Source organism: Lysobacter solisilvae (assembly GCF_016613535.2).
GTDB lineage: Bacteria > Pseudomonadota > Gammaproteobacteria > Xanthomonadales > Xanthomonadaceae > Agrilutibacter > Agrilutibacter solisilvae.
In genome coordinates, this window is sequence record NZ_CP071518.1 from 3,643,913 (window position 1) to 3,756,225 (window position 112,313).

Sequence of the window (112,313 nt, forward strand, 5' to 3'; positions counted from 1 at the left end):
CGCATGGCGGATCGCGCCATGCTCGGTGGTGATGCCGGCGCCGCCCAGCAGGTCGCGACATTCGCGCGCGATGTCGATGGCCATCCGGCAGTTGTTCCACTTGGCCAGCGACACCTGGGCCGGCTGCATCGCACCGGCATCCTTCAGGCGGCCAAGCTGCACGACCAGCAGCTGCGCGAGCGTGATGCGGCGTGCCATCTCGGCCATCTTGATCTGCGCGCTCTGCGTGGCCGCCACCGGGCGATCGAACAGGATGCGCTCCTTGGTGTAGGCCAGGACCTCGTCCAAGCACGCGATCGCGGCGCCGATCGGGCCCCAGGTGATGCCGTAGCGGGCCTGGGTGAGGCAGCCCAGCGGGCCCTTGAGACCCTTCACGTTCGGCAGGCGATTGGCCTCCGGCACCCGGACGTTGTCCAGGTAGAGCGCGCTGGTCACCGAGGCGCGCAGGCTCATCTTGTGCTTGATTTCCTGGGCGGCGAAACCGGCCATGCCCTTTTCCACCACGAAACCCTGGATGCCTTCATCGGTCTGCGCCCAGACGATGGCGATATCGGCGAGGTTGCCGTTGGTGATCCACATCTTGGAGCCGTTGAGGACCCAGTCCCCACCGTCGCGGCGGGCGTTGGTCTTCATGTTGGCCGGGTCGGACCCGCCGTGCGGCTCGGTCAGGCCGAAGCAGCCGATGGTCTCACCGCGCGCCATCGACGGCAGCCAGCGCTCGCGCTGCTCTTCGGTGCCGTAGGCAAAGATCGGGTACATGCACAGCGAGGACTGGACGCTGACGAAGCTGCGGATGCCGCTGTCGCCGCGTTCCAGTTCCTGGCAGATCAGGCCGTAGCTGACGGCGTTGAGGCCGGCGCAACCGTACTTCTCGGGGAGCGAGGAACCCAGCAGGCCCATCTCGGCGATTTCCGGCACCAGTTCACGCGGGAAACGGCCTTCGTCGAAGGCTTCGCCGATGATCGGCAGCACGCGCTCGTCGGTGAAGCGCGCGACCGCGTCCTGCACGGCACGCTCCTCTTCGGTGAGCAGGGAACGGACGTCGTACAGGTCGTAGGGGTGCAGGGCCATCGGCGTGCTCGGGCGGGCGGGAAAGATTCCCATTGTATCGGCCCGTGTTGCGGTGCGGGACCCCGGAAACAGCACTCCGGCGAACTGTCAAATCCACGCCGACGGGATCGTCGCTTTCACGGTTGCGTCGTCGTTTCAGACACAGCCGCAGGCCCCGTCCCGTCGAAACGAAGAGGGGCCGGTTCGACCGGCCCCTCGGGGTGATGCGGAAAACGCGTTTCAAGCTCAGCCGCGGCTGTCATCCGACGGGGCGGCGGCGGTCTGGGTGACCACCTGGCCATCGACCACCGGGAGGCGGTCGCCCGGCTTCTCGTCCATCCGCACGGTCTGCTCCTGGCCGGCATAGCGGTAGGTCACGTCGTAACCGACCACTTCGTTCTCACTGCCCAGGCGGATCTGGTTGCCCGGCTTGCTGCCCGTGCGCATCGAACCGGTGGTGCCATCGGGATTGCGATAGGTCACGTTGTAGGCGACGGTCTTGCTCGAAGTGCTGGTATCGGACACCGTCTTGCACTGGCGCTCGGTACGGGTCTGCACCTGGCCGCCGACATGGTTGCGGTCGACGCGGTTGCCGATCACGCCGCCGGCCACGGCTCCGGCTGCGGTAGCCGCCTTCTTGCCGTTACCACCGCCAATCTGGTTGCCGAGCAGGCCACCGATGACGGCGCCGGCCACCGTGCCGCCCACGTTGCCGTCGCGTTCGGGCGCACGTTCCTGCACGACCACGTCCTCGCACACTTCGCGCGGGGTGGAGGTCGAGCTGGTCTCGCGCACCGGTTCGGTGCCGATTACCGTCGCGTACAGCGGCTTCTTCTCGGTGATCTCCTTGACGTTGATCACCTGGGCGTATTCGAGGCGGTTGCTCTGGATGGCGCCGTCGTCGAGACGGTCACCCGCCAGCGCGGCGGCATCCTGCGGCGCGCCGGTGGTGAACTCCGGCGCGATGGGCGCATCGCTGCGGAAGCTGTTGTATGCGGCAACGGCGACGCCGCCGACGAGCAGTGAAGCCAGTGCGACCGCGAGCATGTTCTTGTTCATTGGGGCCTCCTGCTGCGGGATGTCCCGCGGATTGGGTGGATGGGCGCATTCCAGCACCCGCAACCTGAACGAGTGCCCAGCCGGAGCAACGAAATCGTAACGACGTGCAGGCGATCGTTCACACCGTGATAGCGTGCACACATCGATGGTCCGGAGGTCGCCATGCCCAGTCCCCTGCTTGCCCCGCTCATCGGCTGGGCCCGCAATCTGCGCCATCCGACGCTGTTCAAGCTCATCGCCGCGCTCTTCCTGGTCGACCTGCTGATCCCGGACGTCTTCCCCATGATTGACGAGCTTCTGCTCGGATTGGCGACCCTGTGGCTGGCGAACTGGAAGAACAGGAAGGACCCGTCGGCCCCTGCCGGGCAGGACGATGACCGCGTGATCGAAGGATCCTCACGACGCTGACGGCGCATGGACCTCGTCGACAGCCACTCCCACTTCGACCAGGCCGAATTCGACGCCGACCGCGAGGCGGCGCTGGAGCGTGCGCATGCGGCCGGAGTGGCGCGCCAGGTCGTGCCGGCCGTGGACGCCGCGGGCTGGCCCAAGCTGCGTGCGGTCTGTGCGTCGGCGTCGGGCCTGCACCCGGCCTATGGCCTGCACCCGATCTGCCTGGCCAACCACCGTCCGGAACACCTGGACCAGTTGCGCACCTGGCTCCGTCACGAACAGTCGTCGATGCGACCACCCGTCGCCGTGGGCGAATGCGGCCTGGACTTCTTCCTGGATACGCTCGATCGCCAGGCGCAGCAGTTCTACTTTGATGCGCAACTTCGCATCGCGCGCGAATTCGACCTCCCGGTGATCGTCCATGCACGCCGTTCCGTCGATGCGGTGATCGGCTCGATCCGTCGGATCGGCGGTCTGCGCGGCGTGGTGCACAGCTTTTCGGGCAGTCCGGAACAGGCTCGGCAGCTCTGGAGCCTCGGGTTCCTGATCGGTCTGGGCGGCCCGGTGACCTACGAACGTGCCAACCGCCTGCGGCGACTCGCCGCTTCGATGCCGCTGGAACAGCTTCTGCTGGAAACCGATTCCCCCGACCAGCCCAATGCAGGCCACCGCGGCGAGCGGAACGAGCCGGCCCACCTGCGGGAAGTTCTAGCCACCATCGCCCAGCTTCGCGGCGTCGATGAGACGAAGGTCGCCGAAGCGACGACGGCGAACGCGCTGCGCCTGTTCCGCCTCTGACGCGCCGGCGGGCTACGCCTTCTTCTTGAGCAGCAGTTCGAGCGCCCGCCCCACCGCCGCGAAGGCGAACGTGCCTGTGATGTGCGTGGCTGCGCCCAGGCCCGCGCCGCAATCGAGTTTCAGGGCAGCCTCGCCGCTGACCTGCGGTCGCACCCCGCAGACGCTGCCGTCCGGTTGCGGGTACTGCACGTTCTCCAGCGAGTAGATCGCCGAGATTCCGAAATAGCGATCCTTGTTTTTCGGGAAGTTGAACTCGCTGCGCAGCTTCTTGCGGACCAAGGCCAACATCGCGTCGTGTTCCGTGCGCGACAGATCGCGCACGCGGACGAGCGTCGCATCGGTGCGCCCGCCGGCCGATCCCACGACGATCAGCGGCAGCTTGCGACGACGACACCAGGCGACAAGCTCGACCTTGCTCCGGAAGCTGTCGCAGGCATCGATCACCAGGTCGAAGCCGCGGTCCAGCAGCACCTCCACGTTGCCGGCGGTGAGGAAACTGGCAATGGCCTCCACCTCGATGTCCGGGTTGATCGCGCGGCATCGCTCGGCCATCGCGTCGACCTTGTTGCGCCCGTACTGGCCTTGCAGCGCCGGGAGCTGGCGGTTGGTATTGGACACGCACAGGTCGTCTGCATCGATCAGGCACATGTGGCCGACCCCGCTGCGCGCCAGGGCTTCCACCGCCCATGACCCGACCCCGCCCATGCCGATGACGGCTACGCGGCTGTGCGCGAAGCGCACCAGCGCGCCGGTTCCATAAAGGCGGTCGATGCCGCCGAAGCGTTCGCTCCAGCGCGGGTCCAGTGCAGGGGTCGTCATGCGCGCTAGTTTACTTGCGCGATGTGCGCGATCGCCTAGGGGCCGTCCCGGGCCCGCCGCATCTGGTCGAGGGGTCGGTGCGGCTCTGCGCCCGGACCAACGCGCTCCGCGGACCCATCCAATGGCTTTCCAGTCAGTCTTCTGGCGAAGTCGACACGAGCGCTGCTATGGTGCCGCCCATTGTCCAGGAGGCCGCCATGAGCAACCCCAGTCCCGTGACCCCCACCCGCGGCGGCAACGCCTCGCGCTACCTGTTCGTGTTCCTGCTGGGCCTGGTGCTGGGTGTGGTGGCCGTGGTCATGGGGATGCGCGCATGGGACGCCCGGCGCGACCACTTCCACGGCAGCGTGATGCAGGTGCAGCAATGGCACCTCAAGCAACTGGACCAGGCCGTGACCCGCAACCGCTGCTCGGCGACCGACACGCTGCCCCATCTCAAGTCGCTGCGGGTCATGGCCGACGACCTGGAGCCAGCCTTCCCCGACCTGGCCGACGACCAGCGTTTCGCCGACGCGGCGAGCAAGCTGCGGGAGACACTCGACGCCGCGCTTGCCTCGCCGCCGATGCAGTGCCAGGGCGTGGGCGTGGTGGCGCAGAAGGTGGGCGAGGCCTGCAAGGCCTGCCATCAGGATTTCCGTTGAGTCGTCCCGTCTGATCGTTCCGGTGCAGCTCGCCTCCTAAGGCGACTGCCCCCTCGCGCGTGGTCGCGGCCGCATGCAGCGACCAGCCCATTGCGTCAAGCAGCCGGGATGCCAGAACCCGCAAGCCCTATACGGCGCGTCCACGCGCGCCGAAACATGGGCTGAATCGCTGATTCGCATTTGATCATCAGTTCACGGCGCGCCGCCTAGGTTGGCAGCGCGTGGCAGCCCTGCGGCATGCCACGACGTCTTCCCGAACACAGGAGCGTCGCATGATTACCCGTCATTCCCTTCCGCTGCTCGGCGTGGCTGCCGCCGCATGTGTGGCCCTCGCTGGCTGCACCAGCTCGCCCACCTACAGCGGCAATGGATACAGCAGCCCGAGCTATGGCAGCAGCACGGCCACCTGCTACGACTGCGGCACCGTCACCCGTATCGAAACCGTTGGCACCGGCACCCGCAGTGGCGCCACCGGGGCCGTGATCGGCGGTCTGGTCGGTGCGGCCGCGGGCCGTGAGCTGGCCGAGGACGAGAGCAAGGGTCGCCAGAACACGGCGACCGTGGCCGGCGCCGCGGCTGGCGCCGTCGCTGGCGCGGCGATCCAGCGCAACGTCGGCAACCACCCGAGCTACAACGTCACCGTGCGTCTGGATGACGGGCGCTTCGTGACGGTTTCCCAGAGCGACCTGGGCGGAATCCGCGAGGGTTCCTATGTCCGCGTCGCAAACGGCCGTGCCTGGGTTCGCTGACCCGAGTTGGTGAGAACCTGGCCGGTCCTCGTGGCCTGAGCCAGGCCTTCGCCTGATCCGCCCCGGGCAGGATGCCAGGTAGGGGCCAGGGGGCAGGAAAGCCCCGGCAGCATCCCGCACATCCCGAACGGCCCGCCTTGGCGGGCCGTTCGGTTTTTCCGCGATGCACCATGGAATCCGCGCCCAAAAAGAAACCCGGCCGGGGCCGGGTTTCGAATTCTCCTGGCGGCGGACAGCCCGCGCCGGGAAACAAAATTACATCGGCTCGACGGCGTCGGCCTGCAGGCCCTTCTGGCCCTGGACGACGGTGAACGAAACCTTCTGGCCTTCCTTCAGGCTCTTGAAGCCCTGGCTCTGGATCGCGCGGAAATGCACGAACACGTCTTCGCCGTTTTCACGGCTGATGAAGCCGAAGCCCTTGGCGTCGTTGAACCACTTCACGGTACCGTTTTCGCGGGACATTTACTTGCTCCTTGGAACGTTGCTGGTTGAGACACGGCCGATGCCGTGTGCTGGTTCGCAAGGAGGAAGCGAGGTGCAACGATGTAGCGATCGGTGGATCAACCGCATCGGGCCACGATTCACGGTGACCCTGGCAAACACAGCGCCCGCAACGTAACAAGGGATCGGTCAAAATGCAACGACACGGGCAGCCGCCCGGAGGGGGCCGGAACGGCCCACCAAATCGGGGATGAGGATGACGCCTGAAACAGTGTTTTATGTCCTGGCCGTGGTGATGATGCTGGTCGGCATCGTGGGTACGATCCTGCCGGCCCTGCCCGGCCTGCCCCTGGTCTTCGCCGGCATGCTGCTGGCGGCCTGGGCCGGGGATTTCCAGGAGGTCGGCGGCTGGACGATCGCGGCCCTGGCGGTGCTCACCCTGCTCTCGCTGGGCATCGACTTCCTGGCCACGATGATGGGCGCCAAGCGGGTGGGCGCCAGCAAGCCGGCGCTGGTCGGGGCGGTGATCGGCACCTTCGCCGGGCTGGCCTTCGGGCTCGTGGGGGTGTTCATCGGCCCCTTCGTCGGCGCCCTGATCGGCGAACTGTTCTGGCTGCGCGGGGTGGGCGGCCAGGAGTTGGGCAAGGCGACCAAGGTGGGCCTGGGTACGTGGCTGGGTATCGTCGTGGGAACGGTGCTCAAGATGGGACTGGCCTTCGTGATGGTCGGCGTGTTCGTGATCGCCTGGCTGTATTGAACGTTCCCTGCTTGACACCGCCTCGCGATCCGGCACCCGCCGACGCAGGCAGGCACGCCACCCCAGGGTGCAATCCTGCCTGCGCGCAATTCAGGCTTCACGCTTCCTGCGCGCGCGGCGCGCCAACCTGCCCGCTCTATGCTCAAGCGCTGGAGCCGTAAAAGAATGGTATGGACTGTCGTCATCGCCGTGGCGATCTCAGTGCTGGGCGTCGTCCTGGCCATGAATTTCGCGACGCCAGAGAAAAGCCTGGAGCGCAAGATCGAACACCGCTACGCGGTCGCCGACCCGCAGTTCCGGCGGGAAATGGGCGTCCTGCTGGGCCCCGGCATAACCCAGGGGAACACGGTCAAGGCGCTGCAGAACGGGAACGAAATCTTCCCCGCCATGCTCGAGGCCATCCGCGGCGCGCAACGCACGATCACCTTCGAGACCTATATCTACTGGTCGGGGAAGATCGGCGAGGAGTTCACCCAGGCGCTGTGCGAGCGGGCCGCCGCCGGCGTGGCCGTCAATGTCACCGTGGACTGGGCCGGCAGCATCAAGATGGACCAGGACCTGATCGAGCGGATGGAGAAGGCGGGGGTGCGGGTGTACCACTACCGTCCGCTGCGCTGGTACAACCTGGGCCGCATCAACAACCGTACCCACCGCAAGCTGCTGGTGGTGGACGGGCGCGTGGGGTTCACCGGCGGCGTGGGCATCGCCGACCAGTGGATGGGACAGGCCCAGGACCCGGACCACTGGCGCGAGTCGCACTTCCGCATCGAAGGCCCGGCCGTGGCCCAGATGCAGGCGGCCTTCAACGACAACTGGATCAAGACCACCGGCCAGGTCCTCAATGGCGCCGACTACTTCCCGGCGCTGAAACCCGTCAACGGCATGGATGCGCACCTGTTCATCGCCTCGCCCGCCGGCGGCAGCGAGAGCATGCACCTGATGTACCTGATGGCGATCGCCGCCTCGGTGCAGAGCATCGACCTGGCCGCGTCCTATTTCGTGCCCGACGACCTGGCCGTGCGCGCCCTGCTCGCCGCCCGCAAGCGCGGCGTGCGGATCCGGATCCTGCTGCCGGGCGAGCACATCGATTCGGACGCCGTGCGGATGGCCTCGAAAGCAGAATGGGGCCCGCTGCTGAAGGCCGGCGTGGAGATCAGCGAATACCAGCCGACCATGCTGCACACCAAGCTGCTGATCGTGGACAGGGAAATGGTGTCGGTGGGCTCGACGAACTTCGACATCCGCTCCTTCCAGCTCAACGACGAGGCCAGCCTGAACGTCTACGACCACACCTTCGCCGAGGCGATGACGCAGGTGTTCGAGACCGACCTGAAACAGTCGAAGCAGTACACCTATGCGTTGTGGGAGAAGCGTCCCACGCGCGAGAAGTTCGCGGAGAAGTTCCTGCTGCCGATCAAGTCGCAGCTTTGAGGCCCGGGTCAGCCGAACGCCGTGCGGCCAACCCGATGGAGGCTGCGGGACCCACTGACCCGCCCTCCCCTGGACGGGCCGTGCCCTACCCGACCACCACGGGGATCTTGCCGATGCGTGCCTGCCATTCCTTCGGGCCGGACTGGTGCACCGATTCACCGCGCGAATCCACCGCGACGGTCACCGGCATGTCCTCGACCTGGAATTCGTAGATCGCCTCCATGCCCAGGTCGGCGAATCCGACCACGCGGGCGGCCTTGATCGCCTTCGACACCAGGTAGGCCGCGCCGCCCACCGCCATCAGGTAGGCCGACTGGTGCTCGCGGATGGCCTCGATGGCCGTCGGGCCGCGCTCGGCCTTGCCGACCATGCCCATCAGGCCGGTCTGGGCCAGCACCTGACCGGTGAACTTGTCCATGCGCGTGGCGGTCGTGGGGCCGGCCGGACCGACGACTTCGTCGCGGACCGGGTCCACGGGGCCGACGTAGTAGATGAAGCGTCCACGCAGATCGACCGGCAGCGGTTCGCCCTTGTCGAGCATCTCGACGATGCGCTTGTGCGCCGCATCGCGGCCGGTCAGCAGCTTGCCGTTGAGCAGGAGCACTTCGCCGGGCTTCCAGGAGGCGACTTCCTCCCTGGTGACCGTGTCCAGGTTGACCCGACGGCCCTTGGAGGCGTCGTAGGTCAGCTGCGGCCAGTCCGCCAGCGACGGCGGGTCCAGCATCACCGGGCCGCTGCCATCCAGGGTGAAGTGCGCGTGGCGGGTGGCGGCGCAATTGGGGATCAGGGCGACCGGAAGGTTGGCCGCGTGGGTCGGATAGTCCTTGACCTTGATGTCGAGCACCGTGGTCAGACCGCCAAGGCCCTGTGCGCCGATGCCCAGCGCGTTGACCTTCTCGAACAGTTCCAGCCGCAGCTCCTCGGCGCGATTGGAGGCGCCGCGGGCTTGCAGGTCGGTGATGTCGATCGGCTCCATCAGCGCTTCCTTGGCCAGCAGCATCGCCTTCTCGGCGGTGCCGCCGATGCCGATGCCCAGCATGCCCGGCGGGCACCAGCCCGCGCCCATGGTGGGCACTGTCTTCAGGACCCAGTCCACGATGGAGTCGGAGGGGTTGAGCATCGCGAACTTGCTCTTGGCTTCCGAACCGCCCCCCTTGGCGGCGACGATGACCTCGACGGTGTTGCCCGGCACGACCTTGACGTTGACCACGCCCGGCGTGTTGTCCTTCGTGTTGGTGCGCCTGCCCGCCGGATCGGCCAGCACCGAGGCGCGCAGCTTGTTGTCAGGGTGGTTGTAGGCCCGGCGAACACCCTCGTGAACCATGTCCTCCACCGACAGGGTCGCGTCGTCCCAGCGCACGCTCATGCCGATCTCCAGGAACACGGTGACGATGCCGGTGTCCTGGCAGATCGGCCGGTGGCCCTCCGCGCACATGCGCGAGTTGATGAGAATCTGGGCGATGGCATCGCGGGCCGCCGGCGACTGTTCGCGCTCGTAGGCAGCGGCCAGGCTCTTGATGTAGTCGACGGGGTGGTAGTACGAGATGTACTGCAGCGCGTCGGCCACCGACTGGATCAGGTCTTCCTGGCGGATCGAGACGGGGGCGAAGTCGGCGGGGGAAGCGGAAGTGGGCTTGGCGACGGACACGGCGGCAGGGCTGGCGAGGGGAAACGGCCATTCTACCCCTCCGCCCTCGCCGCCCCGCCCGGGGTTCGCCACCGCGGCCCCTAGTGGTCGGCGAGGACCGCTACGACGAGCAGCACGAAGGCGCACGCTGCCAGCAACGCGTGTACCGCCACCAGCCACGCCGGCAGCAGCCGGTGCCGCCACTTGTAGACCAGGCTGAGGATCGCTCCGCCGCCGGCGGCGGCGATGAAAAGAACCATCGACAGGATGGCGGCCGGCGGCACCGCGCGGGTGAACACATCGAAGATCAGCAGGCTCAGGCCGGCCGATGCCAGCAGGCCGTGGAGCATCGCCAGCCAGGCCGGCGGGTTGACGGCGCGAGTGAAGCGGATGGCGGCCATCACCAGTCCGCCCAACGCGGTCAGCGCCAGCAGTACGGTTGCAGTCAGTAGCATGGTATTCCCCCGTCGTTCGTCGCATCAGGCTAGGTTCCGCCAAGTGATGCGCCCGTCTATTCGGAGCAGCGCGCAAGCCCGGATGACTTGCAGTCGCAACGCCTTTCGGGATGCGTTCAGCTGGGAGCGATGCCTGGCACGAAGCGGCCAGTGCGATCGGGCATCTGGCGCACGCCTTCATCGGATACGACGGCGCGTGGCCGGGCGTCGCGGCGAGCCCTGCCGGGTTCCCGCGCGTATCGTTCCAGCCGCGACGAAGGGATTTCTGGCTAGAGGAACTGGGCGAGCGTCATGGCGCCGACGCCCAACCCGACCAGCGTCGCCACTCCCACCGCAACGGGCCAGATCGCCTTGCGCGACGATCGAACCGCAGCGGAGCGCTCGGTTGCCACCGGCGACGTCTTGCCCGCCTGCAACGCGCACGGAGCGGCGCTGCCTCCCAGCCGGAACCGGACCTGGTCGAACCGGATCTCGTCGCCGATCCGCGCCGTGGCGTGCGATACGCGCTGGTCGTTGAGGAACGTGCCGTTGGTGGCGCCCAGGTCGTGGATCTCCACGCCGTCATCGACCGGCACCAGACGCGCGTGCAGTCGCGACAGGCCCGGCTCGGGCAGGTAGACGTCGCACTCGGGCGATCGGCCGACTGACAGCGGCCCTTCCAGCGGATAACTCCGGCCGAAGGCTCCGCCGCCGACGCCTCTCAGCACGAACATCGGCAGGACGGGGCGTACGCGCGTAGGTCCGGGGTCGTCATTGGCCGCCGGGCCACTGGCGGCCTCACGCGCAGCCTCACGGGCGGCATCCAGGGAGGCCAGCCGCGCCACCACGTGGTCGAACCCCACGGTGTCGCCGGCGCGCAGGGCGATCACGCCATCGACGGGACGTCCATTGACGCTGACCGACGTGCCGTGGGGAACGTCGAGCACCACGCCGGTGGCGTTGACGTGCAGCTGGCAGTGCTCCGGCTGCACACCCGGGCGGTCAATGACGATGGTCGCGTGGGGATCGGAACCGACACGATTGACGCCGGGTCCCAGCAGCACCTGGGGATGCTCACCGCCCGGGAAGACCAGCTTGATCGACATGTCATGCCCCTGTGTGCCGCACGCAGCGGCGACCGTGGTCCGGTACCGAGCCGCGACGCTAGCGGCGGTGCCGCATGGAGGATGTGAAGCAGCGGCTCCGCCACCGCGCCTGGAGCCGGGCCGTCATCCGCGACGAGCCGGGCCCTGCTCTGCAGAAGAGCAAACGGCGAACCGGCACGCGGGCGGACGTCCAAGCGGTGAACGGTTGGCCCCGGCTGCCGGCGGGCGACGCGATCCGGGTTCTTGCGCACCGGTCGACGCCGGCCCGGCGATCGCGGCACATCCCATGCACGCGAGAAACGGGGCGACCTCGTCCGATGATGCCTGGGGCCGGGTGCTGGAAGACCTTGGTATGCGGCGACGGCCGGGGCCAGGCGAACGTTGACCGAGGTGGCCGCCCCACACCCGCGACTCCCGCCACTGCGACCCTTCGTCCGCCGGGGCGGCCCGGTCCGTACCGGTTTGCGCCGGCGCCGAAGCCGCGGCAGTCTGGATGGTCCCTGCACACGCGGCAGGCACAATGGATCGATGTCCACGCCTGCCCCCTCGCGCCCCGACGCCCTGCGCAACGCGCGCAGCACCCAGCCCAGCCTGCGCGAGCGCTTCGACGCGCTGCGCAACCTGCCGCCGTTCCTGCGCCAGATCTGGGCCACCAGCCGCTGGCTGACACTGGGCACGCTCGGACTGCGCATCGTGCGCGCCTTCCTGCCGGTGGCGATGCTCTATGTAGGCAAGCTGATCATCGACGAAGCCGTGCGGCTGGTCGGCACCGGCCTGGGCACCACCACGCTCCAGGCCGCCATGGACAGCGGCGCGCTGGAAACGCTGATGGGCCTGCTGGTGCTCGAGTTCGGCCTGGCGATCGGCTCCGACCTGCTCGGGCGCCTGACGACCTACGGCGACACGCTGCTGTCGGAACTGTTCACCAACGCCACCAGCGTGCGCCTGATGGAACACGCGGCCACGCTCGACCTGGAGGACTTCGAGGACCCCGACCTGCAGGACAAACTCGATCGCGCGCGTCGCCAGACCATGGGGCGGATGAACCTGATGAGCCAGCTGTTCGGACAGCTCCAGGACGCGATCACGGTGGTCAGCTTCGCGGCGGGCCTGGTGGTGTACGCGCCGTGGCTGATCCTGCTGCTGGCCATCGCCCTGGTGCCGGCTTTCGTCGGCGAGGCACACTTCAACGCCCTGGGCTACTCGCTCAACTTCCAGTGGACCGCCGAGCGCCGCCAGCTCGAATACATCCGCCAGATGGGCGCGAGCGTGGAAACGGCGAAAGAGGTGAAGATCTTCAACCTCAACCGCTTCTTCATCGCGCGCTTCCGCGAGCTGTCAAGCCGCTTCTACCTGGCCAACCGCACACTCGCCGGCCGCCGTGCATTGTGGGGCACTCTGCTGGCGGCACTGGGCACGCTGGGCTACTACATCGCCTATGCCTACATTGCCTGGCGCACCGTGCGCGGCGATTTCACCATCGGCGACCTTACCTTCCTTGCCGGCAGTTTCAACCGGCTGCGCCAGCTGCTCGAAGGCCTTCTGGTGGGCTTCTCGCAGGTGGCCGGCCAGGCGCTGTACCTGGACGACCTGTTCTCCTTCTTCCGGATCGAGCCGGAGATCCGCTCGCGCCCCGACGCGCTGCCGGTTCCGCAGCCGATCACGAAGGGTTTCGAATTCGAGAACGTCGGCTTCCGCTATCCCGACGCCGAGCGCTGGGCGCTGCGCGGACTGGACTTCCAGCTGCACGCCGGCGAGGTCCTGGCGCTGGTGGGCGAGAACGGCGCCGGCAAGACCACGCTGGTGAAGCTGCTCGCGCGGCTGTACGACCCCGACGAGGGGCGCATCCTGCTCGATGGCCGCGACCTGCGTGACTACGACCTCGACGACCTGCGCGCCAACATCGGGGTCATCTTCCAGGACTTCGTGCGCTACCACCTGACCGCCGGCGAGAACATCGCCGTCGGCCAGGTCGATGCGATGGGCGACATCGAACGCATTCGCGACGCCGCGCGCCGCGCAATGGCCGACAAGCTCATCGAGTCGTTGCCGCAGGGATACGACCAGCCCATCGGCCGCCGTTTCAAGAACGGCGTCGATCTGTCCGGCGGCCAGTGGCAGAAGATCGCCATTGCGCGCGCCTACATGCGCGATGCGCAGGTGATGATCCTGGACGAACCCACCGCGGCGCTCGACGCACGCAGCGAGTTCGAGGTGTTCCAGCGCTTCAAGGAACTCTCCCACGGCAAGACCGCGGTCCTGATTTCCCACCGCTTCAGCAGCGTGCGCATGGCCGACCGGATCCTGGTGCTCAATGAGGGCCGGCTGGAGGCCAGCGGCACGCACGAGCAACTGCTGGCACAGGGCGGGCGATACGCTGAACTGTTCGAACTGCAGGCGGCGGGGTATCGCTGAACCCGCGGGACCGCCCATGGCCGCTGCCGCTCGGGCCCTGCGGCACTTGAAGCCGGGGTTGTAATTGCCTACACCAACGCAACCGCACCACGGAGTTGCCGCATGAAGCGCGCCGCATCGCTCAGCCTGGTGGCTGGCTTGCTACCACTCGTGCTCTCGGCCTGCCAGGCGCGCGAGCCGGCAGGTCCCAGCAGCGCGTCAACGGCGCCGGAAGCACCCTCGCCGGTCCGCCCGGCGACCCCGGAGGGTGAACCGGGCGTCCGCGTCATCGCCTCCGGCCTCGACCATCCCTGGGCCGTGGCCCTGCTGCCCGACGGCGGCTTCCTGGTCACCGAAAGGCCCGGCCGACTGCGGCGCATTTCGGCCGACGGCACGCTGTCCGCCCCCCTCACCGGCGTTCCCGACGTGTTCGCACAAGGCCAGGGTGGCTTGCTCGACGTGGCGCTGGCCCCGGATTTCCCCACCAGCAAACGCATCTACCTGAGCTACGCCGAACCCGGCGGCGACGGTACCGCCGGTACTGCCGCCGCCATGGCCACGCTGGGCGAATCCGCGATCACCGGCGTGCGCGTGATCTACCGCCAGGAACCCAAGCTGGAAGGCGGCAACCATTTCGGCTCGCGATTCGCCTTCGACAACGCGGGCCACGTCTTCATCAGCCAGGGCGAACGCAACGACCGGCCCACGGCGCAGAAGCTGGACATGCTGCAGGGCAAGCTGGTGCGGCTGAACCTGGATGGCAGCGTACCGGCCGACAATCCCTTCGTCGGCCGCAAGGATGCGCGCCCTGAAATCTTCAGCTACGGGCACCGCAACATGCAGGGGCTGGCCATCGACCCCCGCACGGGCACGCTGTGGGAGAGCGAACACGGCCCGCGGCGGCGACGAGATCAACCTCCCCCGCGCGGGACGCAACTACGGCTGGCCGGTGATCACGCACGGGATCAACTACTCGGGGTTCCCGATTCCCGAGTCCACGGGCCGGTCGGCGCCGGGAATGGAGCAGCCGCATCACGTCTGGCTGAAATCGCCCGCGCTTTCGGGCATGGCCTTCCTTACCGGGCATCCCGGCTCGAAATGGAACGACAGCCTGTTCCTGGGGTCGCTGGTGGAGGGCAACCTGATTCGCCTGTCACTCGACGGCGACCGCATCACCGGCGAGGAGCGACTGCTGCAGGAGCGCGGCGAACGCATCCGCGACGTGCGCGTGGGGCCGGACGGGCGCGTGTACGTGCTCACCGACCAGGATGACGGCGCGCTGCTGGAGCTCGCGCCACCGCGCTGAAGGGCCGATCGCCGCGGCATGAAGACCCGTTGACAGCCACCGGACTAGGCTGGGTGCATGAATGCCCAGCCCTCCCCGCTTTCGCGCAGCGCCCAGATCCTCCAGTTCCTGCTGAAGTACCGCACCGCAGGCGTGTTCACCGGGCTCGACCTGGACGCGGCCGCTGCCGCGGGCGAGCCGGCGGCGGCGGGGAAACCCGAGGAATTCACCGCAGACCTGGAGGCCCTGGGGCCGACCTTCGTCAAGATCGGGCAGGCGCTGTCCACCCGTCCCGACATGGTGCCGCCGGAATACATCGATGCGCTCGAGCGCATGCAGGACGACGTGGCCCCGATCGACTTCGACCAGGTGCGCGAGGTGGTCGAACAAGCCCTGGGCGTACGCATCACCAAGGCCTTCCTCGAATTCGACGAAACCCCGCTGGGCTCGGCGTCACTTGCGCAGGTCCATCGCGCCGTGCTGCGCGACGGCCGGCACGTGGCAGTAAAGGTGCAGCGACCCGACATCGAGAACACCATCCGCGCTGATCTGGATGCGCTCGCCACCGTGGCCGGCCAGGCAGACCGGGTCACCGACCTGGGACGCCGGGTGCACTTCGCCGACTGGGTGCACGAGTTCCGCAAGACCCTGCTGGGCGAACTGGACTACCGCAGCGAAGCGGAGAACCTGGAGCGATTCGGCGAGCACTTCGCCGCCTATCCGCAGTTGTTCGTCCCCGCGCCGGTATGGGACCTGACCTGCAGCCGGGTGCTGACGATGGACCTCGTGGAAGGCACCAAGGTCACGCGCGTCTCGGGCCTGCGGCGCACCGAGCAGAAGATGGGCGAGCTGGCCGCGACGCTGATGCGCGCCTATCTCGACCAGACCTTCGTCCACGGCGAGATCCACGCCGACCCTCACCCCGGCAACCTGCTGGTGACCAACGACGGCCGCCTGGCGCTGTTCGACCTGGGCATGGTCGCCCACGTCCCGCCCAAACAGCGCGAGCGCCTGCTGAAGCTGCTGTTCGCGGCGGTGGATGGCCGCGGCGAGGAAGTGGCCTACGAAGCCATCGCGCTGGGCACGCGGCTGGAGGACTTCGAGCAGGAGCGTTTCCTGCGCGAGATCGGGCAAATGGTGGCGCGCTACGCGGCACACTCGGGATCGCAGTCGCTCTCCGAGGGCCGGCTGATGCTGGACATCGTCCGCCTGGCCACTGCCTGCAACCTGCGCACGCCGCCGGAAATGAGCCTGCTGGGCAAGACGCTGCTGAACCTGGAGCGCGTGTCCCGCGTGCTGGACCCGGAACTGGACGTGAAGTGCGTGGTGGAGGAACACCTCAACCAGGTGATGCGCCAGCGCATGCGCAAGGCCTTTTCCCCGGCCAACATGGCCAGCGAACTGATGGAAGTGCAGTCGCTGTTGCGCGAGGCGCCGCGCAAGGTCTCCGACATCCTGTCGCTGCTGTCGGAGAACCGCCTGCAGGTGCGGATGACCGGGCTGGAGGAATCGCACCTCATGGAGAACCTGCAGAAGATCGCGAACCGGATTTCCACCGGCGTGATCGTGGCCGCGCTGATCATGGCCTCGGCGCTGCTGATGCGCGTGGAGACCGGCGCGCGGCTGTTCGGCTATCCGGCGCTGGCGATCGTGCTGTTCCTCATCGCCAGCGGCCTGGGCCTGGCGATCGTCATCAGCGCCCTGCTCAGCGACCGCAAGGCCAAGCCCAGGGAAGAACCCGGTCCGCGCTGACGCCCCGAAAAAGCGCGCTGCGGCCGGGACCGCTAAACTACGGATCCCCACGCAGCACCCACCCCAGAATGTCCTCCGCCTTCGGCACCGAGACCGTGCTGGACGTCCGTCACTGGACGGACGACTACTTCAGCTTCACCACCACCCGCGACGACGGGTTCCGCTTCGACAACGGCCAGTTCGTGATGATCGGCCTGTCGGTACCGCAAGCCGACGGCAGCAGCCGCCCGTTGCTGCGCGCCTATTCGATCGCCAGCGCCAACTGGGAAGAACAGCTGGAGTTCTTCAGCATCAAGGTACCTGGCGGTCCCTTGACCTCGCGCCTGCGCGACATCCAGCCCGGCGACACCGTGCTGATCGGCCGCAAGCCCACCGGCACCCTGCTGGTCCATGACCTGCATCCCGGCCGCAACCTCTACCTGCTGGGTACGGGCACCGGGTTCGCCCCGTGGCTGGCCATCATCAAGGACCCGGCGACCTACGAGCGTTTCGAACGCGTCGTCCTGTGCCATGGCGTGCGCAGCGCGCAGGACCTCGCCTACCGCGACTACATCGTCAACGAACTGCCCCGGCACGAATTCCTCGGCGAGCAGATCGCCGCGCAGTTGCTGTACTACCCCGCCGTCACCCGCGAGGACTTCCAGTTCGCCGGCCGCGACCATCGCGGTCGCCTGACCGACCTGATGGCCTCGGGCCGGATGATGGAACAACTGGGCCTGGATCCGCTGGATGCCCGGCACGACCGCGCGATGATCTGCGGCAGCCCGCAGATGCTGGCGGACTTCCGCGCGCTCCTTGATGGGCGGGGCTTCACCGCCGCCCCGCGCATCGGGACGCCGGGGCAGTACGTGTACGAGCGGGCGTTCGTGGAGAAGTGAGCCGGGCGCGCGAGAGCCGCGCGCCTAAGCCGCCCGTCGTTCCGGCCGCAGCGCATCCCGGTAGGTGCGGCTGCACGGGATCGGCGTGCCGTCGCGCATCGCGATGCGGGCGTCGCCCGTGTCCAGCGGTTCGATCTCCCCGACGCAGTCCAGGTTGACGATGAAACTGCGGTGCACGCGCACGAAGCGGGCCGGATCGAGCTGCGCCTCGATGGCCGCCATCGTGGTGCGCAGGGGATAGTCCCGACCGCGCACATGCAGGTTCACGTAATTGCCGGATGCCTGGAGCCATTCGACGTCCCCCGCCGCGACGAGGAACTCCTTGCCCAGCTTGCGGACCAGGAAGCGTTCGGGCCGGTCCATCGGCTCCGCGGCGGGAGCGCCCTCCGGCGCCGCCAGCACACTGGCCTCGCCCTGCAACCGGCGCACGAGCAGCCGGTAGCCCTCGATGGTGACCACCATGCCGGCGAAGTGGCGGAAGTCCTTGAGGTACTCGTACACGAACTCGAGCAGCCAGGGACTGAAGTTGTACTGGTCGCCCTGGGCGGCGTAGATCACCTTGCGCAGGGCCACCATCCCCGCCACGTGCAGGGCCGACCAGGCCACGCTGCCCAGGGCGAGCCAGGGGAGGCTGCGGCGCCAGGTGTCCACGTGCAGCGGAAAGCGGCGCGTGTACCAGAGCACCGCCGGCACCAGGGCCAGGGCAACCCCATGGCTGGTCCACTCCCAGGCCGCCGGTTCCCAGGCCTCGAAGCCCAGGTCCAGCCGCCGGATATCCATCAGCGTGGTCAGCGAATGGGTGATGGCCCCGACCAGGTAGCTGACGATCCAGAACCCCCACTCGAAGCTGCGGCGAAATGGCTGGTAGCGGTCCCAGAGGCTGGCGTCGGGGGCGGAGGGACGGGCGGTCGATGACATGGGACGCATTGTCGCCCAGCCGCCGCCGCGGCAGCTCCCGGTTCGTCCCGCCGGCCCGCGACTCGTCCCCGGGCCAGCCCGATCAATCACTTGCCGCTGCCCACGGGCCGGTCCGCCCGCGCAGCATCGTCGGCACGTCCACTTCCCCTGCCCCGCGCCCATGGCTCTCGTTCCCGCCCGCCGCCACGATATCGACGCCCTGCGCGCCCTCGCCTTCGGACTGCTGATCCTCTACCACTGCTGCATGCTGTGGGTGGCCGGGGAGGACTGGGACTGGCACCTCAAGAGCACCTACCAGGGTGAATGGCTCCAGTTGCCCATGCTCTTCGTCAATCGCTGGCGGATGGACCTGATCTTCCTGATCTCGGGCCTGTCGGTGCATTTCCTGCTGCGGGACACGGCCGCGTGGCGCTTCATCGGACAGCGCAGCCTCCGGCTACTGCTGCCCCTTGTGTTCGGCTGTCTGCTGATCGTGCCCGTGCAGCCGTATCTGCAGGGCATGGCCAACGGCGTGGTCGAACCGGGCTACCTGTCGTTCCTGGCCGACTACTTTGGCGGACGGTCCTGGCCGGTGGGCGCCTTTGACGGGTGGCAGCACTCCTTCACCTGGAACCACCTGTGGTACCTGGCCTACCTGTGGTGCTACACGCTGGCCTTCGCTGTGCTGCTGCCCGTGCTGCGCCGGCTGGGCAATCCGCTGACCCGCCTGCGCGGGGCCTGGCTGCTGACCGTACCCGCGTTGCCGCTGGTGCTGTGGACCTTCACCCTGCAACCGTTCTTCGAGGACACCGGCGACCTGGTCCACGACTGGTATCGCCACGCGCTGTACTTCACTGTCTTCCTGTACGGCTGGTGGCTGGGCACGCACGAAGCGCTATGGGCCGAGCTGGTGCGCCTGCGCCGGTACGCCCTGGGCTCGGCGCTGGCGCTGTTCGCGGTGTACGCGTGGATGGTGTTCGTCCTGCCTGACGATTCGCCCGAGTGGCTGTATGCCGTGGGGCGCACGATCCGGAACTTCTACAAGTGGATGGCGCTGTGCGCGATCCTCGGCTGGGGCAAGGCGCTGCTGGACCGGCCGATGCCATGGCTGCGCTGGGCCAATGAAGCGGTCTACCCCTGGTACGTGCTGCACCAGAGCCTGATCCTGGTCTTTGCGTGGTGGCTGATGCCCATGCACCTGGGCCCTGTGCTGGAGCCCCTCGCGGTGATCACCTCCACGGTGCTCGGCTGCTGGACTCTGCATGCGGCGATCCGGCGCGTGGCGTGGCTGCGGCCGTGTTTCGGGCTGAAGGCACGCAGGCAGGATGTGGCCGCACCGACGGCGACGGGTATCGAGCCGGCGGGCGCGTAGGTTCGATCAGCACTCCCCACCCCCGCTTGCGGGGGAAGGCGGGGATTCGGGCAGCGCCATCCGGCCCTAATGCCGCCGCGCCACCCAGTCGATCACCGGTCGCGCGCGCGAGAACAGGAAGCCCTGCCCCATCTCGCAGCCGATCTCCAGCAGCCATTGCCGCTGTTCTTCCGTCTCGATGCCCTCGGCGATCACTTCCATGCCCAGCGTGTTGGCCAGCGCCAGCACGGCGCGCACGACGGCGGCGCTGCCCCCGCGGTCCCCCGGCTGCAGCGCGCTCACGAAGGAGCGGTCGATCTTGAGCGCATGCAGCGGGAAGCGGTGGAGGTAGCTCAACGAGGAATATCCGGTCCCGAAGTCGTCCAGCGCAGCGAGCACTCCGGCCGTGCGCAGGGCATCGAGGGTGGCGAACACTTGGTCGGGGTTGTCCAGCAGTGCGCCCTCGGTGACTTCCACGCGCACGTTCTGCGGCTTGATGTCGTGCTCGCCCAGCAGGTCGAGCAGCTGGCGCGCAAGGGCCGGCGAACGGAAATGCCGTGGTGACACGTTGAGCGTCACATAACCGCCGTTGGCCTGCAGCGCCGGGATGTCGCGACAGGTGCGCTCGAACATCTGCCAGTCGATCTGTTCCACGCTGCCGCTGTCTTCGGCGACCTTCAGGAAGTCGGCCGGCAGCAGCACGCCGCGGCCAGGATGACGCCAGCGCAGCAGCGCTTCGTAGCCCAGCACGGCCCCATCGCGCAGGCTCACGATCGGCTGGAAGTGCGGTTCGAACTCGGTGCGCTGGATCGCCCGGCGCAGGTCGCTTTCCAGGTCCAGCAACTGCAGCGCCTCCTGGTGCAGGCGCTCGTCGAAGATCTCGAAGCGCTGCCGGCCATGCGCCTTGGCGCGGTACATCGCCACGTCGGCATCGCGCAGCAGTTCCTCGGCCTTGCTGTAGCGGGCATGTCCCAGCGCGATGCCCACGCTGGCCGAGGTGAACAGTTCCTTGCCGGCGATGTACATCGGCTCGCTGAGCGAGGCGATCGCGCGTTGCGCCGTGTGGCAGGCGTCCTCGGGCACCTGGATATCCTCCATGAGGATGGCGAACTCGTCGCCACCCAGCCGGGCCACGACGTCGCTTGAACGCACGCACGAGAGCAGCCGCTCACCGGCCTGCTTGAGCATCTGGTCGCCCGAAAGATGGCCGACGCTGTCGTTGATCACCTTGAAGCGGTCCAGGTCCAGGAACAGCACGGCGAAGCGATGGCTGGAATCGCGATGCAGGCGCGCGAGCGCACGTTCGAGTGCGCCGTACAGGAAGTTCCGGTTGGGCAGGCCCGTGAGCGAGTCGTGCAGGTTCTCGTGCACCAGCTGCTGCTCGGCGCGTTCGCGCACCAGGATCTGCTCGCGCAGCTCCGACACGGCCGCGGCCAGTTCATGCGTGCGGTCCTGCACGCGACGCTCAAGCTCGGCCTGCACCTTCTTGCGCGCGAGCGCGGTCAGGATGTGCTGGGCGACGTAGCTCAGCAGCGCGCTGTCCTCCTCGGTGTAGTGCACGGTCGGGTCGTAGGTCTGTACGACCACCGCGCCGCGCACCTCACCCTCGGCGACCAGCGGCACGCCCAGGAAGTCCTCTGCCGGCGTGCCCAGGCCGATCCCGCCGGGCACCTGCAGCAGTTCGGCGACGTGGCGCGCGCTGCCGCGGACGGCCTGGCCCCGGCGAATCAGGCCCAGCGTCAGGCTGCTGCGCATCTGCTCGATCGGCACCTCGAGCTCGGTGTTGTACATGTTGGTGTCTTTTTCATCGGCGAAATAGATGAAGCGCAGGGTGTTGCGCTGCGCGCTGTACAGCGCGATGTAGAAATTGCGCGCATACATCAGCTCGCCGACGACCGCGTGGATGCGCCGCAGCATCTCGCGCATGTCCAGCTCGCTGCTGGCCAGGTCCGCGATGCTGTAGAGCGCGGCCTGCAGCCGTTCGCCGCGCTGGCGTTCGCGCACTTCCTCGGTCAGCTCGCGGGTGCGTTCCTCGACGCGCTGTTCCAGTTCGTCGTGCGCCTGCTTGCGCATCAGCGCGGTGAGGATGTGCTGGGCGACGAACCCGAGCAGGGCGCGATCCTCCTCGGTATAGCGCCCGGCCCGGTCATAGCTCTGCACCACGATCGCACCGCGGACCTGGCCGTCGCCCATCATCGGCACGCCCAGCCAATCGGCGCTGTCCGGGCCGTACTGGTTGGCGTCGGTGAGCAACCCGAATTCCTCGCGCAGTCGCTCCGAGGGACCCAGTGCCCCGCGCCCCTCGCGGATCATCGCCAGGGTGAGGCTGTTGCTGATCTGGATGGCCGGCCACTCCTGCTCGGGGTCGACGGCGCGCCGATCCTTCTCATCGGCGAAGTAGATGAAGCGCACGCTGTCGGTCACCGCGTTGTAGAGGGCGATGAAGAAGTTGCGGGCATACATCAGTTCATCGACGACGGCGTGGATGCGGCGCAACATCTCGGGCATGTCCAGTTCGCCCGCCGCGAGGTCGGCAATCGCATACAGCGCGGTCTGCAGCTTGGCGGTCTTCTCCAGGCGCTTGGCCGCCATCCGCTGCTCGGCGATGTCCAGGGCACTGCCCATGCGCGCGGCGACCACGGCGCAGAATGCGCGCCATTGGGTGCAGGCCGCATCGGCGGGCAACTCGGCAGGCGGCCAGTCGGCGAGCATCACCGCGCGGTGCGAGGGTGGCCAATGGCCCAGCGAGGTGGTCAGGCAGATCCCGTCCGACCCGGCGCCGTCGAGCGGCGGCAGCACGCGGGTGTCCAGCGCCGGGGCGTCGATGAGTTCCGCTTCGCGCCCCGGGGCGTGCGCCAGTTCGTCCAGCAGCGGCCGGCAGGCGACGTCGGGCCAGCCTGTCCAGGCAGGGCGACCACCGTCATCCTTCCCCAGCGACCACAGCAGTCGGAGCTGGCTCGCGCCAAAAGCGGTCTGCGCGTGGCGCGCGGCGGCAGCCGCGATTTCCTCGAGGCTGGACAAGGCGAACAACGCGGACACGAAGTCGGTCGCCGATTCGGTCCCTGCCCCGGTGCCGGACGCGCCGCGCGGCTCCAGATCCTGGGCGCGCGTGGCCATGGGACCGGAGTGTACGCCGATCGATCAGGTGAGTAGATGCTCCCGGGTGCCGCCCATGCGGGCAGGACCGCCGGGCTTCGGCTGGCCCGGCGGCATGTCCGGTCCCGTCAGCCTTCCCCGTATCGCAGCCACAAGCGGGCGGTGACTTCGCTGTCGAACACCCGCGACTGGAAGCCCGCCTCGCGCGCATACAGTTCGCAGTACTCGATCTGCTGCAGGCCACGTGGCTTGACGTGCGCGATGCGGACCGCTTCCAGGCCATGTCCGCTCAGGGCCTCGACCAGACCCCGCCAGTGCTCGGCGGTCAGTTCAGGACCGCGAAGGTTGTCGATCAGCATGATGGCGGGCACCGGCTCGCGCCGGACCTCGTCCTCGATCGCATGCCAGTAGTTCACCGTGTTGGCCAACGAACTGTGGCCTTCCACCTCGACGCGGAGGATGCCCTCCCGACGCTGGAAGCTGACAAAGGGTTCTGCGGTCATGGCTCAGCCCAGCGCCGCCTCGATGTCGCCTGCGATCGCTTCGGGCTTCTCGGTCGGCGCATAGCGCTTGAGGACGCGTCCATCGCGCCCGACCAGGAACTTGCTGAAGTTCCACTTGATCGCGTCGATGCCCAGCAGGCCACCCTTCTCGTCCTTGAGCCACTTCCACAGCGGATGCGCCTTGTCGCCGTTGACGTCGACCTTGGCGAACAGCGGGAAGCTGACGTCGTAGTTGAGCGAGCAGAAGTTCTTGATCTCCGCCTCGTTGCCCGGCTCCTGGTGGCCGAACTGGTCGCAGGGGAAGCCCAGGACCACCAGGCCGCGCGGACCGTAGTCGCGCCACAGCTGCTCCAGGCCGGTGTACTGCGGCGTGAAGCCGCATTGCGAGGCGACGTTGACGATCAGCATCACCTTGCCGGCGTAATCGGATAGTGGGCGCGCCTGGCCGTCGATGTCGGTGGCGGAGAAGTCGTAGGCAGTGGTCGGCATGGTCGTGCTCCCGGGGTTTGCGCCCACGAGGATAGCGCGCGACCGGCGGCTCGTCCTGCCATCCGGAAACGACGACGCCGGGCAGGGCCCGGCGTCGCGTTGGCGTGACTGCGTTGGTGCGATCGCGCCGGCGTGATTGGCGCAGGCGCGCGGCTGCCTCAGAAGCTGGCCTTGAACTCCACGCCGACCGTGCGCGGCTCGTTGATGAAACCGGTCAGGTTGTTGAAGTCGATGCCACCGACCACCTGCACCTCGTCGGTGATGTTGCGGCCGAACACGGCCACGTCGTACCGGCCCTGCCCCCAGTTGTAGCCCAGGCGCAGACCGCCCTCGACCAGCGACTTGCCGGTGAACTCGACCGAGTCGTACAGGAAGAAGTTGACCTCGCTCCGGTAGACCCAGTCGGTGAAGACGTAGAACTCGCCGCCGTCACCCACCGGCATGCCCCAGCGCAGGGTGAGGTTGTGGGTCCATTCCGGCGCCTGCGGCAGCGAGTTGCCGTCGATGTTGGCGCGCGCGGTCCAGTCCCCGGTCACCGGATCCTGCTCATACACGTGCGGATCGCGGATCGTGCAGTTGGCCTAGGGGTTGGGGAAGTTCTGGCCGGTGCCGCAGGCCGACACCACCAGGTCGGAATCCTTGATCTCCGTGTCGTTGTAGCTGCTGCCCAGGGTGAACAGCAGCGAGTCGGTCAGGTAGGCCTGGAAGTCCAGCTCGAAGCCCTGGCCCACGCTCTTGTCGGCATTGATCAGGATGTTGGCGTTGGCCGAGCCGCCCACGGCGGTGAGCTGCTGGTCCTTGACCTGGTAGTAGAACAGGCCCGCGTTGATGCGCGCGCGCTTGTCCCACAGGTCCGCCTTGACGCCCGCCTCGTAGGCGGTCGAAGTCTCGGGATCGGCGACCGACTTGCCATTGAAGGCGCCGGCGGCCTGGATGCTGCTGCCGCGATAGCCGGTGGCGACGCGCGCGTACAGGTTGACGTCGTCGTTGATCTCGTAGGTGCCCGACAGGTCCCAGCTGAACTTCTTGTCCTCGGGCGAGGCGGACAGGTCGCCGTCCGGCTCCTGTGCGGCCAGCTGCGTGATGTTGCACTTGGCCAGGTCGGGACGGCCGAACACGAACAGGTAGCGGATGCACGGGGCGAAGCCGTTGGCGAAGTATTCCTCGACGTTGAGGTCCTTCTTGTCCCACGTGTAGCGCGCGCCGGCACGCAGCTCGAGCCGGTCGGTCGCCTGCCAGGTCGCCGCACCGAACACGGCCCACGAGTCGTTGGTCTGGTTCACCCGCTCGTAGCCGTCCAGGGCACCGCCGTTGAGCGAGTCGTAGCTGAAGCTCTCGACGTCGTAGTCCTCATTGAAATAGAACACGCCGGCCTGCCAGTTCCAGTCGCCGTCGAAGTTCGATTCCAGGCGAACTTCCTGGGTCCACTGCGAGTGCTCGGGGATGCCATCGGCGGTTTCCGAGGCGAAGGGAATCACGCCCGGGCCGGATACCGGGAGGAACACCGCGCCAAAGCCGCCGTCGATGTCGCCGCGGCTGTAGGTCTCGACCGACTCGTAGCCCGTGATGGAGTGCAGGCGGTACTGGCCGAAGTCCCACGTGAGGCGCGCGCTGGCGCCCTGGCTGTCGAGCTCGGAATGGTTGTAGCCATCGACCGAGACTTCGTCCTCGTCGAAGCCGTCCACGAAGTCATTGGTGCCCGGCTTGATGATGTTGGCCCGGAACAGCCGCGCGGTGCCATTGAGGTGGCGCGCGTGCACGTTGAGCAGTGCTTCGAAGTTTTCGCCTTCGAACAGGGCCTGCACGCGCGCGGCCGCTTCGTCGTAGCCCTCGAAGCCATCGTTCGGACCCGGATAGGTGTTCTTCACCCAGTCATCGCGGCGCTGGAACACGGCCGACGCGCGGCCGGACCAGCGATCGCCCAGTGGACCGCCGACGGCGCCTTCGACATTCCACATGTTGTCGCTGCCGAGGGCGACCTTGCCGTAGCCGCTGAGTTCCTGCGACGGCCGCACGGACTCGAACTTGACCACGCCGGCCGGGCTGTTGCGGCCGAACAGCGAGCCCTGCGGGCCGCGCAGCACTTCGACCTGGTCGACGTCGAACACCGGGAAGCCCTTGAGGATCGGGTTCTCCTGCACGACGTCGTCGTAGACCAGCGACACGGGCTGCGAGGTGTTGAGGCGGAAATCTGTGTTGCCGTAGCCGCGGATGTAGAAGCGCGGGAACGCGCGGCCGAACGACGACTCGATGTTGAGGCTGGGCACGCGACCGGAGAGGAACCGCACGTCGTTGCCGCCGGAGGCGAGCGCGTCGAGCTTCTCGCCGCTCACGGTGCTGACGGAAACCGGCACGTCCTGGATGTTCTCGACCTTGCGCTGGGCGGTCACCTGGACCGAGTCCAGGGTGGTCGCGGCCTTCTCCGCCGGGGCCTGGGCGGCGTCCTGTGCCGGGGCGTCCTGGGCGACGGCCAGCGGGGCGGCCAGCGACAGGGCGATCGAGACGGCGAGAAGGTGGCGACGGGCGTGGCGGTTGCGCGACATGGCGGGCTCCGGAGCGGACGGAAGGCAGGGTGACCGGCGGATGTTAGCCCATCGTTAACCGCCCGTACGCCCTGGTACGCCCCGCACGTCGCCCGGGGGGCCGGAACCCTGCCCCGGACCGGCGGCCGCCGGCCCGGTCCGCCATACGGCGGCGGCCACCCGGGTCAGCCGGGTGGCCGCGCAGGGGACCGTCGGACGCGGGCTCAGCGCGCCTTGCCGGTCTCGGCGCCCTTGTCGGCGGCGACCAGCTTCACCGGCGTGCTGAAGGGCGCGATGCCCATGGCGTCGAAGATCTCGCTGGGGTAGTAGGCGGTGTCGCCCTTCAGCACCAGGGCGACCTTGCGCACGTCCGCGATGTCCTTGGTCGGGTCACCGTCGACCAGGATCAGGTCGGCGCGCTTGCCGGCAGTGATCGAACCGCGGTCATCGAGCATGCGCGAATACTTGGCGCCATTCCAGGTGGCCACCTGCAGCGCCTGGGACGGGGTCAGCCCGGCTCGGACCAGCCATTCCAGCTCGCTCTGCACGGTGAAACCCGGCAGCGCGTCGGTGCCCGCCACCAGCGGAACCCCGGCCTTGTACATGCGGCCGACGAACTCGACCATCTTGGCGTACGACTTGGCGTAGCGCGCCGCGGTGGCGTCGTCCGGGATCTTCATCTCCGCCACCTTCAGGCCACGCTGGATGTCCGGCGGCATGTGCGAGGCGACCGGGGCGTAGCTTTCCTGCACCTGGCCGGCGCGCTGGCGCAGGAACTCGAAGGTGGACATGGTGGGATCGATCACGATCTGCTTCTTCGCCAGCAATGCGATGAAGTCCTGCACCGGCTTGCTGTCGAAATCCAGGTCGGCGACCTTCTCGGCCGGCAGGTAGAAGCGTTCCAGCGTGCGGGTATCGGTCTTCTCGTCGACCAGGAAGTTCAGCAGCACCTGGTTGATGTGCTGGATCTCGTCGTAGCCCTGCTCCACCACGTCCTGCGCGCGCATGAAGGCCGGCACGTGGCCGCTCACCCGCAGGCCCTTCTCGTGGGCGTACGCGGCGGTCTCGCGGAGCAGCTCCTTGGGGAAGGAGTTGTAGATCTTGACCTGCACGTAGCCATTGGCCGCATACCAGTCGACGGCCTTCTTCGCCTGCTCCAGGTTGCTGACGACGAAGCCGTTGCGGGCCGACATCTTGCTCTCGCCCTCGATGAAGCCGGCGGTGACCACGCGGGTCGACAACAGCGTGCCCGCCTTCTCTTCCGCGATCAGCTGCTGGAGGGTCGTATTGTCGTTGCCCATGTCGCGGACGGTGGTGACGCCGGTGGCGATGTTCAGCCCGCCGTCCCAGCGGCCCAGGTGGCCGTGCATGTCGAACAGGCCGGGCAGCAGTACGCGGCCCGCGGCGTCGACGACCTGGTCGGCGGCGCCACCGCTGCCGGCGGCGCCCACGGACACGATGCGACCGTCGCGCACGAGCACGTCCGACGCCGGGCCGAGCATGGCCTTTTCGCTGTCGAACACGCGCGCGTTCCGGATCAGCGTGGCTCCCGCCAGCGGATGGGCCACGCGCTGGTTCAGATCGACCAGCGCCTCGCCTTCAGCCTGCTTCTGGCGGGCTTCCAGCGCGGCGGCATTGGCATTCCAGCCTTCCTCGATCAGCTGCAGGAAGCCGGGGAAGATGAAGGCGAACAGGCGCGGCTCCGCTCCGGATGTCGCCCACACGAACTGCGGCGTCAGGCCGACACCGGTGATGGCCAGCAGCTGCACCTTGCGCTTGTCCTTGCCGCGCGTGACGTCCATCTCGGTGACCTTGCGCATGCGCAGCGCGCCGCCGGGGATCAGGGGCAGCTGGCCGTCGCCGCGCTTGGCCAGCGCCGCCAGGGCGACGGAGTTGCCGGCGGGCGTGCCGTTGAGCGGTGAATAGAACGCCGTTCCCGAGACGGTCTGCGCGCCCTCGTCGGAAGTCGACTTCCATTGCACCTGATCGCCATCGCGGGAAAAGGTCTCATCGACCGGGGCGCCGAAGGTCGTGGTCCCCTTGACCTGGTAACGGGTGAACGTGCCGTCGGGCGCGAGCGAGAATTCTTCCTTCAACTCCGGCCCGCGGCCGTTGTCCTTGAATATGAAGTCCACATGCGTCACCCCGTCGTCGCCGGTGGTGACGGTCTGGTGCCCGGCCTGCTTGCCGTTGTCCACCAGGGCGACGTAGCGCAGGGTCTGCGCGGCGAACGCGGGCCCGGCAATGAACAGCGCCAAAGCGCCGGCAAGCGCGGTACGGGTCAGGGCAGTCTTCATGCAGGGATCCTTGTCGAGGGTTGCGCCGGGAGCGGGGCGGAGGCAGAACCCGCAGCATCGCCCCGATCCGCCGGAGTTGCTGTAGGCCAAAGGTTGGGTCCGGCCGTCGCCGGACACGAAAAAGCCCCGCGCCAGCCGGCGCGGGGCCCGGAAGTGCGCCGGACCGGGAGCCCCGGGCCGGCCGCGGCTCAGTGGCGCGTGCGCTCGGAGACTTCCTTGACCACCTCGGCCGTGGCCTCGTCCTTGCCGGCCAGGGCGATGTCGGCGATGGACACGATCCCCGCCAGCTTGCCGTCCATGTCGACCACCGGGACCCGGCGAATCTGGTCGGCTTCCATCGCGCACACCACGTCTTTCAGGGAGGTCTGCAGATTCACCGTGCGCACCGGCGTGCTCATGGCGTCGCTCGCGCAGGCGGTGTTCGCATCGCGGCCCTGCGCGACCACGCGCGTGGCGATGTCGCGGTCGGTGACCACGCCGATCGGGCGCTGCGCCTCGTCCACCACCGGTATCTGGCCGCAGTCGTTGTCGACCATCATCCGGGCGACATCCCGCAGGGGCGTACTGGCGGTGCAGCACGCCGGGTTGGAAGTCATAACCGAGCTCACGTTGGCCATGGAAGATCTCCTGAAGGGGTTCATTCTGCGATGGGGGCGATCGGGGCGGCCGCGGCAGGCCTGCGGCCGGTTTGACACCACGCTGCGGCCCGGGAAGGCAGTCTGCGTTCGTCCCGGTGGGGCTGGCGTGAACCTGCCGGCCCCTGCGACCGCCTCCATGAACGGCGGCCGCCCCCTGTCTTTCGTCAGGGGTGGCGCGCGCTGCCATGGGTTAACCTCCGGCTCCCGCTCGCAGAGATCCGCCCGATGAAGCACCCGCTCGCGCTGGCTGTTGCCCTCGCCCTGGCCACCGTCGCCACCCCGGTCCTCGCAAAGGACGCCACTCCGACCGCCACCACCGTGAACAAGGCCAATCCCTTCTCAGCCGACAGCCCGCTGCCGCTGAACTATCCGCAGTTCGACAAGATCCACGACAGCGACTTCGCCCCGGCCTTCGACGCCGGCATGGCCGAACAGCTGAAGGAAATCGATGCGATCGCGAACAACGCGGACGAGCCGACCTTCGAGAACACGATCGTGGCGATGGAGAAGACCGGCCAGACGCTGAACCGGGCCACCAATGTCTTCTTCAACCTGGTGGGCACCGACAAGAACGACGCGCGCGACAAGCTGCAGACCGACTATGCGCCCAAGTTCTCGGAGCACGGCGACGCGATCTCGCTCAATCCCAAGCTGTTCGCCCGCATCAAGGCCCTGTACGACAAGCGCACCACGCTCAAGCTCGACGCTGCCGACCTGCGCCTGCTGGAGCGCCGCTACGACGACTTCGTGCGCGCGGGCGCGGCGCTCTCGGAAGCGCAGAAGGTCCGAATTCGCGAGATCAACACCGAGATGTCCAAGCTGGGCACGCAGTTCACCCAGAACGTGCTGGCCGAAGTGAACGACTCGGCCGTCGTGGTCGACAGCCGCGACGAGCTCAAGGGCCTGAGCGACGAGCAGATCAATGCCGCCGCCGAAGCCGCCAAGGCCCGCAAGCTGGAGGGCAAGTACGTCCTCGCCCTGCTCAACACCACCGGCCAGCCGGTCGAGTCGCAGCTGGAGAACCGCGCCCTGCGCGAGCGCCTGCACAAGGCCTCGGTCAACCGCGGCAGCCGTGGCAATGCGTGGGACAACACCGCCATCGTCTCCAAGGTCGTCAAGCTGCGCGCCGAACGCGCCAAGCTGATGGGCTTCGATACCGCGGCCAACTTCGTCCTCGCCGACGAGACCGCCGCCAACCAGGACAACGTCAACAAGATGCTGCGCCAGCTGGCGCCGGCCGCCGTGGCCAACGCCAAGCGTGAAGCCGCCGACCTGCAGGCGATGATCGACGCCGAGCAGAAGGCCAAGGGGCAGCCGACCTTCAAGCTCGAGCCGTGGGACTGGGCCTACTACAGCGAGAAGGTCCGCCAGGCCAAGTACAACTTCGACGAATCCCAGCTCAAGCCGTATTTCGAGATGAAGAACGTGCTGGAGAACGGCGTGTTCTTCGCGGCCAACAAGCTCTACGGCATCAGCTTCAAGGAACGCACCGACCTGCCCAAGTACCACCCGTACACCTGGATCTACGACGTCCTCGACAAGGACGGCAAGCCGCTGTCGATCTTCATCTTCGACCCCTATGCGCGCGAGTCCAAGCGTGGCGGTGCGTGGATGAACACCTACGTGGGCCAGTCGGCGCTGGACGGCCGCAAGCCGGTCGTCGCCAACCACCTGAACATCCCCAAGCCGTCCGCAGGCAAGCCCACGCTGATGACCTGGGACGAAGTGACCACCGCCTTCCACGAGTTCGGCCACGCCCTGCATGGCTTCTTCTCGGACGTGAAGTACCCGTACTTCACCATGAACGTGCCGCGTGACTTCGTCGAATACCCGTCGCAGGTCAACGAGATGTGGGCGGACTGGCCGGAAATCCTCGCCAACTACGCCAAGCATCATGAAACCGGCGCGCCGATGCCGAAGGAACTGCTGGACAAGGTACTGGCGGCCTCGAAGTTCAACCAGGGCTTCGCCACCACCGAGTACCTGGGCGCGGCGATGCTTGACCAGCGCTGGCACCAGCTGCCGGCCGACCAGCTGCCCGACGCGAGCGGCGTGATGGCCTTCGAGGCCGCCGCGCTGAAGGCAGACGGCCTGGATTACGCCCCGGTTCCGCCGCGTTACCGCACGCCCTACTTCAGCCACATCATGGGCGGCTACGCGGCCGGCTACTACGCCTACATCTGGTCGGAAGTGCTCGACGCCAACACCGTGCAGTTCATCAAGCAGCACGGCGGCCTGACCCGCGAGAACGGTGACCGCATGCGCCAGTACGTCCTGGCGCCCGGTGGCCAGATCGCGGCCGGCAAGCTGTTCCCGAACTTCGCCGGTTACGAAGCGAAGATCGGCCCGCTGCTCGAGAAGCGTGGCCTGGCCGAAGCGCCGAAGGCAGACGACTCGGCCCCGCCGGCGGACGCAGGCCCCGCGCAGGACAAGGCGAAGCAGAAGTAAGGGCCTCCAGGTCCTGATTGCGAAAGGCGCCCGGAGCAATCCGGGCGCTTTTCTTTTGCGCGTCCGCCACGGTCAGGCGGGTGCCATGCGGCGGTACCTGCTTCGCACCCCAGCGCTGACCCGGGCCCAGTCCGATGACCCCGAGCCCTGGATGGGGGCCGCTGGCCGGGGAATCCCGCCCCACCTGACCCGCCCGGGACGCGGCAGGCTGGACCGGCGATGGCGGCCGCTCCGGTGGGCCGGATACAATTGCGGGCCGTCACGCGGGCCTTCCGACTTCCGTACGCGCGCCTGCCGCCCTCCGGGGCCAGGGAGGCGCGGGACAAACCCGGTCGCGGCCCCATGCAGGACCACTGGCCCCGTAGCTCAGCTGGATAGAGCGGTCCCCTCCTAAGGGACAGGTCGCACGTTCGAATCGTGTCGGGGCCGCCAACACGCCCAGTGCAGAGGCAGAGGAGTGAGCAACGAGGCTGCCCCTCCGCTTCTCCCTTCTCTGCCCTTCCCCCAATTCGATCCACTTGGAGTTTCCATGACCCACCCCGTCCTCAGCGCCCTCGGCCTCACCCAGAACGAGTCCGGCACCTACCTTGGCAGCGACCAGTGGTCGACCACGCAGGACGCGGGCGTGCTGGAGCCTGTCAACCCGACCACGGGCGAAGTGCTGGGCCGCGTGCAGGCCTCCAGCCAGGCCGACTACGACCTGATCATCGAGCGGGCCCAGGCCGCCTTCAAGGTGTGGCGCACCACCCCGGCGCCGCGTCGCGGCGAGGCCATCCGCCTGTGCGCCGACGCGCTGCGTACCCACAAGGACGCGCTGGGTTCGCTGGTCGCGCTGGAGATGGGCAAGTCCAAGCCCGAGGGCGATGGCGAAGTGCAGGAGATGATCGACATCGGCGAGTTCGCCGTCGGCCTGTCGCGCCAGCTGTACGGCCTGACCATGCACTCCGAGCGCCCCGGCCACCGCATGTACGAGCAGTGGCACCCGATCGGCATCGTCGGCGTGATCTCGGCGTTCAACTTCCCGGTCGCCGTGTGGGCGTGGAATGCCTTCGTGGCCGCCATCTGCGGCGACATCACGGTGTGGAAGCCCTCGCCCAAGACCCCGTTGTCGGCCATCGCCGCGATGAAGGTCTGCAACGAGGCACTGAAGAAGGGCGGCTTCCCCGACATCTTCTTCCTGTTCAACGACGCCGGCAGCGAACTGGCGCAGCACTTCGTCGATGACAGGCGCGTGCCGCTGATCAGCTTCACCGGTTCGACCAAGATCGGCCGCAACGTGGGCGAGCGCGTCGCGCGTCGCATGGGCCGTTCGCTGCTGGAACTGGGCGGCAACAACGCGATCATCGTCGACCAGACCGCGGACCTGAAGCTGGCCATCCCGGCGATCGCCTTCGGCGCGGTCGGCACGGCCGGCCAGCGCTGCACCACCACGCGCCGGCTGTTCGTGCACGACTCGATCTACGACGACGTGCTGGCCAAGCTGATCGCCGCCTACAAGCAGGTCGAGAAGAAGATCGGCGACCCCACCGACCCGGCCAACCTGATGGGCCCGCTCAACAGCCGTGACGGCGTCGACGCCTACCTTGACGCGGTCGAGAAGGCCAAGGCGGCCGGCGGCAAGATCGAGACCGGCGGCGCCGCGATCGAGGGCAAGGGCAACTTCGTCCTGCCGACGATCGTCACGGGCCTGACCAACGATTCGCAGATCGTCCAGCACGAGACCTTCGCGCCGATCCTCTACGTGATGAAGTTCAAGACCATCGAGGAAGCCATCCACCTGCAGAACGACGTCCCGCAGGGCCTGTCCTCGTCAATCTTCACCGCCAACCTCAAGGCGGCCGAAGCGTTCCTGGCGGCGTCGGGTTCGGACTGCGGCATCGCCAACGTCAACATCGGCACCTCGGGTGCGGAGATCGGCGGCGCGTTCGGCGGCGAGAAGGAAACCGGCGGCGGCCGCGAGTCGGGCTCGGATTCCTGGAAGGCCTACATGCGCCGCCAGACCAACACCATCAACTACTCCGACGCGCTGCCGCTGGCGCAGGGCATCAAGTTCGACCTGTGACCGGGCCGGGAGCCGCCGCGATGATCCGCCGCGCCATGCAGGCAATGCGTCCGGGCCTGGTGGCCTGTGTGCTCGTCCTGGGCGCGCCGGCCCTCGCGGCCGAGCCGCCGACGCCTTTTCAGGGGACGCCTGGGCATCTTCACCAAGGCTCCCCGCTCGACGCCGCCACAATGGGCCCGATCCTCCAGACCCTGGGCGTGGAGCGCTGACGTGTACGGATTCGCCCGCCCCTTCCTGTTCGGCATGGACCCCGAGCGCGCCCATGGGCTGACCCTGGACGCGCTGGAGACGGCCTATCGCACCGGCCTGAACCCGCTGTTGTCGCGCAAGCCCGCCCCGCTGCCGACCAAGGCCTTTGGCCTGACCTTCCCCAACCCGGTCGGGCTGGCCGCCGGCCTGGACAAGAACGGCAAGCACATCGACGCCCTGCTCTCGCTGGGCTTCGGCTTCGTCGAGGTCGGCACCGTCACGCCCAAGCCGCAGGCCGGCAATCCGAAGCCGCGGATGTTCCGCCTGCCGGAACACGAAGCGATCATCAACCGCCTGGGCTTCAACAACGAAGGCCTGGAGGCGCTGGTCCGCAACGTCGAACGCGCGCAGCGCCGCACCGGCCTGCTGGGCATCAACATCGGCAAGAACAAGGACACGCCCAACGACGCCGCCGAAGGCGACTACATGTACTGCCTGTCGCGCGTTTACGCGCTGGCCGACTACGTGACCGTCAACATCTCCTCGCCCAACACCGCCGGCTTGCGGGAGCTGCAGGAGGAACAGGCGCTGCGCCGCCTGGTCGGCACACTGCGCGAGGAACAGGAACGCCTGGGTGCCAAGCACGGCCGCCGCGTGCCCATGCTGGTGAAGGTCGCGCCCGACCTGTCGGAAAGCGACGTCGACGCCGCGGCGCGCGTGCTGGCGGACCTCGAAGTGGACGGTGTCATCGCCACCAACACCACCGTCTCGCGCATCCATGTCGAAGGCGCCGAGCACGCCGATGAAACCGGCGGCCTGTCCGGCCGGCCGTTGATGGGCAGTTCCACCACCATCCTGCGCATGCTGCGCACGCGCCTGCCCGAGTCGATCCCGCTGATCGGCGTCGGCGGCATCCTGGCGGGCGCCGATGCGGCCACGAAGATGGCCGCGGGCGCGACCCTGGTCCAGCTTTACACCGGCCTGGTCTACCGCGGGCCGTCGCTGGTGCACGAATGCGTGGAATCGATGCGCCGCCGCAAGGAAGCGCCGAGCCGCGGCAACCTGCCGCCGGAAGACTGAGCCCACGGCCCTACATGACCGACGCCATCCGCATCGCACGCGACGCCTGCCTGCAGTCCCGCAACACGTTCGGCGTCCCGGCGAGGGCGAAAGTCCTGGTCGAGGTGGCCGATGCCAGCGCACTGCCCGCGCTCTTCGCCGATCCCGACTTCGCGGCGAACCTCTCCCTGGTGCTGGGTGGTGGCAGCAACCTGCTGTTCGCCGGCAACCCCGCCGGCGTGGTGCTCGCCCTGACCGGACACCGGGTCAGCCAGCTCGACGCCGACGACACGGCCGGAGCCAGCGACATCGCGATCGTGCGCGCCGACGCCGGCGTGGAATGGCACGACTTCGTCATGCGCACGGTACGGCAGGGCCTGTGCGGCCTGGAAAACCTGGCCTTGATCCCCGGCACCGTCGGCGCCGCGCCCATCCAGAACATCGGGGCCTATGGCGTGGAGGTGCGCGAGTTCATCCACGCGGTGGAAGCCTTCGAACCGGCCACCGGTGAAGTGCACCGGCTGCCCGCGCAGGCCTGCGCCTTCGCCTACCGTGACAGCCTTTTCAAGCACCAGCCGGACCGCTACATCGTCACCGCAGTCGAGTTCGCGCTGCCACGCACGCCGGCGGTGAAGCTCGATTACGCCGGCCTGCGCGAGGAACTCGACGCGATGGGCGTGACCTCGCCGGCCCCGCGCCACGTCGCCGACGCCGTCATCGCCATCCGCCGGCGGAAACTGCCCGACCCGGCCGTCATCGGCAACGCGGGCAGCTTCTTCAAGAACCCGATGGTGCCGGCGGCGCAGGCGCAGGCCCTGCAGGCCGAGCACGCGGCGCTGCCCGTGTTCCGCGGCAACGACGCCGATTCGCGCAAGCTGTCGGCGGGCTGGCTGATCGACCAGTGCGGCTGGAAGGGCCATCGCGACGGCGATGCCGGCGTGGCCGCCACGCACGCGCTGGTGCTGGTCAACCATGGCCAAGCCACCGGATCGCAACTGCTGGACCTGGCGCGCCGCATCGCCGCCTCGGTGTACGCACGCTTCGGCGTGGCGCTGGAACCCGAACCGCGGGTCATCGGCGCCACATGGTGACCGCACGCGTGACGGCCGCCGGCCCCTGCGGCCCTCGCGCGGCCGACCGACCCGCCCACCGGCCGCACCCCGACCGATGAGCAACCACACGCGCGCCGCGCTGCTGATGCTGGGCAGCACCGTGTTCTTCGGACTCATGGCGGTGGTGGTCAAGCTCGCCTCGCAGAGCCTGCACACCTTCGAGATCGCGTTCTTCCGCAATTTCTTCGGCGTGATTGCCGCGCTGCCGCTCCTGTACCGACACGGGCCGGGGCTGCTGCGCACGACGCAGCTGCCGCGCTACCTGGTCCGCTGCGTCATCGGCGTGTTCTCCATGCTCTGCGGATTCTGGGCCATCGGCCACCTTCCGCTGGCGCAGGCCGTGTCGCTGTCGTACTCCACGCCGATCTTCGTGACGATCGCCGCGGTGATCTTCCTCGGCGAGCAGGTGCGCGCCCGCCGCTGGGCGGCGGTGGCGCTGGGCTTCGTCGGCGTGCTGGTGATCGTGCGTCCCGGCACGACGGGATTCAGCGCCGGCACCCTGATCGCGCTGGCGGCGGCCGTGCTCAGCGGCATCGTCTCGATCCAGATCAAGCAGCTCTCGGCGACCGAACCGGCCGACCGCATCGTGCTGTGGACCACGCTGCTGTGGGTGCCGATGTCGCTCCTGCCGGCCCTGTTCGTCTGGCAGTGGCCGCAGGGCATCACCTGGCTGTGGGTGGCCGCGGCCGGCCTGATGGGCACTGGTGGGCACATGCTGTGGACGCGCGCCCTGAAGCTGGGCGATGTGTCGGCGCTGACGCCGATCAGCTTCATGCAGCTGCCTTTCGTGGCGGTGATGGGCTACCTGCTGTTCAACGAAGACCTGGACCGCTGGACGGTCATCGGCGCGGGCATCATCTTCGCGGCCAATGCCTACATCGCCCATCGCGAGGCCCAGCTGGCGCGGCGCCACGCCACCAGCGCGCCCGTGGAAGCGGCCAAGCCCGGCGAGTAGCCGGGTCAGCCGGCCAGGGCGGGGCTCGGCGCGCCCAGGTAGTGCTCGATGTCGATCTCGTCGATCTGCTCGGGACGCATGAACCGTTGCGCGTAATCGCGGAACACGCCCGAGCGCAGGAACAGCTCGAACAGGTCCGGGTCGATGTGCTGCTCGCGGCGCATGCGGGCCATGATGGTCAGCGCCTGCGATAGCGTCTTGCCCGACTTGTAGGGACGATCGGCGGCCGTCAGGGCCTCGAAGATGTCCGCGATCGCCATCATCCGCGCCACCGGACTCATCTGCTCGCGCGTCAGGCCCTTCGGGTAGCCGGTGCCATCCATCTTCTCGTGGTGGCCGCCGGCGATCTCCGGCACGTTGCGCAGGTGCCGCGGGAAAGGCAGCTGCGACAGCATCACGATGGTCTGCACGATGTGTTCGTTGATCTTGTAGCGTTCCTCGGACGACAGCGTGCCGCGGCTCACCGTGAGGTTGTGCAGTTCACCGCGGTTGTAGAGCAGTTCCGGCACCTCCATGCGGAACCCCCACGGGTTTTCCGCCGCCACGCCCTCGCCCGGCGGCCGGGCGATGCGGTGCTCGGGCTTGTCGGCCAGCAGGGGTTCGTCGACAGGCAGCGGCGCCGGCGCGTCGGTCCTGCGCGACAGCTCGTCGCGCGACAGCCCCAGCCGGTCGTCCAGCGTCCGCAGCCAGGTCTGCGCGCCGATGCGGCGAAGCCGCTCCTGCTGCTCGGGCGGCAGGTATTCGCCGCCCACGTTGCAGCGGGCGACGAAGGCGAACTCCTCGTCCAGCTGCATGCAGCGCGCATCGCGCTCCCGCCGCAATGCCGCTTCGTCGCCACCTTGCGCCACGGCCCGCCAGAAATCCACGTGGGCGTCGCGCTTGAGTACTTCGAAGCGCATGCGCACCTCGTGGATGCGGTCGCAGATCGTCTCCAGCTTGGTCGCCTTGTCGACGACGTACTCGGGCGTGGTCACCTTGCCGCAGTCGTGCAGCCAGCTGGCGATGTGCACCGCCTCCCACTGGCGCGCGTCCAGGTCGAAGTCCGCGAACGGGCCTTCGCGCGTGGCGCAGGCCGCGCGCGCCAGCATGAAGGTCAGCTCCGGCACGCGTTCGCAGTGCCCCCCGGTGTACGGACTCTGCGCATCGATCGCGCCGGCGATCATGCGGATGATCGCCTCGAGGAGGTCCTTCTGGCCGCGCACCAGTTCGCGCGTCTCCAGCGACAGCGCCGCGCCGGCCGACACGGCGGTCAGGAAGCTCAGGCGCATGGGCTCCAGCGCGCGCTCACCGAACAGCAGCAGCGCACCGACGAGCGCGTCGTGGCGATTGAGCAGGGGCAGCGCCACCGCGGCCTGGTCGGCCATCGCCGGATCCAGCCCCGTCGCGAGCAGCTCGCGCGCCGACAGGGCACCGACGGCAGGGCGCTGCAGGCGCAAGGCCGTGCCCAGCAGCGCCGGTGCGGTATCGAACGGAACGTCCGGAATTCCCGGCCGGGCGGTGCTCACTTCGGCCGCGCGCAGTGCGCCAGGCACCAGCGCGTCGCCACGCGCATTGACCAGATACAGCACGCCCGCGTGCGCCGCGCCGGCGCCCGCCATTTCCGTCAGCACCCGCGGGAGCAGCGCTTCGAAATCCTCCTCGCCTGCCAGCGCGAGGTTCAGTTCCAGGAAGCGCCGCAGCGCATCGCGCATGAGATCGACGCTTTGCGCCAGTTCGTTGATCTCGGTTACCGACGAGCGCAGCACCGCGCGATCGCTGAAATCGAAGCGGCGCACCGCCTCGGCCTCATCCGCCAGCTGTCGCAGCGGCCGGGTCAGCCAGTGCGCGATGGCCAGCGCGATGAGAATTGCGACCCCGAACAGGGCCAGGAACACCGAGGGCGTTTCGTATCGCGCGGCCACCCAGCGCATCGTGCCGCCGAGCGCGAGCACCAGCCCGAGCGACAGCGCGGTGATGTGCAGGTACAGCGGCAGAATCGGCCGAGCGGCCATGGGATACCCCCCGGTCTGTGTCCCGTCGCCAGTGTATGCCCCACTCAGGCCGACCGGGGAATCGCCTTGCTTTCCCACGGGTGGCGGTTATGGCGGAAGACCATGAAAAAACAGGTCACCGTCCACACGCTGGCCGCGGTCCAGCCGGCCAGGATGTCGGACGGGAAATGTACGCCCAGGTAGACGCGCGACAGTCCCACCATCACCGTGAACGCGATCACCAGCACCGCCACCGGCCACCGCCAGCGCGTGCGCCAGCTCAGGAGCAGCAGGACCCAGGCCAGGGTCATCGACCCCATGGCGTGGCCGCTGGGAAAACTGAAGGTGTGCTCGGGCGCGATCGAATCCCACAGCGAGGGCCGGTCGCGCGCGAAGACCTGCTTCGTGGCCAGGTTGAGCAGGGCCGAACCGCCCAGTGCCAGCCCCGCGAACAGCGCCTCGCGCGCGCGGCGCCGCAGGCCCAGCACGACCACCAGCAGGACGTCGAAGGGCACCACGCCCCACAGGTAGCCCAGCCGGGAGAACAGCAGGAAGGCGCGGTCGAAGCCATCGCGCGCCATCGCATGGGCAAACAGCAGGATCGGATCGTCGAAGGGAAAGGGGTCGTGTTGACGCACCTCTTCGATCAGTTCGGCCAGCGCCCACAGCGGCAGCAGCAGGCCGGCAAACAGCAGCAGCAGGCGCAACCCGAAGCGCCGCAGGAAGGCCGCGCCGAAGCGCGCCTCGCGCGCGACCGTCTGTGCGACGGCCGGTGCAGGCGCGCGGGCGGTCGCCGCCCTGGTGCGTTGCGCGCGCTCAGGCCTGTGCGGCTGCGCCATAACGCCGTTCGACGTAGCGGTCGATCAGTTCGACGAACTCGCGGGCGATGTTCTCCCCGCGCAGCGTCACCGTCTTCTCGCCGTCCTCGAACACCGGCGCGGAGGGCGCCTCACCCGTGCCGGGCAGCGAGATGCCGATATTGGCGTGGCGCGATTCGCCGGGCCCGTTAACGACACAGCCCATCACGGCCAGGGTGAGGTTCTCGGCGCCGGGGTGGGTGACCTTCCATTCGGGCATCTTGGCCCGCACGTGTTCCTGCACGGCCTTGGCCAGTTCCTGGAAGAACGAACTGGTCGTGCGCCCGCAGCCCGGGCACGCGGTGACCATCGGGGTGAACGCGCGCAGGCCCAGCGTCTGCAGCAGCTCCTGCGCGACGATGACTTCGGTGGTGCGCGACTGGCCCGGCTCGGGCGTCAGCGAAATGCGGATCGTGTCGCCGATGCCTTCCTGCAGCAGCACCGCCAGCGCGGCACTGGAGGCGACGATGCCCTTGCTGCCGATGCCGGCCTCGGTGAGGCCCAAGTGCAGCGCGTAGTCGCCGCGACGCGCCAGTTCACGATAGACCGCGATCAGCTCCTGCACGCCACTGACCTTGGCGCTGAGCACGATGCGCTCGGCCGGCAGGCCCAGTTCCACCGCGCGCGCCGCCGAATCCAGCGCCGAACGGATCAGGGCCTCGCGCAGCACCTCGGCCGCCTCCAGCGGCTGCGGCAGCAGGTGGTTCTCGTCCATCAGGCGCGTGGCCAGCGCCTGGTCGAGCGATCCCCAGTTGGCGCCGATGCGCACCGGCTTGCCGTGTTCGATCGCCAGCTCGATCAGCGTGGCGAACTGGGTGTCCTTCTTCTTGCCGAAACCGACGTTGCCCGGGTTGATCCGGTACTTGGCCAGCGCGCGTGCGCAGGCCGGCTCGCCGGTGAGGAGCTGGTGCCCGTTGTAGTGGAAGTCGCCGATGATCGGCACGTCCAGCCCCATCATCGCCAGCTTGTCGACGATGCGCGGCACGGCAGCCGCGGCCTCGGGCGTGTTCACCGTGACCCGCACCAGTTCCGACCCCGCCCGCCAAAGCTCCGCCACCTGGCGGGTGGTGCCGGCGATGTCGGCGGTGTCGGTGTTGGTCATGGACTGGACGACCACCGGGGCGCCGCCGCCGAGGTGCACGCCACCGACGATCACTTCACGCGTCGCGCGACGGGGTTGGGGGCCGAAGGCCAGGCCCGCACAGGGCGGCGGAAGGAGCGAAGAGGCTGAATTCATGGGGCCATTGTACCTCCGGCCCCCTGACTACCCCGCAGTCGGGGGCCGGCCTGGATGCTGTTGCGCGCCGGCGCAAATCGGTAGGGTGAGCTGCCCGCCATCCCCATCGCGCAATGACCCCCGACGACTCCGCCCACGTCCTCACGCCCAGCCAGCTCAACACGCTGGCCCGCGATCTGCTGGAAGACACCTTCCCGGCGGTCTGGGTCGAGGGCGAACTGGGCAATGTGTCGCGGCCCTCGTCGGGCCACCTCTACTTCGTCCTCAAGGACGAGCGTGCGCAGGTCCGCTGCGCGATGTTCAAGCCCAAGAGCTCCTGGCTGAAGTTCGTCCCCCGCGAGGGGCTGCGCGTGCTGGCGCGCGGGCGGCTCACGCTGTACGAGGCGCGCGGCGAATACCAGCTGGTGCTCGACCACATGGAGGAAGCCGGCGAAGGCGCGCTGCGGCGGGCCTTCGAGGAGCTCAAGGCGCGCCTGGCCGCCGAAGGCCTGTTCGAGGCGGCCCGCAAGCGTCCCCTGCCCGCCTTTCCGCGCCGCCTGGCCGTGATCACCTCGCCCACAGGCGCGGCGGTGCGTGACGTCCTCAGCGTGCTGGCACGGCGCTTCGGACTGGTCGACGCCGAGGTGCTGCCCGTGCAGGTGCAGGGCGCCACCGCCGCGGCGCAGATCGTGGCCATGCTGCGGCGCGCGGCCGCCAGCGGCCGTTACGACGTCATCCTGCTCACCCGCGGCGGCGGCTCGCTGGAGGACCTGTGGTGCTTCAACGACGAGCGCCTGGTGCGCGCGATCGCGCAATCGCCCGTCCCCGTGGTCTCCGCGGTCGGCCATGAAACGGATTTCAGCCTGTCGGACTTCGTCGCCGACCTGCGCGCGCCGACACCCTCGGTCGCCGCCGAACTGCTGGTGCCCTCTCGCGACGACCTGCAACGCCGCCTGCGCGCGCTGCACGCGCGCCTGGCGACCCTGCATGCGCAGCGCCTGCGCGGCGCCATGCAGCGCGCCGACCGGGCCGGACTGCGCCTGAATGCGATGCGGCCGCAGGCCCGCCTGGAAGCGCTGTGCCGGCGCCAGGCCGAAGCCCTGCGGCGTCTGTCGGCCGCCTGGCAACGGCGGCTGGAGCAGGAGCGTGCGCGCCTGCGCCACGGCGGCGCGGTGCTGCGCGCCAGCCATCCCCGCCACCGGCTGGGCCGGCTGCGTGAACGTCTCGCCGCGATCGGGCTGCGGCCGCAGGCAGCCGTTGCGCGGCGCGTCAGCCACCACGCCCTGCAACTGCGCGGCCTGGCGCGTTCGCTGGAGACGGTCAGCCCGCTGGCCACGGTCGCGCGCGGCTATGCGATCGTCCAGCACGAGGATGGCCGCGTCGTGCGCAGCGTGCTGGATGCCGCGCCCGGTGACCGGCTGCGCGCGCGCCTGGCCGATGGCACGCTGCCGCTGCGGGTGGTCGATCCCGACGCGGAAGACCCCACGTGATCGCATCGCAAGGCCCCGTCGGGACCGGCTGAGCGGGCCGCCGGCCCGCATTGCCAGTCGGCGTAGACTCGAGCCACCAGGAGGGTGCCATGCTCGCCAAGAAGTACCCCTACTACCTGGCCAACCAGCCAGTGCAGGCCAATACCGACCTGGAAGTCCGCGACAAGTACACCGGCAGGATCGCCACGCGCGTCGCGCTCGCCGATGCCACCGCGGTGCGCAAGGCCATCGTGGCTGCGCACAAGGCCAGGGCGGCCATGGCCGCCTTCCCGCCCGATGCGCGCCGCGACGTGCTCGAGCACTGCGTGCGCCGATTCGGCGAGCGTGCGGAGGAGCTGGCCCAGGCGCTGTGCATCGAGGCCGGCAAACCCATCCGCGATTCCCGTGGCGAAGTCACCCGCCTGATCGACACCTTCCGCATCGCCGCCGGCGAGGCCACGCGCATCGGCGGTGAACTGATCGAGCTGCAGGTCTCGCCCCGCGCGCGCGGCTACCGGGGCATGGTCAAGCGCGTGCCGATCGGTGCGTGCAGCTTCATCACGCCGTTCAACTTCCCGCTCAACCTGGTGGCGCACAAGGTCGCCCCGGCGATCGCCGCCGGCTGCCCGTTCGTGCTCAAGCCCGCGGACAAGACGCCGGTGGGCGCGCTCATCATCGCGGAGATCCTGGCCGAGACCGACCTGCCGCGCGGCGCGTTCTCGGTGATGGTGTGCAGCACCGACGACGCCGCGCAGCTGGTGCAGGACGAGCGGATCGCCCTGCTCAGCTTCACCGGCGGCATGGTCGGCTGGGACCTCAGGGCGCAGGCCGGACGCAAGAAGGTGACCCTCGAGCTGGGTGGCAACGCGGCCTGCATCGTCGATGCCGATCCCGGTGCGACGCTGGACCACGTCGTCGAACGGCTGGTGTTCGGCGCCTACTACCAGAGCGGGCAGAGCTGCATCAGCGTGCAGCGCATCTACGCGCATCGCGACGTGTACGAACGGCTGCGCCGCAAGCTCAAGGCCGCCGTCGGCAAGCTGCGCATGGGCGATCCGCGTGACGAGAAGACCTTCATCGGCCCGATGGTCAACGAGGAATCAGCGCAGCGCGTGGAACAGTGGATCGCGCAGGCGCGCAAGGCCGGTGCGAAACTTCGTGCCGGTGGCGAGCGCCAGGGCAGCATGGTGCCAGCCACGCTGCTGGAAGACGTGCCCCACCACTGCGACCTCTACCGCAAGGAAGTCTTTGGTCCGGTCGCCGTGCTCGAGGCCTTCGACGATTTCGACGACGCTTTGGCGCGGGTCAACGACAGCGACTTCGGCATGCAGGCCGGTGTGTTCATCGGCACGCTCGCCCACGCACTGCGCGCCTGGGATGTGCTCGAGGTCGGCGGCGTGATCGTCGGCGACGTGCCCAGCTTCCGCGTCGACAACATGCCCTACGGCGGCGTGAAGAATTCCGGCGTGGGGCGCGAGGGCGTGCGCATGGCGATCGAGGACATGACCGAGCCCAGGCTGCTGGTCATCCGGGGCTGACCGGCGGGCGCGGCAAAAAAACTTCACGCCGGCCAACCCCGTTCGCGCGGGCGGCGCGTTTCCACAGGCAACCTGCCACGGAGACGCACCATGCACCGCCTCGTCCGCCCGCACCGCCTCGCCCTCGCCCTAGCCCTGTCGCTGGCCGCCTGCAATACCACCCAGCCCGAGTTGTCCTCCGCCGACGACAAGGCCTCGGCCGAGGCCGGCACCGCCGACGAGGCGCGCCAGGCCGAGCGTGCGGCGCAAGCCGCCGCCATCAGCGCCGCCGACGCCGCCGCCGCGGTGGACGCGGCGCCCGCCGCCGCGTCTCCACGCACGGATGCCTACAAGCAGGCTTCCCAGCCGCGTCCGCGGGCCGAAGGGCTCATGGCACGACGCTCTGCATCCAGTGGAAACGTCGCCGGCCATGCCGTGGCACCGCCGCCGCCGGCACAGGTCGCGCAATTCGCGCCACCCCCGATGGAGGCCGAGGCCGCCGCGGAACTGGATGCAATCTCCGTCACCGGCTCGCGCATCGACGAACCGGCGCTGAGGTACCTGCAGGCCGCCGCGCCGCAGTCACCGGCCAATACCGAGAAGTACGCGCACAAGGATGCCAATCCCGTCCATCGCACCAGTGAGCAGCCGGTGTCGACCTTCTCCATCGACGTGGACACCGGCAGCTACAGCAATGTGCGCCGCATGCTCGCGCAGGGTGTCCGCCCGCCCGCGGACGCCATCCGCACCGAGGAGTTCCTCAACTACTTCGACTACGGCCACCCCGGCCCCGCATCGCCCAGCACGCCGTTCCGCGTGACCACGCAGCTGGCGTCCGCACCGTGGAACAGCCAGCGCCAGCTGCTGATGGTGGGCATCAAGGGATACGACGTGCCCAAGGCCACGCTGCCGCCGGCCAACCTGGTGTTCCTGCTCGACACCTCCGGCTCCATGCAGGACGAGGACAAGCTGCCGCTGGTCAAGGCCTCGCTGCGCCAGCTGGTGAACCAGCTGCGTCCGCAGGACCGCGTGTCGATCGTGGTCTATGCGGGATCCGCGGGCCTGGTGCTGCCGCCGACATCCGGCGAAGACAAGGACGCGATCCTGGGGGCGCTCGATCGCCTGGAAGCCGGCGGCAGCACCAACGGCGGCGACGGCATCCGTCTGGCGTACGCGATGGCGCGGCAGGCCTTCGTCGAGGGCGGCGTCAACCGCGTGATCCTGGCCACCGACGGTGATTTCAATGTCGGGACCATCGACCAGAACGCGCTGGAGACGCTGGTGGCCGACCAGCGCAAGACCGGCATCGCACTGACCACGCTGGGCTTCGGCCAGGGCAACTACAACGACCAGCTCGCCGAGCGGCTGGCCGATGTCGGCGACGGCAACCACGCCTACATCGATACCGAGCGCGAGGCCCGAAAGGTGCTGGTCGAGGAGATGGGTTCCACGCTCATGACCATCGCCCGCGACGTCAAGATCCAGATCGAGTTCAACCCGGCGGTGGTGGCCGAATACCGGCTGATCGGCTACGAGAACCGGCTGCTCAACCGCGAGGACTTCGCCAACGACAAGGTCGATGCCGGCGACATCGGCGCCGGGCATGAAGTGACCGCGCTGTACGAGCTCACGCCCGTCGACTCCGGCGCGCCCCGGCTGTCCCCGCTGCGTTATGGCGGCACGGCGGTGGCGTCGAAGGACGCGTCGACCAAAGCCGAAGTCGCGCACCTGCGCCTGCGTTACAAGCGCCCGGGCGAGGGCAGCAGCCGCCTGATCGAAACGCCGGTCCTGCGCTCGCAGCTCACCGCCACGCCGGGACCCTCCTTGCGCTTCGCCAGCGCGGTGGCGGCCTTCGCCGATGCGCTGCGCGGCGGCACGAACATCGGCACCTAGGACTGGACGCGCATTCGCGCCGAGGTGAAGCAGACGCTCGGCGAGGACCGCTGGGGCCAGCGCGCCGAACTGCTCGGCCTGATCGACCAGGCCGACCACCTGATCGCGACGCCCGACAGGGCGACCGCCCAGGGTCAGCGAATGACGGTGGGCCCCTGACTGCTGGCGGACCAAGGCAACGTCCTGCCTGGCGACCTCTTCCCGCGGCGTGCGGGAAGAGGTTTTTTGTTGGAGTTCGTCGCTGGGTGACGTTCCGGCCGGGCTGCGGACGCGGGACGCGGGGACCAGGAATGCATGCGTGGGCTACAGGCCCCGCGAAACCCTCAGAGCCGCGACGGCGCCAGCGGCATCAGCTGCGCCATCGGGCGGCCGAACAGGAAGCCCTGCCCCATCTGGCAGCCGAGCTCGCGCAACAGCACGCGCTGCGCTTCGCTCTCGATGCCCTCGCCGATCGTGTGGATGCCCAGCGAACCGGCCAGGGCCTGGATGGCGCGGACCACGGCCATGCTTTCCGGGCGCGTGTCACCGACCAGGCCGGCGACGAAGCTCTGGTCGATCTTCAGGCATTCCAGCGGGAAGCGATGCAGGTAGCTCAGCGCGGAGAACCCGGTGCCGAAGTCGTCCAGCTGGGCCAGCACGCCGTTGCTGCGCAGCGTGCGCAGCATGCGCAGCGCGCGCGCGGTGTCGTCGAGCAGCGCCCCTTCGGTGATCTCGATGCGCAGCTTGTGTGGATCGGCGCCAGCCTGGTCGATCAGCCGCAGCAGGCGGTCGGCGAAATCGGCCGAGAGGAAATGGCGCGGCGAGACATTGACCGAGATGTAGCCCCGAGTTTTCCTTCGCAAGCCGCTGGGCGACCTGCTGGTACATGATCCAGTCGACCTCTTCGATCAGCCCGCTGTCCTCGCCCAGGCCGATGAACTCGCCGGGCGTGAGCAGGCCGCGGCGTTCATGGCGCCAGCGCAGCAGGGCTTCGTGGCCGATGACCTGGCGGTCGCTCAGGCGCACGATCGGCTGGTAGAAGGCGACGAATCCCTCGCCGTTGATGGAGCGGCGCAGGTCGGCTTCCAGGTCGAGGATGCGCATGGCTTCCTCGCGCATGGCCTCGTCGAACACCGCCGAGCTGCTGCGGCCGGCGGCCTTGGCGCGGTACATCGCGGCATCGGCGTCGCGCAGGAGTTCGGCGCCGTTCTGGTAGCGCGGGTGCCACATCGCGATGCCCACGCTGGCCGACGGGAACACCTCGCGGCCGGCGACCCAGAAGGGTTCGTTGAGCGAGAGCAGCACGCGGCGCGCGAGGTCCTCGACGATGCCCAGCCCGTCGATGTCGGTGATCAGGATCGCGAACTCGTCGCCGCCCAGCCGCGCGACCGTGTCGCCGCCGCGCACGGTGGCCACGATGCGGCGCCCGGCTTCGATCAGCAGTTCGTCGCCGGCCGAGTGGCCGACGCTGTCGTTGACGAGCTTGAAGCGGTCCAGGTCGAGGAACAGCACGGCGAAATGCCGCGCGCCCGGGCCCTGTGCCGGATCGGACTGCGCGCGGGTGATCGCCGCGGCCAGCCGTTCGAGCAGCTGGGTGCGGTTGGGCAGTCCGGTCAGCGCGTCGTGGCGCGCCTGGTAGGTGAGCTGCTGCTCGGCGCGCAGGCGTTCACCGATCTGCGAGAGCAGTTCGGCGTTGGCCTCGGCCAGCTCGCGCGTGCGCGAGGTCACGCGCTGCTCGAGCTCGCCGTGGGCCACCAGCAGGCGGTCCTGCGCCTGCTTGCGCACCAGGCCGATGCCGATGTGGTGGGCGACGAAGGTGAGCAGTTCCTGGTCGCGCGAGGTGAAGGCGATGGCGGGCGAATAGCTCTGCACGGCGATCACGCCGACCACGATCTCCTCGCGGAACAGCGGCACGCCCAGCCAGCAATGCGACAGGGTGCCCAGGCTGCGCACCTTGCCTTCCTCCTCCAGCCGCTGGATGAAGGGACGGTCGGCAAGCAGCGCGTGGCCTTCGCGGATGACGTACTCGGTCAGGCCGGCGGCGAACTGGCGGGTGTGGCGGGTGACGTCGCGTTCGTCGATCGAGTACGGGAAGTGGATCATCCGCCCGTCTTCGGAGACCAGGGCGATGTAGAAGTTGCGGGCGTAGAGCAGCTCGCCGACCACGTCGTGGACCTGCGCGTAGAAGCGCTCCAGCGTCTCGGAGGTGATCGACAGCTCGGCGATGCGGAACAGCGCGCGCTGCAGCCGCTCGGCGCGCTGGCGTTCGATGATCTCGGCCTGCAGGTCGCGGTTGCTGTGCTGCAGGGCGCGGGTGCGTTCCTCGACCCGGCGTTCGAGTTCCTCGCGCGCCTGGCGGCGGTCGAGCGCGGTGAGGATGTGCTGGGCGACGTAACTGAGCAGCGCACGCTCATCGTCGCGGTAGACGCCGGGGCGGTCGTAGCTCTGCACCACGATGGCGCCGCAGACGCGGTCCTCGCGGCGCATGGGCACGCCCAGCCAGTCCTCGCTGTCCGGGCCGTGCTGCGGATCGATCACCACGCCGAAGGATTCGCGCAGCTGGGACGAGGGCCCGCGCAGCGGTTCGCCGTGGCGCAGGAGGGCGACGGTCATGCTGTTGGGCATGTCCGAGGCGACCGTCTCCACCGAGGGATCGGCCACGTAGGGGTCGCGCCGGTCGGCGAAGTACAGGAAGCGCAGCGTGTCGCGCTGGTCGTCGTAGAGGACGATGTAGAAGTTCTCGGCGTACATCAGGCCGGCGACGATGGCGTGGATGCGGCGGAGCATGTCCGCCATTTCCAGGTCCGAGCCGGCCAGGTCGGCGATCTCGTACAGGGCCTGCTGCAGGCGTTCGGATTTTTCCAGCTGTTCGGCGCGGGCGCGGGCCTGGGCGGCGGTCAGGTGCGCATCGACCAGCATCTGCGCCATAGACAGCCAGCCGCGGCGCGCGGACGCCGGCAACGATTCGGGCAGGTCGGCCAGGACCACGGCGCGACTGCTGTCCTCCCCGTCCCAGACCAGCGCCAGCAGGCGCGGGTCGTCCTTGGGCGGATTGCCGGTGGCCATCATCTGCTCGGCCAGCTGGGTCATCCGCGGCGAAACGTTGCCGGTGAGGGAGAAGCCGGGCAGGCCGGAGCCGTCGCGCCAGCGCACGAGAACCTGGGCGCCGGGCTGCAGTCCTTCCTGCAGCGCGCCTGCCAGCGCGTCTCCAAAAGCCTCGGACGTGTCCGAAGGCATCGACATCGTGCCCAACCGTTGCACCGGAACTTCAGCCTCCCCCTGACCGTGCCCTGAGCATAACGCGCCCCGGGGGGCCCGATGCCAACCCCGCCGGCCCAGCCCGACCGTTCATCCAGTCATGGAACTGGTTGCTCGATTTGATGGATGCTCCGATTGGCCGCCGGCCCGCGACCCCGACCGTTGCGGGCCGATGGGCTGGGGCTGGCCGCCACCTGCCCCGGAGGGCTCCACGGCCGGCGGCCGGGCGGTCGCGGCGGTGTCCACGGTGGCCAGGAGCGAAGCCGACCGCTTCCCGCCGCCGGCCGCAGCCCGTACGCTGCCGCGCATGAATCCGGGCGCGGACGCCAATGACGACCTGCTGATGCTTGCCTGGGCAGGCGGGGACGTGGCCGCGTTCGAGATCCTGTACGCGCGCCACCGCGGGCCGCTGTACCGGTTCCTGCTGCGGCAGCTGCGCAACCAGGCGCTGGCCGACGAATTCTTCCAGGATGTGTGGCAGCGTGTGATCGCCGCGCGCGAAAACTGGAAGCCCGATGCGGCTTTCTCGACCTGGCTGTTCAGGATCGCCCACAACCGCCTGAACGATCATTGGCGCGCGGCGAAGCATCGCCCTGCCGCGCCGGACGATGGCGACGAGCGCGCCGCGCGCGTGCCGGACCCGTCCACGCCCGAACGCGAGCTGTCGCAGTTCGAACAACGCCGGCGCCTGCAACTCGCGCTGGAGGAATTGCCTGAGGAGCAGCGCGAGGTCCTGCTGCTGCGCCTGGAACAGGAACTGAGCCTGGAGGAGATCGGCGCCATCACCGGCGTCGGCCGCGAAACCGTCAAGTCGCGCCTGCGCTACGCGATGGACAAGCTGCGATCGAGATTGAACGAGTGACCGCCGGACATGACTAGCCACGACCCCCGCGAACCGCTGGACGCCGACGAGCGCGAGCTTGCCGGGCGCCTGTCGCGCCTGGGACCGGTCGACGGCCCCTCGCCCGCCCTGGACGCCCGCATCCTCGCCGCCGCGCATGCCGCTGCCGCGACCCGCACCCGTCCGGCGCGCCGCCGCTGGGCGGCCTGGGCCGTGCCGCCGGCGGCCATCACCGGCGTCGGCGTGGCCGCGGCCTGCGTGCTCGCCCTGGGCGTGGTCTGGCAGATGCGGCCGCGCGTCTCGATGGCGCCGGTTGCCGCCGAATCGACCGAGGAGGTCTTCATTGCCGCCGAACCGGCCGGCTCGCGCGCGCCGGTCGACAACCCGCCGCCATTCGAAGCCGCCGCCGATGCCGCGACCGCCGCCGCGCCGCCGCAGCCGCAGGCGCGCGCCCGTGCTGGTGACGAATACGCGCAGGCCAAGGCCGCGACGGAGGCCGCCCCGGCGGTTGCGCAGGAAAGCGATGCGGCGGCGGCTCCCTTCGCCGTCGCGCCATCGGGGTCGGCTGCCGCTGCGGCGCCGTCCTACGAGGGCTTCAGCGGCAATGCCGCGGCGAACGCCCGCGCCGACAAGGCCCTGGCCGACGACGCAGCCGCCAGCACCGGCGCGGCCGCGGCCGTCGAAGAGGCGGCCCGCCAGGAACGCCGCGCCACCTACACCTCAGCGGCGCGTGCCACCGCCGAGCGGGGGCTGCGAGCGCCCCCGGCCGCGCAGGCCGCGCCTCCCGCCGCGCCCGCGCCCGCGCCGGCGCGGGAGGCCGCTGCGTTCCCGCAGGACGAAGCAGAGGCTCCGACCGAGCTGGATGCGATCTCGGTCACCGGCAGCCGCATCGCGGCGCCTGATCTGGCGGCCATTCCCGCCCGCGACGACGCCCGCCTGAAGCGCGAAGACTGGCTCGATCGCATCCGCGCGCGCCGCGACGCCGGCGACCGGGTTGCCGCGCGCGAGAGCCTGCGCCTGTTCCGCCGCGCCTATCCGCAGGTGCGCCTGCCCGAGGACCTGCGCAGCCTGGCGACCGACGCCGCGCCATGACCGACACGCTCGCGGCGCCCGTGGCGCACGAGCTGGAGGTGAAGCACAGCCGCTTCATCGTCCATGCCGCGCCGGCGCCCTCGCCGGAAACCGCACTGGCCTGGCTGGCGCAGGTAAGCGATGCCGCCGCCACGCACAACTGCTGGGCGTACCGCATCGGCGGGCAATACCGTTTCAGCGACGACGGCGAACCGGCCGGCACCGCGGGCCGGCCGATCCTGGCCGCGATCGACGGCCAGGGTTTCGACCAGGTCGCCGCCGTGGTCACGCGCTGGTACGGCGGCATCAAGCTCGGCGCCGGCGGCCTGGTGCGCGCCTACGGTGGTTCGGTCGCCGAATGCCTGCGCCTGGCGCCGCGGCAGCCGTTGATCGCGTGGAGCGAACTGGCCGTGGCCTATCCGTTCGACGCGACCGGTGCCGTGCATGCCGCGCTTGCGCAGTTTGGCGCGGAAAAGCGCGGCGAGGACTTCCAGCCGGACGGCGTGGTGACGCGCCTGCGCCTGCCGTCCGATCGCGTGGACGCCTTGAAAACCCAGCTGCGCGACGCCACCCGTGACCGGGTGCGCTGGCCCGACGGCTGACCGCACGCTTTGCCCGACCGCGCGGCGCGATACGCTGCCCGGACTTGGCGAACCCGCGGCGCCCCGCGCCGGGCGCCCTCCCTCCTCCTGCCGCGTCCCTCCATGCCCGACCCCGCAACCAAAGCCCCCGTTGGCAGCCTGCGCACGCTCTGGCCCTTCGTCCGGCGCCACAAGCCCCTGTTCTTCGCCTGGCTGGTGGCGCTGATGTGTTCGAGCGCCGCGACGCTGACGCTGCCCTCGGCGGGCCGCCGCATGATCGACGAGGGCTTCGCCTCCGGCAGCGGCGCGGCCATCGACCAGTCCTTCCTGTTCCTGTTCGGCGTGGCGCTGATGCTGGCCTTCGCCACCGCGGCCCGCTACTTCTGCGTGACGCTGCTGGGCGAGCGCGTCGTGGCCGACCTGCGCGAGCGATTGTTCGGCCACCTGATCGGGCTGGATGCGGGCTTCCACGACCGCAATCGCAGCGGCGAGCTGATCTCCCGGCTCACCGCCGATGCCGAACTGCTGCGCAGCACCGTGGGCTCCACGATGTCGGTCGCGCTGCGCAGTTCGATCACGGTGATCGGCTCGATCATCATGATGTTCGTCACCAGCCCGCGGCTGGCGGTGTTCGCGCTGGTGGGCATCCCCGCTGACGGTGCTGCCGATCGTGGTCGGCGGACGCCGCTTGAGGAAGATCTCGCGCGCCAGCCAGGACCGCGTGGCCGACGCCAACGCGCTGGCCACCGAAACGCTGGGGGGCGGTGCGCACGGTGCAGGCGCACGCGCGCGAACCCTACGAGCGCGGCCGCTTCGCCTCGGCGCTGGAAACCGCGGTGCGCACCGCGCGCAAGCGCATCGGCGCGCAGGCCGTGGTGACGGCGGTGGCCATCACGCTGGTGTTCGGCGCGATCATCGCGGTGCTGTGGTCGGGCGCGCACTCGGTGGTGTCGGGGCAGATGAAGCCGGGCGTGCTGTTCGAGTTCCTCTTCTATTCGCTGATCGGCGGCGGCTCCATCGCCGCGCTGGCCGAGGTCTGGAACGAAATGCAGCGCGCCGCCGCCGGCATGGGCCGGATCAGCGAACTGCTGGAAGAAACCCCGGCGGTCGTGGCCCCGGCCAATCCCCGGCCCATGCCGCCCAAGCCGCAGGGCGAGCTGGTCTTCGACCATGTGACCTTCCACTACCCGCAGCGCCCCGACCAGGCCGCGCTGGCCGATTTCAGCCTGCGCGTGCGTCCCGGCGAGACCGTGGCCCTGGTGGGTCCGTCCGGCGCGGGCAAGAGCACGGTGTTCTCGCTGCTGCTGCGTTTCCACGATCCGGAACAGGGCCTGGTGCAGGTCGACGGCAACGACGTCCGCGACCTCGACCCGGCCCAGCTGCGCGAGGCCATCGCGCTGGTGCCGCAGCAGCCGACGATCTTCGCCACCACGGCGCGCGAGAACATCCGCTACGGCCGGCTCGATGCCGACGACGCGCAGGTCCAGACCGCCGTCGAGGCCGCCCATGCCGCCGACTTCATCCGCGTGTTGCCGCAGGGCCTGGACACCGAACTGGGCGAGCGCGGCGCGCGCCTGTCCGGCGGCCAGCAGCAGCGCATCGCCATCGCCCGCGCCCTGCTCAAGGACGCCCCGATCCTGCTGCTGGACGAAGCCACCAGCGCACTGGACGCGCAGAGCGAACGCGCCGTGCAGCAGGCGCTGGAAGCGCTGATGCAGGGCCGCACCACGATCGTGATCGCCCACCGCCTGGCCACCGTGCTCAAGGCCGACCGCATCGTGGTGATGGACCACGGCCGCGTGATCGCCGAAGGCACGCACGACCAGCTGCTGGCGCAGGGCGGCCTGTACGCGGAACTGGCGCGGCTGCAGTTCCTGGATTGAGCTTCCAGCTGCTGACAGGGGCGTGGACCCTTTGCGGTTCCGCCCCCTGTCCGGCGGTCACTCGGGGAGATGGCGCCGCCTGGCGCGAACTCGTGCGGGGGTTTCCACGCCGCCGCGCGAGCTCGAATTTCTGGCCCGATGCCGGGCCACGGCTTGCCACGCGTTCGACTTTCCTGTCCCGGCGTGTCCTCGGGTTCGACTTTTTGTCCCGGCGTCGGGACCCGGCGTGTCCTCGAGTTCGACTTTTTGTCCCGGCGTCGGGACCCGGCGTGTCCTCGAGTTCGACTTTTTGTCCCGGCGTCGGGACCCGGGTTGCCCTCGCGCGGGTCTTTTTGGTCCGGCGGAGGGCCAAAAAGTCGAACGGGAAGGTGACGAATTCGAACTGGCGGGCGACGTCGCGGGCCGCGGGCGCGGCAGGAGGCGGCGGCGCGGCGCCGCCTCAGCCCGGTAGCGCGCGTGAAACCAGCGCGGGCAGATCCAGGGTGGTTGGCAGCGTGCCCAGTACGAGCCCGTGCTCGCCACCCAGCCGGCTGCGGCAGAACGCTTCGGCCACCGGGCTGCCCGCGCGCAGCAGGACGGCCGCCTGCAGGGCCAGGGCCATGCGTTCGACGAGCAGCCGGGCGCCGGCTTCGGCGGTGTCGCCGGCCAGCAGCGTCTGGCGCAGGGCCGTGGCGTGCGCGTCGAAGGCGCTTTGCAGCCCGGCGGCGGACTCCAGTTCGGTGAGGAACGCCTGCAGGGCCTGCGGTTCGCGCGACAGCGCCCGCAGCACGTCCAGGCACTGGATGTTGCCGCTGCCTTCCCAGATCGAGTTGAGCGGGGCCTGCCGGTACAGGCGTGGCAGCAGCGATTCCTCTACGTAACCGGCGCCGCCCAGGCATTCCTGTGCTTCGTTGACGAAGGCCGGCGCGCGCTTGCAGATCCAGTACTTGCCGACCGCCGTGGCGAGGCGGGCGAACGCGGCTTCTCCGGGATTGCCCGGCGCGGCATCGACGGCGCGGGCCACGCGCATCGACAAGGCGAGCGCGGCCTCGGATTCGATGGCCAGGTCGGCCAGCACGTTGGCCATCAGCGCATGGGCCACCAGCGGCTTGCCGAAGCTGCGGCGGTGCCGCGCATGGTGCACGGCCTGCGCCAGCGCCATGCGCATCAGGGCCGACGACCCGAGCATGCAGTCCAGCCGGGTGAGCATGACCATCTCGATGATGGTCGCCACGCCGCGGCCCTCCTCGCCCACGCGCTGCGCCCACGCCTGCTCGAATTCGACTTCCGACGAGGCGTTGGACCAGTCGCCGAGCTTGTCCTTCAGCCGCATCAGCCGCAAAGCGTTGCGCGTGCCGTCCGGGCGCCAGCGCGGCAACAGGAAACAGGTGAGCCCGGCCGGGGCCTGCGCGAGCACCAGGAAGGCGTCGGACATCGGCGCCGAGAAGAACCATTTGTGTCCGACCAGCGTGTAGGCGTCCTCGCCCACGCTCGTGGCGGTGGTGGCATTGCTGCGCACGTCGCTGCCGCCCTGCTTTTCGGTCATGCCCATGCCGATGGTGACGCCCTGCTTGTCCTCCATCGGCAGGTCGCGTGCGTCGTAGCGCCGGCTGGCGGCCTTGGCCGCCCAGTGCTCCAGGCCGGGCTCACGACGCAGCACCGGCACGGCCGCGTGCGTCATCGTCAGCGGACAGCTGGTGCCCGGCTCGGCCTGGTTGTGCAGGTAGCTCAGCGCGGCGCGGGCGACGTGTGCGCCGGCGCCCGCCTGACCCCAGGACAATCCGGCGACACCGTGTTCGATCGCCGCGCCCATGAGTGCGTGGTAATGGGGATGGAATTCGACCCGGTCGATGCGGACGCCAAAGCGGTCGTGGGTGCGCAGACGCGGGCGGTCGCGGTGGGCCTCGCCACCGAGGGCGAGCAGTTCACCGCCGGCCAGGGCGCCGTACGCGGCGACGGCGCTGGCGTGGACGCCGCCGCCCTCACGGCCCAGCGCTTCCCGCAGCGCGATGTCGTCGGCCCACAGGTCGCGCGGGCCGAACTCCGGCGGCTGGTTGTCGACCGTGTGGGTGGCGAAGGCGTCGGGCATTGTCGTCGGCGCGGCAAGGGACCGGCCCCGACTCTACCCGACCCCTGGCGGCGCGGCGCCGCTGATGCGCGCCAGGAACTCCGGTTCGAGCGGCCAGACACCCAGCCAACCGGTGCGTGTCCCGGTGAGGATCCGCAGCATCTGCCGGCGGCCGATCGGCAGGCGGCCCAGCGGATGGAACACGCGGTCGCGCACGGCGGCCAGCGTGTCGCGTTCGGACTGGAACAGCGGCGTCAGCCAGCGGCTCCAGAAGTGGTAGGCCCGCACGTGTCGGCGACGCTCGCGTTCGAAGCGATCCAGTGCCGCGGGCAGGTCGGGGGCATCGCGCAACGCGTCGCACAAGGCGAGCGCATCGATCAGCGCCATGTTCGCGCCCTGCCCCAGCTGCGGGCTCATCGCGTGCGCGCTGTCGCCCAGCAGCACCGCGCGGCCGCCGTGCCAGCGGCGCACCAGCGCGTCGCGATAGCGCGCGGCCGCCAGGCCCTGCGGCACCGGCGTGTCGTGCAGGCGCTGGGCGGCCTCGGGCCAGAGCGCGGCCACGTCCTCGCGCCACTGCGCGGGATCGGCGGAGGCCTGCAACGCGTCGGTGCGCAGGCTCCAGAAGAAACTCAGCCGGGGCGTATCGTCGCCCGGGCGCGTGCCTACCGGCAGCATGCCGATCATCCGGCGTGCAGCGGCGTAACGCTGTCGCAGTTCATTGGGAAACGCCCAGTCCCCCTGCGGCACCAGGCACCATTGCGCGCCCCAGGGATAGGGCCGGTCCAGGGCCACCTCGCCCACCTGGCCGCGCAGGCGCGAGGCCGCGCCATCGGCCACCAGGACCAGGTCGAAAGGTCCGTGCGTGTCGCCCTGGGCATCGCGCAGCAGGCCACGCTGCACGTCGACCTCGTCGATGCGGCGGCCGCAGTGCACCTGCCGGCCTTCGCGCCAGGCCGCGTCGAGCAGCGCGAACAGCGCGCCGCGCTGCATGCCCAGGCCGAACAGGCGCGGGTCGAGCTCGCGGTAGCGCATGTCCATCACCGCACGTCCCTGGTGCGAGTGGCCGATCAGGCGGTCCACGCGGGCGCCATGCGCAAGCGCCGCGTCAAGCAGGCCCAGGCGCCACAGCGCCACCATGCCGGTGGGCTGCAACAGGAACCCCGCGCCGACGGGCCCCAGCGCGGGGGCCTGTTCGAACACCTCAACCCGGTGGCCGGCGCGCGCCAGCAGCAGGGCGCTGGTCTGCCCGGCGGTGCCATAACCGACGATGGCCACCCGCAGCGATTGCTTCATGTGTCTGTGTGCTCTTGCCGCCCTGCTCCATCCATCGCCGGCGGGCGATGATGCGGAACAAGAAAAAGGCCCCGCCGGAGCGGGGCCTGGGAAAGTCGTTCAAGGCGGGCGCCTGCGCGCCGCCGGATCAGTCGGCGTGACCACGTGGAGGTGCTCACGCTGCCGGAAGCTGGCGCTGCCGGAAGATCACGCTACCGAAAGATCACGCCGCCGGCGTGACTTCGGACGCCTGTGCGCCCTTCGGACCCTGGGTCAGCTGGTAGCTGACGCGCTGGCCTTCGGCCAGGCTGCGGAAGCCCTTGGCATTGATCGCGGAGAAGTGCACGAACACATCTGCGCTGCCGTCCTCGGGCGAGATGAAACCGAAGCCCTTGGCGTCGTTGAACCATTTCACGGTGCCGTACTGCATGTCCTGGGTGACCTCATGCTGGAGTGCGATGACAAGCGCCGGCCCCTGACGGCGCCAAGCGAGTATGCCCAAAACCTGAACGAGCGCAACCGGCAAAATGTACCGTTTTGTATCGACTCGCCAGCCGCGCGGGCATCCCCCTCGCGGTCACCCGGCGAGCAGGGCGCGCAGCAGCGCGGGCAGTCCCGCCGATGCCGCCGCGACGTTGTCCAGGACGTCCTGCAACGTAATGACTTCGTCCACGTCGGGGCCCGCGCCGGCCGCCCAGTTGGCCACGATGGCCAGGCAGGCGTAGTCCAGCCCGAGTTCGCGGGCCAGCGCCGCCTCGGGCATGCCGGTCATGCCCACCAGGTCACAGCCGTCGCGCCGCATGCGGGCGATCTCGGCACGCGTTTCCAGGCGCGGCCCCTGCGTGGCGCCGTAACAGCCGCCATCCACCAGGTCGACGCCGGCCGCACGCGCGGCGGCGAGGACGCCGGCACGCAGCTCGCGCGTGTACGGCTCGCCGAAATCCACGTGCAGCACCTCGGTGCCGGGTTCCTCGCAGAGCGTGGAGATGCGCCCCCACGTGTAGTCGATCAACTGGTCCGGGCAGGCGAGCACGCGCGGACCGAAACGCCCGGTGATGCCGCCGACGGTGTTGAGCGCGAGCACGCGCCGGGCCCCGATCGCCTGCAATGCGGCCAGGTTGGCGCGGTAGTTGATCAGGTGCGGCGGATGCGCGTGGCCTTCGCCATGGCGGGCGAGGAAGGCGACGCGATGCCCGTCCAGCATGCCCACGCGGATCGGACCGGACAGCGCGCCGTAGCGCGTGACCGGCTGGTGGGCCTGCGGGCCCTGGAGTTCGGCCAGCTGGTACAGGCCGGTGCCGCCGATCACGGCCAGGGCGATGTCGTTCATGGGAGCTCGTCCTCCTGTCTTGCGGCCGCGTCCATGATCGGATCAGCGGCGTGGGGTCTGGGCGTGGCGGCGGTCGGCCTGCCTGCGAAAAACTTCGCGACGATGCGGCAGCGCCTGGCGCTCAATCCCGCAGTGCGTAGATCGCCGGCAGGGCGCGGCCCTGTTCGTGGAAATCCATGCCATAGCCGTAGACGTAGCGGTCGGGCACGTCGACGCCAAAGTAGTCCGCATGCAGGCCGGGGACGCAGCGGTCGTGGCGCTTGACCGCCAGCGCGGCGATGCGGATCTGCGCGGCGCCCTGCTCGCGGCACCAGTCGCGGACCGCCGCCAGCGTGTGGCCTTCGTCGACGATGTCGTCGACCAGCAGCACGCGGCGACCGCGCAGCGAGGTGGCCGGACGGTGCTTCCAGGTCAGCGTGCTGCTGCCGGTGGTCGCGCCGCGGTAGCGCGTGGCGTGCAGGTATTCGAACTCCAGGTCCTGTCCAAGCGCGCCCAGTTCCAGCGCGAGCTGCCCGGCGAAGGGCAAGCCGCCGTGCATGACGGTCACGAACAGCGGCACGCTGCCGGCGAAATCATTGCGGATGGCCACGGCCATCCTGGCGATGGCGGTTTCCAGTACCTGCCGGTCGTGGATGAGGTCGCTGCTGGCCAGCGCGGCCTGCAGGTCCGGGCGCGATGCGTCGTTCATGCCAGGCCTTCCTGGCGGCTGCGGGCCTCACCGTAACGGGCATCGGCAAGCAGGCCTTCCCAGGCCACGGCGCCGCGTCCGATCAGGTTGGCCAGCGCCATGGTGTTGAGGTTGCGGTCGGACACCGCGGCCAGCGATTCCTCGACCAGTTCCGGATGGCAGACCAGGACCACGTCGCAGCCGGCGTCCAAGTGCGCATCGACGCGGGCCTTGATGCCGCCGGCGGAGAACGCTGCGGCCATGCCGATGTCGTCGCTGAAGACCACGCCGCGGAAGCCCATCTGCGCGCGCAGGATGTCCTGGATCCACACCTTCGAATATCCGGCCGGTTCCGGCGACACGGCCGGGTACACGACGTGCGCCATCATCACCGCGTCGGCCTTGGCCTGGATGCCGGCAACGAAGGGCACCAGGTCGAGCGCCTGCATCTGTTCCAGCGTGCGCGGGTCGACCGCATCGTCGAAGTGCGTGTCCTCCAGGACCGAGCCATGGCCGGGGAAATGCTTGAGCGTCGCCGCCATGCCCGCCGCGTGCATGCCGCGCACGTAGGCGCGGGTGAACTCGGCGACGACCTGCGGGTCCTCGGAGAACGCGCGGTTGCCGATCGCGCGGTTGCCCCGGCCCAGGTCGACCACGGGCGCGAAGCTCAGGTCGACGCCGGTGGCGCGCACTTCGCTGGCCATCAGCCAGGCGTGCTCCTCGGCCATCTGCAGCGCGGCCTGCGGGTCACTCGCGTACAGGCGGCCGAACGGCTCCAGTGGCGGCAAGGCGCTGTACCCCTCGCGGAAACGCTGCACCCGGCCGCCTTCCTGGTCCACGCAGACCAGTTGCGGGCGTGGCGCGGCCTCGCGGATCGCCTGCGACAGCTCGGCGACCTGGGCCTTGGAGGCGAAGTTCCGACTGAACAGGATCACGCCGGCGCAGGCGTCGTTCTGCAGCCAGTCGCGCTCCTGCGCGGTGAGTTCGGTGCCGGCGACGCCGATGACGAGCATGGGAGGTTCCTCGGGAGTTCTGGGAGTTCTTGCAGTTCCGGGCGCCCGCCGGATGGGCGGCGCCGGACGGCGAAGGCGTTACGTTAGCCGATCGGAGGTCGCTGCCGCGTGGTCCGCGTAGCAGTCCGGAACCGTCCGCCGAAGCGGCTGCGCGCTGTCAGCCCGCGTCGGTGGCCGCGCGCTCCGGATCGGTCCAGGCCGCGTAGGGGCGCGTGGCCAGGGCCAGGTTGTAGTAGCGCTTGAGGTGGGTGACCTCGGCGCCAATCCACGCCGGCGGGTCGAAGGCTTCATCGGCACTGTCCAGCTCGATCTCGGCCACGACCAGGCCGGCGTTCTCGCCCAGGAATTCGTCGACTTCCCACAGCCAGCCACCGACCTCGACGTAGTGCCGTCGCTTGTCCACCACTCCGCCCACGCTGAGCGCCATCAGGCCTCGGGCGTCGTCCACCGGAATGGCGTAGTCGAACTCCTGCCGCGTGTGGCCCAGTTCGCGTGACTTTAGGTTGAGGTAGGCCTCGTCGCCCTGGATGCGCACGCGCACCGATGCCTTCATGGCGCCGGTATCCATCGCGGCCAGGTCGTTGAGGTAGCCCTGCGTCATGGGCACCACTTCGCGCGCGGCCGCGCGCCAGGCGTCGCCGGTGACGAGGAATTTGCGTTCGATTTCGATGGGCATGGGGAGGCCGGGGGCAGGCGGAAACGGGGAAGAAGAATCAGGAACGCAAACGGGGGAGCAAATACGGGAGCCAGGCAAGAACAAGAAGGAGCCGCGCGGTGAGGATGGTGGGGACGAAACCGCAATCGCTGGAATCTTCCGCTTTCCCGTTCCCTGCTCCCCGTTGCCGGTTCCCCGCCCCGCCTTCGCTTACCTCTCGAACATCGCGATCGATTCCACGTGCGCAGTGTGCGGAAACATGTCCATCACGCCCGCGGCACGCAGTTTCCAGCCGTGCTGGTTGACCAGGTAGCCCGCGTCGCGCGCGAGCGAGGCCGGGTGGCAGCTGACGTAGACGATGCGGCGGAACTGCTTGAGTGGCAACTGGGTGAGGACGAAGTCGGCGCCCGAACGCGGCGGGTCGAGCAGCAGGCGATCGAAGCCCTCGCGCATCCACGTGTGGTCGCTCAGATCCTTGCCCAGGTCGGCGGCATGGAACTGGGCGTTGGCGATGCCGTTGTGCTCGGCGTTCTCGCGCGCGCGGCGCACCAGGCCGGCCTCGCCTTCCACGCCCACCACCTCGCGCACGCGGCGCGCCAGCGGCAGGGTGAAGTTGCCCAGGCCACAGAACAGGTCGAGCACGCGGTCGCCCGGCTGCGGATCGAGCAGGTCGAGGGTGGACTGGATCATGCGGGTGTTGAGCCCGGCGTTGACCTGGATGAAGTCCAGCGGACGGAACAGGAACTCGACGTCCCACTCGGGCAGCCGGAACGCCAGGCGCGGATTGGCCGGCCACAGCGGGTGCACGGTGTCCACGCCGCCGGGCTGCAGGAAGATCGCGAAGCCCTCGCGCTGGCCGAAGGCCGTCAGTGCGTCGCGATCGGCGTCGGACAGCGGGCTGAGGTGGCGGAAGGTCAGCGCGATGCCGCTGAAGCCATCGGCCTGCGGGTCGCCGGCGATGAACTCGATCTGCGGGATGTCGCGGCGCGCCTGCAGTCCGTCCACCAGTTGCGCCAGGCCGGTGATGCGGCCGCCGATCTGCTCGATGACCGTGTGGCACTGGCTGAGGTCGGCGACGAAGCGTGGGTCGTTCTCGCGGAAGCCGACGAGGGTCTTTTCCTTCTTCTCGACCCGTCGCACCGAGAACCGTCCCTTGCGGCGATAGCCCCACTGGCGGTCCACCAGCGGCGGCAGCACGCGTTCGGGCGTGACGTGGCCGATGCGTTCCAGGTTTTCCATCAGCACGCGCTGCTTGGCCAGGATCTGCTGGCTCTCATCCAGGTGCTGCAGCGCGCAGCCGCCGCAGGTGCCGAAATGCGGGCAACGGGGCTGGACGCGGTCGGGGCTGGCCTGCAGGACCTCCAGCGTGGCCGCTTCGTCGAAGTGGCGCGACCGCGAAGTCTGTTTGGCCATCACGCGTTCGCCGGGCAGCGCACCGGCGATGAAGATGGCCTTGCCGTCGCGGCGCGCGACGCCGCGGCCGTCGTGGGTCAGGCCGGTGATTTCAATTTCGAAGGGCGTCTGGTCGATGCGGGCCACGGGGACACTGCCGGGATTGCGAAGCCGGCTATTGTCGCAGAAGCGCCTGCGCGCCCTGCCCCGCGGCCGCCATGCACCCGGGCACCCCGCGGGAACAGCCCCCGAAAACGCGGACGGCCCGCGCAGGGCGGGCCGTCCGGAGGCGCAGGGCTGGCTCGGCCTTACTTCCGCTTCACTTCTGCTTCCAGGCCCCGCCGCTCTGGTACCACCAGCCGCTGCGGGCGCTGGCGATCCACTGCTTGGCGAAAACGTCGCGGATCTGGGCCTCCCATTCGGGGTGCCCGTTGGCCACGGCCACCTCGCGGTAGACCGCCTTGCGGTCGCGGTTGTCGTCGGCGACGGCCTGGTTGACGGCGACGCGGTCCTTCAGCGCCAGCTTGCCGGCGTCACGCACGACGATGGTGCCGTCGCCCGCGAAACCCAGCGCGCCCGCGTCGAAGCCCGCGCGCAGGTCCTTGTCGAAACGCCCGGCCATGCGCGCCTGGATGGCCTGGATGGCCGGCGTCTTGATGGTGATGTCCGGCTGCGACTGCGCGTGGGCGGAACCGATGCCGACCAGCGACAGCAGGTCCACGTGGGCCAGCAGATGCTCCAGGCCCTGCGCCGGCTGCATCGCCATGCCACCGCCCTCGCCCGGCTTGGCCGGCTCCTGGGCTTTGTCGGCTTCCTCGCCGATCACCTTCTCGACGAATTCCTTGGCCGCTTCCTTCGCCTCCGCGGCGGGAAAGTAGACGTTGATGGTGACGCAGGCCGTGAGTACGACGGCGGCGACGGGCAGTCCGAGGAGGCGGCGCATTGCAGGTTCTCCGAGAGTTGTACGGGCCGGACGTCGGCCGGAAATTGCGGGTGGGATCGGGAAGTGGGATCGGGGAATGGAATCGGGGAATGGAATCGGTCGCTGGAATCAGGAATCAGGAATCAGGAATCAGGAATCGGCGGTGGTGAAGCCGGACGCGGCCACTCTACTGGACGACGGGTTTCACCTCGCCCTGGCCGATGGCGCCCAGGCGCTCGACCAGCGTGGGCCAGTCGACCTGGCGGTTGAAACCCACCACCGTGAGCCGCGGCAGGCCCGAACCTTCGACGATAATAAATCCCTGTCCCGCTGAACCAAGCCCGTCCATGGCGCACACGTCGTCGGCGAGGTGGCAGTCGATCCCGATCCGGCGGTAGCCGAAATCGTCGAAGAAGCCGATCAGCCGTGACTGCAGCGAAGTGACGACACTGGCGTCGCCCACGCTCGACAGGTCCTGCACGGCGCGCTGGCTGATGCGCTGGCGCGTGCCCTTCGCGCGCGCGGCGGCGCGGTCGGTGCGCAGACTGGCGTCGAAGGCGACCGCCTGCCAGTCGACCATGCGCAATGCGCCGATGCGACCATCGAGCCGGCCCGAGACGCTGCCGAAGCCGAACACGCCGGTGAGGGATTCCATGTCCAAGTCGTCCAGTTCCACGTCGGCCGACAGCGTGGGCGCCACGCCGAAGGGCCGTTCCATCGCCAGGCTCGACACCGACACGCTGCCGTCGAAGATCTGCATGGACAGGCCGCCGTCGAAGACCAGCGTCTCGTTCACGTAATGCGCCTGCGGGATCGACCCGGTGAGCTGGCCGGTGAAGGCAGGCCATTGCAGGGCCTTGGCCAACTGGGCGACGTCCAGCTGCTCCAGGCTCATGCCGAAACGCACGTCCAGGCCCTGCCCGGCGGAGGGGGGACGCAGGCGCAGCTGGTCGAAGCGGATCTGGCCGCCGAGCATGGGCAGCACGATCGGCGCCCGCGAGCGCAGCTCACCCCCGCTGCTGTCCAGCGGAATCCGCGCGGCACCGAAATTGAGTCCGTAGAGCTGGCCCGATTGCCACTGCAGCTCCGATGTCGCGGTGCCTGAGGACGACAGGCGCACGTCACCCTCGAGCTGATGGAAGCCGAAGCGCTGCTGCGGATCGTCGATGTCCACCGCGCGCAGGACGACGTCGAAATCCGTCAACGCGCCGTCGCGCACGTGCAGTCCGGCGTCGGCCGCACCGCGCAGCGCGATGTCGGATACGCCGGCCACGCCCAGCAGGCCGGTCAGGTAGGCGTCGCGCAACGGCGCCAGGTCGGGAGTCTCCAGGCGCAGGTCGAGCGTGCGCAGGGAGGCATCCGGTCCGAGCGTGGCCGTGCCCTGCGCGGTGAGGATGCCCGGGTCGCGCCAGGAGAGCGTGGGCACCTGCCATTCGTTGCCCGCCTGCACGGCGTCCAGTTGCAGTGCCACGCGTCGCTGGCCCAGGGCGATGTACGCGTTGCCGAACAGCAGTTCTCCGCCGCGCAGGAAACCGTCCACCCGCACGCGATCGCGTTCTGCGAAGCTCAGGTCCAGGTTGAGGGAGGCGGCCAGGTTCTCCGCCGCGGTCAGGCCATCGGCCGTGTCGAGGGCACCACCGGCGAGCGTGAGCGGCCCGGTCACCCGCAACGGCGCGTTGGCCGCGGCGATGACCTGCATCCGGCCGTCCAGCGTGCCCGCCTTGAGGTTGCCCGCGGGCCAGGCCTGCGCGAGCAGGGCCTGGGTCCAGACCAGCGGCACGTGGGTGAGATCGATGTCGGTGATGTCCGGCGTGGCCGCGCTGCGATGCACGCCCAGTCGCGCGCCGCCACGGCGCAGCTCCACATCGGTGGTGGCCGGGCCCAGGGCCAGGTGCAACATCGCCGGCGCGCCGCGCCCCTGGCGTATCGCCCCATCGCAACGCCATCCGCCCTGGCCGTCGCGGTGCAGCGGACAACGCCAGTCCAGGTCGGTGAAGCGATAGCCCAGGTCGGCCGCCGCCACGCGCCGCGCCTGCAGCCGCAATTGCCCCTGCGCGGCCTGGGCGGGCCAATCCAGCTGCACGCGCACGCCTTCCAGCGTCGCCACCGGGGTGATGACGCGGCCGATGCGCGCCGTCATCGCGCGCGCATGCGCACCGCCGGCCAGGGCCAGCAGCAGGCATACAGCGGTGAGGCGTACCATCGCGCGCATCGGGCAAGGATACCCATGACGAAGGCAAGGACCGCATGACGACGACACGGCTGCTGCTGGTCGAGGACGATCCCACCAGCCTCGAGTTCCTGCGCACGGCCCTGATGGCGTTGCCTGCTTGGGTCGACAGCGCGACCAGCCTCGCCACGGCCGTCGCGCTGGCACGGACGCGACGCCACGACCTGTGGCTGATCGATGCCCACCTGCCCGATGGCGATGGCGCCCAGCTGCTGGCGTGCCTGCGATCGATGGACGCCTGCGTGCCAGCGCTGGCGCACACCGCCACGACCGATCACGGCATCATCCGCGGCCTGCTTGCACAGGGCTTCGCCGACGTGATCACCAAGCCCGTGACGGCGGCACGCCTGCGCGAGCGGGTGGCCCCGCATCTGCAGCGTGGCGGGCAGGCCGCAGCGCCGCGGCATCCGCACGTGGAGACGACCGACGACGGCGCGCCGGCGTGGGACGACACGGTGCCCGTATGGGATGACGCGGCGGCCGCCGCGGCCTTGAATGGAAACCTGGCCCACGTGGCCGCGCTGCGCGGCCTGTTCGTGGCGGAACTGCGCGGCGCCTGCGAGGCGGTGCTCGCAGCGGCGCAAGCCGGTCACACCGAGGCGATGGCCGCACAGCTGCACCGGTTGCGCGCAAGCTGCGGGTTCACGGGTGCCAGGTTGCTGGGCGACGCGGCGCGCGCACTGCACGCCGCCGGCATCACGCCGGAACGACTGGAGCGTTTCGAGTCCGCCACGCGGCGCACGCTGGCGGCGTCGGCGGAATTGCGGATCGAACGCACCTGGTGAGCGCCTGCGGTCTGCCTGGCCGATCGCATCCAAGTCCATCGGCGTGCGCACGTGGCGCAACGCGTCGTCACTCCTGCCGGGGCGGCGTCACGACGCGGGCAAGTTCGCCAAGCATGGTCCACGACGCCAGGCCGCGCGGGCCGAGGTGGTGGGCGATGACTTCGCGCAGGGGCCGCCGCAGGCTGGCCAGGTCGTCATCGGGTGGGCGCTCGTCGCTGCCCAGTGCCAGCAGCGCGCGTCCGGTCGCCGCAGCACGACGATCGGCCTCGCCACGATCGAGCAGAAGGCGGCGCGGGCCGTGCTCGGGTTCCAGCCGATAGCGCGCGGCGGGGTCGATGTCGGCGCCCTCGCCGTCGACCGTCCATTCGAACCCCAGGCCCAGGCCTTCGAGAAGATCCCGCTCGAAACGACGCAGGGTCCAGGCCAGCGATTCGCCCTGCCCCAATCGATCGCGCGCCTGCGCATAGGCGCCGAACACTTCGTCGGACGGGTCGCCGCGCGGCGCCATGCGCAGGGTCAGCTCGTTGAGGTAGAAGCCGGCCAGCAGCGCGTCGCCGGCGAGACGGGGAGCGGCGTCCAGGGCTTCGGCCGCACTGAGCGTGGCCAGTTCGCCACGCTGCACGGCATCGAACCGGATGTACTGCAGCGGCTGCAGGGCCGCACGCAACAGCTGCCGCTTGGGCCCGTGCACGCCGCGGGCGACCAGCCCCAGCCGTCCATGGGCGGCGCTGAGGACCTCCACCAGCAGGCTGGTTTCCCGCCAGGGCCGGGTGTGCAGGACGAAGGCGGGTTCGGCGGACAGGCGCATGGGGCGGGTGGACCGGGGACGGGGGAGAGGCGTGGATGGCAAGGAACGACGTGTTGATTCGTCCCTCAGTCCTGTGCCGGCTCCACTGTCGCCTCAGTCGTTGTAGCCGAACGCGCGCAGCGCGGCCTCGTCGTCGGACCAGCCTTCGCGCACGCGCACCCAGGTTTCCAGGAACACCTTGGAGCCGAACAGCCGTTCCATCTGGAGGCGCGACTTCATGCCGATCTCGCGCAGGCGCTCGCCGCCCTTGCCGATCACGATCAACTTCTGGCCGTCGCGCTCGACCCAGATCACCGCGCCGATGCGCAGCAGGTTGCCGTCCTCGACGAAACGCTCGATCTCCACGGTGGTCGCATACGGCAGTTCTTCGCCGAGCTGCCGCATGAGCTGTTCGCGCACCAGTTCGCCGGCGAGGAAACGCTGGCTCTTGTCGGTGATCTCATCCTCGCCGTAAAGCGCGGGTTGTTCGGGCACATGGGTGAGGACGGTCTTCACCAGCGCTTCCAGGCCGCTGCGCTTGAGCGCGGAGATCGGATGCACGCCGGCGAATTCGCGGCCCTCGCTCACCTTGGCCAGGTAGGGCAGCAGCTTGGTCTTGTCGGTGATGCGGTCGACCTGGTTGACCACCAGCACCACCGGCAGGCCCGCATCGCGCAGGGCGTCATAGGCCAGCGTGTCCTCGTCGTCCCACTGGCCGGCGCGCACCACGAGCAGGGCCGCGTCGACGCCTTCCAGCGCGCCGCGCGCGGCGCGGTTCATCAGGCGGTTCATCGCGCGCTTCTGCTCGCGGTGGATGCCGGGGGTGTCGACCAGCAGCAGCTGCCCTTCCGGGAAGGTCGCGATGCCCAGGAGCCGATGGCGGGTGGTCTGGGGGCGCGGCGAGACGATGCTGACCTTGGCGCCCACCAGGGCGTTGACCAGGGTCGACTTGCCCACGTTGGGGCGGCCGATGACGGCCACATGGCCGGCGCGGTGAGGGGCTGTATTCATGGACTGATTGTAGGCGATGGAGGCGCAGTCCCCGGCGAAACGCCGGATGCGCGCAATGGATCAGTCGACGGCGAGTTCGCGCAGGGCGGCGTCGGCCGCGGCCTGTTCGGCCGCCCGTCGGGAGTTGCCCTCCCCCTGGGTGACCAGGGCGGGGTGCTGCAGGGTGCAGGTGACCAGGAAGCTCTTCGCGTGCTCTTCGCCGCTCTCCGACAGCAGGGCGTAGGTCGGCAGGGGCTTCTGGCGGCCCTGCACCCATTCCTGCAGCCTTGTCTTGGCGTCCTTGCCCACTTTGTGCGGTGGCGGAAGGGCGGCCATCGCCTCTTCGAACCAGGGCAGCACGGCGGCGCGGCAGGCCTCGAAACCGGCGTCGAGGTAGATGGCGCCGATCAGCGCTTCCAGCGCGTCGGCCAGGATCGAGTCGCGCCGGTGGCCGCCGGACTTCATTTCCCCCGGACCCAACGTCAGCTGGGAGCCCAGGTCGAGCGTGCGGGCGATGGGGGCGAGCGCGGATTCGCGGACCAGTTCGGCACGGGCGCGGGTCAGGGCGCCCTCGTCAGCCTGTGGCCAGCGGGTGTACAGCGCCTCGGCGACCATCAGGTTGACCAGGGCGTCGCCCAGGAATTCCAGGCGTTCGTTATGCGGTGCTCCGGCGCTGCGGTGGGTCAGCGCCTGGAGCCGGAGTTCAGGACGGGAAAAATGGTGTCCGGAATGTCCCACTCACTCGCCTGCCCGACGCTGGATCACCTTCTCGGCGTGGAACTTGGCCACCACGTCCAGGTTCGCGATCATCTCGCGGCGGTTCTCGTAGTCGACGGTCAACTTATAACCCGTCTCGGCGCGTTCGATCTTCAGATGATCGCGCTTCACGTTCAGCGCGTAGCTCATGTTGAGGCGCTTGAAGAAGAGTTCCTGGATCTTCTGCGGGCCCTTGTCCACCAGGCCCGGTTCGGACTCCAGGCTGGCCAGCGCCTTCTTCACCGCATAGAACTCGGTGTACATCGGTACGAGCTTCATGCCGACGTAGATGAACAGACCGGCGACGGCCAGTACGATCACGAACCCGATGAGGGTCATGCCCCGTTGCTTGTGCTTCATGCCACTTCTCCCCGTTTGAGTGCGCTGGCGATTACCGGATGCTGGTCCCGATACGCCGGAATTCGAAGCCCCCGTCAAAACTCATCCAGATCATGAACGCCTTGCCCCTCAACTGGCGTTCCGGCAGGACGCCCCAGTATCGACTGTCGTCGCTGTGGTCACGGTTGTCCCCCATCACGAAATAGTGCCCCGCCGGAACCTCCCAGTCGCCCTCGCCTGAATCGAGGAACGGGGAACCGTCGGTTTCCAGGACGGCGTGGGGCCGTCCGGGGAGATTCTCACGCAATTCGGTCGCTCCGGTCATCTCCACGCCCTTGCCGCGGCCGGTGTAGGTCCCGACCCGCTCGTAGCTGACCACCTCGCCGTTCACGGTGACCTGGTTGTCGTGGTAACCGATGCGGTCGCCCGGCAGGCCGATCACGCGCTTGATGAAATCCACGCCCTTGTTCGGGTCGTCGGCGCCACGGCCGGGGAAATGGAACACCACCACGTCACCGCGCGCCGGTTCGCCGATGGCGACGAACTTGGTGTTGCTGATCGGCAGCCGCAGCCCGTAGGCGAACTTGTTGACCAGGATGAAGTCGCCCGTGAGCAGGGTCGGCATCATCGAGTTGGAAGGAATGCGGAAGGGCTCGGCCACGAAGCTGCGCAGGATCAGCACGATCGCCAGCACCGGGAAGAACGCCTTGGAATAGTCGATGACGACCGGTTCCTCACCCTCTTCGAGCAGGCCCGCACTGGCCTTGCGGCGCTTGGCCAGGAACAGCTTGTCCAGCAGCCACACCAGGCCGGTGAACGCGGTCAGGACGACGAGGATGATTTCAAACCACTTCATTTAGAGTCCCTTTGCCAGGAGCCGGAACGGATGCGTGTTGTGCGGGTACGTGGAGCGCGCCACGGCTGACGACCACCCCGGACACGATGACGGCGCCAGGCGCCGTCGCGCCGAGCATAGCGGGGCAACGGCGGGACATGGAACTGCCCCTTGGCATGGAGACGGGGAAGGCACGGCGGCCGGGGGGCGCCGTGCCCGGAAGCATCACTTGCTGTCGACCTGCAGCACCGCCAGGAAGGCTTCCTGCGGAATCTCCACCCGGCCCACCTGCTTCATCCGCTTCTTGCCCTCTTTCTGCTTCTCGAGGAGCTTCTTCTTGCGGCTGATGTCGCCGCCGTAGCACTTGGCCAGCACGTTCTTGCGCATCGCCTTGACCGTGCTGCGCGCGATGATCTGCGCGCCGATGGCGGCCTGGATGGCGACGTCGAACATCTGCCGGGGGATGAGTTCCTTCATCTTCTCGCACAGCTCGCGGCCCCGGCGATCGGCGTGGTTGCGGTGGCAGATGCTGCTCAGCGCGTCGACCTTGTCGCCGTTGATCAGCGTGTCCACGCGCACGAACGGACCGGGCTCGAAGCGCAGGAAGTGGTAGTCCAGCGAGGCATAGCCGCGCGACACCGACTTGAGCTTGTCGAAGAAGTCCAGCACCACTTCGGCCATCGGCAGCTCGTAGCTGATCTGCACCTGGCTGGCCATGTACTGGATGCCGACCTGCACGCCTCGCTTGTCCTCGCACAGCTTGATCACGTTGCCGATGTATTCCGGCGGCGTGAGGATGTTGGCGCGGATGATCGGTTCGCGGATCTCCTGGACCAGGTTGGCCTGCGGCAGCTTGGCCGGGTTGTCCATCGGGATCACGGTGCCGTCGGTCTTGAGCACTTCGTAGATCACCGTCGGCGCGGTGCTGATCAGGTTGAGGTTGTATTCGCGCTCCAGCCGCTCCTGCACGATTTCCATGTGCAGCATGCCCAGGAAGCCGCAGCGGAAGCCGAAGCCCATCGCTTCGGAGCTCTCCGGCTCGAACTTCAGGGCGGCGTCGTTGAGCCGGAGCTTGTCCAGCGCCTCGCGCAACGCGGGATAGTCCTCGGCATCGACCGGAAACAGGCCGGCGAACACGCGCGGCTGCATGGCCTCGAAGCCCGGTAGCGCAGTGGCGGCAGGATCGGAGGCCAGGGTGAGCGTGTCGCCCACGGGGGCGCCATGGACGTCCTTGATGCTGGCGTTGATCCAGCCCACCTCACCCGCACCGAGCCTGGCCAGCGGCTTGCGCTTGGGCGTGAAAACGCCCACGCCGTCGACCTGGTGGACGCGACCGGTCGACATGACGAGGATCTTGGTGCCGGGGACGATCTCGCCCTGCATCACGCGCACCAGCGAGACCACGCCCAGGTAGTTGTCGAACCACGAGTCGATGATCAGCGCCTGCAGCTTGGTGGTGTCGCGCGGCTTGGGCGGCGGGATCCGGTGCACGATGGCTTCCAGCACCTCGATCACGTTCAGGCCGGTCTTGGCGCTGATGGCCACCGCGTCCTCGGCGTCGATGCCGATCACCGCCTCGATCTCGGCCTTGGCGCGGTCGACATCGGCGGTGGGCAGGTCGATCTTGTTGAGCACCGGGACCACTTCCAGCCCCTGCTCCACGGCGGTGTAGCAGTTGGCCACCGACTGGGCCTCCACGCCCTGCGCGGCGTCGACCACCAGCAGCGCGCCTTCGCAGGCGGCGAGCGAGCGGCTGACTTCGTAGCTGAAGTCGACGTGGCCCGGCGTGTCGATGAAGTTGAGCTGGTAGGTCAGCCCGTCGCGCGCCGTGTAGGGCAGCGAAACCGACTGGGCCTTGATGGTGATGCCGCGCTCGCGCTCGATGGGATTGGAGTCGAGGACCTGCGCTTCCATCTCGCGGGCTTCCAGGCCACCGCACAGCTGGATGATGCGGTCGGCCCAGGGTCGATTTGCCGTGGTCGACGTGGGCGATGATGGAGAAATTGCGGATCAGATGCATACGGGCGGCGGACAGCCGTCTTCCGGAAAGTTAACGCGCGATTATCGCACAGGCGACTGCGCCCGCCTTGAGGCGGACGCAGTCGTGGGCTCGCTGGTTGTCACGGCCACCAGCGCAGCCGGGCTCCCTCGCGGGCGGCAAACCGGCCGCTGGGGACCCCGGGGTGGCCGGAGCGGGCGCCTGCGGGCTCAGCCCGCTTCGGCCTCGCCCGCGGTGACGGCGACGAACTGGGTCTGCTGGCCGCGACGCACGAGCAGCATGACCGTCTGACCTTGCCGGACGCCGTTCAGGGCGCGATCCAGCGCCGCCGCGTCGCCGACACTGGCCCGTCCCACCGACAGGATGATGTCGCCGGCCTGCAGACCGGCCTCGCCCGCGGCGTCCCCGATCTTGGCCAGGCGCACGCCTTCACCCGCCTGCAGCCCCATTTGCTGGCGCTCGGCGCTGGTCAGGTCGCGTCCCACCCAGGCCCAGCGGATTGCCCCGGCCCGTGGCCGGTGCTTCCTCACGGTCGCCCGGCGCGGGCGCATCCGCGGCACCGCCGGCAAAGGTTTCATCGAGCGCGTCCAGAGTGACGGTCACGTCGCGCGGCTTGCCCTCGCGCAGGATGCTCAGGCGCACCTTCGAACCCGGCGCCAGGCCGCCGATCAAGGGCGGCAGGTCGCTGGACACGATCACCGGCTTGCCGTTGACGGCCCGGATGACGTCCATCCGCTCCACGCCCGCGCGCCCCGCGGCGCTGCCGGGGAGGATTTCGAACACGAGCGCGCCGGTGGAATCGGGCAGGCCGAGGCCGCGCGCTTCGTCGGCATTGATCGCCTGGACGCGGACGCCCAGCTGTCCGCGGCTGACCTTGCCGGTCGCCTTGAGCTGGTCGACCGCGTTCATCGCCACGTCGATCGGAATGGCGAAGCTCACGCCCATGTAGCCGCCCGAATTGCTGAAGATCTGCGAGTTGATGCCCACGACCTCGCCGGAGGTGTTCAGCAGCGGGCCGCCGGAGTTGCCCCGGTTGATGGCCACGTCGGTCTGGATGAAGGGCACGTAGCGCTGGTCGGCATAGGGATTGGCGCGGCCGACGGCGCTGACGATGCCGGCGGTCACCGACTGGTCCAGGCCGAACGGGGAGCCGATGGCCACGACCCACTGCCCCGGGCGCAGCCGGGAGGAGTCGCCCAGCCGCAGGGCCGGCAGATTGGTGGCGGAGACCTTGAGCAGGGCGACGTCGGACTGCGCGTCACTGCCGACCACCTTGGCCTTCAGCTCGCGACGGTCGGACAGGCGGATGGTGACCGTGTCCGCGCCTTCGACCACGTGGTGGTTGGTCAGCACGTAACCGTCCGTGGAGATGAGGAATCCGGTACCCATCGCACGACCGCGCGGACCTTCGGGCACCTGCGGCGCGTCGGGCCCTTCGAACATGCCCGGCGGCAGCATGCGCCGGAAGATCTCGGGGATTTCCTCCCCGCCGGGCTGGGTCCGGCTGACGCGTTGCGGCGACGCCTCCGCACTGACATTGACCACGGCTGGCCCCACGCGGTCCACCAGGGCGGTGAAATCCGGCAGTCCGGTGACCAGGGGCGCCGCCGGCGCGGATGACTGCGCGGTGGTGGCGGCGGCAGCGGTCGCAGCGTTGCCGGGAGGCTGCGCGGTGCAGGCGACCGGAAGGGTGGCGGCGAGGACGCCGAGCACGGCCAGGGAGCGAAGCGATCGGTTCATGGGTGTGCGCGAGGTGTGGGGGGAAGGGAAAACGCGCGGCGGAGCCGCACGCAGGTGACCTCGAACGGATTAGCAGGAACCGGAACCGGTATGCAGGCACCGGCAGACACAAACGGGGAACCTCCAGCGATCCGGGGTATCCGGACGGGAACCGGGCCCGGGGACGTCGCCTGTCTCACGTCCCGTTCGTCAGGGCGGCGGAACATCCTCGTCCTGTGTCGCGGGCGGCTGCGTCACTTTCGGTTCGAAGGGATAGAAGGATGGCGAAGGCGCGGCACCACCGAGCCCGACCGTGAAGGCGCCAGCGGCCGCCGAATCCGGCAGCACGGCGCGGGGCCAGGGACGCGTGACGACGTCATCGACCGGCGGGTGGAAGGGCTGGGCCGGCGCGGCGGCGACGACGGTGACAGCCGGTGCCTCCGGCTGGGCCGCGCCTGCGGCGGCCGGACGGGAACGGGTGATGGTCCGGGCCGGGCGCGGTGACGAGGCCAACCGGGTCGGGACCGGCGCAGGCGCCGGCGCGACGGCAATGACGGAGTCATCGCCACCCGTGGTCGCGGGCGGGGGCGTCGCAATCGCGGGGAGGGTGGACGGCGTCACCTGCTGGGCTACCGCAGGCGGGGCCTGGGAACCGGACGGAGACGAAAACGGCTTGACCACCAGCACGGCCGCCAGCGCAACCGAGGCGGCCAGCGCCGCGCCACCTGCCCAGCGGCCCCACGCGGCGGGCCGGGCCCTGGCGGGGACGACCGGCTGCGCCTGCACCTGCCCCGCGGGGATCTGGCCCAGCGCCCGTACGACGCCCTCGGCGAAGTGCACGGGCGCCGCGGCGGTCGATTCCCCGCGCAGCAGGTCGCCGAGCATCTGCCAGCGGCCGCAGGTGTCCTGCCATTGCACGTCGTGTTCGAGTCGCTTCAGCGCGAACCGCGTGGCGTCACCCGGCAGCTCGCCGTCGAACAGCGCGCTGAGGGTCTCGCGATCGTCGCGCGGCTGGAGCGCCGGCGTAGGCCCGCCGACGCCGTGGGCTTCGTGATTGCCGCCGCCTTGGTTTGAACCGCCCGTCATCGGTGTGCTCGCTCCCGGATGTTCGCGTCCTGGTCCAGCAGGGGTCGCAGTTGCTGGTCGATGGCCTCGCGGGCGCGGAAGATCCGCGAACGCACGGTGCCGATCGGGCAGTCCATCCTGGCTGCGATCTCCTCGTAACTGAGCCCTTCGACCTCGCGCAGGCTGATGGCCATGCGCAATTCCTCGGGCAAGGCTTCGACCGCGCGCATCACGGTAAGTTCGATTTCCTGCCGCAACAGTTCATGTTCCGGGGTCGCCGTGTCCCGCAGGCGGCTTCCGGAGTCGTACTGCTCGGCATCGACGGCGTCGACGTCATCGGTCGGCGGCCGGCGGTTCTGGGCGACGAGGTGGTTCTTGGCAGTGTTCACGGCGATCCGGTGCAGCCACGTATAGAACTGGGAGTCGCCCCGGAAATTGGGCAGCGCGCGGTACGCGCGGATGAAGGCCTCCTGCGCCACGTCCTCGCACTCGCTCCAGTCCGAGACGTAACGCCCGATGAGGGCGACGATACGGTGCTGGTACTTGCGCACGAGCGCGTCGAACGCGGCGCCATCGCCACGCTGCACGCGCCGGACCAGCTCCTGGTCCAGGTCGGATTCCGGGGTCAACGCATTCTCGGCCATCACCGCGCCGGCACTCCTGTCAGCTCGGTGAGACCGAACCGTGGGACCACCCTGGGGAAGAAAAGTTTCATGGCATCAGGGTGCGGTTGCGGACCATACGCTTCAAGCGCCATGCGTCATGGTCGGACCATACGGTTTGACGCCGCGGAAACAAGCTTCCGATCATAGGCCTTCGCCGCCGGTCGCGCCGCCCTCCCCGGAGGCGGCCGGCAGCGGTCCCGGGTGCCCAGGCACCGTCTCCCGCCACGTTCCCCGCCCCATTTTTCCCCCATTCTTCAGGAAGGTTCCGCATGATCGCTGGCCTCGACGGTCTACGCCTCCAGCACTGGCAACTGCAACCGCGCGACGACGGCGTGGTGGTGCTGTCGTTCGATCGCGCCGGCGCGGCGGTCAACACTTTCGCGCAGGAAGTGCTGATCGAGCTGGACAGCCTGCTCGAACGGCTGGCGCTGGACCCGCCCAAGGGGCTGGTGCTGCGATCGGCCAAGACGTCCGGCTTCATCGCCGGCGCCGACATCCGCGAATTCGCGCAGTTCGACGCCAAGGGCAATACCGCCGACGCGATCCAGCGGGGCCAGCAGGTCTTCCAGCGCCTGGCCGAACTGCCCTGCCCCACCGTCGCGGCGATCCACGGCTTCTGCATGGGCGGCGGCACCGAGATCGCGCTGGCCTGCCGCTACCGCGTCGCCAGCGCGGATGCCTCCACGCGCATCGGCCTGCCCGAAGTGAAGCTCGGCATTTTCCCGGGCTGGGGCGGCAGCGTGCGGCTGCCGCGCCTGGTGGGCGCGCCGGCCGCCTTCGACATGATGCTGACCGGCCGCTCGCTGTCGGCCTCGGCCGCGCGCGCGATCGGGCTGGTCGACAAGGTCGTCGATCCGGCAACCCTCGTGGACGAGGCGGCACGACTGGCCCTGCAGGGCGCGCCCCGCCCGTTCAAGCAGCGCTTCATGGCCTGGGGCACCAACACCTGGATCGCCCGCAAGGTTCTCGCGCCGATGCTGGTCAAGCAGGTGGCGCGCAAGGCCCGGCGCGAGCACTACCCCGCGCCCTACGCGCTCATCTCCACCTGTGAGCGCGCCAGCGGCGGCGTGCAGGCGCTGCTGGGCGCCGAACGCAAGGCGGTGGTCAAGCTGGCGTCCACGCCCACCGCGCGCAACCTGATCCGCGTGTTCTTCCTGCAGGAACGGCTGAAGTCGAGCGGCGGAAAGGACCATGGCATCGAACGCGTGCACGTGATCGGCGCCGGCGTGATGGGCGGCGACATCGCGGCCTGGTCGGCCTACCGCGGCTTCCAGGTCACGCTCAATGATCGCGAGCAGCGCTTCATCGACAACGCGATGACCCGTTCGGGCGAACTGTTCGCCAGGAAGGTCAAGGACGAAAGCAAGCGCGCCGCCGTGGCAGCACGCCTGCGCGGCGACCTGGCGGGCGACGGCGCGGCGCAGGCGGACCTGGTGATCGAGGCGATCATCGAGCAGGCCCAGGCCAAGCGCGACCTGTACGCCGCCGTGGAGCCGCGCATGAAGCCCGGCGCCCTGCTGACCACCAACACCTCGTCGATCCCGCTGGTCGAACTGCGCGATCACCTCGCGCGGCCGGCGCAGTTCGCCGGCCTGCACTACTTCAATCCGGTCGCGCTGATGCCGCTGGTGGAGATCATCCGCCACGACGGCATGAGCCCGGAGACGGAACAGCGCCTCGCCGCCTTCTGCAAGGCGATCGACAAGCTGCCCGTGCCGGTGGCCGGCACGCCCGGCTTCCTGGTCAACCGCGTGCTGTTCCCGTACCTGCTCGAGGCGGTGACGGCCCTGTCGGAAGGCATTCCCGGCCCGGTCATCGACAAGGCGGCGGTGAAGTTCGGCATGCCGATGGGGCCCATCGAACTGGTCGACACCGTGGGCCTCGACGTCGGCGCCGGCGTTGCGGCCGAACTCGCGCCCTTCCTCGGAATCGAAGTTCCCGCCGCGCTGGCCGGTGGCGTGGAAGCCGGCAAGCGTGGCAAGAAGGACGGACAGGGCCTGTACAAGTGGGAGAACGGCAAGCCGGTGAAGCCGGCCGTCCCCGATGGCTACCGCACGCCCGATGATCTCGAGGACCGCCTGATCCTGCCGCTGCTCAACGAAGCGGTCGCCTGCCTGCACGAGGGCGTGGTGAGCGATGCCGACCTGCTGGACGCCGGCGTGATCTTCGGGACCGGTTTCGCGCCATTCCGTGGCGGCCCGATCCAGTACATCCGCGACACGGGCGTGGACGCGCTGCTTGCGCGTCTGGCTGCATTGGAAACCCGGTATGGCGCCCGCTTCGCGCCCCGCGCCGGGTGGGACCGCGTCTGAGATCCGCGCCTGGCGCAGTGGGAGCATCGGTTCTTAACCGTGCTCCCTGCTGCGCGTCGCGCATCGGGTGAGATCCGCATCGGGTGAGATCCGCACCGGGTGAGATCCGCATCGGGTGAGATCGCGCCGTGCGCGCCGGGAACGCGCGCAGTTGCATTGACCCCAGGTCCGCAAGTCGGCGCCGGCGCGCGCTGGTGCAAGGCAACGCCGCCCTCGGGCGGCGCTTGCCGGCTACATCGTATGCGTGGGTCGCTCGGCGGTCAGCGAGCCGGCCAGCAGTGCTTCGATGCGGCCCTTCACGGTTTCGCCTTCGGCTGTGTCGGGGAACTGCACACCGATGCCCGCGGGACGATTGCCCTGCGCGCCCGGCGGCGTCACCCAGACCACGCGTCCTGCCACCGGCAGGCGCTCGGTCGACTCCGGAAGCGTCAGCAGCATGAACACCTCGTCGCCCAGGAAATACCTCCGGGCGGTGGTGACGAAGATGCCGCCATTTTTCAGGAAAGGCATGTACGCGGTGTACAGCGCCGCCTTGTCCTTGATTGCATGGGTGATGATGCCCTGCTTGGCACCGCCCGCGCCCGTCACTCCGCTCATCCCCTGTTTCCTCCAGGCGCGCCCGGTTTCGCGGCGCCGTCGGCGGCGCGCCAGGCCATCAATAGTTCAACGAGTGCGAGGTCCGCTCGTACCGTCGTGCGAAGCAGGTCGCGCACCCGGTTGGCATGATCGAACCACGCGGCCAGACTGCGCGCTCGCGTCGGCTCGGTCAAGCGCCCGGCCTCCAGCAGGGCGAGGTCGGCCGCATGCCGCAGGCGAAGTTCCAGCTCCTCGTCGGCCGCCCAGCGCTGGGCGGTATCCGCGGCCGCGGCGGTGCCACGTGCGATCTTGTCCAGGTCCGCGGCCACGTCCCGGCGCAGCGCCATGCCGCCGCCACTGAGCCACTCGTGCGCCAGGCCCGGATGGCCGCGCGCCGCCTCGAGCGCCTCGCTGGCCGCCGCGGGCTTGTGGCCCTGCGCGGCAAGCCAGGCGGTGGCTTCATCGGCCGGAGGCAGGCGGAACTCCAGCTTCTGGCAGCGGCTGCGGATGGTCGCCGACAGGCGCGCCGGATGCGCGGTCACCAGCCACATGTAGCGGCCGGGCACGGGCTCCTCGAGCGTCTTGAGCAGCGCGTTGCTCGCCGAGTGGTTGATCGCGTCGGCCGGATCGATCACTGCGATCTGCGCCCCGCCGTACTGAGGCGTCAGCGACAGGCGCTCGGACACTTCGCGGATCTGGTCGATGATGATTTCGGTGCGCAGCTTCGTCCCTTCCTTGTTCGGGATGAACGAGACGAACTGGTAATCGGGATGGGTGCCGGCGCGGAACAGGTGGCAGCTGCGGCACGCATCGCAGGGCGTCCCGTCATCGCGGCGGGCGGTGCACAGCAGGCCCTGGGCCAGGTTCTGCGCCACCTCGCGCTTGCCCAGCTGCGCCGGACCGCAGAACAGCAACGCATGCCCCAGGCGGCCGGCCTCGAGCGCCGCGTGGACGCTGGCCTGCACGCGCTGCTGCCAGGGCGCGAAGCTCATCCTTCCACCCGCTCGGCCAGGCAGGCCACGGCCTGCGTGGCCACCGTCGCGATCGACTGCGTGGCATCGATCACGCGGAAACGTCCAGGCTCCTGCGCCGCGCGCTCCAGGAAGGCGTCGCGGACGCGCTCGAAGAATTCGTCGCGTTCGCGCTCGATCCGGTCCGGGGGCAGGTCGCGGCCGCGCGCACGCTCGCGGCCGTGCACCACGCCGATGTCCAGCAGCAGCGTGAGGGCCGGCTGGATGCCCACCACGCGCTGTTCGAGCTGCTCGATGAAGCCCGCGTCCAGGCCGCGTCCGCCGCCCTGGTAGGCATAGCTGGAGTCGGTGAAGCGATCGCTGATCACCCAGGCCCCGCGTTCCAGCGCCGGCAGGATGACCTCGCGCACGTGCTGCGCGCGGGCGGCGAACATCAGCAGCAGTTCGGTCTCCGGCGCGGGCGGTTCGTGGTGGGGATCGAGCAGCAGCGCGCGGATCTGTTCGGCCAGCGCGGTGCCGCCGGGTTCGCGCGTGGTCACGACCTCTTGGTCGCGGGCGCGCAGGTAGTCGCGCAGCGCCGCCAGCGTGGTCGACTTGCCGGCGCCCTCGCCCCCTTCCAGGGTGACGAACCGGGGGTGCGAGGTCAGTTTCATCGGGCCTGCGTCGCCGGGTCGGCGTTGCGCGCGGCGCGGTAGTTGCGCAGGTAGCGTCCGACGTTGGCCTGGTGTTCGGCCAGCGTGCGCGCGAACAGGTGGCGGCCGCTGCCGTCACCGATGGCGACGAAATACAGCGCCTCGCCAGGCGCCGGGTTGGCCACCGCCTCCAGCGCCGCCACGCCGGGCATCGCGATCGGCGTGGGCGGCAGGCCCGCGCGCGTGTAGGTGTTGTAGGGCGTGTCGGCCAGCAGGTCGGACTTGCGGATGTTGCCGCCGTAGCGCGAGCCCATGCCGTAGATCACCGTGGGATCGGTCTGCAGCAGCATCCCGATCTTCAGGCGGCGCTCGAACAGGCCGGCGATCTGCGGGCGTTCGGAGGCGATGCCGGTTTCCTTCTCTACGATCGACGCCAGGGTCAGCATCTCGTCGGGGCTCTTGAGCACGCTGCCGTCGTGGCGCTTGTCCCACGCGGCCGCCAGTGCCTCTTCCATCGCCTTGTGCGCCCGTCGCAGCACTTCCAGGTCGCTGTCGCCGCTGGTGTACAGGTAGGTCTCGGGCAGGAAGCGCCCTTCCGGATGCTGACCAGGCTTGCCCAGTGCGGCCATCAGGGCAGCATCGTCGAGCGTGGCGGTTTCCTGTGCGAGGGGCCGGGCGCGGGCGAGCGCGGCTCGCAGTTCGCGGATGTTCCAGCCCTCGACGATGGTGAAGCGGCGTTGCACCACCCGCCCGTCGCGCATGGCGCGCAGCAGCTGCCGCGGCGTGGTGCCGGCGTCGAGCGGATATTCACCGATCTGCAGCTTGCCTGCGGCCTGGAGCTGGCGGGCCAGCAGGCGCCATTGCAGGGCCTCGCCGGTCTCCACGTCGATCTCGCGCAGCTTGCGCAGCACGCTGCCCAGGTTGTCGCCCGAAGCCACCACGACCGATTCGCCGGGGTCGATGCCCGCCAGCGGTCGATCGGCGAACGCGGTGAAGCGCTGGTACGCCAGGAACCCGCCGACGGCGACGACGACCAGCAGGAGGAGGAGGAAACCACCGAAGCTGCGCTTGCTAGTACGACCCACGTCTTCTCCGTCTGTTGGCTATGTGCATTGGCGCGAACCGGCGGCCAGGCACCGGTGTGTCAGTGCCGGCCAAAGCCGGGATGGGCGTCGGCCAGCCGCGCCTGAAGTTCCGCCACGAGCGGGTGCGCAGGCCAGGTACGGGCCGCCCCCAGGCGGGCCACCGGCAGGATACCCCGCACCGCATTGCACAGGAAAACCGCCTGCGCGGTCTCGACGTCGGTCACGCTCAGGCGCTTCTCGCGGACGTCGGCGTGGGCCAGCAGCCAGCCGCGGCACACGCCGGCCACGCCGCAGCGGTCCACCGGCGGCGTCGTCCACCGCCCTTCCTGCAGCACGAACAGGTTGGCCGCCGTGGCGCAGACCACGTCGCCTTCGGTGCTGCGCATCAGGCCTTCATCGGCCGGATCCGGGTTTCCCGTCGAACCATTCCATTCGGCGCGCGCCAGCACCTGCTCCAGGCGGTTGCAGTGCTTGAGCCCGGCCAGCGCCGGCTGCAGCGACAGGCGCGTCTGGCACCAGCGCAGGCACAGGCCCTGGGCTGGCGCCGGTGGCAGGGAATGCAGGGAAAGCACCCAGGTCGGCGGGGTCGCCACACCGGGGGCATAGCCGCGCGCACCGCTGCCGCGGGTGACCAGCAGCTTGAGCACGCCGTCGCCGCCTTCCAGCATGGCCTGCGCCTGCTCCCGCACCAGCGCCTGGCGCGGTGCCGGAAAGCCCAGGCGTTGCGCGCCGTGTGCGAGGCGCTGCCAGTGCGCATCCCACCAGGGCAGCTCGCCGCCATGGGCGCGCATGGTCTCGAAGATGCCGTCGCCGTAGGCCAGTCCGCGATCGTCGGCCGGAATCGATTCGATCCGCTGGCCGCCGCTGAAGATGCGCACGCTCATGCGTCCAGGCCCAGGGCCCGCAGCATCCCGCGCGCCTTGGCGCGGGTTTCGTCCAGCTCACGCTGCGGCACCGAGTCGGCCACGATGCCCGCGCCGGTGCGGAAGTGCAGGACGTCGCCCGTCGCAGCGCCGCGTGCCAGTTCGGCGCTGCGGATCAGGATGTTGAGATCCATGTCGCCGTCGCGGTTGAGCCAGCCCATCGCACCTGTGTAGGCGCCGCGGCCTTCGCCTTCGAGCTCGGCGATGATCTGCATGCAGCGGACCTTCGGGCAGCCGGTGATCGTGCCGCCGGGAAACACGGCCCGGATCACCTCGCCCGGCGCCGTGCCAGGCCGCAGGCGGCCTCGCACGTTGCTGACGATGTGGTGCACGTGCGCGTAGCTCTCCACCGTCATCAGCTCGTCCACTTCCACGCTGCCCGCGGTGCAGACGCGGCCCAGGTCGTTGCGTTCCAGGTCGATCAGCATCACGTGCTCGGCGCGTTCCTTCGGGTGGCCGACCAGTTCCTGGATCCGTGCCGCGTCGTCGTCACCGGGAAAGCGCGCGCGCGTGCCGGCGATCGGACGGGTTTCGACCAGGTCGCCGCGCACCGACACCAGCCGTTCGGGCGACGCGCTCACCACCGCCCACCCGGCCTGGGCGAACACGCCGGCGAAAGGCGCGGGATTGTGCGTGCGCAGGCGCTCGAACAGCGCCGCCGGATCCAGGCCATCTTCGAACTGCGCGCGCCAGGCGCGCGACAGGTTCACCTGGAAGACGTCGCCCGCGCGCAGGTAGTCGATCACCCGCTGCACGCCATCGACATAACGCGAGGCTTCGTCCTCCTCCACGGCGCAGGGCCGGGACCAGGCCGGCAAGTCCGGCAGCGCGACGCCCGCCGGAACGTCGGCGGCCAGCGCGTCGAGCAGCGCGGCATGCGCGGGTTCGGCCACGGCGACGCATTCGCCCGTGGCGTGGTCGCGCAGGATCGCGGCGGGACAGCGCAGGGCCAGGGCCACCGGTGCGCAGCCGGCGGCCGGCGGCAGTTCCAGAACCGGCTCGACCTGGCGGGCCAGTTCGTAGCCCAGCCACAGCGCCCAGCCGCCGCGGAACGGCCAGCGCGGTTCGTCGCGGGTGGTCTGCAGCTGCCGCCACTGCGCATCGAGCAGGTCGAGGAAATCTCCTTCGAGGACCTGCCCGTCCTGGTCGCGCGTATGGCCGTCGCGATCCAGCCGCAGGCAGGGGCCGTCGGCAATCAGCAGCAGGTCCCAGCGGCCCTGCGCGGTGCCGTGGGCGCTGGACTCCAGCAGCAGCGGATAGCGTTGCGGCGCCAGGCGATGCAGGCGCAGCAGGTCGAGCGTGGGCGGCAGGGCGCGGGTCAGCAGCATGGGGGCCTGTGGGTCGTGAGCGTCATGCAGTGGCCCGATCCGCGGCAGGCAGCGGGCGCGCCGCTCCCGCTGCGTCGGCCGGCCCGCGCGCAGGGCGTGGGCCGGCCGCGATCGCGTCGATCACAGGCGCTTGAACACCAGCGTCCCGTTGGTGCCGCCGAAGCCGAAGCCGTTCGAAACCACGACGTCGACCTTGGCCTGGCGCGCCGTGTGCGGCACGTAGTCCAAGTCGCAGCCTTCGCCGGGTTCGTCGAGGTTGATCGTCGGCGGGATGATGCCGTGGTACATCGCGAGCACGGTGAAGATCGCCTCGACGCCGCCGGCGGCGCCCAGCAGGTGGCCGGTCATCGACTTGGTCGAGGACACCATCGTCTTGTAGGCGGCATCGCCCAGCGCGCGCTTGATCGCCAGCGTCTCGGCCAAGTCGCCCAGCGGCGTGGAAGTGCCGTGCGCGTTGAGGTAGCCGATCTGCTCGGGCGTCACGCCGGCGTCCTTGAACGCCATCGCCATGCAGCGGGCCGGGCCTTCGCCGTTCTCGCTCGGCGCGGTCATGTGGAACGCGTCGGAGGACGCGCCGAAGCCGGCCAGCTCGCAGTAGATGCGCGCGCCGCGGGCCTTGGCGTGTTCGTACTCTTCCAGGATGAGGATGCCGGCGCCGTCGCCGAGCACGAAGCCGTCGCGCTCGCGGTCCCACGGACGCGAGGCCCGCGTGGGATCGTCGTTGCGGGTGGACATCGCCTTCATCGAGCAGAAACCGCCGACCGAGGTCGGCGAGGAACCGCGCTCGGCGCCGCCGGCGATCATCACGTCGGCATCGCCGTACTGGATCATGCGCATCGCCATGCCGATCGAATGGTTCGACGTGGCGCAGGCCGAGACGGCGGAGAAATTGGGGCCCTTGGCGCCGGTGATCAGCGACACCTGGCCGGGCAGCATGTTGATGATGGTGCTGGGCACGTAGAACGGCGAGATCTTGCGCACGCCGCCTTCGTGGTACTTGATGGTCTGTTCCTCGATGCCCAGCAGGCCGCCGATGCCCGAACCGATCAGCGCGCCGACGCGTTCGGCGTTGGAGTCGTCGATGGTCAGCCCGGCGTCGTCCAGCGCCATCAGCGAGGCGGCGACGCCGTAGTGGATGAACTCGTCCATCTTCCTGGCGTCCTTCGGGTTCACCCAGCGGGTGATGTCGAAGTCCTTCACCAGGCCCGCGATGCGGGTCGTGAACGGGGCGGGATCGAAATGGGTGATGGGGCCGATGCCGGAGCGGCCGTTGACGATGCCGTCCCACGTGCTCGCCAGGTCGTTGCCCAGCGGCGAGACCGTGCCCATACCCGTTACCACTACGCGTCTTTTGGACATGAAACGCTCCAACCATGCCGGCAGTTCGCCGGCCATATGACCGCAGCCTGGGCTGCTGTTCGAATGCACGCCGCTGCTGCGACCGGACGCCGTCCTGGTGGCGGAACCCGTGTTAGCAAGCCAGCGGGTAAAGCAGCGTCAATGCGCGCCCCGCGTTGCAGCCGGCGATGCGCCGATGCAACGCTGCAGACTGGCGCGGCGCTGACGCCGCCTCATAAAGCGCGGGGCCGCATAGGCGGCCCCGGTTGTCGCGGTCACGCGCACCGGACGTCCCGATGCGCGCATGCTCCGCGAGGAGCCCGGCGTCGCCGGACCCCGCGACGGGCATCAGGCCTTGACGTGCGCCTTGATGTAGTCGATCGCCTGCTGCACCGAGGTGATCTTCTCGGCTTCCTCGTCCGGGATCTCGCACTCGAACTCTTCTTCGAGGGCCATCACCAGCTCGACCGTGTCGAGCGAGTCTGCGCCCAAGTCGTCGACGAACGAAGCGTTGTTGGTGACTTCCTCTTCCTTCACGCCGAGTTGTTCGACGACGATCTTCTTGACGCGCTCTTCGATGCTGCTCATTGGGGCTCACTCCTCCCGGGACGGGAAATTCGATGGAATAGTCTAAAGGGAATATCGGGTTGAATCACGGGCGTCCGCCATGCCGGCGAAAGCCCTTTTCCTTCAAATGGTTACAGGCGCAACCGGTGGCCGCGCCCGCCACCCTCACGGCATGTACATGCCGCCGTTGACGTGCAGGGTCTCGCCGGTGATGTAGGCCGCCGCCGGTCCGGCCAGGAAGGCCACCGCGCGGGCGATGTCGGCCGGTTCGCCCAGGCGGCCCAGCGCGATCTGGTTCATCAGCGCCTGCTTGGCATCCTCGGGCAGGTCGCGCGTCATGTCGGTGGCGATGTAGCCCGGCGCCACCACATTGACGGTGACGCCGCGCGAGCCGATCTCCTTGGCCAGCGACTTGCTGAAGGCGATGATGCCGGCCTTGGCCGCGGCGTAGTTGGTCTGGCCGGCATTGCCGGTGACGCCGACCACGGAGGCGATGTTGATGATGCGGCCCTTGCGCGCCTTCATCATCGCGCGCATGACGGCCTTGGAGGTGCGGTAGACGCTGGTGAGGTTGGTGTCGAGGATGGCCTGCCAGTCCTCGTCCTTCATCCGCATCAGCAGGTTGTCGCGGGTGATGCCGGCGTTGTTGACCAGGATCGAAATCGGGCCGACGTCCTTGGCCACGCCGTCGAGCAGCGCGTCGATGGACGCCGCGTCGCCCACGTCGACCACCCGGCCGTGGCCGCCGTGCGCGGCCAGCCGCGCGGCAATGGCCTGGGCGCCCGATTCGGAAGTCGCGGTACCGACCACGGTCGCGCCCTGCGCGGCCAGTTCGTCGGCGATCGCCGCGCCGATGCCGCGGCTGGCGCCGGTCACCAGGGCGATTTCGCCCGCCAAGGGAAGGTTGCTCATGCCTTGAACTCCGTCAATGCGTACGCGAAGTCCGCGCTCGTTCCGATCGCGCGCGCATCGAGCGACTTGTCGATGCGCTTGACCAGGCCCGCCAGCACCTTGCCGGGGCCGCACTCGACCACGCGGGTGACGCCGCGCGCCGCCAGCGCCTCCACGCAGCCGGTCCACTGGACGGGCAGGTACAGCTGGCGCACCAGCGCGCCGCGGATCGCGTCGGTGCCGTCGTGCACTTCGGCGTCCACGTTCTGCACCACCGGCAGCGTCGGCGCGCGCCAGGCGATGTCGTTCATGGCTTCGGCCAGGCGGTTGGCGGCTTCGCGCATCAGCGGCGTGTGCGAAGGCACGCTCACCGCCAGCTTCACCGCCTTGCGGACGCCGCGCTCGGCCAGCAGCGCCAGCGCGCGGTCGACGGCGGCCGCGTGGCCACCGATCACGATCTGGCCGGGCGAGTTGAAGTTCGCCGGCACCACGATCTCGTCGCCCGATGCGGCCTTGCACACCTCCAGCACCAGCGCGTCCTCGGCGCCGAGCACCGCGGCCATCGCACCGGTGCCGGCGGGCGCGGCTTCCTGCATCAGCTGGCCGCGCAGGCGGACCAGGCGCGCACCGTCGTGCAGCGTGAGCGCACCGGCCGCGACCAGGGCCGCGTATTCGCCCAGGCTGTGGCCGGCCATGACCGACGGACGCGCGCCACCCTGGTCGAGCCACACGCGCCAGGCGGCGACGCCGGCCGCGAGCAGCGCGGGCTGGGTGAATTCAGTGCGGTTGAGCTGGTCTTCCGGACCGTCCTGGGACAGCGACCACAGGTCGACCTGCGCGCCCTGGCTGGCTTCGGCGAATGCTTCGCGCACCAGGCCATGCTGCGCCGACAATTCGCCCAGCATGCCCAGCGACTGCGAACCCTGGCCGGGAAAGACGAACGCCAGTTGCGGTGAAGTGGATTCCGACACGGCGGCCCCTTCGTAAAAAGACGCGGAATGATACGGGCGAAGCACTCGATCCGTCTGTACCGGCGCGTATTGCGTGACCGCGGACGTTATCGCCCGCGGCTCGTGCTCAATAGCGCAGCAGCGCCGAGCCCCACGTGAAACCGCCGCCGAAGGCTTCCAGCAGCAGCAGCTGGCCGCGCTGCACCTTGCCCGAACGCACGGCTTCGTCCAGCGCCAGCGGCACCGAGCCGGACGAGGTGTTGCCGTGGCGGTCGACGGTCACCACCACGCGCTCCATCGGCATGTCCAGGCGCTTGGCCGTGGCTTCGATGATGCGCAGGTTGGCCTGGTGCGGAATCAGCCAGTCGATGGCGTGGCGGTCCAGGCCATTGGCCTCGAGCGTTTCCTCCACCACCGAGTCGAGCGCCTTGACGGCGTGCTTGAACACGTCGTTGCCGCTCATGTGGATGCGCACACCGGCATTCGGCTCGCCCGGCTTGAAGCCGACCGACACGCCGACCGGGTTCCACAGCAGTTCCTTCTTGCCGCCATCGGCGTGCATGTGCGTGCTGAGGATGCCGGTTTCGGTATCGGCCTTGAGGACCACCGCGCCGGCGCCGTCGCCGAACAGCACGCAGGTGGTGCGGTCGCTCCAGTCCACCATGCGCGTGAGGGTTTCCGCGCCGATCACCAGCGCGGTCTTCGCCGCGCCCGAACGGATGAACTTGTCGGCCACCGTGAGCGCGTAGACGAAGCCGGAGCAGGCGGCGTTGACGTCGAAGGCCGGGCAGCCGTCCGCGCCCAGGCGGTGCTGGATGAGGCAGGCGGTGGACGGGAAGATGAGGTCCGGCGTGGTCGTGCCGACGACGATGAGGTCGAGTTCCTTCGCGTCGACGCCGGCGGCTTCCAGCGCGCGCACGGCGGCGTGGTAGCCCAGGTCGCTGGTGAACTCGCCTTCGGCGGCGATGTGGCGCTGGCGGATGCCGGTGCGCGCCGCGATCCACTCGTCGCTGGTATCGACGAGCTTGGCCAGTTCGTCGTTGGTCAGGCATTTTTCCGGCAGGTAGCTGCCGGTACCTGCGATGCGCGCGAACACTTGCTGGGTCATGCCTGTCTCGATCCGGTAGGGCGGCGCGTCCGGCCCGGGGGGGGCATTGGTCGGCGACCGCGGTGCGATCCGGCGCGGCCGGATTGCGTGGGGGCAAACCGTGAATGCTACTCCGCTTGCGCGTCCGATTGTGCAGTGCGCAAACGCGAACGGGCGCTTACGCGCCCGCTTCGGTCCGGCCCACCGGACGCCGTGAAGGACGCCCGATGCCGGAAGTGCTGCTGTCCGGCGCGCGTGGCGCCGTGACGGGGTGCTTGCCTGCGGGTGATCACTGCAAGCGTGATCACGCCACCAGGATCACTCCTCGTCGGCCACCGTGGTCTTGGTGTCGATGACCTTCTTGCCACGGTAGTAACCGTCGGCGGTCACGTGGTGGCGCAGGTGGGTCTCACCGGTGGTCGGGTCGGTCGCCAACTGCTTGGGCGACAGGGCATCGTGGGCACGGCGCATGCCACGCTTGGACGGGGTAACGCGGGACTTCTGGACTGCCATGATCGTGCTCCACTAAAGCTTCAGTTGTTCGGTTTGGACTTCAACGCCGACAGGGCGGCAAATGGATTGGGCCGGTCCTGCGCCTGTTCTTCCTGTTCGGCCTGCGTGACGGGCCAGTCGTGCTCCACCGCCTCGCTGGAAGGGCTCACTGGCACCACCGGGACGGCGAGGATGAGTTCGTCCTCGACCAGGTCGGCGGTCCGCAGCATGCCGTCCTCCGGCACCAGCAATGGTTCGTAGCCTTCCGGCAGCGCGGCCTCGTCCGCCTCATCACGGATGAGTCCAAGACGCTGCACGATCGATACCGGCAGGAGGAAACGTTCCATGCTGCGCTGGCACACCAGCGGCAGCTGGGCTTCGATGCGCAACTCGACGTAGGGCACCTGCAGCGCGTCGCGGTCGAAATCGAGCGCGAAGCGGACATCGCCGTCCGAATCGAGGAGGCTTCCCCCCAACCTCGTCAGGGCCGACAGCGGCAGGCGTCCTTCGACACCGCGCCGCGCCGCCACCATGCGCCAGGCATCCAGAACGTCGGGTACCCGCTGCTGAGGTGGCAAGCCAGCTGACATAAGACGCGGAATGTTAGAGGGTCGCCCGGACCAGTGTCAAACCGTAAACCCTTGTGGCGGCGGGGAATTGCCGGCAGCCCGGGCGGGAGGTCAGACTGCGGTTCCGCACGCAACGGCCCGATCCGTGACCGCTTCCACCCTATTCTGGACCCTGGTCGCGGCTGTCGTCGTGATCCTCACCCTGCTCCTGCTCCGCCAGCGGCTCCCCAGCCGCCGCGCCCGGGCCGTGCGCGACCTGCTGGACGCCGCCGACGCCCTGGAAGCCCGCCTGCGCACCGCGCGGGCCGAAATCGAGGCGATCGCCGGTGAACAGGGCCCCGATCCGGTGGGCGACGCCCTGCGGGAAATGCTCCGCCAGCGGCTGTGGCTGCGAGACCACGGGCGCGAAGCCAGCCTGGAGCAGCTGGCCGAGGTCCGGGCCTCCATCGACGCCGCCCGGGGCCGGATCGAAGCCCAGCTGAACCAGATCGCCCGCGCCCGCCTCCCGGACCGGGGCGCCGGCGCCGTGAGCGGAGCCCCACCGCGGCTGATCCTGGCCTCCACCTCCCCCTATCGCCGCGAACTGCTGGAACGCCTGCGGCTGCCGTTCGAGACGGCGCGCCCCGAGGTCGACGAGACCCCGTTGGCCGGGGAATCCCCGCAGCAGCTGGTGCGGCGCCTGTCGGTGGCCAAGGCCGGGGCGGTCGCGGCCGACGCCGGGCCCGCCTGGGTGATCGGGTCCGACCAGGCCGCCGAACTCGACGGCCAGCCGCTGGGCAAGCCCGGCGACCGGGCCCGCGCCCCAGGCGCAGCTGGCCTCGATGTCCGGCCGCGTCGTCGCCTTCCACACCGGCGTGTGCCTGATCGCGCCGGGACAGGCACCCGCCCTGGCGGTGGACACCACGCGCGTGCGCATGCGCACGCTGGGTGCGGACGAGATCGCGCGCTATCTCGACGCCGAGGGGCCCTTCGACTGCGCCGGCAGCTTCAAGTCGGAAGGCCTGGGCATCGCGCTGTTCGAGGCGATCGAGAGCCAGGACCCGACGGCACTGGTGGGCCTGCCACTGATCGCAACGGCGCAGCTGCTGCGCCAGGCCGGCTGGCCCCTGCCCTGACCCGGCGGCCCCGCGCCGGCCCATGCGGGCAGGTCCTCAAGCGCATCTGCCGGGATATGCCCGGATATGTCCGGACAGTCCCGAAGTCTCTCCCGACATATGCCCGCATATGTCCGGACAGTTCCGCGGAGTCTCCCGACATATGCCCGCATATGTCCGGACAGTCCCGCGGAGTCTCCCGACATATGCCCGCATATGTCCGCACAGTCCCGCGGAGTCTCCCGACATATGCCCGCATATGTGCGGACAGTCCCGCCGAGTCTCCCGACATAGGCCTGCATATGTCCGGACAGTCCCGGAGTGTCTCCCGACATATCCCCGCCTATGTCCGGACAGTCCCGCGGAGTCTCCCGACACAGGCCTGCCCATGTCCGGACAGTTCCGGAGAGGCTCCCGGCATGGCCGCCCATGTCCGGCCAGTTCCGGCAACGCTTCCGGCACAGGCCGGATAGCGCTGGATCGCGGCCGGACCGCGCGGGCCGGCCGTGACATCGAAGGGCTCCCGGAAAAGCCGGCGCCGGAGCGCCGGCACTTTCAACGCAGCTGCAGCGGCTGCTCGGACCAGTCCTCGATGCTGCCATCGCGACCATGCAGGCGCAGGCCCAGCCAGTGGCGTCCGGGGCCGATGCTCTCCACTGCCTCCAGGTCCACCGGCGCGGCGAACCCGACGTAGGGGTGCTGCGGATCGTTGCTGGGCGGCCAGTCCTTCTGCAGGCCGGCGTATTCGCGGCCGTAGTCGGCGCTGGCGACCGGGCGCCCGTCGATCAGGATCTCCACCCGCTCCAGCCCCACGCCGTCCTTGAACGCCCAGCCGGTCACTTCGAACTTCCGGCCCACGGTGGCGGCGCCGGCGGGCGCATCGATCCAGGCCATGGCCGGGGTGGTGCACGGCCCCTCGCGGCGCCGGTCGAGCGCGAACAGCGCGAAACGCTGGCGCCCGTGGTCCACGTTGAGCATGGTCGGCGGCGGCAGCGGGCCGACCATGTCGCACAGGGCGTGGTAGCGGTCGAGCAGGTGCTTGTACGACACCTCGGTCACGCCCACGACCAGCAGCGTCGGCGATGCGCTCCAGTCGGTGCCGCCGCGGTGCGAAAGTCCCCACAGGTCCAGCTGCGGCGCGCGGCCGTGCTTGTGGTTGAGCGGATGGTCCAGCACCGGGATGTCCGCGTCCGACAGCGCGAAGCCCAGTTCGGCGCCCACCTTGAAGTTGTCGGCGATCACGCGCGTGCCCGGCGGCATGCGCTCGCGCTGGCGGCGCACCGCGTCGGCCAGTTCGTCCCAGCCGGCGAAGTTGGCCGGGTACCACTTCTCCGCCGCGGCCCGCGCGCGCGTCTGCGGCGTCGAGGCGGCCACGTAGTAGCCCAGCATGGCCAGCAGGCCCAGGGCGGCGAGCAGCCACGTTGCGGCGCGCAGCGGACGCGGCCACAGCGCCAGCACGCCAGGCAGCAGCGGGATCAGCGCCAGGTAGCCCGGCAGCGGCCAGTGGAAACTCACCCGCTCGGTGTCGGCGAAGAAGCCCAGGGTGAAGAACCCCAGCACCACCAGGCCACCCAGCAGCGCCAGGTAGCGCGTCGCCGGCAATGCACCGTGCCGGCCGCGCCAGCTAGCGTGCGCCAGCGCGGCGAACAGCAGCGGCGTCACCAGCAGGGCCTGGATCGCGATGAAGGCGATGCCGTCGGCATGGAACGCCCACGGATGGCGGTCGACCAGCTGGAAGCGCAGGCCCGCATCGGCATTGCCCAGGTTCCATGCCACCAGCGGCGTCCACGCCGACGCCCCCAGGGCGATGGCGATCCACACGCGCACGTCGCGCAGCGCGTTGCGTCCGTCGGCGAGCAGCAGCAGGGCGATGAAGCCCACGCCGATCACCGCGATGAAGCGGTAGTGGCTCAGTGCGCCCAGCGTCAGTCCCAGCGCCAGCTCCAGTGCGCTGGCAGCGCTGACCTCGCGCAGCAGTCGCGCGCCCGCGTCCACGCACAGCAGCGTGGCCAGCGCCATCATCGCGTCGGGCAGCGCCAGCAGGCCCAGCGTGCCGGCCAGTGGCAGCAGCAGGGCGAAGCAACCGGCCTGCCAGCCGTGCCGGGGACCGAATTCGCGCGCGGTGATGCGCACCATCAGCAGCGGCACCAGCGCGGCGATGACCAGGAACGGAGCGCGCAGCGCGAACGGGTGCTCGCCACCCAGCGCCACGCCCAGGCGCGTCAGCCACGCGGTCAGGCCCGGAAGATCGGAATAGGCGGCGGCCAGGTGCTGGCCTTCCTGCCAGTAGAAGGCCTCGTCGACGAACAGCGGCAGGCGCGCGGCGACGATCAGCTTGAGCAGCAGCACGCCGGCCCACAAGGCCCAGAACAGCTGCCGCTGGAAGCCGGCATCGTCGGTCAGCGCGATGTCGCCGGCGTGCCCGCGCAGCCCCGGTCGCGCGATGTCCGCCCGCCCTTCTTCCCGAAGTCCGCGCTGTCCCACTCCGTCCTCCCTCATGAATCCACGACCCCGCTACACTTCGACGACATTGAGGAGAAAGCGATGGCGGCATCCCCGACCGCGGCGAACATGCTACCCGATGCCCTGCGCAGCGCCCTCGACCGGGCCCAGGCCCAAGTCAACGGGCTGGTCCTGGGCAAGCCCAACGAGGTCCGCCTGGCCTTCGTCGCCCTGCTGGCCGGCGGCCACGTGCTCATCGAGGATCTCCCCGGCCTAGGCAAGACCACCCTCGCGCACGCGCTCGCCGCCACGCTGGGCCTGGATTTCCAGCGCGTGCAGTTCACCTCCGACCTGCTGCCCGCCGACGTGGTGGGCGTGTCGGTGTTCGATCCGCAGGCGCGCACCTTCCAGTTCCACCCGGGCCCGGTCTTTGCCCAGGTGCTGCTGGCCGACGAGATCAACCGCGCGCCGCCGCGCACGCAGAGCGCGCTGCTCGAGGCGATGGCCGAGCACCAGGTCACCGTCGACGGCAGCACGCATGCATTGCCCGATCCGTTCTTCGTCATCGCCACGCAGAACCCGATCGACCTGGCCGGCACCTATCCCCTGCCCGACTCGCAGCTGGACCGGTTCCTGCTGCGCCTGGCGCTGGGATATCCCGGCGAAGAAGCCGAGCGCGACCTGCTGGCCGGCACCGACCGCCGCGACCTCATCGCGCAGACGCGCCCGCTGCTGTCCAGCGCCGACGTGCTGGCCGGCCGCCGCGCCGTCCAGGCCGTCCACGCGAGCGAGGCCCTGATCGCCTACGTGCAGGCGCTGCTCGCACGCAGCCGCAAGCACCCGGGCGTGCGCGTGGGCCTGTCGCCGCGCGCGGGACTGGCGCTGCTGCGGGCCGGCCGCGCCCACGCGCTGCTGCTCGGACGCTCGCACGTGTTGCCCGAGGACATCCAGGCGCTGTTCGGCCCGGTGGCGGCGCATCGTCTGGTGGCCGATGCCCAGGCCGGCAGCGATGCATCGCTGGCCAAGTCCATCCTGCACGCCGTCCCGGTCGACTGATACGGGCGCCGTCGTGCAGGCCGCTGCCGCGCCGAAGCGAGCCGTACCCGTCGTCGGCCCACTGCTGCGCCGCGCGCGCGGCTGGGCGATGCTGCTCACCCGTCCGCGCCACGCCGAACAGCTGCCGGTGTCGATCGACCGGCGCCGCGTGTACGTACTGCCGACGCGCTTCGGCCTGTTCTTCTCCGTGCTCCTGCTGGCCATGGTGGTCGGCGCGCTGAACTACAACAACAATCCCGCGCTGATGCTGGGCTTCCTGCTCGGCGGCGCGGGCATGGCCAGCCTGCTGGCGGCGCAGATGCAGCTGACCGGACTGGAAATCGCCGCGATCGACGCCGAGCCGGTGCCGGCGGGCCAGCCGCTGATGGTGCGCGTGCACACGCGCGCCGAACCCTCGCGACGGCGGCGGGGCCTGCGCGTGGACGATGACGGCGCCGGGGGGGGCGGCGTGCCGGCGGGCGAGTCGGCTTTGCTCAATCTCGACCAGGGCCACGGCGAAGCCCAGCTGGCGCTGCCCACGCGGCGTCGTGGCTGGCTCGAACTGCCGCGCCTGCGGGTGTACACGCTGCGTCCGCTCGGGTTGGCGCGCGCCTGGGCCTACATCTGGAGCGACGCGCCGCTGCTGGTCTATCCCACGCCGGAAGAACATGGCCCGCCGCTGCCGACGGGCTCGGGCGAGAACGTGCAGACGCGCCTGCATGCCAGCGGCGACGACGTGCACCACCTGCGCGCGTACCGCACCGGCGACTCGCGTCGCGCCATCGCCTGGAAACCGTCCGCGCGACGCGATTCCCTGATCGTGCGCGAATACGAACAACCGCTCGGCGCCGACGTCGTGCTGGACTGGAATGCCCTGAGCGGCCTGGCGTGGGAGCCGCGCGTGAGCCGGCTGGCGCGCTGGGTCGACGAGGCCGAACGCGACGGGCGCCGCTATCGCCTGTGCCTGCCCGGGCAGGCGCACCTTGGCCCCGACCGCGGCGTGCAGCATCGCCATGCCTGCCTGCGCGCGCTGGCCCTGCTTCCCGATGCGACCGAAGCGACCGAAGCGACCGATCCGCGGGAGATCGCATGAGCGCGTTGCCGCCGCAGACGCTCGACGACGTCAGCCGACGCTGGGCGCTGGGCGCGGCGGCCCTGTGCCTGTTGCCGCTGCTGCTGCAGTTGCCCGGCTGGCTGGCCATGGTCATTGCGGTGGGCGGCATCGCGCTGACCGCCGCCGGGTGGCGCCGTCAGCTGCCGCTCGCCCTGCGCGTGGCCACGACGCTCGCCGTCGTCGGCATGGTGCTGGCCGCCTACCACTTCCGGTTCGGCCGCGACACCGGCTGCGCGCTGCTGGCGGGCATGCTGGCGCTCAAGCCCACCGAGACCGCGCACGCGCGCGACGCGCGCAGCCTGATCGGTTTCTCCCTGTTCGCGCCCTTCGCCACCTTCCTGCTCGACGAGGGGCCGGTGTCGCTGCTGCTGGGCCTGGTCGCCGCGCTGGTCGGGCTGGCCGCGCTGCAGCGCATTGCCGAACTGGAGTCGGGCGACAGCCGGTTCGCGCTGCCCATCTCCGCCCGCCTGCGCAGCGTGGGCCACCTGGCCCTGGTCGGCCTGCCGATCGCGCTGGTGGCGTTCTGGCTGTTTCCGCGGCTGGGCACGCCGCTGTGGGGCATTCCGCAGCGGGCCATGGGCTCGTCGGGCCTCTCCGACACGATGGAACCGGGCCAGTGGCTGGACATGTTCGTCAACGACGACCCGGCGCTGCGGGTGCGCTTCTTCGGCGCCGTCCCGCGGCAGGACCAGATGTACTGGCGCGGCCCCGTCATGTGGGACTTCGACGGCCAGGCCTGGCGGCAGCCGGCGTGGGCGCAGGCCCTGCCGCCGGCGCCGTCGCAGCCTTCGTCCACGCGCTGGGATTACGAGCTGGAGTTCGAACCCACCGAGCGCATGCAGCTGGTGGCGCTGGATATCCCGATGCAGGCGCCCGCGCTGGCGCGGCTGGGCCTGGACCACAACCTGCAGGCCGCCGCCCCGCTGACGTCGGTCACGCGCTGGCGCCTGGCCTCGTCCCCGCCCGCCCGCTACCAGGCCGACCTGCCGGACCGGTTCCGCGACGCCGCCCTGGCGCTGCCGGACGGGTTCAACCCGCGCACGCTGGCCCTGGCCCGGGAATGGCGGCGCGACGCGGGCGCCGACGACACTGCGATCGTGGACCGCGCCCTGGCCTGGGTACGCCGCGATTTCGCCTACACGCTCGACACACCCCCGTGGGGCCGCAACGCCGTCGACGAATTCCTCTTCGACACCCGGGCGGGGTTCTGCCAGCACTTCAGCGCGTCGTTCGTGGTGCTCATGCGCGGCGCGGGCATCCCCGCCCGCGTCGTCACCGGATACGCCGGCGGGTACAAGAACGTCTTCAGCGACTACTGGATCGTCCGCCGCTCCGACGCCCATGCCTGGGCCGAAGTCTGGCTCCAGGGGCGCGGCTGGGTGCGCGTGGATCCGACCGCGGCGGTCGCCCCGGAGCGCATCTACGACACCCTGGCCGACCGCATGCCGGGGGCCGGCGGCCTGTTCGGCGCGCTGGGTTCGCAGGCCTGGAACCTGCGCGACTGGATGCGGCGCGGCTGGAACAACCTCGCCCTGGGGTTCGATGCCCAGCGCCAGTCCCAGCTGTTCAAGCCGCTGGGCGTGGACCGCCTGCGCAGCCGCGACCTGATCATCCTGTTCGGCCTGTTCACGGTGCTGGCCATCACCTGGATGGCCTGGCTGAGCGCGCGCGGCCAGCGCGAGCCCGACCCGGTGATCCGCGCCTGGCACCGGCTGCAGCGCCGCTATCGCCGGCACGGCCTGGCCTGCGCGCCGCATGAGCCGGCCGGCCAGTGGGCTGAACGCGTCAGACTGGAGCACCCTGACCAGGGCGCGGCCCTGGCGCAACTCAGCGACCGTTTCGTCGCCTGGCGCTACGCTCCACTCAAGCCCGGGCCGCGCAGCGTCGATCAAGTGCGCCGCGAGCTTGTCCGCGACCTGCGCCGGCACCGACCCCTATCTCCCGGAGGACGCCCATGAAACCCCGTCTGTACATCCTGGCCATCGTGGCCTTGCTTGCATCCGCCTGTGCGTCCGCGCCGCGTCCGCTGCAGGGGACGTTCAACGAGATCACCCCGCGCGACGCGGCCGAGGCCGACATCACCGGCACCATGGTCCGCTGGGGAGGCCGCGTCGTCGGTGTGGAACCGCAGGCCAACCGCACCTGCTTCGAGATGATCTCCACCCGCCTGTCGGGCTATGCCCGCCCGTACTGGGAGACCGACGACACCGGCGGCCGCTTCATCGCCTGCCGCACCGGCTTCTACGACCCGGCACTGTTCGAGCAGAACCGCGAAGTCACCTTCACCGGCCGCGTGGACGGCTACGAGAACCGCAACATCGGCCAGTACGCCTACCGGTTCCCGCGCATGGAAGCCGATGTCGTCTACCTGTGGCCGATCCGCGAGCGCGTCGACGTGATCACCCGTCCGGCGCCGTGGCCGTGGTGGGGCTGGTGGTGATGGCGGGTTGACCGACCCGGACCGCAACGCAAACGCCCGGCCTGAGCCGGGCGTTTCGTTTTTGCGGAGTGCACTTGCTGGACCGCGCGCTCCAGCCGGGCGCCTTCCTTGCAGCGCGCGCCTCGCGCTCAGCGCGGCGTGCCGAAGCGTCCCAGCGGCGCACCGGCCAGCAGGTGCAGGTGGAGCTGGAAGACGGTCTGCCCGCCATGCGCGTTGCAGTTCATCACCGCGCGGTAGCCGTCCTGCGCGAAGCCCTGTTCGCGCGCGTACCGGGCCGCCGCCAGGTGCAGCCGGCCGACCACCGCGGCGGTGTCCGCGGTGAGATCGTCGAGCGTGGGAATCGTCGCCTTGGGCACGAACAGCACGTGCACCGGCGCCTGCGGCGCGATGTCGCGGAACGCGATGAGGTCATCGTCCTCGTAGACGATGTCGGCCGGAATCTCGCGACGGATGATCTTGTGGAAGATGGTGTCGGTCATGGGACGGTCCGCAGGCGGGGGAGTGGCCGTAACCTTCGCCGGAATCGGCCCCGCTGACAACGTGGCCACGCCGCGGGAGCGGTATGCCTCAGGGCATCTCGCCGCGCGATCCGAAGGCATGCGACAGGGTGCCGCGGTCGACGTATTCGAGCTCCCCGCCCAGCGGCACGCCGTGGGCCAGGCGGCTGGGACGGACCTTGTGCTGGCGCGCCAGGTGCGCCAGGTAGTGGGCGGTTGCTTCGCCCTCCACCGTGGGATTGGTGGCGATGATCAGTTCCTGCACTTCGCCCTCGGCCAGGCGTGCGGCAAGCCGGTCCAGCCCCAGTTCGCGCGGGCCGATGCCGTCCAGCGGCGACAAGCGCCCCTGCAGCACGAAGTACTGGCCGCGGTAACCGGTGGCCTGCTCGATGGCCAGCCGGTCGGCTGGCGATTCCACGGCGCACAGCAGGTGCGCCTCGCGCGAGGCGCTGGCGCAGGTGGCGCAGACTTCCGTCTCGCTGAAATCCCGGCAGCGGCTGCAATGGCCGATGTGCTCGACGCCGGCGGCGAGCGCGGCCGCCAGCCGCCGGCCGCCATCGCGGTCGCGCTCGAGCACGTGATAGGCCATGCGCTGGGCGGACTTGGGCCCCACGCCCGGCAGCACGCGCAGGGCTTCGATCAGTTGTTCGAGCAGGGGTGAGGACACGATCGCGAACGCCTGCAGGAAGGAATCAGGAAGCCGAAAGGAAAACAGCGCCGAGGCGCGGCGCGCCGCCGGCCGGAAGAGTCCGACCAAATTCGGATTCGTCCCTGCCCGTCCGCGCCTCCATCACCTGCATCGCCGTCAGAACGGCAGCTTCATGCCTGGCGGCAGCGGCATGCCGGCCGTCGCGGCGGCCATCGTCGCCTGAGACTGTGCGTCGATCTTGTTGGACGCATCGTTGAACGCGGCCGCGATCAGGTCCTCGGCCATCTCAGGATCCGACAGCACGCTGGGATCGATCCGCACCTTGCGGCATTCCTTGCGACCGGTGAGGGTCACCGAGACCATGCCGCCGCCGGCCTGGCCGACGGCTTCAAGCTTGGCGATCTCTTCCTGGGCGCGCTGCATGTTTTCCTGCATGCGCTGCGCCTGCTGCATCAACTGGGCGATGTTGCCTTTCATGTTCGCTACTCGTTCTGTCTCGGGGGGGGAATTACAAGGTCGCCGACGCCGCCGGACTGGCGGTCAGGGCTCGTCGAACGGCCGGATGGAATCGGCCACCACTTTCGCGCCGTGCTGCGACATCAGCCGCTGCACGTCGGGATCGTTGAGGAACGCGGTTTCCGCGGCGTTCTGGCGTTCGTCGCGCGCGCGCTCGTTGCGGTCGCGCAGCGAGGTGCCCTGCTGCGCCACGCCTTCGAACCGGATCTGCGGGCATCCGCCCAGCGCGGGCGTGAGTGCGTCGGCCATCATCCTGGTCAGCGCGCCCGACTTGAGGTGTTCCTCGTCCGACGGCAGCGACAGCCGCAGGATGCCGTCGTCGTAGCCGACGAACGTGGAGTGTTCGGCCAGGATGCGGGCCGGACCACGCAGGCCGCTGCTGGCCACCAGCGCATGCCAGGCATCGGCATCGACCAGGGTGCTGGCGGCGGCGCCCGGACTGGCGGTGGTCGAAGCCGCAGGCATCGACGGCGTTGGCACATTCGAGAACGGTGCCGGTTCGTTCGCGGCCTCAAACCGGGCGGGTGCTACCGGCGCGGACGCAATCGCAGCCACCGGCGCGGGCGCAGTTGGAGCGGGCGGCGCCGGAGTGCTGCTCATGGCCGAGGGGGCGATCAACGGCGGACGCTTCGCGGGCGTGGCGACGTCCGCGGCCGGCCACGGTGGCGAGTCCTTGCCGGCACCGGCATCGATCGGCGGCCGCGAGGCCACCGGACGATCCGCGCCGCGCTCCGGCGCCAGCAGTGCAGCCGCGGCTTCGCGCGCCAGGGCCGGACTGGTACGGCCCGGGCCGGTGGCACTGCCCGTGGCGGCAGCCGGGGCGCGGGCGCCCTCGCCGTCCGCCGGCCGGAACGCCAGCATGCGCAGCACGGTCATTTCGAAGCCCGCGCGGGGGCTGGGCGCGTACGCCAGGTCGCGACGGCCGTTGAGCGCCATCTGGTACCACAGCTGCACGACTTCGGGCCGCACGCGGGCGGCCAGGCCGTCCACGTCGACGCCCTCGCCTTCGCTGGGCACCTCCGGCACCAGCTGCCGGACCTGGATGCGGTGCAGCGCCGCACCGAACGCATCGAGCACGCCGCCCCAGTCCGGGGAGAACTCGGCCAGGGTCGCCACTTCGGCCAGCAGGGCCGCGCCGTCGCCGTTGGCCAGCGCCTGCAGCAGCGCATCCACGCGGGTGCGGTCCACGGTACCCAGCATCGCGGCCACGCCGGCGTTGTCCAGCTGCCCGCCCCCGGCGCTGGCGCCGGTGTAGCCGATGGCCTGGTCCAGCAGCGACAGGCCGTCGCGCAGGCTGCCGTCCGCCGCGCGCGCCAGCTGGGCGATCGCGCCGGATTCGGCGGCAATGCCCTCGGCCTGCAGGATGCGCGTGATCTGGCCGGTGATCTGCGCTTCGTCCAGCCGCTTGAGGTTGAACTGCAGGCAGCGCGACAGCACCGTGACCAGCAGCTTTTCCGGATCGGTGGTCGCGAACAGGAACTTCACGTGTCCGGGCGGTTCTTCCAGCGTCTTGAGCAGCGCGTTGAACGCGGCCTTGGACAGCATGTGCACTTCGTCGATCAGGTAGACCTTGTACCGCCCTCGCGAGGGCATGTACTGCGCGTTCTCGATCAGTTCGCGGACGTTGTCCACGCCGGTGTTGCTGGCTGCGTCGATCTCCAGCAGGTCGATGTAGCGGCCGGCGTCGATCGCCAGGCAGGTCTCGCACTGGCCGCAGGGATCGGCGGAGGTGCCCTGCTCGCAGTTGAGCGACTTGGCGAAGATGCGCGCGATCGTGGTCTTGCCCACGCCCCGGGTGCCGGTGAAGAGGAAGGCATGGTGGACGCGGCCCGAGTCCAGCGCATTGGTGAGCGCACGGACCACGTGCTCCTGCCCGACCAGTTCGGCGAAACGCTTCGGGCGCCACTTTCGGGCAAGGACGAGGTAGGACATGCCTGCCATTCTGACGCGACGCGGATCATATGGGCAGTCCGCAGTCCGGTTGGTTCAGCGGGACAGGCAACGCCGGGGGCGCCAGGGGTCCCCGGGCGCACCGGGTTTGAGGCGCCGCGGATGGAAATCCGCTCGCTCCACGGGCCATGCGGGTCGCCCGGCGCAGGCGCGGGCTACCAAGGTGGGGCGTTGCGCGCTAGAATCTGCGCCCCTGAAGACGGCCGGACGCCGCGTTCAGGCCTGCGGTACCAGGTGCGGAGAGGTGTCCGAGTGGTTGAAGGAGCACGCCTGGAAAGTGTGTAAGCGTCTAAACCGCGCTTCGGGGGTTCGAATCCCCCTCTCTCCGCCAGTATCGCTGTCTTGTCATTGTTCGTCGTAGTGCCGCAACAGTTCCCTGCAACCCGATCCATCGCCGGCGCGCAATGCGCTGGCGCAAAGCCACACCAGCAAGTCTCCATGGTGGCCCCGTCGGCCCCTCGCGACGCTAGGTCGAAAACCCCGCCAGGGCCGGAAGGCAGCAACGGTATCGATCGATGCGGGCGCCGAGGTCAGCCGGCGGGGTCATCGCCTTTCCGGGCTCCGCGGCATCCGTCCGCCGCCCCGGACTTGCCGTCCGTCACACTCGGTTGAACCCGCGCCCCGAGGGCGCCCGTCGGCGCTTGCCTTCAGGGGGCACCTTGTCCACAGTGCCGCCACGCAGTGACGTTCATGGGGGACTGCTGCGACAGGGAGTCATTGACATGGGATTGTTCAGTAACTGGTTCAAAGGACGGAAGTACGACACCGCAGCATCCTCGGCCGAGCCGATCACCTACGCGCGCCTGCCCGAACGCAACATCCGCTACGACCCTGGCCTGGTCGACAGCCTCAAGCACGACCACACCGAACTGGTATCCATGTACGGCCAACTGGGTCAGGACGTGAAGGACGGCCAGTTCCAGCGCATTCCCAACGCCCTGCTGGCGTTCAAGACGCGCCTGGAAGCCCATCTGCTGATCGAGAACGTGCGCTTCTACGTCTACCTGGAGCAGGCGATCGCCGGCGACAGCGACAACATGGCATTGATCCGCGACTTCAGACGCGAGATGAATACCATCGCGCGCGGCGTGGTCGAGTTCGTCCGGCGCTACCAGCAGACGCGCGTCACTCCCGAGAACAGCCTGAACTTCATCCGGGAATACGACGAGGTCGGCAAGCTGCTGGTCATGCGCATCGAGCGCGAGGAAGGCAACCTGTATCCGCTCTACGCGCCCTGAGGCGTCGGCGAAGGATGGTCGTGGGGTTTCACTGCTCTGCCCGCCTGCGGGGGGCGTGAACCCCACGGCCCTGCTCCGCGTCGGCACGTGCCGGCGCGCAGCGGCAGAACCCGCTATCGCGGCCGGGGGTGCAGCCAGCCGCTGTCACCTTCCAGATAGCGTTCCTGCTTCCAGATTGGCACCCGGGCCTTGATCTCGTCGATCACGAACCGGCACGCCGCGAACGCCGCGTCGCGGTGGGCCGCACTCACGCCCACCCACACCGCCAGTTCGCCGATCGCCAGCTCGCCCATGCGGTGCACGCAGCGTGCATCAATGATGTCGAAGCGGGCCAGCGCCTCGTCGAGCACGCGTTCGCCCTCCCTGAGCGCCAGGTCCTCGTAGGCCTGGTAATGCAGGCCCCGCACGCGGCGCCCATCGTTGTGGTTGCGCACCCAGCCCTCGAAGCTGGTGAAGCCGCCGACGCGGTCGTCGAGCAGCTGCGCGCGCAGGGCGGCCACGTCGAAAGGCGTGGCGGCCAGCTGGAACCGCGACTGGCTGGGGGTATCCATGTCAGCCCCCGCTCACCGGTGGAATGAAGGCAATCTCGCTGCCGGCCACGACCGCCTGCTCCCACGGCGCGAACTCGCCGTCGACCGCGACGCGCAGGCGGTCGCGCGCCAGCGCGAAGCCGTGGCGGGCGCGCAGGCGCTCGTACAACCCGGCCAGGTCGCCGCCCACCGGGACCTGCTCGCTGGCCACGCCGGCCGCGTCGCGCAGGCTGGCGAAGTACAGCACGGTGGCCACCGCGCTCATGCCCGCCCTCCGATGTCGCGCTTGCCACCGCGCTTGGAAACCAGCTTCGCCGGTCCGATCACGATCGCGTGCGAAAGCGCCTTGCACATGTCGTAGACCGTCAGCGCCGCCACCGTCGCACCGGTGAGGGCCTCCATCTCGACGCCGGTGCGGTGGGTGGTCTTCACCGAACAGCGGATATCCAGTGTCTGCGCACCATCCCAGTCCACGGCGATGCGGCAGCCGTCGATGGGGAGCGGATGGCAGAACGGGATCAACTCATGCGTGCGCTTGACCGCCATCGTCCCGGCGATCACGGCGGTCTCCACGATGCCGCCCTTCGCGCTCTTCAATCCGCTGGCGCGCAGCTGCGTGGCCACGGCGGCAGGAAAACGCACGCGACATTGGGCGACGGCTTCGCGCGCCGTGACGGGCTTGCCGGATACATCGACCATCGCCGGCCGGCCGGCGGCGTCGAGGTGGGTCAGTGGCGAGGGCTTGGCGCGGGCGGTTTTCTTCAGCACGTCGGGATCCAGTGGAGACCGTCGTCCGGCGACACCGGGACGAAGCGGAAAAGCAGCACGCGGCGACGGCAGGCCGTCAGCGTGGAATTCGATGGATGGCAGGCAGAGGGGCGCACGACTCACCCGCCGATCAGGTACATCTCGACGTGCCGCCGGGATGCCTGCGCGCTGCCGCGCAGTTCGCTGTAACGGTCGGCGCGTTGCGACCACAGGGTGGCGGCGTGGTCGGCCAGGGCGGCGTCGCCACCGGCCAACCAGGGGCGCAGGTCGTGCCCGCGCGCGGCGAACAGGCAGGTGAAAAGCAGGCCATCGGCGGAGACGCGTGCGCGATGGCAGTCGCCGCAGAAGGGCGCGCTCACCGAACTGACGAAGCCCACCTCGCCCTTTCCATCGACGAAGGCATGGCGGTCCGCCACTTCCCCCCGGTATTGCGCGTCCAGCGGGCGCAGGGGCCAGCGCGCGTGGATCCGCGCATGCACTTCGGACGACGGGACCACGCGATCGCGCCTCCAGCCGTTGCAGGTCCCGACGTCCATGTACTCGATGAAGCGGGCGACAAAACCCTGCGCACGTGCGAATTCGACCAGCGGCACGATCTGGTCGTCGTTGACCCCGCGCTGCACCACGCAGTTGAGCTTGATCGGATCGAAGCCGGCGGCGCGGGCGGCAGCGAGGCCCTCCAGCACGGTATCGAGCTGGCCGCGTCCGCCCGAAAGCTTATGGAACAGCGCCGGATCCAGCGCATCCAGGCTCACGGTGATGCGTTGCAGTCCGGCGTCGCGCAGCGCCTGCGCCTGCCCCGCCAGCAGCGAGCCGTTGGTGGTCAGCGCGATGTCATCCAGGCCGGGAATGCGCACCAGGCGGGAGATGAGTTCCGGCAGGCGGCGGCGCAGCAGGGGTTCGCCTCCGGTCAGCCGCAGCTTGTTCACGCCCAGGCGCACGAAGCCGCGCACCAGGGTTTCGATTTCGTCGAAGGTCAGCCGCTGCGCCGACGACAGGCCATGGTCGTCGGCCACCTGGTCGGCCGGCATGCAATACGGGCAGCGGAAATTGCAGGCGTCGATCAGCGACAGGCGCAGGTCGCGCAGGGGGCGGCCGCGCGCATCGCGCACGCCATGCAGGTCCGTCGCCGGCGCGGGGGCGTTCATGCGTCCTGGGCACGCTGCGCGGTGGGGGGCGCCAGCGCGATGACGTCGCCCGGCCGTGCCACGCGGTGCCCGCGCGCGGCCAGTGCGTCGCCTTCGCCGGCGTCGGCATAGTGGTAGAGCAGGCAGCGCGACAGCAGCGGCGCGGGGTATTCGCGCTCCAGGTCGTCGATGCCGCTGTGCGAGGGATTGCCGTGCAGTGCGCAGTCGTGCGCGATCACCTCGTCGGCGTCTGCGAAGCGGGCCAACTGCTCGGGAATCGGACGCGTATCGCCGGTCCACACCACGCTGCCGCGCAGGCGCAGGCCGAAGCTGGTGTCGGGCCAGTGGTGGCGCGTGGGGAAGACCTCCAGCCGCAGGCCGTCGTGCCAGAACGACGCGCCGACCGGGATCACGTGGAACGCGTCCCAGAAATTCACGCCGCCCTCGGCCAGCACGTTGGGGTAGTCGCCCACGCGCTGGTGCAGCAGCGGGACCAGCGGCGCCGGCACGTACACGCGCGTGCGGCCGCGGCGGTTGGCGTCGAAATACGAATCGACGAACAGCCGCTCGAAGCCGGCGACGTGGTCCAGGTGCGTGTGGGTGATGAAGATCGCATCCGGCGCGCCACCGTACTGGGCCAGGTAATGGGTGAGGCCTTCGCCGCCGCAGTCGATGGTGAGCCACGGTTTCCCGTCGCGCTCGATGGTCGCCATCGCCGATCCCAGTTCGACCGCCGAGGCGTTGCCCACGCCCTGCAATCGCAGTTGCCAGACCATCAGGTACCTCGTGCCCAGACGCGATCGTAGGCCGCGCGAAGCCGGGCGAAATCGGTTTCCACCGCCTCCACCGCGCGGGGGCCGCGCTGTTTGAGCAGCGAACGCTTGAGCCGGGCGAGATTGCGCTCGCGCCAGCCGGTGGCCGGGATGCGCGTCGCGCCACGATCCAGGTCGATCACCCAGCCGCGGCCCGTGGGATCGAAGAGCAGATTGTGCGCGTTGAGGTCGGCGTGATCGAGCCCCGCGCGATGAATGCGCGCGATCAGGCGGCCGGCCTCCTCCCAGGGCGCCCCGTCGCCGGCCACGATCGCGCGATCGGCCAGCGTCCGCACCTCGTCGATGCGCTCGATCAGGATCGCCGCGTTGTAGAACTGGCCGTCGCGCCGGTAGCAGGCGGCGATCGGACGCGGTACCGGCACGCCCTTGGCGGCCATCTCGCGGGTGAGGCGGAACTCGGCGAAGCTGCGGGTGAGGTTCGCACCACGCCACCAGTAGCGGTCGCGATTGAAGTGCGCGATCAGTCCGCCACGCAGGTAGCAGCGCAGCACGGCGGCGCCGAACGGGGCGTCGACGAACCACGCGCCACCGCGGCCGCCGCTGTCAACGGGTCGCGCCTGTTCGCCCCAGGCGCTGGGCACGAACCATTCGGGCTTGGGATGGCGGACGTGGGTGTTGTCGAACAGGATCGCGCCGTAGCCGCGCTCGTCGCGGAACGGCATCAACCCTTCGGCTGGATCGTAGGCTGCCATCAGGTTCCGGGCGCGCGCAGGTCGCGCGCCGCGCGGACCTTGCCGGACCGAACTGGGCACGGTCGACGCCGGGGCGTCGCTCGGGCGTGTATGGACATACACTTCCTCACTTTCTGCCTCATACGTTCTGCTCGGCTTTCGCCGGGACGATCCCCGCGCCACGCGTGCAGCCGCACAGGTCCATCGGAGTCTAGCAAGTCCCATGCCGCCCGCACCCGCCTCGATCTGCCTGCTGCGCCTGTCGGCGCTGGGCGATGTGACCCATGTCGTGCCCCTGGTGCGCAACCTGCAGGACGCTTGGCCGGACTGCGCGCTGACCTGGATCATCGGCCGCGGTGAGCACCGGCTGCTGGAAGGTCTGCACGGCGTCGAATTCATCGAGTACGACAAGAAATCCGGCCTGGGCGGCATGCGCCTGCTGCGACGCACGTTGCGCGGCCGTCGATTCGACGCCCTCCTGCAGATGCAGGTGGCCGCACGCGCCAACCTGCTGTCGGCCTTCGTCCCGGCGCGGCGCCGCATCGGCTACGACCGCTCGCGTGCCAAGGACCTGCACGGGCTTTTCATCAACGAACGCATCGCCGACCGGCCCGGCATCCATGTGCTCGATGCGATCGGCAGCTTCTGCGAACCGCTGGGCCTGGCGCCCGCCCGTCCCGTGCGCTGGGACCTGCCCGTGCCGGACGAGGCGCATGCCTGGGCCCGTGCGCAGTGGCCCGACGATGGCCGCCGGACGCTGATGATTTCGCCCTGTTCCAGCCACGCGGTGCGCAACTGGCGACCCGAACGCTACGCCGCCGTCGCCGACCACGCGGCGGCCCGCGGCTGGCGCGTCGTGCTCTGCGGCGGCCGCAGCGAACTGGAGCGCCGCACGGGCGACGCGATCATCGTCGCGATGCGCTCGCCGGTGCTCGACCTGATCGGCAAGGACACGCTCAAGCAGTTGCCTGCCCTGCTCGCCCGCGCCGACCTGCTCATGACGCCCGACTCCGGCCCGATGCATATCGCCAACGCGATGGGCACGGCGGTGCTTGGCCTGCATGCCGCGAGCAATCCCGCCCGCAGCGGTCCCTACACCACGCAGCGCTACTGCGCCGACCGCTACGACGCCGCCGCGCGCCGCTACCTGGGCCGGCCGGCGAACGAGCTCAAGTGGGGCACCAAGATCGAACATGACGGCGTCATGGACCTGGTGACCGTCGAGGACGGCGTCGCCGCGTTCGAGCGCTACGTGGCCGATTCGCTCAGTTGAGGCCGAGCGGGCGGCACGTCTGACCGCGGCCGCAGCTGCTGGCGCGAAGGGGGATCGGCCAGCACCTGGAGCCGGCGCCAGATCGACAGCTGGGTGCGCTGCCGCCGGCGTTCGCGATAGACCGCGGCGACCAGCGCCAGGACGATCACCACCACGCCCACGCCCACCTGCGACGGCGTCCATTCCCGCGCCCGGCCCATCAGCAGCTCGACGACGACGAAGACCACGCAGGCGGCGGCGCTGTTGCAGGCCAGGCTGCAGAGGACCTTCATCCGGTTGAGCGACTGTCGCGAAGACGGTTCGACGGCTTCCAGATACTCGCGCATGCGCCGGTCGGCGTCGTGGAAGACGGACGTGGACATCTGCGCGGCGTCTGGCAACACCAGACCTTCGCTGCGGGCCAGGCGCTGCCCCAGGAACGCGATCGCCGGCGCCCAGGCCTGGCGCAGGCGCGGCCAGACGATGGCCTGGGCGATGGCGTAGATCAGCCGGCCGAGCGGGCTCAGGGCCAGGCCCAGGACGTAGGCGCCGGCGAACCAGGTCGGCAGGGTCAGTTCGGGCGCCTCGGCCCGCAGCAGGTGCAGGCCCGCCGGGTATCGCAGCACCAGGGCCGTCAGCAGCAGGCCGCCCGGGCACAACCATGCCAACAGGTCGTCATACAGCCAGGACGCGGCCGACTGGGGGCGTTCGCCGCCGAGGCTCATCGTCAGGGCCCCGGTTACGGCGTGTTGCCCGTCCGGTAGTCCTGGTAGGACTTCTCCTCGACGTAGGCCGAGCCCAGCGCGAGGTTGATGTCCTTCTTGATCCGGGCGCGGTCGTCGTTCTCGAAATAGACGGCCCGGGCGAGCCGGATGAATTCCTCATCGAAGGCCTGGGCCTTTTCCTTGAGGCGGATGTCGTCCTCGATCTCCCACAGCCGCTCGTTCACGGCCTTGAGCTGGGCGCGCAGTTCGACGATGTCCTTGCCGGCGGCCGGATGGGCCATCCAGGTCTGCTCCAGCGCCGACAGCTCGTTGCGCACGTTGGCCAGCTTGGCGGGGTCGCTCATGCGCTCGGATTTGATCTGGAGGATCGCGATCTTGTCGAGCAGCTCGCCGAAGGAGACGGGGACCAGGATTTCGGACATGTCAGCGCCGTTGTTCGCAGGGGGAAGACAGTTTAGCCGCCCTGTCCCGGAAGGCCCGACACCTTGTCCCGGCGGCCCCGGCCCCGTATCATTGCCGGCCCACTTCAGGAGAGGTGGCAGAGTGGTTGAATGTACCTGACTCGAAATCAGGCGTACGTTTATAGCGTACCGAGGGTTCGAATCCCTCCCTCTCCGCCAGTTGCACGCAGACGCCCCCGCCAGGGGGCGTTTGTTTTTCCAGGATCCTTGCTCGGCAACGGCCGGCCGTGCGGGCGCGCCGGACCGCCCTTCGCTCTCCACTGGCTCGACCGCTCGCCTTTGCCGCGCTTGCGGCGCGCCACCTCCACCGCACGCTCCCCGACTGCACGCTCCTCGACTGCACGCTCCTCGACCGCATGCTCGCGGGTGGGCAGGCTTGCCCGGACTGCATCGTGTGGATGCTCGATTCGCGGCTGCGCTCCCGGCTGCACACCGCCTCGACCGGCCACCTGCTCTCCTGAGGGCCCGCTCGGCAACTGCCGGGCCGGCACCACGGGCGGCAGCCAATCGCCAACTCCGTCGCAATCCTGTGCTGCGACTGCCTTGCCACACGGCCGGTCCTTCACGATTATCTCGTTTGCTCCCACAAGCCCCTCCCCGCCTCCCATGCATTCAGGTCTCCAGATGATCGAGTTCGGACACCTGACGCACGTCGGCCTGCGGCGGGAGCTCAACGAGGACACCTACTACGGCGACAGCGAACTGGGGCTGTGGCTGGTGGCCGACGGCATGGGCGGGCATGAATACGGCGAAGTCGCCAGTGCTCTGGCGCGCGAGACCATCGTCCGCGAGGTCCGCGACGGCACGTCGCTGGCCAACGCGATCCGCATTGCCGACGAGGAGATCATCCGCATCTCCCGTCGCCGCCACGACGCACTGCCGATGGGCACGACCGTAGTGGCCGCGCGCGTCAACGGTTCGCGCTTCGAAGTGGCCTGGGTCGGCGACAGCCGGGTCTACCTGTGGCGCGACAGCCACCTGGTGCAGCTGTCGCAGGATCACAGCTACGTGCAGGAACTGATCGCCAACGGCGCGATCACCCATGAACAGGCGCGCAGCCATCCGCACCGCAATGTCGTCACCCAGGCCCTGGGCGTGACCGACCCGCGCAACCTCAACGTCGAGACGATGACCGGCGAACTGCGCCCGGGCATGCAGCTGCTGCTCTGCAGCGATGGCCTGACCGAGGAAGTCGAGGACCGCAATATCGCCCAGGTGCTGGCGCACAACGACTGCAGCGCGCAGGAATGCGTCGACGAACTGGTGGCCGCCGCGCTGGACGGCGGCGGTTCGGACAACGTCACCGTCATCCTGGTCCGCAATCACTGAACCCGGCTCCCCCTGGCGGGGAGCGGACGCTTCAGGCCGGGACGGCGTGCGCTTCTTCCGGCGCCGGGTTCCACGCATCCCACAACGCCTGCCCGGCCTTCTTGCGCAACTGCGCCAGGCGGCTTTCGTGCGCGGCCAGGTCGTCTTCGCCCACCAGCACGCGCGGACGAGGGGCGTGCACGTCGAACTGGATGGCCAGCGCATCGGCTGCCTGCTGGGCCGCCGCCTGCATGTCGGCGTCGAAGCCGATCTCGCCCTGACCCGAGGTGAGCGCGATGAAGACGTCGGACAACAGCTGGGCGTCGAGCAGAGCGCCGTGGAGCTGGCGGTGCGTGTTGTCGACGCCAAACCGGCGGCACAGCGCGTCGAGCGAGTTGCGCTGGCCCGGGAAGCGCTGGCGCGCGAGCAGCAGGGTGTCCTCGATCGCGCAACGCTCGGCCAGCGTGCCGTATTGCGGGCCGGCCAGGCGCAGTTCGTTGTCGAGGAAGCCGACGTCGAAGGCGGCGTTGTGGATGACCAGTTCGGCGCCGTCGATGAATTCCAGGAACTCGTCCACGACCGTCGCGAAGCGTGGCTTGTCGGCCAGGAATTCCAGCGTCAGCCCGGTGACTTCCTGCGCGCCGGCCTCGAACTGGCAGTCCGGATTGAGGTAGCAGTGGAACGTGCGCCCGGTGGGACGGCGTTCCACGAGTTCGACGCAGCCGATTTCCACCACGCGGTTGCCGCGTTCCCAGCTCAGGCCGGTGGTTTCGGTGTCAAGGATGATCTGGCGCATCGGCTACCTGGATGACACACGCGGCGCCGTGGGCGCCACGCACATGCAGTGGTGAAATGGGAAGACGCCCCGGGTCACAGCCTACACGGCCATGTGGGGGGCTTGAAGCGCAGCGCCTGGGCGCGCGCCAGTCCGTCGACGCGTTCATTGTCCGGATCCCCCGAATGCCCCTTGACCCACTTCCACACGATGGCGTGGCGGGCAGCCGCGGCGTTCAGGCGTTCCCACAACTCGCGGTTCTTCACCGGCTCGCCGCTGGCGGTCTTCCAGCCGCGTCGCACCCAGCTGGGCATCCACTCGGTGATGCCCTGACGCACATATTGCGAGTCGGTGAACAGCACGATGTCGCAGGGTTCGGTCAGGGTTTCCAGCGCCATGATGGCCGCCATCAGTTCCATGCGGTTGTTGGTCGTGGCCGGCTCGCCTCCGCCCAGTTCGCGCTCGTGGCGACCGAAGCGCAGCAGGGCGCCCCAACCACCGGGGCCCGGGTTTCCGAGGCAGGCGCCATCGGTGTGGACCTCGACGGCTTTTCTTTCAGGTGAATTCATCGGCGCATTATCGCCGCAGCAGCGGTCCGTCGCGCACTCCGCGCGCACCATTGGGTCCGGCCCATCCTGGACGCGCTCAACCGACGGCCGCGATGCCGCCGGCCTCGTCGTCGAGGCCTTCCAGCCGCGCGCGCGTCATCGCGCCGCTCTGGATCCGCGGGTGACCCACGCCATGCAGGCGAAGCCGACGCAACGGCGATGGCGGGGCGAGTGCGCGCACCCGCTTGCTCACGGTCAGCGCAACGCCCGCGCGCAGCCAGTCATTCATGCCCACGCCGACATCGCCCTGGTCCATGCGCCACCGCGGGCCGAGCCACTGCAGGTTCACCGAATCCAGCGCGAAGCCGGCGCGCCGCAGCCGGGCCTGCCACAGCCCGGTCACGCGGGCCCGCAGGCCGGTCCGGGCCCAGCGGGCGCGGTACGGACTCCAGGGATTTAGCGCGGCGAGCCAGAGCACGCCACCCGGCGCAAGAATGCGCTCGCATTCGCCCAGCAGGACGTCCGCATCGGGGGACTCGGCCGCGTCGTCGAGCGCGTGCTGCAGCAGGACCGCGCCGAAGCTCTCGTTCGCCAGCGGCAGGGGCACCGCGCAGTGTGCCGCGCCGGCAAAACGCGCGCCTTCGCGACGCAGCAGTACGCCGCGGTTCCGGGGATCTTCCGGCGGCGCGGCGCCGGGCACTGACATCCAGCACCAGGGCAGCGCGGGGATGCCCGCCAGCACCCGTGCCATGGCGGCGTTCTCCACCGCGAGCAGCCCCTGCCCCGCGGTGGTGGCGAACCAGGCCAGCGGCGGTGGAGTTTGACGGCCTGGCGGATGGGCGGGCATGGTCGCGATTGTGTCGGATTCGAGCCGCCCCGTGGACCTGCGCGCCCTGCCCGCCCTCGGCGACAACTACATCTGGGCCCTGGTCGATGCCCAGGGCCGGGTCCTGGTGGTCGATCCGGGCGAACCCGACCCCGTGCTGGCGTTGCTGGAGGGCGAAGGCCTGAGCCTGGCCGGCATCCTGCTGACCCATCACCACCACGACCATATCGGGGGCGCCGCTGCACTGCGGCAAAGATGGCCCGAACTTCCGGTTTTCGGTCCCGCCGACGAGCGGATCACAGTGGGACATGCGTCGATGGCCGAGGGTGACCGGGTTCGCATCGCCGACTGGAGCTTTGACGTCCTGGAAATCCCGGGGCACACGCTGACCCATATCGCGTTCGCCGGAGAAGGCGTGGTGTTCTGCGGAGATACCCTGTTCAGCCTGGGCTGCGGGCGGCTTTTCGAGGGTACGCCGACGCAGATGCTGGCCTCGCTGGACAAGCTGGTCGCCCTGCCCGGCAGCAGCCGCGTGTGCTGCGGACATGAGTACACGAT

The 112,313-nt window shown here is 69.6% G+C and carries 96 protein-coding genes, 3 tRNA genes, 1 other RNA gene and 7 pseudogenes (2 of these 107 running past the window's edge); 40 read left to right on the forward strand and 67 right to left on the reverse strand.

Annotated elements, in window-relative coordinates:
- Together I8J32_RS16120 and I8J32_RS16125 are read right to left on the reverse strand one after the other, a co-directional pair.
- Nucleotides 1-1,071, reverse strand: the 5' portion of a protein-coding gene (locus I8J32_RS16120) for an acyl-CoA dehydrogenase family protein (RefSeq protein ID WP_200613541.1). The gene continues 93 nt to the left of window position 1, outside the view; 1,071 of the gene's 1,164 nt are visible here — the first part of the coding sequence; its start codon is at nt 1,069-1,071; its stop codon lies off the left edge, out of view.
- A gap of 225 nt (nt 1,072-1,296) precedes the next feature.
- Nucleotides 1,297-2,109 (reverse strand): glycine zipper 2TM domain-containing protein, encoded by an 813-nt coding sequence (locus tag I8J32_RS16125; protein WP_284691290.1) that lies wholly within the window; start codon nt 2,107-2,109, stop codon nt 1,297-1,299.
- 162 nt (nt 2,110-2,271) lie between these two features.
- Between I8J32_RS16125 and I8J32_RS16130 the strand changes: the two genes are divergently transcribed.
- A complete protein-coding gene (locus I8J32_RS16130) occupies nt 2,272-2,517 on the forward strand; it encodes a DUF6116 family protein (RefSeq protein ID WP_200613543.1) in 246 nt (81 codons plus the stop codon).
- 6 nt (nt 2,518-2,523) lie between these two features.
- Nucleotides 2,524-3,300 (forward strand): TatD family hydrolase, encoded by a 777-nt coding sequence (locus tag I8J32_RS16135; protein WP_200613545.1) that lies wholly within the window; start codon nt 2,524-2,526, stop codon nt 3,298-3,300.
- A 12-nt stretch (nt 3,301-3,312) separates the two neighbouring features.
- Here I8J32_RS16135 and I8J32_RS16140 read toward each other — a convergent pair whose 3' ends face one another.
- Nucleotides 3,313-4,119: a tRNA threonylcarbamoyladenosine dehydratase gene (locus I8J32_RS16140; RefSeq protein WP_407060978.1), complete on the reverse strand. Its 807-nt coding sequence runs from the start codon at nt 4,117-4,119 to the stop codon at nt 3,313-3,315.
- Nucleotides 4,120-4,316: 197 nt separating this feature from the next.
- On the opposite strand from I8J32_RS16140, the gene I8J32_RS16145 reads away from it, so the two are divergent.
- Both I8J32_RS16145 and I8J32_RS16150 read left to right on the forward strand, forming a co-directional pair.
- Nucleotides 4,317-4,760, forward strand: coding sequence for a cytochrome c (locus tag I8J32_RS16145; protein ID WP_200613547.1), 444 nt, complete (start codon nt 4,317-4,319; stop codon nt 4,758-4,760).
- A gap of 272 nt (nt 4,761-5,032) precedes the next feature.
- Nucleotides 5,033-5,509, forward strand: coding sequence for a glycine zipper 2TM domain-containing protein (locus I8J32_RS16150; RefSeq protein ID WP_200613549.1), 477 nt, complete (start codon nt 5,033-5,035; stop codon nt 5,507-5,509).
- Nucleotides 5,510-5,764: 255 nt separating this feature from the next.
- Here the strand turns inward: I8J32_RS16150 and I8J32_RS16155 are convergent, their stop codons facing one another.
- Nucleotides 5,765-5,971, reverse strand: coding sequence for a cold-shock protein (locus I8J32_RS16155; protein ID WP_200613551.1), 207 nt, complete (start codon nt 5,969-5,971; stop codon nt 5,765-5,767).
- A 235-nt stretch (nt 5,972-6,206) separates the two neighbouring features.
- Here I8J32_RS16155 and I8J32_RS16160 point away from each other — a divergent pair, with 235 nt between their 5' ends.
- Both I8J32_RS16160 and I8J32_RS16165 read left to right on the forward strand, forming a co-directional pair.
- Nucleotides 6,207-6,707 (forward strand): DUF456 domain-containing protein, encoded by a 501-nt coding sequence (locus tag I8J32_RS16160; protein WP_200613553.1) that lies wholly within the window; start codon nt 6,207-6,209, stop codon nt 6,705-6,707.
- A gap of 165 nt (nt 6,708-6,872) precedes the next feature.
- Nucleotides 6,873-8,138 carry a phospholipase D-like domain-containing protein gene (locus tag I8J32_RS16165; protein WP_200613555.1) on the forward strand — a complete coding sequence of 422 codons (1,266 nt, stop codon included), beginning with the start codon at nt 6,873-6,875 and terminating at the stop codon, nt 8,136-8,138.
- An 85-nt stretch (nt 8,139-8,223) separates the two neighbouring features.
- Here I8J32_RS16165 and I8J32_RS16170 read toward each other — a convergent pair whose 3' ends face one another.
- The 3 genes from I8J32_RS16170 to I8J32_RS16180 all read right to left on the reverse strand — a co-directional run bounded on the left by I8J32_RS16170 (nt 8,224) and on the right by I8J32_RS16180 (nt 11,305).
- Entirely contained in the window at nt 8,224-9,786 is a 1,563-nt protein-coding gene (locus tag I8J32_RS16170) for a fumarate hydratase (RefSeq protein ID WP_200613558.1), read from the reverse strand.
- An 80-nt stretch (nt 9,787-9,866) separates the two neighbouring features.
- Nucleotides 9,867-10,220: a hypothetical protein gene (locus I8J32_RS16175; protein WP_200613560.1), complete on the reverse strand. Its 354-nt coding sequence runs from the start codon at nt 10,218-10,220 to the stop codon at nt 9,867-9,869.
- Nucleotides 10,221-10,489: 269 nt separating this feature from the next.
- Complete coding sequence (locus I8J32_RS16180) at nt 10,490-11,305, reverse strand: FHA domain-containing protein (RefSeq protein WP_200613563.1); 816 nt, start codon at nt 11,303-11,305, stop codon at nt 10,490-10,492.
- A 528-nt stretch (nt 11,306-11,833) separates the two neighbouring features.
- Between I8J32_RS16180 and I8J32_RS16185 the strand changes: the two genes are divergently transcribed.
- The 4 genes and pseudogenes from I8J32_RS16185 to I8J32_RS16200 all read left to right on the forward strand — a co-directional run bounded on the left by I8J32_RS16185 (nt 11,834) and on the right by I8J32_RS16200 (nt 17,614).
- Nucleotides 11,834-13,720, forward strand: a complete 1,887-nt coding sequence (locus tag I8J32_RS16185; protein WP_200613566.1) for an ABC transporter ATP-binding protein — start codon at nt 11,834-11,836, stop codon at nt 13,718-13,720.
- Between the two features lie 102 nt (nt 13,721-13,822).
- Nucleotides 13,823-15,005: pseudogene (locus I8J32_RS16190) on the forward strand (PQQ-dependent sugar dehydrogenase).
- A 57-nt stretch (nt 15,006-15,062) separates the two neighbouring features.
- The gene (locus tag I8J32_RS16195; protein WP_200613569.1) at nt 15,063-16,736 is read left to right on the forward strand and encodes an ABC1 kinase family protein; all 1,674 of its coding nucleotides are present in this window, start codon (nt 15,063-15,065) and stop codon (nt 16,734-16,736) included.
- Between the two features lie 68 nt (nt 16,737-16,804).
- Nucleotides 16,805-17,614: a ferredoxin--NADP reductase gene (locus tag I8J32_RS16200; protein WP_200613572.1), complete on the forward strand. Its 810-nt coding sequence runs from the start codon at nt 16,805-16,807 to the stop codon at nt 17,612-17,614.
- Nucleotides 17,615-17,638: 24 nt separating this feature from the next.
- On the opposite strand, the gene I8J32_RS16205 is transcribed toward I8J32_RS16200, so the two are convergent.
- A complete protein-coding gene (locus I8J32_RS16205; protein ID WP_200613575.1) occupies nt 17,639-18,532 on the reverse strand; it encodes a LytTR family DNA-binding domain-containing protein in 894 nt (297 codons plus the stop codon).
- A gap of 160 nt (nt 18,533-18,692) precedes the next feature.
- Here I8J32_RS16205 and I8J32_RS16210 point away from each other — a divergent pair, with 160 nt between their 5' ends.
- Nucleotides 18,693-19,883 (forward strand): acyltransferase family protein, encoded by a 1,191-nt coding sequence (locus tag I8J32_RS16210; protein WP_200613578.1) that lies wholly within the window; start codon nt 18,693-18,695, stop codon nt 19,881-19,883.
- A gap of 66 nt (nt 19,884-19,949) precedes the next feature.
- Here I8J32_RS16210 and I8J32_RS16215 read toward each other — a convergent pair whose 3' ends face one another.
- From I8J32_RS16215 to I8J32_RS16240, 6 genes and pseudogenes are all read right to left on the reverse strand, one after another.
- Complete coding sequence (locus I8J32_RS16215) at nt 19,950-22,979, reverse strand: bifunctional diguanylate cyclase/phosphodiesterase (RefSeq protein WP_200613580.1); 3,030 nt, start codon at nt 22,977-22,979, stop codon at nt 19,950-19,952.
- A 107-nt stretch (nt 22,980-23,086) separates the two neighbouring features.
- Nucleotides 23,087-23,461, reverse strand: a complete 375-nt coding sequence (locus I8J32_RS16220; protein WP_200613583.1) for a hypothetical protein — start codon at nt 23,459-23,461, stop codon at nt 23,087-23,089.
- A gap of 3 nt (nt 23,462-23,464) precedes the next feature.
- Nucleotides 23,465-23,950, reverse strand: coding sequence for a glutathione peroxidase (locus tag I8J32_RS16225; protein WP_200613586.1), 486 nt, complete (start codon nt 23,948-23,950; stop codon nt 23,465-23,467).
- A gap of 158 nt (nt 23,951-24,108) precedes the next feature.
- Nucleotides 24,109-26,493, reverse strand: a pseudogene (locus I8J32_RS16230) (TonB-dependent receptor).
- 203 nt (nt 26,494-26,696) lie between these two features.
- Nucleotides 26,697-28,769, reverse strand: coding sequence for an amidohydrolase family protein (locus I8J32_RS16235; protein ID WP_200613591.1), 2,073 nt, complete (start codon nt 28,767-28,769; stop codon nt 26,697-26,699).
- A 188-nt stretch (nt 28,770-28,957) separates the two neighbouring features.
- Entirely contained in the window at nt 28,958-29,386 is a 429-nt protein-coding gene (locus I8J32_RS16240; RefSeq protein WP_200613593.1) for a CBS domain-containing protein, read from the reverse strand.
- A gap of 246 nt (nt 29,387-29,632) precedes the next feature.
- On the opposite strand from I8J32_RS16240, the gene I8J32_RS16245 reads away from it, so the two are divergent.
- From I8J32_RS16245 to I8J32_RS16275, 7 genes are all read left to right on the forward strand, one after another.
- On the forward strand, nt 29,633-31,855 hold the full coding sequence (locus I8J32_RS16245) for a M3 family metallopeptidase (protein ID WP_200613595.1): 2,223 nt from the start codon (nt 29,633-29,635) through the stop codon (nt 31,853-31,855).
- 355 nt (nt 31,856-32,210) lie between these two features.
- Nucleotides 32,211-32,287, forward strand: a tRNA-Arg gene (locus I8J32_RS16250).
- 97 nt (nt 32,288-32,384) lie between these two features.
- On the forward strand, nt 32,385-33,917 hold the full coding sequence (gene amaB, locus I8J32_RS16255) for an L-piperidine-6-carboxylate dehydrogenase (protein WP_200613597.1): 1,533 nt from the start codon (nt 32,385-32,387) through the stop codon (nt 33,915-33,917).
- Between the two features lie 20 nt (nt 33,918-33,937).
- Nucleotides 33,938-34,126 (forward strand): hypothetical protein, encoded by a 189-nt coding sequence (locus I8J32_RS16260; RefSeq protein ID WP_200613599.1) that lies wholly within the window; start codon nt 33,938-33,940, stop codon nt 34,124-34,126.
- A gap of 1 nt (nt 34,127) precedes the next feature.
- Entirely contained in the window at nt 34,128-35,186 is a 1,059-nt protein-coding gene (locus tag I8J32_RS16265) for a quinone-dependent dihydroorotate dehydrogenase (RefSeq protein ID WP_200613601.1), read from the forward strand.
- 14 nt (nt 35,187-35,200) lie between these two features.
- Nucleotides 35,201-36,256: a UDP-N-acetylmuramate dehydrogenase gene (gene murB / locus I8J32_RS16270; protein WP_200613603.1), complete on the forward strand. Its 1,056-nt coding sequence runs from the start codon at nt 35,201-35,203 to the stop codon at nt 36,254-36,256.
- Nucleotides 36,257-36,332: 76 nt separating this feature from the next.
- On the forward strand, nt 36,333-37,232 hold the full coding sequence (locus I8J32_RS16275; RefSeq protein ID WP_245156362.1) for a DMT family transporter: 900 nt from the start codon (nt 36,333-36,335) through the stop codon (nt 37,230-37,232).
- Between the two features lie 5 nt (nt 37,233-37,237).
- Here I8J32_RS16275 and I8J32_RS16280 read toward each other — a convergent pair whose 3' ends face one another.
- Genes I8J32_RS16280 through ispG form a run of 3 tightly spaced genes read right to left on the reverse strand, consistent with a single transcriptional unit; the run spans nt 37,238 to nt 41,296 of the window.
- On the reverse strand, nt 37,238-39,223 hold the full coding sequence (locus I8J32_RS16280; RefSeq protein WP_200613606.1) for an HD-GYP domain-containing protein: 1,986 nt from the start codon (nt 39,221-39,223) through the stop codon (nt 37,238-37,240).
- 44 nt (nt 39,224-39,267) lie between these two features.
- Nucleotides 39,268-40,041, reverse strand: a complete 774-nt coding sequence (locus tag I8J32_RS16285; protein WP_200613609.1) for a phosphatase PAP2 family protein — start codon at nt 40,039-40,041, stop codon at nt 39,268-39,270.
- Nucleotides 40,019-41,296, reverse strand: a complete 1,278-nt coding sequence (gene ispG, locus I8J32_RS16290) for a flavodoxin-dependent (E)-4-hydroxy-3-methylbut-2-enyl-diphosphate synthase (protein WP_200613611.1) — start codon at nt 41,294-41,296, stop codon at nt 40,019-40,021. The genes I8J32_RS16285 and ispG overlap by 23 nt, the downstream gene beginning before the upstream one ends.
- Before the next feature lie 113 nt (nt 41,297-41,409).
- On the opposite strand from ispG, the gene xseA reads away from it, so the two are divergent.
- The 4 genes from xseA to I8J32_RS17900 all read left to right on the forward strand — a co-directional run bounded on the left by xseA (nt 41,410) and on the right by I8J32_RS17900 (nt 46,313).
- Nucleotides 41,410-42,765: an exodeoxyribonuclease VII large subunit gene (gene xseA / locus I8J32_RS16295; protein WP_200613613.1), complete on the forward strand. Its 1,356-nt coding sequence runs from the start codon at nt 41,410-41,412 to the stop codon at nt 42,763-42,765.
- 89 nt (nt 42,766-42,854) lie between these two features.
- Nucleotides 42,855-44,282 carry an aldehyde dehydrogenase family protein gene (locus I8J32_RS16300; protein WP_207526682.1) on the forward strand — a complete coding sequence of 476 codons (1,428 nt, stop codon included), beginning with the start codon at nt 42,855-42,857 and terminating at the stop codon, nt 44,280-44,282.
- Nucleotides 44,283-44,372: 90 nt separating this feature from the next.
- Nucleotides 44,373-46,154 carry a vWA domain-containing protein gene (locus I8J32_RS16305; protein ID WP_245156363.1) on the forward strand — a complete coding sequence of 594 codons (1,782 nt, stop codon included), beginning with the start codon at nt 44,373-44,375 and terminating at the stop codon, nt 46,152-46,154.
- 24 nt (nt 46,155-46,178) lie between these two features.
- Nucleotides 46,179-46,313: a hypothetical protein gene (locus tag I8J32_RS17900; protein WP_284691291.1), complete on the forward strand. Its 135-nt coding sequence runs from the start codon at nt 46,179-46,181 to the stop codon at nt 46,311-46,313.
- Nucleotides 46,314-46,477: 164 nt separating this feature from the next.
- On the opposite strand, the gene I8J32_RS17965 is transcribed toward I8J32_RS17900, so the two are convergent.
- On the reverse strand, nt 46,478-46,996 hold the full coding sequence (locus I8J32_RS17965) for an EAL domain-containing protein (protein ID WP_343225238.1): 519 nt from the start codon (nt 46,994-46,996) through the stop codon (nt 46,478-46,480).
- A 52-nt stretch (nt 46,997-47,048) separates the two neighbouring features.
- Nucleotides 47,049-49,376 (reverse strand): annotated as a pseudogene (locus I8J32_RS16310) (bifunctional diguanylate cyclase/phosphodiesterase); the annotation flags it as partial.
- A 322-nt stretch (nt 49,377-49,698) separates the two neighbouring features.
- Between I8J32_RS16310 and I8J32_RS16315 the strand changes: the two are divergent.
- From I8J32_RS16315 to I8J32_RS17820, 4 genes and pseudogenes are all read left to right on the forward strand, one after another.
- The gene (locus tag I8J32_RS16315) at nt 49,699-50,253 is read left to right on the forward strand and encodes an RNA polymerase sigma factor (protein ID WP_200613622.1); all 555 of its coding nucleotides are present in this window, start codon (nt 49,699-49,701) and stop codon (nt 50,251-50,253) included.
- A gap of 9 nt (nt 50,254-50,262) precedes the next feature.
- The gene (locus I8J32_RS16320; protein WP_200613625.1) at nt 50,263-51,324 is read left to right on the forward strand and encodes a hypothetical protein; all 1,062 of its coding nucleotides are present in this window, start codon (nt 50,263-50,265) and stop codon (nt 51,322-51,324) included.
- Complete coding sequence (locus tag I8J32_RS16325) at nt 51,321-51,905, forward strand: IMPACT family protein (RefSeq protein WP_200613627.1); 585 nt, start codon at nt 51,321-51,323, stop codon at nt 51,903-51,905. The genes I8J32_RS16320 and I8J32_RS16325 overlap by 4 nt, the downstream gene beginning before the upstream one ends.
- 102 nt (nt 51,906-52,007) lie before the next feature.
- Nucleotides 52,008-53,767, forward strand: a pseudogene (locus I8J32_RS17820) (ABC transporter transmembrane domain-containing protein).
- 439 nt (nt 53,768-54,206) lie between these two features.
- Here I8J32_RS17820 and I8J32_RS16335 read toward each other — a convergent pair.
- From I8J32_RS16335 to I8J32_RS16380, 10 genes are all read right to left on the reverse strand, one after another.
- A complete protein-coding gene (locus tag I8J32_RS16335; protein ID WP_200613632.1) occupies nt 54,207-55,835 on the reverse strand; it encodes an acyl-CoA dehydrogenase family protein in 1,629 nt (542 codons plus the stop codon).
- Nucleotides 55,836-55,868: 33 nt separating this feature from the next.
- A complete protein-coding gene (locus I8J32_RS16340; RefSeq protein WP_207526683.1) occupies nt 55,869-57,107 on the reverse strand; it encodes an FAD-dependent oxidoreductase in 1,239 nt (412 codons plus the stop codon).
- A 202-nt stretch (nt 57,108-57,309) separates the two neighbouring features.
- Nucleotides 57,310-57,516 (reverse strand): cold-shock protein, encoded by a 207-nt coding sequence (locus I8J32_RS16345; protein WP_200613636.1) that lies wholly within the window; start codon nt 57,514-57,516, stop codon nt 57,310-57,312.
- A gap of 147 nt (nt 57,517-57,663) precedes the next feature.
- On the reverse strand, nt 57,664-58,416 hold the full coding sequence (locus I8J32_RS16350; protein ID WP_200613638.1) for an S-methyl-5'-thioinosine phosphorylase: 753 nt from the start codon (nt 58,414-58,416) through the stop codon (nt 57,664-57,666).
- A gap of 121 nt (nt 58,417-58,537) precedes the next feature.
- Nucleotides 58,538-59,104: a hypoxanthine-guanine phosphoribosyltransferase gene (locus tag I8J32_RS16355; protein WP_200613640.1), complete on the reverse strand. Its 567-nt coding sequence runs from the start codon at nt 59,102-59,104 to the stop codon at nt 58,538-58,540.
- A complete protein-coding gene (gene nagZ / locus I8J32_RS16360; RefSeq protein WP_200613642.1) occupies nt 59,101-60,096 on the reverse strand; it encodes a beta-N-acetylhexosaminidase in 996 nt (331 codons plus the stop codon). Before nagZ ends, I8J32_RS16355 begins: the two co-directional genes overlap by 4 nt.
- A 157-nt stretch (nt 60,097-60,253) precedes the next feature.
- The gene (locus I8J32_RS16365; protein ID WP_200613645.1) at nt 60,254-60,772 is read right to left on the reverse strand and encodes a CYTH domain-containing protein; all 519 of its coding nucleotides are present in this window, start codon (nt 60,770-60,772) and stop codon (nt 60,254-60,256) included.
- A gap of 189 nt (nt 60,773-60,961) precedes the next feature.
- Complete coding sequence (gene rlmD, locus I8J32_RS16370) at nt 60,962-62,290, reverse strand: 23S rRNA (uracil(1939)-C(5))-methyltransferase RlmD (RefSeq protein WP_200613654.1); 1,329 nt, start codon at nt 62,288-62,290, stop codon at nt 60,962-60,964.
- A gap of 172 nt (nt 62,291-62,462) precedes the next feature.
- On the reverse strand, nt 62,463-63,086 hold the full coding sequence (locus I8J32_RS16375; RefSeq protein ID WP_200613656.1) for a DUF1318 domain-containing protein: 624 nt from the start codon (nt 63,084-63,086) through the stop codon (nt 62,463-62,465).
- A 166-nt stretch (nt 63,087-63,252) separates the two neighbouring features.
- Complete coding sequence (locus tag I8J32_RS16380; RefSeq protein ID WP_200613658.1) at nt 63,253-65,277, reverse strand: translocation/assembly module TamB domain-containing protein; 2,025 nt, start codon at nt 65,275-65,277, stop codon at nt 63,253-63,255.
- A 35-nt stretch (nt 65,278-65,312) separates the two neighbouring features.
- On the opposite strand from I8J32_RS16380, the gene I8J32_RS16385 reads away from it, so the two are divergent.
- Nucleotides 65,313-66,080 (forward strand): response regulator, encoded by a 768-nt coding sequence (locus tag I8J32_RS16385; protein ID WP_200613661.1) that lies wholly within the window; start codon nt 65,313-65,315, stop codon nt 66,078-66,080.
- 67 nt (nt 66,081-66,147) lie between these two features.
- On the opposite strand, the gene recO is transcribed toward I8J32_RS16385, so the two are convergent.
- The 9 genes and pseudogenes from recO to rpoE form a co-directional block, all read right to left on the reverse strand.
- On the reverse strand, nt 66,148-66,888 hold the full coding sequence (gene recO, locus I8J32_RS16390) for a DNA repair protein RecO (protein WP_207526684.1): 741 nt from the start codon (nt 66,886-66,888) through the stop codon (nt 66,148-66,150).
- Between the two features lie 93 nt (nt 66,889-66,981).
- A complete protein-coding gene (era, locus tag I8J32_RS16395; protein ID WP_200613665.1) occupies nt 66,982-67,878 on the reverse strand; it encodes a GTPase Era in 897 nt (298 codons plus the stop codon).
- A 60-nt stretch (nt 67,879-67,938) separates the two neighbouring features.
- Nucleotides 67,939-68,595, reverse strand: a complete 657-nt coding sequence (gene rnc / locus I8J32_RS16400) for a ribonuclease III (RefSeq protein WP_200613669.1) — start codon at nt 68,593-68,595, stop codon at nt 67,939-67,941.
- The gene (locus I8J32_RS16405; protein WP_200613673.1) at nt 68,596-68,973 is read right to left on the reverse strand and encodes a DUF4845 domain-containing protein; all 378 of its coding nucleotides are present in this window, start codon (nt 68,971-68,973) and stop codon (nt 68,596-68,598) included. It abuts the gene before it with no gap.
- A gap of 31 nt (nt 68,974-69,004) precedes the next feature.
- Nucleotides 69,005-69,808, reverse strand: coding sequence for a signal peptidase I (gene lepB / locus I8J32_RS16410; RefSeq protein ID WP_200613675.1), 804 nt, complete (start codon nt 69,806-69,808; stop codon nt 69,005-69,007).
- 204 nt (nt 69,809-70,012) lie between these two features.
- A pseudogene (gene lepA, locus I8J32_RS16415) lies at nt 70,013-71,807 on the reverse strand (translation elongation factor 4).
- Between the two features lie 188 nt (nt 71,808-71,995).
- Nucleotides 71,996-73,526, reverse strand: a pseudogene (locus I8J32_RS16420) (DegQ family serine endoprotease).
- A 189-nt stretch (nt 73,527-73,715) separates the two neighbouring features.
- Nucleotides 73,716-74,591: a sigma-E factor negative regulatory protein gene (locus I8J32_RS16425; protein WP_200613684.1), complete on the reverse strand. Its 876-nt coding sequence runs from the start codon at nt 74,589-74,591 to the stop codon at nt 73,716-73,718.
- Complete coding sequence (gene rpoE / locus I8J32_RS16430) at nt 74,588-75,214, reverse strand: RNA polymerase sigma factor RpoE (protein WP_207526685.1); 627 nt, start codon at nt 75,212-75,214, stop codon at nt 74,588-74,590. Before rpoE ends, I8J32_RS16425 begins: the two co-directional genes overlap by 4 nt.
- Nucleotides 75,215-75,504: 290 nt before the next feature.
- On the opposite strand from rpoE, the gene I8J32_RS16435 reads away from it, so the two are divergent.
- A complete protein-coding gene (locus tag I8J32_RS16435; protein WP_207526686.1) occupies nt 75,505-77,547 on the forward strand; it encodes a 3-hydroxyacyl-CoA dehydrogenase NAD-binding domain-containing protein in 2,043 nt (680 codons plus the stop codon).
- A 231-nt stretch (nt 77,548-77,778) separates the two neighbouring features.
- On the opposite strand, the gene I8J32_RS16440 is transcribed toward I8J32_RS16435, so the two are convergent.
- The 13 genes from I8J32_RS16440 to I8J32_RS16500 form a co-directional block, all read right to left on the reverse strand.
- Complete coding sequence (locus tag I8J32_RS16440; protein WP_200613693.1) at nt 77,779-78,144, reverse strand: PilZ domain-containing protein; 366 nt, start codon at nt 78,142-78,144, stop codon at nt 77,779-77,781.
- Nucleotides 78,141-79,115, reverse strand: coding sequence for a DNA polymerase III subunit delta' (locus tag I8J32_RS16445; protein ID WP_200613696.1), 975 nt, complete (start codon nt 79,113-79,115; stop codon nt 78,141-78,143). The genes I8J32_RS16440 and I8J32_RS16445 overlap by 4 nt, the downstream gene beginning before the upstream one ends.
- The gene (gene tmk, locus I8J32_RS16450; protein ID WP_200613698.1) at nt 79,112-79,747 is read right to left on the reverse strand and encodes a dTMP kinase; all 636 of its coding nucleotides are present in this window, start codon (nt 79,745-79,747) and stop codon (nt 79,112-79,114) included. Before tmk ends, I8J32_RS16445 begins: the two co-directional genes overlap by 4 nt.
- Nucleotides 79,744-80,811, reverse strand: a complete 1,068-nt coding sequence (gene mltG / locus I8J32_RS16455) for an endolytic transglycosylase MltG (RefSeq protein WP_200613699.1) — start codon at nt 80,809-80,811, stop codon at nt 79,744-79,746. Before mltG ends, tmk begins: the two co-directional genes overlap by 4 nt.
- Nucleotides 80,812-80,870: 59 nt before the next feature.
- On the reverse strand, nt 80,871-81,695 hold the full coding sequence (pabC, locus tag I8J32_RS16460) for an aminodeoxychorismate lyase (protein WP_200613700.1): 825 nt from the start codon (nt 81,693-81,695) through the stop codon (nt 80,871-80,873).
- Complete coding sequence (locus I8J32_RS16465; protein ID WP_200613701.1) at nt 81,692-83,062, reverse strand: aminodeoxychorismate synthase component I; 1,371 nt, start codon at nt 83,060-83,062, stop codon at nt 81,692-81,694. The genes pabC and I8J32_RS16465 overlap by 4 nt, the downstream gene beginning before the upstream one ends.
- A 120-nt stretch (nt 83,063-83,182) precedes the next feature.
- Nucleotides 83,183-84,421, reverse strand: coding sequence for a beta-ketoacyl-ACP synthase II (gene fabF, locus I8J32_RS16470; protein WP_200613702.1), 1,239 nt, complete (start codon nt 84,419-84,421; stop codon nt 83,183-83,185).
- A gap of 327 nt (nt 84,422-84,748) precedes the next feature.
- On the reverse strand, nt 84,749-84,988 hold the full coding sequence (gene acpP / locus I8J32_RS16475) for an acyl carrier protein (RefSeq protein ID WP_200613703.1): 240 nt from the start codon (nt 84,986-84,988) through the stop codon (nt 84,749-84,751).
- A 144-nt stretch (nt 84,989-85,132) separates the two neighbouring features.
- Nucleotides 85,133-85,879: a 3-oxoacyl-ACP reductase FabG gene (fabG, locus tag I8J32_RS16480; RefSeq protein ID WP_200613705.1), complete on the reverse strand. Its 747-nt coding sequence runs from the start codon at nt 85,877-85,879 to the stop codon at nt 85,133-85,135.
- Nucleotides 85,876-86,763 (reverse strand): ACP S-malonyltransferase, encoded by an 888-nt coding sequence (gene fabD, locus I8J32_RS16485; RefSeq protein WP_407061040.1) that lies wholly within the window; start codon nt 86,761-86,763, stop codon nt 85,876-85,878. Before fabD ends, fabG begins: the two co-directional genes overlap by 4 nt.
- Nucleotides 86,764-86,935: 172 nt before the next feature.
- Complete coding sequence (locus I8J32_RS16490; RefSeq protein WP_200613710.1) at nt 86,936-87,916, reverse strand: beta-ketoacyl-ACP synthase III; 981 nt, start codon at nt 87,914-87,916, stop codon at nt 86,936-86,938.
- Between the two features lie 297 nt (nt 87,917-88,213).
- Nucleotides 88,214-88,408 carry a 50S ribosomal protein L32 gene (gene rpmF / locus I8J32_RS16495; protein ID WP_200613713.1) on the reverse strand — a complete coding sequence of 65 codons (195 nt, stop codon included), beginning with the start codon at nt 88,406-88,408 and terminating at the stop codon, nt 88,214-88,216.
- Nucleotides 88,409-88,428: 20 nt separating this feature from the next.
- A complete protein-coding gene (locus tag I8J32_RS16500) occupies nt 88,429-88,977 on the reverse strand; it encodes a YceD family protein (RefSeq protein ID WP_200613716.1) in 549 nt (182 codons plus the stop codon).
- A gap of 505 nt (nt 88,978-89,482) precedes the next feature.
- Between I8J32_RS16500 and I8J32_RS16505 the strand changes: the two are divergent.
- A pseudogene (locus I8J32_RS16505) lies at nt 89,483-90,071 on the forward strand (Maf family protein).
- A gap of 534 nt (nt 90,072-90,605) precedes the next feature.
- On the opposite strand, the gene I8J32_RS16510 reads toward I8J32_RS16505, so the two are convergent.
- The gene (locus I8J32_RS16510) at nt 90,606-92,549 is read right to left on the reverse strand and encodes an ArnT family glycosyltransferase (protein WP_200613726.1); all 1,944 of its coding nucleotides are present in this window, start codon (nt 92,547-92,549) and stop codon (nt 90,606-90,608) included.
- 45 nt (nt 92,550-92,594) lie between these two features.
- Between I8J32_RS16510 and I8J32_RS16515 the strand changes: the two genes are divergently transcribed.
- From I8J32_RS16515 to I8J32_RS16530, 4 genes are all read left to right on the forward strand, one after another.
- Entirely contained in the window at nt 92,595-93,548 is a 954-nt protein-coding gene (locus I8J32_RS16515; RefSeq protein ID WP_200613728.1) for an AAA family ATPase, read from the forward strand.
- An 88-nt stretch (nt 93,549-93,636) separates the two neighbouring features.
- Nucleotides 93,637-94,620, forward strand: a complete 984-nt coding sequence (locus I8J32_RS16520) for a DUF58 domain-containing protein (protein ID WP_200614442.1) — start codon at nt 93,637-93,639, stop codon at nt 94,618-94,620.
- Nucleotides 94,617-96,599: a transglutaminase TgpA family protein gene (locus tag I8J32_RS16525; protein WP_207526687.1), complete on the forward strand. Its 1,983-nt coding sequence runs from the start codon at nt 94,617-94,619 to the stop codon at nt 96,597-96,599. The genes I8J32_RS16520 and I8J32_RS16525 overlap by 4 nt, the downstream gene beginning before the upstream one ends.
- The gene (locus tag I8J32_RS16530; RefSeq protein WP_200613733.1) at nt 96,596-97,081 is read left to right on the forward strand and encodes a Slp family lipoprotein; all 486 of its coding nucleotides are present in this window, start codon (nt 96,596-96,598) and stop codon (nt 97,079-97,081) included. The genes I8J32_RS16525 and I8J32_RS16530 overlap by 4 nt, the downstream gene beginning before the upstream one ends.
- Nucleotides 97,082-97,209: 128 nt before the next feature.
- Here the strand turns inward: I8J32_RS16530 and I8J32_RS16535 are convergent, their stop codons facing one another.
- The 4 genes from I8J32_RS16535 to dnaX form a co-directional block, all read right to left on the reverse strand.
- Complete coding sequence (locus I8J32_RS16535; RefSeq protein WP_200613736.1) at nt 97,210-97,560, reverse strand: histidine triad nucleotide-binding protein; 351 nt, start codon at nt 97,558-97,560, stop codon at nt 97,210-97,212.
- A gap of 88 nt (nt 97,561-97,648) precedes the next feature.
- The gene (gene recR, locus I8J32_RS16540; RefSeq protein WP_200613738.1) at nt 97,649-98,245 is read right to left on the reverse strand and encodes a recombination mediator RecR; all 597 of its coding nucleotides are present in this window, start codon (nt 98,243-98,245) and stop codon (nt 97,649-97,651) included.
- 138 nt (nt 98,246-98,383) lie between these two features.
- Nucleotides 98,384-98,704: a YbaB/EbfC family nucleoid-associated protein gene (locus I8J32_RS16545; RefSeq protein ID WP_200613740.1), complete on the reverse strand. Its 321-nt coding sequence runs from the start codon at nt 98,702-98,704 to the stop codon at nt 98,384-98,386.
- Nucleotides 98,705-98,767: 63 nt separating this feature from the next.
- On the reverse strand, nt 98,768-100,675 hold the full coding sequence (gene dnaX, locus I8J32_RS16550; RefSeq protein WP_200613742.1) for a DNA polymerase III subunit gamma/tau: 1,908 nt from the start codon (nt 100,673-100,675) through the stop codon (nt 98,768-98,770).
- Between the two features lie 256 nt (nt 100,676-100,931).
- On the opposite strand from dnaX, the gene I8J32_RS16555 reads away from it, so the two are divergent.
- The 3 genes from I8J32_RS16555 to I8J32_RS16565 all read left to right on the forward strand — a co-directional run bounded on the left by I8J32_RS16555 (nt 100,932) and on the right by I8J32_RS16565 (nt 101,931).
- Nucleotides 100,932-101,024, forward strand: a tRNA-Ser gene (locus I8J32_RS16555).
- 116 nt (nt 101,025-101,140) lie between these two features.
- Nucleotides 101,141-101,237, forward strand: an RNA gene (gene ffs, locus I8J32_RS16560) — signal recognition particle sRNA small type.
- 178 nt (nt 101,238-101,415) lie between these two features.
- Entirely contained in the window at nt 101,416-101,931 is a 516-nt protein-coding gene (locus I8J32_RS16565; RefSeq protein WP_200613744.1) for a hemerythrin domain-containing protein, read from the forward strand.
- 113 nt (nt 101,932-102,044) lie between these two features.
- On the opposite strand, the gene I8J32_RS16570 is transcribed toward I8J32_RS16565, so the two are convergent.
- The 6 genes from I8J32_RS16570 to I8J32_RS16595 form a co-directional block, all read right to left on the reverse strand.
- Nucleotides 102,045-102,482 carry a molybdenum cofactor biosynthesis protein MoaE gene (locus I8J32_RS16570; protein WP_200613746.1) on the reverse strand — a complete coding sequence of 146 codons (438 nt, stop codon included), beginning with the start codon at nt 102,480-102,482 and terminating at the stop codon, nt 102,045-102,047.
- A 1-nt stretch (nt 102,483) separates the two neighbouring features.
- A complete protein-coding gene (locus tag I8J32_RS16575; protein ID WP_200613748.1) occupies nt 102,484-102,726 on the reverse strand; it encodes a MoaD/ThiS family protein in 243 nt (80 codons plus the stop codon).
- Nucleotides 102,723-103,160: a cyclic pyranopterin monophosphate synthase MoaC gene (moaC, locus tag I8J32_RS16580; protein WP_200614443.1), complete on the reverse strand. Its 438-nt coding sequence runs from the start codon at nt 103,158-103,160 to the stop codon at nt 102,723-102,725. Before moaC ends, I8J32_RS16575 begins: the two co-directional genes overlap by 4 nt.
- Nucleotides 103,161-103,348: 188 nt before the next feature.
- Nucleotides 103,349-104,377: a GTP 3',8-cyclase MoaA gene (moaA, locus tag I8J32_RS16585; protein ID WP_200613750.1), complete on the reverse strand. Its 1,029-nt coding sequence runs from the start codon at nt 104,375-104,377 to the stop codon at nt 103,349-103,351.
- Nucleotides 104,374-105,132: an MBL fold metallo-hydrolase gene (locus tag I8J32_RS16590; protein WP_200613752.1), complete on the reverse strand. Its 759-nt coding sequence runs from the start codon at nt 105,130-105,132 to the stop codon at nt 104,374-104,376. Before I8J32_RS16590 ends, moaA begins: the two co-directional genes overlap by 4 nt.
- Complete coding sequence (locus I8J32_RS16595; protein WP_200613754.1) at nt 105,132-105,881, reverse strand: 3-deoxy-D-manno-octulosonic acid kinase; 750 nt, start codon at nt 105,879-105,881, stop codon at nt 105,132-105,134. Before I8J32_RS16595 ends, I8J32_RS16590 begins: the two co-directional genes overlap by 1 nt.
- A 202-nt stretch (nt 105,882-106,083) precedes the next feature.
- Between I8J32_RS16595 and I8J32_RS16600 the strand changes: the two genes are divergently transcribed.
- Entirely contained in the window at nt 106,084-107,133 is a 1,050-nt protein-coding gene (locus I8J32_RS16600; protein ID WP_200613757.1) for a glycosyltransferase family 9 protein, read from the forward strand.
- Here the strand turns inward: I8J32_RS16600 and I8J32_RS16605 are convergent.
- Both I8J32_RS16605 and I8J32_RS16610 read right to left on the reverse strand, forming a co-directional pair.
- The gene (locus tag I8J32_RS16605) at nt 107,109-107,837 is read right to left on the reverse strand and encodes a hypothetical protein (protein WP_200613759.1); all 729 of its coding nucleotides are present in this window, start codon (nt 107,835-107,837) and stop codon (nt 107,109-107,111) included. The genes I8J32_RS16600 and I8J32_RS16605 overlap by 25 nt on opposite strands.
- Nucleotides 107,838-107,851: 14 nt before the next feature.
- The gene (locus tag I8J32_RS16610) at nt 107,852-108,259 is read right to left on the reverse strand and encodes a DUF6165 family protein (RefSeq protein WP_200613762.1); all 408 of its coding nucleotides are present in this window, start codon (nt 108,257-108,259) and stop codon (nt 107,852-107,854) included.
- Between the two features lie 107 nt (nt 108,260-108,366).
- On the opposite strand from I8J32_RS16610, the gene I8J32_RS16615 reads away from it, so the two are divergent.
- A tRNA-Ser gene (locus I8J32_RS16615) sits at nt 108,367-108,457 on the forward strand.
- A gap of 465 nt (nt 108,458-108,922) precedes the next feature.
- The gene (locus I8J32_RS16620) at nt 108,923-109,627 is read left to right on the forward strand and encodes a PP2C family protein-serine/threonine phosphatase (RefSeq protein ID WP_200614445.1); all 705 of its coding nucleotides are present in this window, start codon (nt 108,923-108,925) and stop codon (nt 109,625-109,627) included.
- Nucleotides 109,628-109,658: 31 nt separating this feature from the next.
- On the opposite strand, the gene dnaQ is transcribed toward I8J32_RS16620, so the two are convergent.
- The 3 genes from dnaQ to I8J32_RS16635 all read right to left on the reverse strand — a co-directional run bounded on the left by dnaQ (nt 109,659) and on the right by I8J32_RS16635 (nt 111,776).
- Entirely contained in the window at nt 109,659-110,402 is a 744-nt protein-coding gene (gene dnaQ, locus I8J32_RS16625; RefSeq protein ID WP_200613765.1) for a DNA polymerase III subunit epsilon, read from the reverse strand.
- Nucleotides 110,403-110,476: 74 nt separating this feature from the next.
- Nucleotides 110,477-110,950 (reverse strand): ribonuclease HI, encoded by a 474-nt coding sequence (rnhA, locus tag I8J32_RS16630; protein ID WP_200613768.1) that lies wholly within the window; start codon nt 110,948-110,950, stop codon nt 110,477-110,479.
- Nucleotides 110,951-111,026: 76 nt separating this feature from the next.
- A complete protein-coding gene (locus tag I8J32_RS16635; protein ID WP_200613771.1) occupies nt 111,027-111,776 on the reverse strand; it encodes a methyltransferase domain-containing protein in 750 nt (249 codons plus the stop codon).
- 31 nt (nt 111,777-111,807) lie between these two features.
- Between I8J32_RS16635 and gloB the strand changes: the two genes are divergently transcribed.
- Nucleotides 111,808-112,313, forward strand: partial view of a hydroxyacylglutathione hydrolase gene (gene gloB / locus I8J32_RS16640; protein WP_200614447.1) — the 5' portion only. 262 nt of this gene lie beyond the right edge of the window; 506 of the gene's 768 nt are visible here — the first part of the coding sequence; it begins with the start codon at nt 111,808-111,810; the stop codon falls past the right edge of the window.

Excerpts from the sequence above, each read along its gene's own strand:
- I8J32_RS16130 (WP_200613543.1), top strand. The coding sequence starts at position 2,272 with ATGCCCAGTCCCCTGCTTGCCCCGCTCATCGGCTGGGCCCGCAATCTG.
- I8J32_RS16240 (WP_200613593.1), bottom strand. The coding sequence starts at position 29,386 with ATGGCCAACGTGAGCTCGGTTATGACTTCCAACCCGGCGTGCTGCACC.
- I8J32_RS16445 (WP_200613696.1), bottom strand. The coding sequence starts at position 79,115 with ATGAGCTTCGCGCCCTGGCAGCAGCGCGTGCAGGCCAGCGTCCACGCG.
- ispG (WP_200613611.1), bottom strand. The coding sequence starts at position 41,296 with ATGAATTCAGCCTCTTCGCTCCTTCCGCCGCCCTGTGCGGGCCTGGCC.
- I8J32_RS16610 (WP_200613762.1), bottom strand. The coding sequence starts at position 108,259 with ATGTCCGAAATCCTGGTCCCCGTCTCCTTCGGCGAGCTGCTCGACAAG.
- I8J32_RS16500 (WP_200613716.1), bottom strand. The coding sequence starts at position 88,977 with ATGTCAGCTGGCTTGCCACCTCAGCAGCGGGTACCCGACGTTCTGGAT.
- I8J32_RS16335 (WP_200613632.1), bottom strand. The coding sequence starts at position 55,835 with ATGCCCGACGCCTTCGCCACCCACACGGTCGACAACCAGCCGCCGGAG.
- I8J32_RS16225 (WP_200613586.1), bottom strand. The coding sequence starts at position 23,950 with ATGCCGACCACTGCCTACGACTTCTCCGCCACCGACATCGACGGCCAG.
- I8J32_RS16210 (WP_200613578.1), top strand. The coding sequence starts at position 18,693 with ATGGCTCTCGTTCCCGCCCGCCGCCACGATATCGACGCCCTGCGCGCC.
- I8J32_RS16490 (WP_200613710.1), bottom strand. The coding sequence starts at position 87,916 with ATGACCCAGCAAGTGTTCGCGCGCATCGCAGGTACCGGCAGCTACCTG.
- I8J32_RS16320 (WP_200613625.1), top strand. The coding sequence starts at position 50,263 with ATGACTAGCCACGACCCCCGCGAACCGCTGGACGCCGACGAGCGCGAG.
- I8J32_RS16340 (WP_207526683.1), bottom strand. The coding sequence starts at position 57,107 with ATGAAGCAATCGCTGCGGGTGGCCATCGTCGGTTATGGCACCGCCGGG.
- rpmF (WP_200613713.1), bottom strand. The coding sequence starts at position 88,408 with ATGGCAGTCCAGAAGTCCCGCGTTACCCCGTCCAAGCGTGGCATGCGC.
- I8J32_RS16515 (WP_200613728.1), top strand. The coding sequence starts at position 92,595 with ATGGCGGCATCCCCGACCGCGGCGAACATGCTACCCGATGCCCTGCGC.
- I8J32_RS16425 (WP_200613684.1), bottom strand. The coding sequence starts at position 74,591 with ATGACGGGCGGTTCAAACCAAGGCGGCGGCAATCACGAAGCCCACGGC.
- I8J32_RS16200 (WP_200613572.1), top strand. The coding sequence starts at position 16,805 with ATGTCCTCCGCCTTCGGCACCGAGACCGTGCTGGACGTCCGTCACTGG.
- I8J32_RS16435 (WP_207526686.1), top strand. The coding sequence starts at position 75,505 with ATGATCGCTGGCCTCGACGGTCTACGCCTCCAGCACTGGCAACTGCAA.
- I8J32_RS16165 (WP_200613555.1), top strand. The coding sequence starts at position 6,873 with ATGGTATGGACTGTCGTCATCGCCGTGGCGATCTCAGTGCTGGGCGTC.
- era (WP_200613665.1), bottom strand. The coding sequence starts at position 67,878 with ATGAATACAGCCCCTCACCGCGCCGGCCATGTGGCCGTCATCGGCCGC.
- amaB (WP_200613597.1), top strand. The coding sequence starts at position 32,385 with ATGACCCACCCCGTCCTCAGCGCCCTCGGCCTCACCCAGAACGAGTCC.
- I8J32_RS16510 (WP_200613726.1), bottom strand. The coding sequence starts at position 92,549 with ATGAGGGAGGACGGAGTGGGACAGCGCGGACTTCGGGAAGAAGGGCGG.
- I8J32_RS16535 (WP_200613736.1), bottom strand. The coding sequence starts at position 97,560 with ATGACCGACACCATCTTCCACAAGATCATCCGTCGCGAGATTCCGGCC.
- I8J32_RS16315 (WP_200613622.1), top strand. The coding sequence starts at position 49,699 with ATGAATCCGGGCGCGGACGCCAATGACGACCTGCTGATGCTTGCCTGG.
- I8J32_RS16185 (WP_200613566.1), top strand. The coding sequence starts at position 11,834 with ATGTCCACGCCTGCCCCCTCGCGCCCCGACGCCCTGCGCAACGCGCGC.
- I8J32_RS16350 (WP_200613638.1), bottom strand. The coding sequence starts at position 58,416 with ATGAACGACATCGCCCTGGCCGTGATCGGCGGCACCGGCCTGTACCAG.
- I8J32_RS16125 (WP_284691290.1), bottom strand. The coding sequence starts at position 2,109 with ATGAACAAGAACATGCTCGCGGTCGCACTGGCTTCACTGCTCGTCGGC.
- fabF (WP_200613702.1), bottom strand. The coding sequence starts at position 84,421 with ATGTCCAAAAGACGCGTAGTGGTAACGGGTATGGGCACGGTCTCGCCG.
- I8J32_RS16205 (WP_200613575.1), bottom strand. The coding sequence starts at position 18,532 with ATGTCATCGACCGCCCGTCCCTCCGCCCCCGACGCCAGCCTCTGGGAC.
- I8J32_RS16220 (WP_200613583.1), bottom strand. The coding sequence starts at position 23,461 with ATGACCGCAGAACCCTTTGTCAGCTTCCAGCGTCGGGAGGGCATCCTC.
- I8J32_RS16605 (WP_200613759.1), bottom strand. The coding sequence starts at position 107,837 with ATGAGCCTCGGCGGCGAACGCCCCCAGTCGGCCGCGTCCTGGCTGTAT.
- I8J32_RS16565 (WP_200613744.1), top strand. The coding sequence starts at position 101,416 with ATGGGATTGTTCAGTAACTGGTTCAAAGGACGGAAGTACGACACCGCA.
- I8J32_RS16595 (WP_200613754.1), bottom strand. The coding sequence starts at position 105,881 with ATGGCAGCCTACGATCCAGCCGAAGGGTTGATGCCGTTCCGCGACGAG.
- I8J32_RS16175 (WP_200613560.1), bottom strand. The coding sequence starts at position 10,220 with ATGCTACTGACTGCAACCGTACTGCTGGCGCTGACCGCGTTGGGCGGA.
- I8J32_RS16325 (WP_200613627.1), top strand. The coding sequence starts at position 51,321 with ATGACCGACACGCTCGCGGCGCCCGTGGCGCACGAGCTGGAGGTGAAG.
- I8J32_RS16575 (WP_200613748.1), bottom strand. The coding sequence starts at position 102,726 with ATGAGCGCGGTGGCCACCGTGCTGTACTTCGCCAGCCTGCGCGACGCG.
- I8J32_RS16440 (WP_200613693.1), bottom strand. The coding sequence starts at position 78,144 with ATGAGCGGAGTGACGGGCGCGGGCGGTGCCAAGCAGGGCATCATCACC.
- I8J32_RS16365 (WP_200613645.1), bottom strand. The coding sequence starts at position 60,772 with ATGCCCATCGAAATCGAACGCAAATTCCTCGTCACCGGCGACGCCTGG.
- tmk (WP_200613698.1), bottom strand. The coding sequence starts at position 79,747 with ATGAAACTGACCTCGCACCCCCGGTTCGTCACCCTGGAAGGGGGCGAG.
- nagZ (WP_200613642.1), bottom strand. The coding sequence starts at position 60,096 with ATGCTCGTCATCGGCGTCGCCGGCACCGAACTCACCGCGCAGGAGCGC.
- I8J32_RS16355 (WP_200613640.1), bottom strand. The coding sequence starts at position 59,104 with ATGAACGACGCATCGCGCCCGGACCTGCAGGCCGCGCTGGCCAGCAGC.
- I8J32_RS16275 (WP_245156362.1), top strand. The coding sequence starts at position 36,333 with ATGAGCAACCACACGCGCGCCGCGCTGCTGATGCTGGGCAGCACCGTG.
- I8J32_RS16285 (WP_200613609.1), bottom strand. The coding sequence starts at position 40,041 with ATGGCGCAGCCGCACAGGCCTGAGCGCGCGCAACGCACCAGGGCGGCG.
- dnaQ (WP_200613765.1), bottom strand. The coding sequence starts at position 110,402 with ATGCGCCAGATCATCCTTGACACCGAAACCACCGGCCTGAGCTGGGAA.
- rnhA (WP_200613768.1), bottom strand. The coding sequence starts at position 110,950 with ATGAATTCACCTGAAAGAAAAGCCGTCGAGGTCCACACCGATGGCGCC.
- I8J32_RS16140 (WP_407060978.1), bottom strand. The coding sequence starts at position 4,119 with ATGACGACCCCTGCACTGGACCCGCGCTGGAGCGAACGCTTCGGCGGC.
- I8J32_RS16260 (WP_200613599.1), top strand. The coding sequence starts at position 33,938 with ATGATCCGCCGCGCCATGCAGGCAATGCGTCCGGGCCTGGTGGCCTGT.
- pabC (WP_200613700.1), bottom strand. The coding sequence starts at position 81,695 with ATGAGCGTGCGCATCTTCAGCGGCGGCCAGCGGATCGAATCGATTCCG.
- I8J32_RS16525 (WP_207526687.1), top strand. The coding sequence starts at position 94,617 with ATGAGCGCGTTGCCGCCGCAGACGCTCGACGACGTCAGCCGACGCTGG.
- I8J32_RS16280 (WP_200613606.1), bottom strand. The coding sequence starts at position 39,223 with ATGGCCGCTCGGCCGATTCTGCCGCTGTACCTGCACATCACCGCGCTG.
- I8J32_RS16245 (WP_200613595.1), top strand. The coding sequence starts at position 29,633 with ATGAAGCACCCGCTCGCGCTGGCTGTTGCCCTCGCCCTGGCCACCGTC.
- I8J32_RS16635 (WP_200613771.1), bottom strand. The coding sequence starts at position 111,776 with ATGCCCGCCCATCCGCCAGGCCGTCAAACTCCACCGCCGCTGGCCTGG.
- I8J32_RS16465 (WP_200613701.1), bottom strand. The coding sequence starts at position 83,062 with ATGCTGCTGACCCGCGCCCTGCCGCCCACGCTCGACCTGCTGCGCCTG.
- I8J32_RS16545 (WP_200613740.1), bottom strand. The coding sequence starts at position 98,704 with ATGAAAGGCAACATCGCCCAGTTGATGCAGCAGGCGCAGCGCATGCAG.
- I8J32_RS16600 (WP_200613757.1), top strand. The coding sequence starts at position 106,084 with ATGCCGCCCGCACCCGCCTCGATCTGCCTGCTGCGCCTGTCGGCGCTG.
- I8J32_RS16590 (WP_200613752.1), bottom strand. The coding sequence starts at position 105,132 with ATGGTCTGGCAACTGCGATTGCAGGGCGTGGGCAACGCCTCGGCGGTC.
- recO (WP_207526684.1), bottom strand. The coding sequence starts at position 66,888 with ATGCGCCTGTCCGCCGAACCCGCCTTCGTCCTGCACACCCGGCCCTGG.
- I8J32_RS16375 (WP_200613656.1), bottom strand. The coding sequence starts at position 63,086 with ATGCGCCGCCTCCTCGGACTGCCCGTCGCCGCCGTCGTACTCACGGCC.
- I8J32_RS16620 (WP_200614445.1), top strand. The coding sequence starts at position 108,923 with ATGATCGAGTTCGGACACCTGACGCACGTCGGCCTGCGGCGGGAGCTC.
- I8J32_RS16135 (WP_200613545.1), top strand. The coding sequence starts at position 2,524 with ATGGACCTCGTCGACAGCCACTCCCACTTCGACCAGGCCGAATTCGAC.
- I8J32_RS16385 (WP_200613661.1), top strand. The coding sequence starts at position 65,313 with ATGACGACGACACGGCTGCTGCTGGTCGAGGACGATCCCACCAGCCTC.
- murB (WP_200613603.1), top strand. The coding sequence starts at position 35,201 with ATGACCGACGCCATCCGCATCGCACGCGACGCCTGCCTGCAGTCCCGC.
- fabG (WP_200613705.1), bottom strand. The coding sequence starts at position 85,879 with ATGAGCAACCTTCCCTTGGCGGGCGAAATCGCCCTGGTGACCGGCGCC.
- xseA (WP_200613613.1), top strand. The coding sequence starts at position 41,410 with ATGACCCCCGACGACTCCGCCCACGTCCTCACGCCCAGCCAGCTCAAC.
- I8J32_RS16520 (WP_200614442.1), top strand. The coding sequence starts at position 93,637 with ATGCTGCTCACCCGTCCGCGCCACGCCGAACAGCTGCCGGTGTCGATC.
- rpoE (WP_207526685.1), bottom strand. The coding sequence starts at position 75,214 with ATGGCCGAGAATGCGTTGACCCCGGAATCCGACCTGGACCAGGAGCTG.
- I8J32_RS16195 (WP_200613569.1), top strand. The coding sequence starts at position 15,063 with ATGAATGCCCAGCCCTCCCCGCTTTCGCGCAGCGCCCAGATCCTCCAG.
- moaA (WP_200613750.1), bottom strand. The coding sequence starts at position 104,377 with ATGAACGCCCCCGCGCCGGCGACGGACCTGCATGGCGTGCGCGATGCG.
- fabD (WP_407061040.1), bottom strand. The coding sequence starts at position 86,763 with ATGCTGGGCGAATTGTCGGCGCAGCATGGCCTGGTGCGCGAAGCATTC.
- I8J32_RS16570 (WP_200613746.1), bottom strand. The coding sequence starts at position 102,482 with ATGGATACCCCCAGCCAGTCGCGGTTCCAGCTGGCCGCCACGCCTTTC.
- I8J32_RS16155 (WP_200613551.1), bottom strand. The coding sequence starts at position 5,971 with ATGTCCCGCGAAAACGGTACCGTGAAGTGGTTCAACGACGCCAAGGGC.
- I8J32_RS16180 (WP_200613563.1), bottom strand. The coding sequence starts at position 11,305 with ATGTCGATCAAGCTGGTCTTCCCGGGCGGTGAGCATCCCCAGGTGCTG.
- I8J32_RS16145 (WP_200613547.1), top strand. The coding sequence starts at position 4,317 with ATGAGCAACCCCAGTCCCGTGACCCCCACCCGCGGCGGCAACGCCTCG.
- I8J32_RS16380 (WP_200613658.1), bottom strand. The coding sequence starts at position 65,277 with ATGCGCGCGATGGTACGCCTCACCGCTGTATGCCTGCTGCTGGCCCTG.
- dnaX (WP_200613742.1), bottom strand. The coding sequence starts at position 100,675 with ATGTCCTACCTCGTCCTTGCCCGAAAGTGGCGCCCGAAGCGTTTCGCC.
- I8J32_RS16305 (WP_245156363.1), top strand. The coding sequence starts at position 44,373 with ATGCACCGCCTCGTCCGCCCGCACCGCCTCGCCCTCGCCCTAGCCCTG.
- moaC (WP_200614443.1), bottom strand. The coding sequence starts at position 103,160 with ATGGTCGATGTATCCGGCAAGCCCGTCACGGCGCGCGAAGCCGTCGCC.
- I8J32_RS16345 (WP_200613636.1), bottom strand. The coding sequence starts at position 57,516 with ATGCAGTACGGCACCGTGAAATGGTTCAACGACGCCAAGGGCTTCGGT.
- I8J32_RS16405 (WP_200613673.1), bottom strand. The coding sequence starts at position 68,973 with ATGAAGCACAAGCAACGGGGCATGACCCTCATCGGGTTCGTGATCGTA.
- I8J32_RS16530 (WP_200613733.1), top strand. The coding sequence starts at position 96,596 with ATGAAACCCCGTCTGTACATCCTGGCCATCGTGGCCTTGCTTGCATCC.
- acpP (WP_200613703.1), bottom strand. The coding sequence starts at position 84,988 with ATGAGCAGCATCGAAGAGCGCGTCAAGAAGATCGTCGTCGAACAACTC.
- I8J32_RS16160 (WP_200613553.1), top strand. The coding sequence starts at position 6,207 with ATGACGCCTGAAACAGTGTTTTATGTCCTGGCCGTGGTGATGATGCTG.
- I8J32_RS16150 (WP_200613549.1), top strand. The coding sequence starts at position 5,033 with ATGATTACCCGTCATTCCCTTCCGCTGCTCGGCGTGGCTGCCGCCGCA.
- I8J32_RS16235 (WP_200613591.1), bottom strand. The coding sequence starts at position 28,769 with ATGAAGACTGCCCTGACCCGTACCGCGCTTGCCGGCGCTTTGGCGCTG.
- I8J32_RS16215 (WP_200613580.1), bottom strand. The coding sequence starts at position 22,979 with ATGGCCACGCGCGCCCAGGATCTGGAGCCGCGCGGCGCGTCCGGCACC.
- lepB (WP_200613675.1), bottom strand. The coding sequence starts at position 69,808 with ATGAAGTGGTTTGAAATCATCCTCGTCGTCCTGACCGCGTTCACCGGC.
- I8J32_RS16300 (WP_207526682.1), top strand. The coding sequence starts at position 42,855 with ATGCTCGCCAAGAAGTACCCCTACTACCTGGCCAACCAGCCAGTGCAG.